The organism is Mesorhizobium sp. M8A.F.Ca.ET.218.01.1.1, assembly GCF_004791165.1.
In the GTDB taxonomy this organism is placed as follows: domain Bacteria; phylum Pseudomonadota; class Alphaproteobacteria; order Rhizobiales; family Rhizobiaceae; genus Mesorhizobium.
Map to the genome: position 1 here is coordinate 336699 of NZ_SRUZ01000007.1, position 115343 is coordinate 452041.

Annotated in this window: 103 protein-coding genes, 1 other RNA gene and 1 pseudogene (1 of these 105 only partly in view); 71 read left to right on the forward strand and 34 right to left on the reverse strand. The window is 63.7% G+C overall.

What is annotated here, in order from left to right:
• From EN861_RS25455 to EN861_RS25475, 5 genes are all read left to right on the forward strand, one after another.
• Nucleotides 1–5929 carry the 3' portion of a translocation/assembly module TamB domain-containing protein gene (locus EN861_RS25455; RefSeq protein ID WP_135866289.1) on the forward strand. It extends 128 nt beyond the left edge of the window, so only the last 5929 of its 6057 coding nucleotides appear in the window; the start codon falls outside the window, past its left edge; its stop codon occupies nt 5927–5929.
• Nucleotides 5930–6181: 252 nt separating this feature from the next.
• Nucleotides 6182–7834: an ABC transporter substrate-binding protein gene (locus tag EN861_RS25460; protein ID WP_127277964.1), complete on the forward strand. Its 1653-nt coding sequence runs from the start codon at nt 6182–6184 to the stop codon at nt 7832–7834.
• A gap of 217 nt (nt 7835–8051) precedes the next feature.
• Entirely contained in the window at nt 8052–9086 is a 1035-nt protein-coding gene (locus tag EN861_RS25465) for an ABC transporter permease (RefSeq protein ID WP_127277963.1), read from the forward strand.
• A gap of 11 nt (nt 9087–9097) precedes the next feature.
• Complete coding sequence (locus EN861_RS25470) at nt 9098–10255, forward strand: ABC transporter permease (RefSeq protein ID WP_127277962.1); 1158 nt, start codon at nt 9098–9100, stop codon at nt 10253–10255.
• Between the two features lie 48 nt (nt 10256–10303).
• Nucleotides 10304–12634, forward strand: coding sequence for an ABC transporter ATP-binding protein (locus EN861_RS25475; protein WP_135866291.1), 2331 nt, complete (start codon nt 10304–10306; stop codon nt 12632–12634).
• Nucleotides 12635–12647: 13 nt separating this feature from the next.
• Here the strand turns inward: EN861_RS25475 and EN861_RS25480 are convergent, their stop codons facing one another.
• Nucleotides 12648–13238 (reverse strand): transglycosylase SLT domain-containing protein, encoded by a 591-nt coding sequence (locus tag EN861_RS25480; protein ID WP_127277960.1) that lies wholly within the window; start codon nt 13236–13238, stop codon nt 12648–12650.
• A gap of 216 nt (nt 13239–13454) precedes the next feature.
• Here EN861_RS25480 and EN861_RS25485 point away from each other — a divergent pair, with 216 nt between their 5' ends.
• Together EN861_RS25485 and EN861_RS25490 are read left to right on the forward strand one after the other, a co-directional pair.
• A complete protein-coding gene (locus EN861_RS25485; RefSeq protein WP_127277959.1) occupies nt 13455–14993 on the forward strand; it encodes a trimethylamine methyltransferase family protein in 1539 nt (512 codons plus the stop codon).
• A gap of 69 nt (nt 14994–15062) precedes the next feature.
• A complete protein-coding gene (locus EN861_RS25490; protein ID WP_135866293.1) occupies nt 15063–17504 on the forward strand; it encodes an FAD-dependent oxidoreductase in 2442 nt (813 codons plus the stop codon).
• 22 nt (nt 17505–17526) lie between these two features.
• Here the strand turns inward: EN861_RS25490 and EN861_RS25495 are convergent, their stop codons facing one another.
• The gene (locus tag EN861_RS25495) at nt 17527–17922 is read right to left on the reverse strand and encodes a DoxX family protein (protein WP_135866296.1); all 396 of its coding nucleotides are present in this window, start codon (nt 17920–17922) and stop codon (nt 17527–17529) included.
• Nucleotides 17923–18122: 200 nt separating this feature from the next.
• Here EN861_RS25495 and EN861_RS25500 point away from each other — a divergent pair, with 200 nt between their 5' ends.
• Nucleotides 18123–18611, forward strand: a complete 489-nt coding sequence (locus EN861_RS25500; protein WP_135866298.1) for a hypothetical protein — start codon at nt 18123–18125, stop codon at nt 18609–18611.
• A 42-nt stretch (nt 18612–18653) separates the two neighbouring features.
• Here EN861_RS25500 and EN861_RS25505 read toward each other — a convergent pair whose 3' ends face one another.
• Nucleotides 18654–19430, reverse strand: a complete 777-nt coding sequence (locus tag EN861_RS25505; RefSeq protein WP_127279321.1) for a VOC family protein — start codon at nt 19428–19430, stop codon at nt 18654–18656.
• A 177-nt stretch (nt 19431–19607) separates the two neighbouring features.
• Between EN861_RS25505 and EN861_RS25510 the strand changes: the two genes are divergently transcribed.
• From EN861_RS25510 to EN861_RS25540, 7 genes are all read left to right on the forward strand, one after another.
• A complete protein-coding gene (locus tag EN861_RS25510; protein ID WP_127279322.1) occupies nt 19608–20339 on the forward strand; it encodes a gamma-glutamylcyclotransferase in 732 nt (243 codons plus the stop codon).
• A gap of 116 nt (nt 20340–20455) precedes the next feature.
• On the forward strand, nt 20456–21811 hold the full coding sequence (locus EN861_RS25515; protein ID WP_127873167.1) for an NAD(P)-dependent oxidoreductase: 1356 nt from the start codon (nt 20456–20458) through the stop codon (nt 21809–21811).
• Between the two features lie 5 nt (nt 21812–21816).
• Nucleotides 21817–22659 carry a methyltransferase domain-containing protein gene (locus tag EN861_RS25520; RefSeq protein ID WP_135866300.1) on the forward strand — a complete coding sequence of 281 codons (843 nt, stop codon included), beginning with the start codon at nt 21817–21819 and terminating at the stop codon, nt 22657–22659.
• A gap of 14 nt (nt 22660–22673) precedes the next feature.
• A complete protein-coding gene (gene preA, locus EN861_RS25525; protein WP_135866302.1) occupies nt 22674–23987 on the forward strand; it encodes an NAD-dependent dihydropyrimidine dehydrogenase subunit PreA in 1314 nt (437 codons plus the stop codon).
• A gap of 363 nt (nt 23988–24350) precedes the next feature.
• A complete protein-coding gene (locus EN861_RS25530; protein WP_135866435.1) occupies nt 24351–24869 on the forward strand; it encodes an Rrf2 family transcriptional regulator in 519 nt (172 codons plus the stop codon).
• A 28-nt stretch (nt 24870–24897) separates the two neighbouring features.
• Nucleotides 24898–25356, forward strand: coding sequence for a carboxymuconolactone decarboxylase family protein (locus EN861_RS25535; RefSeq protein WP_135866304.1), 459 nt, complete (start codon nt 24898–24900; stop codon nt 25354–25356).
• 201 nt (nt 25357–25557) lie between these two features.
• Nucleotides 25558–26058 (forward strand): hypothetical protein, encoded by a 501-nt coding sequence (locus EN861_RS25540; protein WP_127279392.1) that lies wholly within the window; start codon nt 25558–25560, stop codon nt 26056–26058.
• A 61-nt stretch (nt 26059–26119) separates the two neighbouring features.
• Here EN861_RS25540 and EN861_RS25545 read toward each other — a convergent pair whose 3' ends face one another.
• Nucleotides 26120–26842 (reverse strand): SDR family oxidoreductase, encoded by a 723-nt coding sequence (locus EN861_RS25545; RefSeq protein WP_135866306.1) that lies wholly within the window; start codon nt 26840–26842, stop codon nt 26120–26122.
• Nucleotides 26839–27678, reverse strand: coding sequence for an SDR family NAD(P)-dependent oxidoreductase (locus EN861_RS25550; RefSeq protein WP_135866309.1), 840 nt, complete (start codon nt 27676–27678; stop codon nt 26839–26841). Before EN861_RS25550 ends, EN861_RS25545 begins: the two co-directional genes overlap by 4 nt.
• A 103-nt stretch (nt 27679–27781) precedes the next feature.
• On the opposite strand from EN861_RS25550, the gene EN861_RS25555 reads away from it, so the two are divergent.
• The gene (locus EN861_RS25555; protein WP_127279389.1) at nt 27782–28669 is read left to right on the forward strand and encodes a helix-turn-helix transcriptional regulator; all 888 of its coding nucleotides are present in this window, start codon (nt 27782–27784) and stop codon (nt 28667–28669) included.
• Nucleotides 28670–28685: 16 nt separating this feature from the next.
• On the opposite strand, the gene EN861_RS25560 is transcribed toward EN861_RS25555, so the two are convergent.
• Complete coding sequence (locus EN861_RS25560; RefSeq protein ID WP_127279388.1) at nt 28686–29321, reverse strand: TetR family transcriptional regulator C-terminal domain-containing protein; 636 nt, start codon at nt 29319–29321, stop codon at nt 28686–28688.
• 225 nt (nt 29322–29546) lie between these two features.
• Here EN861_RS25560 and EN861_RS25565 point away from each other — a divergent pair, with 225 nt between their 5' ends.
• The 5 genes from EN861_RS25565 (at nt 29547) to EN861_RS25585 (ending at nt 34425) form a co-directional block, all read left to right on the forward strand.
• Nucleotides 29547–30875, forward strand: a complete 1329-nt coding sequence (locus EN861_RS25565; protein ID WP_135866311.1) for an aspartate aminotransferase family protein — start codon at nt 29547–29549, stop codon at nt 30873–30875.
• A 139-nt stretch (nt 30876–31014) separates the two neighbouring features.
• Nucleotides 31015–31278, forward strand: coding sequence for a DUF559 domain-containing protein (locus EN861_RS25570; RefSeq protein WP_245512112.1), 264 nt, complete (start codon nt 31015–31017; stop codon nt 31276–31278).
• Nucleotides 31279–32529, forward strand: a complete 1251-nt coding sequence (locus tag EN861_RS25575) for a Zn-dependent hydrolase (protein ID WP_135866313.1) — start codon at nt 31279–31281, stop codon at nt 32527–32529. It begins immediately after the preceding gene.
• A gap of 64 nt (nt 32530–32593) precedes the next feature.
• Nucleotides 32594–34045 carry a dihydropyrimidinase gene (hydA, locus tag EN861_RS25580; RefSeq protein WP_127280214.1) on the forward strand — a complete coding sequence of 484 codons (1452 nt, stop codon included), beginning with the start codon at nt 32594–32596 and terminating at the stop codon, nt 34043–34045.
• A gap of 2 nt (nt 34046–34047) precedes the next feature.
• Nucleotides 34048–34425 carry a hypothetical protein gene (locus tag EN861_RS25585; protein WP_127280215.1) on the forward strand — a complete coding sequence of 126 codons (378 nt, stop codon included), beginning with the start codon at nt 34048–34050 and terminating at the stop codon, nt 34423–34425.
• A 23-nt stretch (nt 34426–34448) separates the two neighbouring features.
• Here the strand turns inward: EN861_RS25585 and EN861_RS25590 are convergent, their stop codons facing one another.
• Nucleotides 34449–34853 carry a cupin domain-containing protein gene (locus EN861_RS25590; RefSeq protein WP_127280216.1) on the reverse strand — a complete coding sequence of 135 codons (405 nt, stop codon included), beginning with the start codon at nt 34851–34853 and terminating at the stop codon, nt 34449–34451.
• Nucleotides 34854–34991: 138 nt separating this feature from the next.
• On the opposite strand from EN861_RS25590, the gene EN861_RS25595 reads away from it, so the two are divergent.
• From EN861_RS25595 to EN861_RS25615, 5 genes are all read left to right on the forward strand, one after another.
• Nucleotides 34992–35783: an ABC transporter ATP-binding protein gene (locus EN861_RS25595; RefSeq protein WP_135866315.1), complete on the forward strand. Its 792-nt coding sequence runs from the start codon at nt 34992–34994 to the stop codon at nt 35781–35783.
• 396 nt (nt 35784–36179) lie between these two features.
• Nucleotides 36180–37058 carry an ABC transporter permease gene (locus EN861_RS25600; protein WP_135866317.1) on the forward strand — a complete coding sequence of 293 codons (879 nt, stop codon included), beginning with the start codon at nt 36180–36182 and terminating at the stop codon, nt 37056–37058.
• Complete coding sequence (locus tag EN861_RS25605; protein WP_135866320.1) at nt 37055–38209, forward strand: ABC transporter permease; 1155 nt, start codon at nt 37055–37057, stop codon at nt 38207–38209. Before EN861_RS25600 ends, EN861_RS25605 begins: the two co-directional genes overlap by 4 nt.
• A 40-nt stretch (nt 38210–38249) precedes the next feature.
• Nucleotides 38250–39221 carry an ABC transporter substrate-binding protein gene (locus EN861_RS25610; protein ID WP_027160663.1) on the forward strand — a complete coding sequence of 324 codons (972 nt, stop codon included), beginning with the start codon at nt 38250–38252 and terminating at the stop codon, nt 39219–39221.
• 203 nt (nt 39222–39424) lie between these two features.
• Nucleotides 39425–39868, forward strand: a complete 444-nt coding sequence (locus EN861_RS25615) for a CHRD domain-containing protein (RefSeq protein WP_127279293.1) — start codon at nt 39425–39427, stop codon at nt 39866–39868.
• Nucleotides 39869–40001: 133 nt separating this feature from the next.
• Here EN861_RS25615 and EN861_RS25620 read toward each other — a convergent pair whose 3' ends face one another.
• The 3 genes from EN861_RS25620 to EN861_RS25630 all read right to left on the reverse strand — a co-directional run bounded on the left by EN861_RS25620 (nt 40002) and on the right by EN861_RS25630 (nt 43855).
• Nucleotides 40002–41651: a thiamine pyrophosphate-binding protein gene (locus EN861_RS25620; protein WP_135866322.1), complete on the reverse strand. Its 1650-nt coding sequence runs from the start codon at nt 41649–41651 to the stop codon at nt 40002–40004.
• On the reverse strand, nt 41648–42823 hold the full coding sequence (locus EN861_RS25625) for a CaiB/BaiF CoA-transferase family protein (protein WP_135866325.1): 1176 nt from the start codon (nt 42821–42823) through the stop codon (nt 41648–41650). The genes EN861_RS25620 and EN861_RS25625 overlap by 4 nt, the downstream gene beginning before the upstream one ends.
• 99 nt (nt 42824–42922) lie before the next feature.
• Nucleotides 42923–43855 (reverse strand): alpha/beta hydrolase, encoded by a 933-nt coding sequence (locus EN861_RS25630; protein ID WP_135866327.1) that lies wholly within the window; start codon nt 43853–43855, stop codon nt 42923–42925.
• A 190-nt stretch (nt 43856–44045) separates the two neighbouring features.
• Here EN861_RS25630 and EN861_RS25635 point away from each other — a divergent pair, with 190 nt between their 5' ends.
• Nucleotides 44046–45053 (forward strand): ribonuclease, encoded by a 1008-nt coding sequence (locus tag EN861_RS25635; RefSeq protein ID WP_135866329.1) that lies wholly within the window; start codon nt 44046–44048, stop codon nt 45051–45053.
• Nucleotides 45054–45102: 49 nt separating this feature from the next.
• Here the strand turns inward: EN861_RS25635 and EN861_RS25640 are convergent, their stop codons facing one another.
• Entirely contained in the window at nt 45103–46389 is a 1287-nt protein-coding gene (locus EN861_RS25640; RefSeq protein ID WP_135866332.1) for a GGDEF domain-containing protein, read from the reverse strand.
• A 260-nt stretch (nt 46390–46649) separates the two neighbouring features.
• Here EN861_RS25640 and ettA point away from each other — a divergent pair, with 260 nt between their 5' ends.
• Together ettA and tam are read left to right on the forward strand one after the other, a co-directional pair.
• Entirely contained in the window at nt 46650–48299 is a 1650-nt protein-coding gene (gene ettA / locus EN861_RS25645) for an energy-dependent translational throttle protein EttA (protein WP_127278582.1), read from the forward strand.
• 47 nt (nt 48300–48346) lie between these two features.
• Nucleotides 48347–49117 (forward strand): trans-aconitate 2-methyltransferase, encoded by a 771-nt coding sequence (tam, locus tag EN861_RS25650; protein WP_135866334.1) that lies wholly within the window; start codon nt 48347–48349, stop codon nt 49115–49117.
• A gap of 178 nt (nt 49118–49295) precedes the next feature.
• Here tam and EN861_RS36400 read toward each other — a convergent pair whose 3' ends face one another.
• Complete coding sequence (locus tag EN861_RS36400) at nt 49296–49880, reverse strand: transposase (protein WP_245512113.1); 585 nt, start codon at nt 49878–49880, stop codon at nt 49296–49298.
• 74 nt (nt 49881–49954) lie between these two features.
• Between EN861_RS36400 and EN861_RS36405 the strand changes: the two genes are divergently transcribed.
• Nucleotides 49955–50470: a hypothetical protein gene (locus tag EN861_RS36405; RefSeq protein ID WP_245464384.1), complete on the forward strand. Its 516-nt coding sequence runs from the start codon at nt 49955–49957 to the stop codon at nt 50468–50470.
• Here the strand turns inward: EN861_RS36405 and EN861_RS36410 are convergent.
• Nucleotides 50429–50548, reverse strand: a pseudogene (locus tag EN861_RS36410) (transposase); the annotation flags it as partial. The gene EN861_RS36405 and the pseudogene EN861_RS36410 sit on opposite strands and share 42 nt — an antisense overlap.
• Before the next feature lie 343 nt (nt 50549–50891).
• Nucleotides 50892–51503: an NAD(P)-binding domain-containing protein gene (locus EN861_RS25660; protein ID WP_127278584.1), complete on the reverse strand. Its 612-nt coding sequence runs from the start codon at nt 51501–51503 to the stop codon at nt 50892–50894.
• Nucleotides 51504–51585: 82 nt separating this feature from the next.
• On the opposite strand from EN861_RS25660, the gene EN861_RS25665 reads away from it, so the two are divergent.
• Together EN861_RS25665 and EN861_RS25670 are read left to right on the forward strand one after the other, a co-directional pair.
• Nucleotides 51586–52359 carry a helix-turn-helix transcriptional regulator gene (locus EN861_RS25665; RefSeq protein WP_127278585.1) on the forward strand — a complete coding sequence of 258 codons (774 nt, stop codon included), beginning with the start codon at nt 51586–51588 and terminating at the stop codon, nt 52357–52359.
• Nucleotides 52360–52629: 270 nt separating this feature from the next.
• Nucleotides 52630–53751, forward strand: a complete 1122-nt coding sequence (locus tag EN861_RS25670; protein ID WP_127278586.1) for a beta-ketoacyl-ACP synthase III — start codon at nt 52630–52632, stop codon at nt 53749–53751.
• A gap of 20 nt (nt 53752–53771) precedes the next feature.
• On the opposite strand, the gene EN861_RS25675 is transcribed toward EN861_RS25670, so the two are convergent.
• The 3 genes from EN861_RS25675 to EN861_RS25685 form a co-directional block, all read right to left on the reverse strand.
• On the reverse strand, nt 53772–54338 hold the full coding sequence (locus EN861_RS25675; RefSeq protein ID WP_127278587.1) for an isoprenylcysteine carboxylmethyltransferase family protein: 567 nt from the start codon (nt 54336–54338) through the stop codon (nt 53772–53774).
• 117 nt (nt 54339–54455) lie between these two features.
• Nucleotides 54456–54872 (reverse strand): glyoxalase/bleomycin resistance/extradiol dioxygenase family protein, encoded by a 417-nt coding sequence (locus EN861_RS25680; protein WP_135866336.1) that lies wholly within the window; start codon nt 54870–54872, stop codon nt 54456–54458.
• A gap of 5 nt (nt 54873–54877) precedes the next feature.
• On the reverse strand, nt 54878–55297 hold the full coding sequence (locus EN861_RS25685) for a hypothetical protein (RefSeq protein WP_127281080.1): 420 nt from the start codon (nt 55295–55297) through the stop codon (nt 54878–54880).
• Between the two features lie 190 nt (nt 55298–55487).
• On the opposite strand from EN861_RS25685, the gene EN861_RS25690 reads away from it, so the two are divergent.
• Complete coding sequence (locus tag EN861_RS25690; RefSeq protein WP_281041225.1) at nt 55488–56024, forward strand: TetR/AcrR family transcriptional regulator; 537 nt, start codon at nt 55488–55490, stop codon at nt 56022–56024.
• Between the two features lie 37 nt (nt 56025–56061).
• Nucleotides 56062–56679 (forward strand): MOSC domain-containing protein, encoded by a 618-nt coding sequence (locus EN861_RS25695; protein WP_135866338.1) that lies wholly within the window; start codon nt 56062–56064, stop codon nt 56677–56679.
• Between the two features lie 38 nt (nt 56680–56717).
• Here the strand turns inward: EN861_RS25695 and EN861_RS25700 are convergent, their stop codons facing one another.
• The 4 genes from EN861_RS25700 to tsaA all read right to left on the reverse strand — a co-directional run bounded on the left by EN861_RS25700 (nt 56718) and on the right by tsaA (nt 59641).
• A complete protein-coding gene (locus EN861_RS25700; RefSeq protein WP_135866340.1) occupies nt 56718–57557 on the reverse strand; it encodes an SDR family oxidoreductase in 840 nt (279 codons plus the stop codon).
• A gap of 154 nt (nt 57558–57711) precedes the next feature.
• Nucleotides 57712–58668 (reverse strand): D-amino acid aminotransferase, encoded by a 957-nt coding sequence (locus EN861_RS25705; protein WP_127281027.1) that lies wholly within the window; start codon nt 58666–58668, stop codon nt 57712–57714.
• A 137-nt stretch (nt 58669–58805) separates the two neighbouring features.
• Nucleotides 58806–59120, reverse strand: coding sequence for a DUF2293 domain-containing protein (locus EN861_RS25710; protein WP_127281028.1), 315 nt, complete (start codon nt 59118–59120; stop codon nt 58806–58808).
• On the reverse strand, nt 59117–59641 hold the full coding sequence (tsaA, locus tag EN861_RS25715) for a tRNA (N6-threonylcarbamoyladenosine(37)-N6)-methyltransferase TrmO (RefSeq protein ID WP_135866342.1): 525 nt from the start codon (nt 59639–59641) through the stop codon (nt 59117–59119). The genes EN861_RS25710 and tsaA overlap by 4 nt, the downstream gene beginning before the upstream one ends.
• A gap of 177 nt (nt 59642–59818) precedes the next feature.
• Here tsaA and EN861_RS25720 point away from each other — a divergent pair, with 177 nt between their 5' ends.
• Both EN861_RS25720 and metF read left to right on the forward strand, forming a co-directional pair.
• On the forward strand, nt 59819–60841 hold the full coding sequence (locus EN861_RS25720; RefSeq protein ID WP_127279245.1) for a metalloregulator ArsR/SmtB family transcription factor: 1023 nt from the start codon (nt 59819–59821) through the stop codon (nt 60839–60841).
• Nucleotides 60841–61758: a methylenetetrahydrofolate reductase [NAD(P)H] gene (gene metF / locus EN861_RS25725; RefSeq protein WP_135866344.1), complete on the forward strand. Its 918-nt coding sequence runs from the start codon at nt 60841–60843 to the stop codon at nt 61756–61758. The genes EN861_RS25720 and metF overlap by 1 nt, the downstream gene beginning before the upstream one ends.
• Nucleotides 61759–62166: 408 nt before the next feature.
• Here metF and EN861_RS25730 read toward each other — a convergent pair whose 3' ends face one another.
• Nucleotides 62167–63048 carry a DMT family transporter gene (locus EN861_RS25730; protein WP_135866439.1) on the reverse strand — a complete coding sequence of 294 codons (882 nt, stop codon included), beginning with the start codon at nt 63046–63048 and terminating at the stop codon, nt 62167–62169.
• Nucleotides 63049–63341: 293 nt separating this feature from the next.
• Here EN861_RS25730 and EN861_RS25735 point away from each other — a divergent pair, with 293 nt between their 5' ends.
• Nucleotides 63342–64562, forward strand: a complete 1221-nt coding sequence (locus EN861_RS25735; RefSeq protein WP_127871701.1) for an alanine racemase — start codon at nt 63342–63344, stop codon at nt 64560–64562.
• 37 nt (nt 64563–64599) lie between these two features.
• Here EN861_RS25735 and EN861_RS25740 read toward each other — a convergent pair whose 3' ends face one another.
• Nucleotides 64600–65778, reverse strand: a complete 1179-nt coding sequence (locus EN861_RS25740) for a lytic murein transglycosylase (RefSeq protein WP_135866347.1) — start codon at nt 65776–65778, stop codon at nt 64600–64602.
• A 234-nt stretch (nt 65779–66012) separates the two neighbouring features.
• Complete coding sequence (locus EN861_RS25745; protein WP_135866349.1) at nt 66013–66813, reverse strand: GH25 family lysozyme; 801 nt, start codon at nt 66811–66813, stop codon at nt 66013–66015.
• Nucleotides 66814–67100: 287 nt separating this feature from the next.
• On the opposite strand from EN861_RS25745, the gene EN861_RS25750 reads away from it, so the two are divergent.
• Entirely contained in the window at nt 67101–68480 is a 1380-nt protein-coding gene (locus tag EN861_RS25750) for a serine hydrolase (RefSeq protein ID WP_135866351.1), read from the forward strand.
• On the opposite strand, the gene EN861_RS25755 is transcribed toward EN861_RS25750, so the two are convergent.
• From EN861_RS25755 to EN861_RS25765, 3 genes are read right to left on the reverse strand one after another with little or no spacing between them, the layout of a single operon-like run.
• Nucleotides 68481–69146 carry a class I SAM-dependent methyltransferase gene (locus tag EN861_RS25755; RefSeq protein WP_135866353.1) on the reverse strand — a complete coding sequence of 222 codons (666 nt, stop codon included), beginning with the start codon at nt 69144–69146 and terminating at the stop codon, nt 68481–68483.
• Complete coding sequence (locus tag EN861_RS25760) at nt 69143–70441, reverse strand: DUF3419 family protein (protein ID WP_135866355.1); 1299 nt, start codon at nt 70439–70441, stop codon at nt 69143–69145. The genes EN861_RS25755 and EN861_RS25760 overlap by 4 nt, the downstream gene beginning before the upstream one ends.
• Before the next feature lie 32 nt (nt 70442–70473).
• Nucleotides 70474–74223 carry a hydantoinase B/oxoprolinase family protein gene (locus tag EN861_RS25765; protein WP_127275805.1) on the reverse strand — a complete coding sequence of 1250 codons (3750 nt, stop codon included), beginning with the start codon at nt 74221–74223 and terminating at the stop codon, nt 70474–70476.
• 185 nt (nt 74224–74408) lie between these two features.
• Between EN861_RS25765 and EN861_RS25770 the strand changes: the two genes are divergently transcribed.
• The 3 genes from EN861_RS25770 (at nt 74409) to EN861_RS25780 (ending at nt 76249) form a co-directional block, all read left to right on the forward strand.
• On the forward strand, nt 74409–74615 hold the full coding sequence (locus EN861_RS25770; protein WP_127275804.1) for a hypothetical protein: 207 nt from the start codon (nt 74409–74411) through the stop codon (nt 74613–74615).
• Nucleotides 74616–74777: 162 nt separating this feature from the next.
• Entirely contained in the window at nt 74778–75497 is a 720-nt protein-coding gene (locus EN861_RS25775; protein WP_127275803.1) for a DnaJ family molecular chaperone, read from the forward strand.
• Nucleotides 75494–76249 (forward strand): N-acetylmuramoyl-L-alanine amidase, encoded by a 756-nt coding sequence (locus EN861_RS25780; RefSeq protein ID WP_135866358.1) that lies wholly within the window; start codon nt 75494–75496, stop codon nt 76247–76249. Before EN861_RS25775 ends, EN861_RS25780 begins: the two co-directional genes overlap by 4 nt.
• A 207-nt stretch (nt 76250–76456) precedes the next feature.
• Here the strand turns inward: EN861_RS25780 and EN861_RS36415 are convergent, their stop codons facing one another.
• Entirely contained in the window at nt 76457–76675 is a 219-nt protein-coding gene (locus EN861_RS36415; RefSeq protein ID WP_245511759.1) for a hypothetical protein, read from the reverse strand.
• Between EN861_RS36415 and EN861_RS25785 the strand changes: the two genes are divergently transcribed.
• From EN861_RS25785 to EN861_RS25800, 4 genes are all read left to right on the forward strand, one after another.
• The gene (locus EN861_RS25785) at nt 76596–77180 is read left to right on the forward strand and encodes a transglycosylase SLT domain-containing protein (protein WP_245464245.1); all 585 of its coding nucleotides are present in this window, start codon (nt 76596–76598) and stop codon (nt 77178–77180) included. The genes EN861_RS36415 and EN861_RS25785 overlap by 80 nt on opposite strands.
• A 65-nt stretch (nt 77181–77245) precedes the next feature.
• An RNA gene (gene rnpB, locus EN861_RS25790) (RNase P RNA component class A) lies at nt 77246–77645 on the forward strand.
• Nucleotides 77646–77823: 178 nt separating this feature from the next.
• Nucleotides 77824–78108, forward strand: coding sequence for a type II toxin-antitoxin system ParD family antitoxin (locus tag EN861_RS25795; protein ID WP_135866360.1), 285 nt, complete (start codon nt 77824–77826; stop codon nt 78106–78108).
• Complete coding sequence (locus tag EN861_RS25800) at nt 78105–78416, forward strand: type II toxin-antitoxin system RelE/ParE family toxin (RefSeq protein ID WP_245511747.1); 312 nt, start codon at nt 78105–78107, stop codon at nt 78414–78416. The genes EN861_RS25795 and EN861_RS25800 overlap by 4 nt, the downstream gene beginning before the upstream one ends.
• On the opposite strand, the gene EN861_RS25805 is transcribed toward EN861_RS25800, so the two are convergent.
• Entirely contained in the window at nt 78406–79521 is a 1116-nt protein-coding gene (locus EN861_RS25805; RefSeq protein ID WP_135866362.1) for a cystathionine gamma-lyase, read from the reverse strand. The genes EN861_RS25800 and EN861_RS25805 overlap by 11 nt on opposite strands.
• 407 nt (nt 79522–79928) lie before the next feature.
• Between EN861_RS25805 and mraZ the strand changes: the two genes are divergently transcribed.
• From mraZ to EN861_RS25910, 21 genes are all read left to right on the forward strand, one after another.
• Nucleotides 79929–80402: a division/cell wall cluster transcriptional repressor MraZ gene (mraZ, locus tag EN861_RS25810; protein ID WP_127275798.1), complete on the forward strand. Its 474-nt coding sequence runs from the start codon at nt 79929–79931 to the stop codon at nt 80400–80402.
• On the forward strand, nt 80399–81415 hold the full coding sequence (rsmH, locus tag EN861_RS25815; RefSeq protein WP_135866365.1) for a 16S rRNA (cytosine(1402)-N(4))-methyltransferase RsmH: 1017 nt from the start codon (nt 80399–80401) through the stop codon (nt 81413–81415). Before mraZ ends, rsmH begins: the two co-directional genes overlap by 4 nt.
• A 4-nt stretch (nt 81416–81419) precedes the next feature.
• Nucleotides 81420–81815: a hypothetical protein gene (locus EN861_RS25820; protein ID WP_127275796.1), complete on the forward strand. Its 396-nt coding sequence runs from the start codon at nt 81420–81422 to the stop codon at nt 81813–81815.
• Entirely contained in the window at nt 81812–83536 is a 1725-nt protein-coding gene (locus tag EN861_RS25825; protein ID WP_127275795.1) for a penicillin-binding protein 2, read from the forward strand. The genes EN861_RS25820 and EN861_RS25825 overlap by 4 nt, the downstream gene beginning before the upstream one ends.
• A 54-nt stretch (nt 83537–83590) precedes the next feature.
• A complete protein-coding gene (locus EN861_RS25830) occupies nt 83591–85045 on the forward strand; it encodes a UDP-N-acetylmuramoyl-L-alanyl-D-glutamate--2,6-diaminopimelate ligase (RefSeq protein ID WP_135866367.1) in 1455 nt (484 codons plus the stop codon).
• A complete protein-coding gene (locus EN861_RS25835) occupies nt 85042–86514 on the forward strand; it encodes a UDP-N-acetylmuramoylalanyl-D-glutamyl-2,6-diaminopimelate--D-alanyl-D-alanine ligase (RefSeq protein WP_135866369.1) in 1473 nt (490 codons plus the stop codon). Before EN861_RS25830 ends, EN861_RS25835 begins: the two co-directional genes overlap by 4 nt.
• A gap of 17 nt (nt 86515–86531) precedes the next feature.
• Nucleotides 86532–87614 (forward strand): phospho-N-acetylmuramoyl-pentapeptide-transferase, encoded by a 1083-nt coding sequence (gene mraY, locus EN861_RS25840; protein WP_015317207.1) that lies wholly within the window; start codon nt 86532–86534, stop codon nt 87612–87614.
• Nucleotides 87615–87622: 8 nt separating this feature from the next.
• Nucleotides 87623–89023, forward strand: a complete 1401-nt coding sequence (gene murD, locus EN861_RS25845) for a UDP-N-acetylmuramoyl-L-alanine--D-glutamate ligase (RefSeq protein ID WP_135866372.1) — start codon at nt 87623–87625, stop codon at nt 89021–89023.
• Nucleotides 89023–90174, forward strand: a complete 1152-nt coding sequence (ftsW, locus tag EN861_RS25850) for a putative lipid II flippase FtsW (protein ID WP_127275791.1) — start codon at nt 89023–89025, stop codon at nt 90172–90174. Before murD ends, ftsW begins: the two co-directional genes overlap by 1 nt.
• A gap of 1 nt (nt 90175) precedes the next feature.
• Entirely contained in the window at nt 90176–91303 is a 1128-nt protein-coding gene (murG, locus tag EN861_RS25855) for an undecaprenyldiphospho-muramoylpentapeptide beta-N-acetylglucosaminyltransferase (RefSeq protein WP_135866374.1), read from the forward strand.
• On the forward strand, nt 91300–92700 hold the full coding sequence (gene murC / locus EN861_RS25860) for a UDP-N-acetylmuramate--L-alanine ligase (protein ID WP_127871689.1): 1401 nt from the start codon (nt 91300–91302) through the stop codon (nt 92698–92700). The genes murG and murC overlap by 4 nt, the downstream gene beginning before the upstream one ends.
• Complete coding sequence (murB, locus tag EN861_RS25865) at nt 92697–93662, forward strand: UDP-N-acetylmuramate dehydrogenase (RefSeq protein ID WP_127280467.1); 966 nt, start codon at nt 92697–92699, stop codon at nt 93660–93662. Before murC ends, murB begins: the two co-directional genes overlap by 4 nt.
• A 304-nt stretch (nt 93663–93966) precedes the next feature.
• Nucleotides 93967–94893, forward strand: coding sequence for a D-alanine--D-alanine ligase (locus EN861_RS25870; RefSeq protein ID WP_127280468.1), 927 nt, complete (start codon nt 93967–93969; stop codon nt 94891–94893).
• Nucleotides 94881–95822 carry a cell division protein FtsQ/DivIB gene (locus EN861_RS25875; protein ID WP_127280469.1) on the forward strand — a complete coding sequence of 314 codons (942 nt, stop codon included), beginning with the start codon at nt 94881–94883 and terminating at the stop codon, nt 95820–95822. Before EN861_RS25870 ends, EN861_RS25875 begins: the two co-directional genes overlap by 13 nt.
• Nucleotides 95819–97126 carry a cell division protein FtsA gene (gene ftsA, locus EN861_RS25880; RefSeq protein WP_010910249.1) on the forward strand — a complete coding sequence of 436 codons (1308 nt, stop codon included), beginning with the start codon at nt 95819–95821 and terminating at the stop codon, nt 97124–97126. The genes EN861_RS25875 and ftsA overlap by 4 nt, the downstream gene beginning before the upstream one ends.
• Before the next feature lie 66 nt (nt 97127–97192).
• Complete coding sequence (gene ftsZ / locus EN861_RS25885) at nt 97193–98872, forward strand: cell division protein FtsZ (RefSeq protein WP_127871687.1); 1680 nt, start codon at nt 97193–97195, stop codon at nt 98870–98872.
• Between the two features lie 280 nt (nt 98873–99152).
• Nucleotides 99153–100103, forward strand: a complete 951-nt coding sequence (gene lpxC / locus EN861_RS25890) for a UDP-3-O-acyl-N-acetylglucosamine deacetylase (RefSeq protein ID WP_127279709.1) — start codon at nt 99153–99155, stop codon at nt 100101–100103.
• Nucleotides 100104–100365: 262 nt separating this feature from the next.
• Complete coding sequence (locus EN861_RS25895) at nt 100366–101235, forward strand: outer membrane protein assembly factor BamD (RefSeq protein WP_127279708.1); 870 nt, start codon at nt 100366–100368, stop codon at nt 101233–101235.
• A 183-nt stretch (nt 101236–101418) separates the two neighbouring features.
• Nucleotides 101419–103092: a DNA repair protein RecN gene (gene recN / locus EN861_RS25900; protein ID WP_135866376.1), complete on the forward strand. Its 1674-nt coding sequence runs from the start codon at nt 101419–101421 to the stop codon at nt 103090–103092.
• Nucleotides 103093–103225: 133 nt separating this feature from the next.
• The gene (gene ligA / locus EN861_RS25905; RefSeq protein ID WP_127871685.1) at nt 103226–105430 is read left to right on the forward strand and encodes an NAD-dependent DNA ligase LigA; all 2205 of its coding nucleotides are present in this window, start codon (nt 103226–103228) and stop codon (nt 105428–105430) included.
• Nucleotides 105427–106122, forward strand: coding sequence for a TIGR02453 family protein (locus EN861_RS25910; protein ID WP_127871684.1), 696 nt, complete (start codon nt 105427–105429; stop codon nt 106120–106122). Before ligA ends, EN861_RS25910 begins: the two co-directional genes overlap by 4 nt.
• Before the next feature lie 123 nt (nt 106123–106245).
• On the opposite strand, the gene EN861_RS25915 is transcribed toward EN861_RS25910, so the two are convergent.
• Nucleotides 106246–107004: an SDR family oxidoreductase gene (locus EN861_RS25915; RefSeq protein ID WP_127279894.1), complete on the reverse strand. Its 759-nt coding sequence runs from the start codon at nt 107002–107004 to the stop codon at nt 106246–106248.
• 221 nt (nt 107005–107225) lie between these two features.
• Between EN861_RS25915 and EN861_RS25920 the strand changes: the two genes are divergently transcribed.
• Both EN861_RS25920 and EN861_RS25925 read left to right on the forward strand, forming a co-directional pair.
• Nucleotides 107226–107954 (forward strand): AzlC family ABC transporter permease, encoded by a 729-nt coding sequence (locus EN861_RS25920; RefSeq protein ID WP_127279895.1) that lies wholly within the window; start codon nt 107226–107228, stop codon nt 107952–107954.
• On the forward strand, nt 107951–108247 hold the full coding sequence (locus EN861_RS25925; protein ID WP_127279896.1) for an AzlD family protein: 297 nt from the start codon (nt 107951–107953) through the stop codon (nt 108245–108247). Before EN861_RS25920 ends, EN861_RS25925 begins: the two co-directional genes overlap by 4 nt.
• A 351-nt stretch (nt 108248–108598) precedes the next feature.
• On the opposite strand, the gene EN861_RS25930 is transcribed toward EN861_RS25925, so the two are convergent.
• The 3 genes from EN861_RS25930 to EN861_RS25940 form a co-directional block, all read right to left on the reverse strand.
• Nucleotides 108599–110443, reverse strand: coding sequence for an aminopeptidase P family protein (locus tag EN861_RS25930; protein WP_135866378.1), 1845 nt, complete (start codon nt 110441–110443; stop codon nt 108599–108601).
• A gap of 231 nt (nt 110444–110674) precedes the next feature.
• Nucleotides 110675–111547, reverse strand: a complete 873-nt coding sequence (locus EN861_RS25935) for a 50S ribosomal protein L11 methyltransferase (RefSeq protein WP_127281158.1) — start codon at nt 111545–111547, stop codon at nt 110675–110677.
• Nucleotides 111548–111612: 65 nt separating this feature from the next.
• The gene (locus EN861_RS25940; protein WP_135866380.1) at nt 111613–112191 is read right to left on the reverse strand and encodes an SCO family protein; all 579 of its coding nucleotides are present in this window, start codon (nt 112189–112191) and stop codon (nt 111613–111615) included.
• A 194-nt stretch (nt 112192–112385) separates the two neighbouring features.
• Here EN861_RS25940 and EN861_RS25945 point away from each other — a divergent pair, with 194 nt between their 5' ends.
• The 3 genes from EN861_RS25945 to EN861_RS25955 all read left to right on the forward strand — a co-directional run bounded on the left by EN861_RS25945 (nt 112386) and on the right by EN861_RS25955 (nt 114439).
• Nucleotides 112386–112904: a CreA family protein gene (locus EN861_RS25945; protein ID WP_127280861.1), complete on the forward strand. Its 519-nt coding sequence runs from the start codon at nt 112386–112388 to the stop codon at nt 112902–112904.
• 85 nt (nt 112905–112989) lie between these two features.
• The gene (locus tag EN861_RS25950) at nt 112990–113631 is read left to right on the forward strand and encodes a DapH/DapD/GlmU-related protein (RefSeq protein ID WP_127280862.1); all 642 of its coding nucleotides are present in this window, start codon (nt 112990–112992) and stop codon (nt 113629–113631) included.
• 382 nt (nt 113632–114013) lie between these two features.
• Entirely contained in the window at nt 114014–114439 is a 426-nt protein-coding gene (locus EN861_RS25955; protein ID WP_127871678.1) for a low affinity iron permease family protein, read from the forward strand.
• A gap of 3 nt (nt 114440–114442) precedes the next feature.
• Here EN861_RS25955 and EN861_RS25960 read toward each other — a convergent pair whose 3' ends face one another.
• Nucleotides 114443–115309, reverse strand: coding sequence for an SDR family NAD(P)-dependent oxidoreductase (locus EN861_RS25960; RefSeq protein ID WP_127871677.1), 867 nt, complete (start codon nt 115307–115309; stop codon nt 114443–114445).
• Nucleotides 115310–115343: the final 34 nt, after the last annotated feature.

A 115343-nucleotide genomic window follows, 5' to 3' on the forward strand; every position in this document is an offset into this window, starting at 1 on the left:
CTCGCGGCTCGCCTCGAGCGAGGATCGCAAGGTCACCGTCAGCGGCATCGACGGCATCTGGTCGGGTAATCTCAGCGTCGACCATGTCGTGCTTGAGGATCGCGAGGGCGCCTGGCTGGTGGCGCGCAAGGTGGCCGTCGACTGGTCGCCGACGGCGCTGCTGTCGAAAAGCTTCAGCGCCGACCGGATCGCCGCCGGGCGCATCGAACTGGCGCGCCTGCCGGTGGCCGGTTCGCAGCCGCCGGCGCAGGGCGGCACGACGACTCTGCCTGTCTCCATCGACATCAAGCAGATCGACCTGCCGGAAATCGCGCTCGGCGAGCAACTGGCCGGCAGCGGTATCGCCGAGCTCGCAGCCAAGGGAATGCTCAAGGCCGATGCCGCGCCACTGGCGGTCCAGACGGTGCTCAACGTCACCCGTCACGACGGCAAACAGGGCAATGTCGATGCCAATATCCATTTCGCACCCGCCGACAACAAGCTGGACCTCGACCTCAAGGCGTCGGAGCCGGCCGGCGGCATCATTGCCAACCTGCTCAAGCTGCCGGATGCGCCGCCGGTCGATATCGTCGTTTCGGGCAGCGGACCACTTGCCAACTGGAGCGGTGTCGGCACTTTCCTCGTCGACCATCGGATCGTCACCCAACTTACTGGCCGCCACCAGCTCACCGACAAGGGCAATCATGTCGAGGCCAAGGGCGACGGCGATTTTGCGCGCTTCCTGCCGGAAAACCTGAAGCCGCTGTTTGCCGGCAAGACCAGCTTCGATGTCGCGGGCACCGCCACATTGGCGGGCGGCATCAGCATCGACCGGGCCAGCATCGAGAGCGATGCGGTGCACGGCACCGCCTCCGGCATTGCCGATCCTGCCGGTGCCAGCGACCTGTCGCTCGAACTCGCCGCCAAGGGCCCGCCCGTGGTGATCAGCGTCGGCAGCAAGGCGCAGCCGATCACCCTCGCGATCAAGAACGCCACCGCACGCGCCTTCGGCGACGGCAAGGCGCCGATCGTCGACATCGGCGCCTCCTTCGTTTCGATCGTCGTCGGCGGCACGCGGCTGGATGATCTGGCGGCGCAAATCCATTCCGATGGTTTCGATATCCAGAATCGCGCCGGCCCGGTTGCCGTCAAGCTGGAGGCGGGCGGCCTGAAAACCGACGTCGCGACACTGGCGCCGCTGATCACCGGCAAGGTCGACGTCGATCTGGCCGGCTCAATCAGCAAGGACGCCATTATTGCCATCGATCAGGGTACGCTGCGCTCCGATGCGCTCAATGCGTCGCTGACGGCGACGGTGGCGCTGGCCGACATGTCGATGCAGCTCAAAATGAATGCCGACGCGGTGGCGACCGCGTTCCCGCAGCAGATCGCCTCGGTGCTCGGCGGGAGGGTGAAATTCTCGGCCGCTGCATCGCGCGATCCGCAGGGATCTTTCGCTGCGAACTCGATCGAACTCACTTCCGGATCGCTCAGCGCCAGCGGTACGGCCAGCATGCAAGGCACGGACATCCAGGCCGACATCAAGGGCAAATTGGGCGACGTTTCGGTGTTGTCGCCAACGGTCGGTGTGCCGGTTGCCGGCGGGGTCGATTTCGCGTTGTCGGCAACCGGCGCGATCACCGCTCCGGATTTCACCGTTAGCGCCGACAGCGACAGCCTGACCGCTTCGGGCCGCACGGTGAAGGCCATCAAGCTGACCGCGAGCGGCAAGGCCGACATAACGAACCCTTCCGCCAACGTCTCGCTGACCGGCGCCGTCAACGACCAGCCGCTCGACATCAAGGCGGCCCTGGTGACCAGCGAGGGCAAGCGCTCGATCAACGGCTTCCTGGTCTCGCTGGGCGATAACAAGGTCTCGGGCGACCTGGCGCTCGACGACAAGTTCATGCCCCTGGGCACGCTGACGCTCGCCGCACCGGCAATCGACCAGTTGGCCGCGCTCGCCGGCCAGGCGGTGACCGGCGACATCAACGGCACCATCCTCTTTGCCAAGGACGGCGACGCATCCTCCATTGCCATCGATACCAAGAGCACATCGGTCGCGCGTGGCGAGGTGACTGCCAAGGCGATCGCCATCAATGCGCTGATCGCCAATTATCTCAAGGCGCCGGCGATGTCGGGCACCATCAAGGCTGATGCGGTCACTTCGGGAAGCACCGAAATCGGCGCCATCGGCGTCGACCTCAAGCGCGACGGCGACTGGACCAATTTCACTGGCGGCGCCACGATCGCGGGCATTCCGGCGACCGCTGCCGGCCGGGTTAAGATCGCCGATGGCACCACCAGCGTCGAGATTGCTTCGGGCGAAGCCACCGTTCGCGGCATCAAGGCGGCGATTGCCGAGCCGTCCGCCCTGTCCATCGCCAACGGCACGGCCAATATCGACAAGTTGGCGCTTGATGTTGGGGGCGGCCAGGTGGCGCTGTCGGGCAGCGCCGGCGAGACGCTCGATCTGGCGGCGCAGGTCTCGGCGTTGCCTGCCGCCCTTGCCAATGCGTTTTCGCCTGGCCTGGATGCCGCGGGCACGCTTGACGGTATCGCTGAAGTGAGCGGAGCGCCGGCCGCTCCCGACATCCGGTTCAACGCGAAGCTGGCCGGCGCCGAGACGAGCCAGACCCGACAGGCGGGGCTCGGACCACTCGCCGTCGATGCGGCCGGCAGCTACACGATTGCCGGAGGCGTTGTCCTCGACCATGCCACCCTCTCCGGTGACAAGGTCTCCGGCCAGGCCACCGGAACCATCAACCCGAACGGGGCCAGCGATTTCGCGATCGATCTGACCTCGTCCGGCCCCAGCCTGCCGCTGACGGTCGGAAGCACCGAGAGCCCGGTCAAGATCGAGGTCCGGTCAGTGTCGGCCAAAATCGCGGGCGAAAGCACGCATGCCCGGCTGGACCTTTCCGCGATCCTGCCCTCGGTCGTCACCAGCCCGGCAAAGGTGGACGGACTTACCCTGACCCTGCACTCGGATGCGTTCGATCTCAGGAATCGCGCCGGGCCGGTTTCCGGAACGGTGTCGGTCGACAAGGTTGGGCTCGACAATCCGACGATCGCGCCGCTCATCGCGGGCAAGGTCACGGCGGCGCTCAACGCCCGGCTGAGCGCCGACGCCGTCGCCATCGACAGCGGCACGCTGAAAAGCGATGCGCTCAGCAGCCAGGTCGCCGGCCAGGTATCGCTGCGTGACGGTGCCATCGACCTCAACCTGAAGGCGGATGCGCCATCGTCTGCGTTGCCGGCGGGGGCACGCGGCATGCTTGGCGACCGCGCCCAGATAAGCGCCACTCTGAAGCGCGAGCCCAGCGGCAATCTCAACATAGGTGGATTGAAGCTCACTTCGGGCCCGCTGAGCGCCGACGGGCAGGCAAGCCTTGCCGACAACAAGGTGACCGCCGACATCAAGGGTGCGCTGAGCGACATCTCGCGATTGTCGAAGGATGCCACGGGCGCCATCGCTTTCGCGCTGAGCGCGCAAGGGTTGGCCATGGCGCCCGACCTGTCGCTTACCATCAACAGCGACAAGCTCTCGGTGGCATCTCGCGAGATAACCGGATTGAAGCTCACCGCCACCGGCAAGGCGGACGCCGCCAATCCGGCGGCCAATGTCCAGCTTACCGGCAATGTCGCCGGCCAGGCGCTGCAGGGGAGTGCCGTGCTGGCAACGGCGAACGGCAAGAGCGCCATCAATGGCCTGCTCCTGTCGCTGGGCAAGAACAGGATTTCAGGCGATCTGGCACTGGACGACAAGTTCGTGCCCGAAGGCACCATCTCGCTCGACCTGCCCGATATTGGGCCGCTCGCCGCGCTGGCGCTGGAAAAGGCGGAAGGCGACGTGCGCGGCACGATCGCCTTCTCGAAGACCGGGGCGGCACCCCAGGTCGCCATCAAGGCGGCTACCGCCTCGATCACGCGCGGCGACCTCCAGGCGAAGGCCGTTTCCATAGATGCGCTGATCGCCAACTATCTCGCGGCTCCGGTCATCTCGGGCAAGATCCGCGCCGATACCGTCACATCGGGCGGCACCGTGATCCGCGGCATCGATGTCGATTTGAAACGCGACGGCGACTGGACCGGCTTCTCCGGCGGCGCCACGGTGAAGGGCATTCCAGCCAGGGCAGCCGGACGCGTGAAGGTAGCCGGTGGCACCACCACCATCGAGCTTGCGTCAGGGCAGGCGACCGTCCAGGGCATCAAGGCAGCCATCGCCCAGGCCTCGACCGTCAGCATCGCCAATGGCACGACGACGCTGGACAGGCTGGTGCTCAATCTTGGCGGCGGCACCGCGACGGTAACCGGCAAGGTCGGGCAGGCGCTCGACATCAATGCAGTGCTGGCGCGCGTGCCGATGTCGCTCGCCAACAGTTTCTCACCCGGGCTCGATGCAGCGGGTTCCATCTCCGGCACGGTAAAGGTGACGGGCGCACCGGCGAGCCCCGCCATTGCCTTCAACATCGACGCGGCCGGGGTGCAGACGTCGCAGACCCGTAGCGCCGGCGTTGGTGCGGTGAGTGTTGCCTCGTCGGGTACCTTTGCCGGCAACAAGCTGACCTTCGACGCCAATGTCAGCGACGGCGCCGGGCTTGGCCTCAAGGGCGGCGGCACGGTGACGACGGTGGGCACTCCGGCGCTGGTGCTCGACTTCAATGGCGCCGTGCCGTTCGGCCTTCTCAGTGAGAAACTTGCCGCGCAGGGCTTGTCGCTGACCGGCAACGCCAACGTGAATGTCCAGGTGCGCGGTCCAGCGACATCTCCGGTGATCGGCGGCAGCGTCAAAACCTCCGGCGCGCGGCTGGTCGACGCACGCTCGGGCCTTGCAGTCAACGATATCGCGGCCGATGTCTCGATAGGCAACGGCGTCGCCACGATCAATCGGTTGACCGGAACCCTGTCGACGCGCGGCAGCCTGTCGGCCAGCGGTACCGTCGGTATCAATCCGGCGCAAGGCTTCCCAGCCGACCTGTCGATCAAGCTCACCGATGGCCGCTACACGGATGGACGCGTGGTGACCGCCAACCTTGGCGGCGACCTGACGATCAAAGGGCCGCTGACTTCGGCGCCGGCGATTGCCGGCACCGTCAACCTGGCCAAGACCGTCATCACGGTTCCGGACAAATTGCCCGGCTCGCTCTCGGCGCTTGACGTCAAGCACAAGAATGCGCCGGGTCCGGTCAAGGCACAGGACAAGGCGCTGCGCCCGGCGACGACCAGCGGCAAGAGCGGCGGCAGCGGCCTTGCGCTCGACGTCACGGTCAATGCGCCGAACCAGATCTTCATCCAGGGCAGGGGTGTCGACGCCGAACTCGGCGGCTCGCTCAGGCTGACCGGCCCGGCCTCGTCGCCGCAAGCCGTCGGCACCTTCACCTTGCAGCGCGGCCGGCTGTCGATCCTTGGCAAGCGGCTGACCTTCACCGAAGGCACGGTCGGGTTCTCCGGCTCGCTGGTGCCTTACCTCAATCTGACGGCGACGACGACCACGACCGGCGCGACCGTCACCATCGTGGTGTCGGGCGAGGCGACAAATCCGAAATTCACCTTCAGTTCCGTGCCGGCGCTGCCGGAGGATGAAGTGCTGGCGCAACTGATCTTCGGGCGGTCGATGTCGAACCTCTCGCCGTTGCAGATCGCGCAGCTGGCAGAAGCGGCCGGGCAACTGGCCGGGGTCGGCGGCTCGACGTCGCTGCTGGAGAATCTGCGCAGCGCCATCGGCGTCGACGATCTCGATGTCACCACCGACGACAAGGGCGGCACGGCGGTTTCGGCCGGCAAATATCTCAACGACCGTACCTATGTGACCATCCAGAAGGGCGACAAGCCGGGTTCCGGCAAGGCGACCATCGACCTCAATGTCGGGCGCGGGGTCAAATTGCGCGGCGAGGCGACGGACGCCGGTGAAGCCAAGGGCGGCATCTTCTACGAGAAGGAATATTGACGGCCTGGCCCCTGCCTTGGCCTGGACTGGCGCTGTCGTAACCGGTGCAAATGTCTCAATTTAATCGCCCGAAGAGATTTTGGCGAAATCTGGGCGCACTAGCAATTTTGCGCCAAGACTGTCGCTATCACGCGAACTGCCCCCCGTCCAAAGTTGCACATTCGCTCACATGTTCCCAATCCATGCCGTCTTTGACATCATGGCCCGGATGCGGAATGTTAATCGGCGGAAAGCCAACAATGGGAGTTAGTCATGACAATTTATAAGAGCAACGGCGACAGCGTTCCGGATCATATCCTGGCCATGGCCGAAGAAGCCAAGGCAGGTAAGGTTGATCGCCGCGAATTCCTGGCCATGGCAAGCGTCTTCGGCGCCTCGACGGCGATGGCTTATGGCCTTCTCGGTCTCGCCGATCCGACGCCGGCAAGGGCAGAAGAGGTAAAAGGCAAGAAAGGCGGCACGCTGAAGGTCGCGCAGTGGATCAAGGATCCCAAGGATCCTCGCAAGGCCGACTGGTCGGAAATTGCCAATGCCGAGCGCCAGGCGCTCGAGCCGCTGGTCAAGTATACGAGCGAATATACGTTCCGCCCTTATCTGCTGGAAAGCTGGGACGTGAACGACGACGCCACCCAGTATACGCTGCATGTGCGCAAGGGTGTGACCTGGTCCAACGGCGACCCCTTCACAGCCTCTGACGTCGTCTTCAACCTGAAGCGCTGGGCCGACAAGAAGGCCGAAGGCAATTCGATGCCCGGCCGTCTCGGCTCGCTGGTCAAGGATGATAAGCTCGACGAAAGCGCCGTGACCATGCCGGACGACCACACGGTCGTGCTCAAGCTCGGCAAGCCTGACATCGCGCTCATCCCCAACATGTGCGACTATCCCGGCCTGATCGTCCACAAGACTTTCGACGAGAAGGGCGGCGACTTCAAGAACTGCCCGATCGGCACCGGCCCATTTGAGCTCGTCTCCTACGACGTCGGCCAGAAAGTCGTCTACAAGCGCCGCGAAGACAACAAGTGGTGGGACGGCGAAGTGTTCCTCGACGGCATCGAATTCATCGACTACGGCACCGATCCGGCGGCCATGGTCAGCGCTTTCGAGGCTGGAGAAGTGCACACCAATTTCGAAACGTCGGCCGACTATGTGTCGATCCTCGACAAGATGGACCTGGTCAAGTCGGAAATCGTCACGGCTTCGACCATCGTCTGCCGCACCAACGTCAACAACAAGCCCTATGGCGACCAGAAGGTGCGCAATGCGTTGCAGCTCGCGGTCGACAACAATGTCGTCCTGCAGCTCGGCTATGGCAATGCCGGCTCGGTCGCCGAAAACCACCATGTCTGCTCGATCCATCCGGAATATTACGAACTGCCTAAGGTTGCCCGTGATCCGGCCAAGGCGAAGGCGCTGATGGCGGAAGCCGGCCAAGCCGACTTCGAACACGAGCTGATCACCGTCGACGAAGACTGGCACAAGAACACCGGCGACGCGATCGCCGCCCAGCTGCGGGAGGCCGGGATCAAGGTGAAGCGCACGGTGCTGCCGGGCTCGACGTTCTGGAACGACTGGACGAAGTATCCGCTGTCAATGACCAACTGGAACATGCGTCCGCTCGGCGTCCAGGTTCTGGCCATCGCCTATCGCACCGGCGAGGCCTGGAACGAGGCTGGCTGGTCGAACCCCGACTGGGATGCCAAGCTCAATGCGGCACTCGCCGTTGCCGACGCTGCCAAGCGCAAGGAAATGATGAAGGACATCGAGGAGATCCTGCAGGCTTCCGGCATCATCATCCAGCCCTACTGGCGCAAGCTCTACAGCCACTCGGTCAAGGCGGTGCAAAACTACAAGATGCATCCGACCTTCGAGCGCGACTACGGCAAGGTCTGGCTCGATCAGGCCTGATCGATCGGGCCGGGGAAAGGGGCATTGCCCCTTTCCCTCCCTCTCTGCGTCGCCATTGCAGGTTCGTCCGCAAAAAATACGGACTCACCCGGGAAGGCCATGCAATAAAAACAGGGTTGATCGCATTCGAGGGCCTGTTTGACGGCCAGTCCGCCGGTGACGGCAGGCGAGGCTTTGAAGCCGGCTCAAAACCCAACCCCATCGGCAGGGGGCCGCCATGCTTTCTTTCGTTCTCAGGCGTCTCGGCACCATGGCATTGACGATGCTGTGCCTGACGATGATCGTCTTCTTCCTGATCAACCTCGAACCCAACCTGAAGAAGCTGGCGATCAGCCAGACGGAAATGCACACTTCGGCCGAACAGCTGGAGGACTGGCTGATCAACCATGGCTACCGGCAGAATTTCTTCGTCCGCTACGGACAGTGGCTGGGCCTGCTGCCCAAGCAGCCGGTGACCGACCCGGCGACCGGCAAGCCGACGCAGCGCTTCACTTTCTGCAACGATCCGGCCGTACCAACTTTCTCCGGCGTCCTCGAAGGGGATTTCGGTTGCTCGACCAAGTTCAAGACGACCGTCGCCTCCAAGCTGTTCCCGGCACTTGGCGCGACCGGGATACTGATGTTCTGTGTGTTGGCGGTGATGGTGCCGGTATCGCTCTTGATCGGCATCCTGGCCGGCATGCGCGAGGGGTCGCGAACCGACCGCGTGCTTTCGGTGGCCTCGATCGCCTCGACGGCGACGCCGGAATATGTGTCGGGGGTCATCTTCACCGTCATCTTCGCCTCATGGCTCGGCTGGTTGAACGGCTCGGCCGCGTCGGCCAGCCAGGGCATCACCTTCTACAATTTCACCCTGCCGGTGATGACGCTGGCGATCTACGGCATCGGCTACATCGCCCGCATGACTCGTGCCTCAATGGTCGAGGTGATGACGCAGCAATATATCCGCACCGCCCGGTTGAAGGGTATTTCCTTCGGCGGCGTGGTGGTGAAACATGCGCTGCGCAACGCGCTGATCGCACCATTCACCGTCATCATGCTGCAATTTCCCTGGCTGCTCACCGGCGTCGTCATCGTCGAGGTGATGTTCCGCTACCAGGGCTTCGGCTATACGCTGGTCGAGGCCGCCGGCAACAACGACATCGATCTTCTGCTGGGCTGTTCGCTGGTCTCGGTGTTCATCGTCTTGATCACGCAGCTCATTTCCGACGTCGGCTACGCATTCCTCAATCCGCGCATCCGGGTTCAGTAGGGAGAAGGCGCATGCAAGCTCAATATATCGGCGCCTCCACCATCATCCTCGAAGTGCTGTGGCGCTTCTGGCCGGTCTGGGTCGCGCTTTTCATCGTCATGGGAGCGAGCTTCCTCTACAGGAAGAAGCTGGCGCTCTACGGCCAGCTGTTCGACAGCGGCGTCGGCATCGTCGGCGTCGGCATCTGCCTGTTCTGGCTGTTCACGGCGATCTTCGCCTCGACCATCTCGCCCTTCGATCCGCTTGGCCAGATCCCGATCATGAAGGACACGCTGCCCGGCGCCATCGAACCGCAATCGGGGCTTGTCTATCTCTTCGGCGGCGACAAGCTGGCACGCGACGTGTTTTCGCGTATGGTCTATGGCAGCCAGATCGTGCTGATCATTGCGCCGGCGGCGACCGGCTTCGCGCTGATGGTCGGTATCACGCTTGGCCTGCCTGCCGGCTATTACGGCGGCAAGATCGACACGGTATTGTCGTTCCTGGCCAACCTCGTGCTGGCCTTCCCGGTGATCCTGCTGTTCTACCTGCTGGTGACGCCGGGCATCATGGACACGCCGATCCCCTATGCCATGGCCGGCGTGTTCTTCCTGTTTCCGATCATCTTCTTCAGCGTGTTGTTCTGGACACGCTACAAGAACCGGCCGGACCGGCTGTACATCCTGCTCGGCATCACCCTCATCGTCGGCGGCTGGATCTATCTTGGCCTCGTGTTCGACAAGGACCCGCTGCACATCGTCCACATCGATCCCAACCAGCTCAACATCTTCGTGGCGGTGGTGTTTGCCTCCAGCCCGGGCGTGTTCCGCATCGTGCGCGGCCTGGTGATGGATATCAAGACGCGCGACTATGTGGCCGCGGCGCAGACGCGCGGTGAATCGCCCTGGTACATCATGCTGTGGGAGATCCTGCCCAATGCACGCGGCCCGCTGATCGTCGATGCCTGCCTGCGCATCGGCTACACCACCATCCTGCTCGGCACGTTGGGCTATTTCGGCCTCGGCCTTGCGCCCGAGAGCCCGGACTGGGGCACCGCGATCAAGGACGCCAGCCGATTGCTGCGCTCTTTCATCCATCCGGCGCTGCCGCCGACGATCGCGCTGATGTCGTTCGTGCTCGGGCTCAACCTGTTGGCCGACTCGCTGCGTGAACAATCGATGAAAGACTGATTGACGGGCCTTGACCCGCGTCTGGTACAATTTGGATTGGAGCGACCCATGAACGAGGCAGTTCGAAATCCCGCCAAGCCGACCAGTGGGCCGATCATCGAGATCGAGAACCTGTCGATCTCCTTTTTCACCCGCAAGGGCGAGATACCGGCGGTGATGGATTTTTCCTGCACGGTCATGCCGGGCGAGGCGATGGGCATCGTCGGGGAATCCGGCTGCGGCAAGTCGACCGTGTCGCTCGGCATCATGCGCGACCTGTCCAACATCGGGAAGATCGTCGGCGGCAGGATCAAGTTCCAGGGCAAGGACATGGGCGAGCTCTCCGACGAGGAGCTGCGCGCCATCCGCGGCAACAAGATCGCCATGATCTACCAGGAGCCGATGGCCAGCCTCAATCCGGCGATGAAGGTCGGCCAGCAGTTGATGGAAGTGCCGCTGATCCACGACAAGGTGTCGAAGGAAGAGGCCTACAAACGCTCCCTCGAAATGGTGCGCGCGGTCAAGCTGCCCGATCCCGAGCGCATGATGCGCTCCTATCCGCACCAGCTCTCCGGCGGCCAGCAGCAGCGCATCGTCATTGCGATGGCGCTGCTGTCGAAGCCGGCGCTGCTTCTGCTCGACGAGCCGACGACGGCGCTCGATGTGACGGTGGAAGCGGGCATCGTCGAACTGGTCAAGGGGCTGGGCGAGAAGTTCGGCACGTCGATGATCTTCGTGTCGCACAATCTCGGCCTTATCCTCGAGACCTGCGACCGCATCACCGTGATGTATTCGGGCGAGGCGGTGGAGACCGGGAAGATCAAGGACGTGTTCGACCGGATGCGCCATCCCTATACGCAAGGGCTGTTCCGCTCGATCCCGCTGCCGGGCGCCGACAAGAACTCGCGGCCGCTGATCTCGATCCCCGGCCAATTGCCACTGCCGCACGAGCGGCCGAAGGGCTGCAATTTCGGTCCGCGCTGCCACCATTTCGTCGAGGGCGTCTGCAACGCCGCCGAAATCCCGATGGTCGAAGTCGCCGGACACGAGGGCCATTTCTCGCGCTGCGTACGCTTCAACGAGATCGACTGGGAAGCGCTGCCGCCCGGCGCCAAGAAGGTCAACGAAAAGGTCGTGCCCGGCGCGCCGGTGCTCAAGATCGAGGATCTCAGGAAATACTACAAGGTCGGCGGCAGCGAGGTGTTCGGCTCGAGCGAGGGCCGCGTCGTCAAGGCCAACGAGACGATATCGTTCATGGCGCGCGAATCCGAGACGGTCGCCATCGTCGGCGAATCCGGCTGCGGAAAATCGACGCTGGCCAAGGTGCTGCTCGGACTTGAGACGGCAAGTGCCGGCACCGTGACGCTGGGCAACAAGCAAATCCAGTCGACCGGCATCGAGAGCCGCAGCGTCGACACCGTGTCGTCGATCCAGATGGTGTTCCAGAATCCGTTCGATACGCTCAACCCCAGCCATTCGGTCGGGTCGCAGATCATCCGCACGCTGGAAAAATTCAATGTCGGAAAGACGGTCGCCGACCGGCGCAAGCGCATGCTGGAGCTGCTCGACCTGGTGAAGTTGCCGCGCGCCTTCGAGACCCGCAAGCCGCGCCAGCTTTCCGGCGGCCAGAAGCAGCGCATCGGCGTGGCGCGCGCCTTTGCCGGCGACGCCAAGGTTGTCGTGGCCGACGAGCCGGTTTCGGCCCTCGACGTTTCGGTGCAGGCGGCGGTGACCGAATTGCTGATGGACATCCAGCGCAAGAACAAGACGACGATGCTGTTCATCAGCCACGATCTGTCCGTCGTGCGCTACATCGCCGACCGCGTCGTCGTGATGTATCTCGGCTATATCGTCGAGCAGGGCACGACAGACCAGATCTTCGCGCCGCCCTATCATCCCTATACCGAGGCGCTGCTGTCGGCGATCCCGATTGCCGACACCAGCGTGGTGAAGAAGCACATCGTGCTGGAAGGCGACATCCCCTCGGCGATGAACCCGCCCACCGGCTGTCCGTTCCAGACCCGCTGCGGCTACAAGAAGCTGGTGCCCGACAATCTCTGCGAAACCAAGGTGCCGCCGGTGAAGAATCTCGGCGACGGCCATATGAGCCTGTGCTGGCTTTCCGACGACGTGCTCAAGACCATGGAGCCGGTCATCAAGTTCGACAAGGAACATGCCGCGCATGAGGGCGTGCCGGACGATGCGCACGGCACCGGACCGGGCTTGGCGGGGACAGCGCCCAACCGGCCGCGTGGCAAAAAGGGCAGCGCGGAAGCCGACCAGATCGGGGACGCCGCGGAGCAGGGCGAGGCGGGCATGCGAGCCCGTCGCCACGAAGTGCGCGACGAGGTTTCGGAGACCGGTGTTTCGAAGCCGAAAGACACGACGCGGCGGCACTAACCTGAAGCAGGTATCAGGAGCCGCATTGCCGTAGCTGCGCGTCATAGTCGCGGGCCATCTTGTCGGTGGCCCGGGCGTAACCCTGCACGCCGGCGTCGCCACGGTTGCCGCGGCCATAGGCGCTCCAGCCGAGATAGTAGGCGAGGTAGAGGTTGTAGGTGTCGTTGCGCGCGACGCCGTAGCTGTCGGCTGTCTTGGAATGATACCAGCCGACGAAATCGACGGCATCGGCGAATTTCGTCCGCCGTGCCGCCCAGTTGCCGGTTTCGCGCTGATATTGCGACCAGGTTCCGTCCAGTGCCTGCGAGAAGCCGGTAGCCGAGGAGACGTGCTTCCAGGGGATGAAGCCAAGCAGCTTGGTGCGCGGCGGCCGGGCGTTGCTCTTGAAGCCGGATTCCTTGCGTACGGTGGCCATCAGCACCGGCACCGGCACGCCGTATTTCCGCGACGAGCGCTCGGCGGCCGACTGCCAATTGTCGAACCAGCCGTCATTCTGGTCGAAGACGGCGCAGACATTGTTGATGTGGCTGGGCGCGGTGGCGCAAGCCGAAAGCGCCAACAGCGCGCAAACCGCAACAATTTTACTAAAACTCGACCTACGCATGGGAGGAGCAATAGGCCGAAATCATAAAGGGAATCTTGCTGCGGCCGTTAACGCTTCGTCGGCACGAGCAGATGAGAAAACATCATATCAATATTCCGACGCACACGGTCGCCTCTTAAAAACTGGTGTCGAGAAAATGCCGCCTTGGCTAAAATCACGCCGGCAAACGGCGTATTTCTGACAGACCGGCCGCACTGCCGAAGCTTTGATGCCGGCATGACCGAACCAAGACGCAAGCGCGGCGCCGAGCGCACCAGCAACAGGGGGCCAGCGCCCATCGCGCAGCTGCCGCCCAGACGGGTGACGAATCCCTATCCGCCGATGGCGCTGTTGTCGTCCGACCAGATCGAGGCGATCCATCAGGCGTCGATGCACATATTGGAGAATTTCGGCATCGAGGTGATGAGCCGGAGGGCGCTGTCGCTGTTCGAGAAGGCCGGAGCCACGGTCGACCATGCGACGGCGAATGTGCGCGTCGATCGCGGCATGGTGGAAGAGGCGCTGAAGACGACGCGGACCACTTACACGCTGACACCGCGCAATCCGGCCAAGTCGATCCACCTCGGCGGCAATACCATTAATTTCACCTTGGTCGCCGGGCCGCCGAACGTGCACGACATGGAGCGCGGCCGTCGTGCCGGCAACCTGCGTGACTATGCCGATCTCACCCGGCTGGCGCAGCATTTCAACTGTATCCACATGCTCGGCAATCAGGTCTGCGCGCCGGTCGAGCTGCCGGCCAACTCACGCCATCTCGACACCTACTTCACCAATCTGACGCTGACCGACAAGAGTTTTCATGTCTCGGCGATCGGCCGGGGCAGGGCGCTGGATGGCATCGAGATGATGGCGATTTCGCGCGGGCTGACGCTGGATCAGATGCGCGACGATCCCGGTATCGCCACCATCATCTCGGTCAACTCGCCGCGCCGTTTCGACGAGATGATGGCCGAGGGGCTGGTGACGATGGCCGAATACGGCCAGTCGGTGGCGGTGACGCCGTTCACGCTGATGGGGGCGATGAGCCCGGTGACGCTGGCCGGCGCCCTGGCGCAGCAGAATGCCGAGGCGCTGTTCGGCGTGGTACTGACACAGCTCGTACGTCCGGGCGCGCCCGTCATGTACGGCGCCTTCACCTCCAATGTCGACATGAAGTCGGGCGCGCCGGCCTTCGGCACGCCTGAAAACACCAAGGCCAACATCGCCTCGGGGCAATTGGCGCGGCGTTACGGCCTGCCATACCGGACGACGCCCGGCTCGGCTTCCAACGCCGCCGATGCGCAAGGCGCCTATGAGACGCTGATGGCGCTCTGGGGCGCGGTGCTCGGCCACGGCAATCTCGTCTACCACGCCGCCGGTTGGCAGGAGGGCGGGCTGACGGCATCGTTCGAGAAATTCATCATCGACGTCGAGATGATCCAGCACATGATGGAGTTTTTGCGTCCGATCGTGGTCGACGAGGCCGAGCTTGCCGTCGAGGCACTGGGTGCGGTGCCGACAGGCGGCCATTTCTTCGGCGAGCCGCACACGCTGGAGCGCTATGCGACCGCCTTCTACCAGCCGATGCTGTCCAACTGGCAGAATTTCGAGGCCTGGCAGGAGGCCGGCGGCCTCGACGCGACGGCGCGCGCGACGCGGCTGTGGAAGAAGGCGCTTGAAGACTATGTCGAGCCGGCGATGGACATCGCCGTGCGCGAAGAGCTCGAGGCCTATGTGGCCAGACGCAAGGAAGCGATCGGGCAGGGCGAGCCGTGATTTCAGCGTCCGCTCTTCCCGTCTCGATTCATCTCACCCATCCAACTCATTGATATCAGAGAAAAATCCATGAAATCGCATGCAAAGGTCGTGGTCATTGGCGGCGGCGTCGTCGGATGTTCCGTGCTGTTCCATCTCGCCCGTCATGGCTGGACGGACATCGTGCTGCTGGAGCGCGACGAGCTGACGTCCGGCTCGACCTGGCACGCGGCCGGCGGCATGCACACGATCAATGGCGATCCCAATGTCGCCAAGCTGCAGAAATACACCATCAACCTCTACAAGGAGATCGAGGAGCTGTCCGGCCAGGCGACCGGCGTCCACCTGACCGGCGGCGTGCTTCTGGCTGCCACCGAGGCGCGGCTCGACTGGCTGCGCGGGGTCGTCGCCAAGGGCCGTTATCTCGGCATCGAGCTGGAGGAAATCTCGCCGAAAGAGGCGGCCGAACTGATGCCGCTGCTCGACCCCAGCCAGTTCGTCGGCGCCGTCCGCAACAAGGAGGACGGCCATCTCGATCCCTCGGGCGTCACGCACGCCTATGCCAAGGCGGCACGGAAGCTGGGCGCCGAGATCGAACGGTTCACCAAGGTGGAAGACATTGTGCGCCGTGCAGACGGGATGTGGCGCGTCATTACCAACAAGGGCGAGGTGGTGGCCGAGCATGTCGTCAATGCCGGCGGCCTGTGGGCGCGCGAGGTCGGCCGCATGGTCGGGCTCGAACTGCCGGTGCTGGCGATGGAGCACATGTACCTGATCACCGAGGACATGCCGGAGGTCGCCGCCTGGAACGAGAAAACCGGCACCGAGATCATCCATGCGGTCGATTTCGACGGCGAGCTCTATCTGCGCCAGGAGCGCGGCGGCATGCTGATGGGCACCTACGAGAAGGCCAACAAGCCTTGGTCCGAATTTTCCACGCCGTGGAATTTCGGCCATGAATTGCTGGCGCCGGACATCGACCGCATCGCGCCGTCGCTCGAGGTTGGCTTCCGACATTTCCCGGCTTTCCAGAACACCGGCATCAAGCAGATCATCAACGGGCCTTTCACCTTCGCGCCCGACGGCAATCCGCTGGTCGGGCCGGTGCGCGGCCTGCCGGGCTTCTGGGTCGCCTGCGGCGTGATGGCCGGCTTCAGCCAGGGCGGCGGCGTCGGCCTGGCGCTGTCCAACTGGATGATCGAGGGCGATCCCGGCGCCGACATATGGGCTATGGACGTGGCCCGCTACGGCGACTGGGCGACCATGGTCTACACCAACGCCAAGGTGCGCGAAAACTATTCCAGGCGCTTTTCGATCCGCTTCCCCAATGAGGAACTGCCCGCCGGGCGGCCGCTGAAGACGACGCCGGTCTACGACCTGTTGTCGGCCAAGGGCGCGCAGTGGGGCGTCGCCTATGGGCTGGAGGTGCCGCTCTGGTACGCGCCGGAAGGCGTCAAGGACGAGTTCTCATGGCGGCGCTCGAGCGACTTCACCCATGTCGCCGCTGAAGTGGCGGCGGTGCGCTCGGGCGTCGGCCTGTCGGAGATATCGAGCTTCGCCAAATACAAGGTGACGGGCGAAGGGGCCGCGGCATGGCTCGACCGGATGCTCGCCTGCAAGCTGCCGAAGCCCGGTCGCATGACCCTCGCGCCGATGCTCAAGGAAGACGGCAGGCTGATCGGCGATTTCACGCTGGCCAATCTGGGCGCCCAAGATCGGGAAGAAGCGGGCTGGTTCCTGGCCGGTTCCGGCATTGCCGAGCAATATCACATGCGCTGGTTCGAACAGCATCTGCCCGATGACGGGTCCGTCCACATCGAGGCGCTGGGGCAGAAGCTCACCGGCCTGTCGATCGCCGGTCCCAGGGCGAGGGACGTGCTGGCGAAAGCCACCCGCTCCGACATATCGAATGCGGCGTTTCCGTTCATGGCCATAGCCAAGATGGATGTCGGCATGGCGCCGTGCCTGGTCGGCCGCGTCAGTTACACCGGCGATCTCGGCTACGAGATCTGGGTGGCGCCGGAATATCAGCGCGCCGCCTATCAGGCGCTGATGGCGGCGGGAGAAGAGTTCGGCATCGGCCTGTTCGGCTCGCGCGCGCTCAACGCGCTGCGTCTGGAGAAGAACTACGGCTCATGGGGGCGCGAATACCGGCCGATCTACGGGCCGCTGGAGGCCGGGCTCGACCGTTTCGTCGCTTACGGCAAGGACGCGGATTTCATCGGCAAGGCGGCGGCGCTGGCCGAGCGCAAGCAGGGCGGCAAGCTCAGGCTGCGCGCCTTCATCGTCGACTCCGACGATGCCGACGTCATCGGCGATGAGCCGATCTGGTTCGGCGGCGCGGTGCGCGGCTGGGTGACGTCGGGCGGCTATGCCCATCATTCGAAGAAGTCGGTTGCCGTCGGCTATGTGCCGAAGGAGATCGCCGACGAGAGCCACGGCTTCGAAATAGAGCTACTCGGCAAGCGGCATGCGGCGCGCATGCAGGCGGCGCCGCTGTTCGACGCGAATTTCGAACGGATGCGGGGGTGAGGGCTCACCCCCACATGGGGGATCACGCGTTGCGGCGGTTGTCCAGCGCGAAGGCGCCGGCGCCGGCGAAGACCAGATAGAGGAAGATGAAGCAGAACGAGATCGCCGAATCGCCGCTGTTGTTGATGGGGAAGAAGTCGCGCGGATAGTGGGCCATGAAATAGGCGATCGCCATTTCGCCGGCCAGAAGGAACGCGACCGGGCGGGTGAAAAGGCCCAGCGCCAGCAGAACGCCGCCGGCGAATTCGAGGATACCGGCCGCTAGCGGCAGTCCGCTCAAGGCGGCGGCGGCGTGGTCGCTGGCTGGGAAATTGAACAGTTTCTGCGTGCCGTGCTCGACGAACTGCAGCGCGGTCATGATGCGCAGCGCGGCAAGCGCCTGCGGCTGGTATTTGGAGAGGCCATCGAAAAGCTTCATCTAAAACTCCATTTCAGCTTCCCGGCCGGCCATAGATTATCACCGGGCAACGGACCATTCACTTCCCCCGGCCTGCCATCAACAATTGGTGATTGGAAATGTTCCCCGGTCCGGCTTTTGCTGTTGTGCTCGCCAGGGTTGCAATTATATCGCTATGGTTGTATTGATTGTGAGTACTCCAGACATGTGGGTCCCTTGCCATGAAAAAAGTCGTCATCAGCCTGTTCGCAATCCTTATGGGCACCAGCCTCGCCATGGCCGAGGACGCGGGCTGCGAGGCTTTTAAATGGCCGGTGACGCGCGAACAGGCGCTGTTTGCAGAGGCACCCTCGAGACCGTCCGGAGCGACGCTGGCGGTGGGGGCCGCCGCGGACCTGGCGCTGCTGCCGGCCGAAAAGGCCGGCTTCGCGGTGCCGCCCGAACGCGCCCCTGCGGAGGGCACGTTCGGCGCCGTTGCCAGCGTGGCGGTGCCGCCGGACGGCTCCATCCAGATCAGCCTGTCGGGCGAGGCCTGGATCGATGTCATCCAGGACGGCAAGGCCGTGAAATCGTCCGGCTATAGCGGCGTCAAGACATGCCCCAGTGTCCGCAAGAGCGTGCGCTTCAAGCTGGCCGCCGGCACAGCCACTGTCCAGTTTAGCGGTGCCAAGAAGGCTGACCTGAAGGTCGCGGTATTGGCGCCGGAATGAGCCGACGCCAGCAAGCGTGATTTCAGCGGGTGGCGCGGACGCTTACCGCACCGGCGCCATCAAAGCGAAATGCGCGCCTTGCGGATCCTGGCATTGCACGACCCAGCTGCCTCCGGGAACCTCCATGGGTCCCATCAGGATCTTGCCGCCATTGTCGGTCACGCGTTTTGCCGCCGCGTCGATGCCGGTGACATTGAAATAGAACTGCCAGACCGGGACCGGAATCTGCTCGGGCTTGTTCATGATGCCGCCACCGGATTCAGGGCCGGCGGTAAAGGTCTGGTAGATGCCCATCGGCCCCATGTCGAATTCGCCGGCATTGGCCCAGCCGAACTGGCCGGAATAGAAATCGAACGCGGCCTTCCAATCGCTCGTGTAGAGTTCGTGCCAGCCGATATGGCCGGGCGTGCTGGCCGGCACGACGGGCTGGTCCGGACCGTTCGGCTGCAGGAACATGAAGGTGGCGCCTTGCGGATCGGCGACGACGGCGAAGCGGCCAACGCCTGGAATATCGTCGGGCCGGCGGTGAACGGCACCGCCTGCCTTTTCCAGTGACGCTGTTGCCGCGTCGACATCCCTGGCGTGGATATAGCCCAGCCATGCGGGCGGCATGCCCATCTTGGCCGCATCCTCGGGCATCGTCATCAGGCCGCCGACGCCACGCTCGCCGACATTCATGACGATATAGCGCGGCATGCCGGGCGCCTTGTCGAAGGGCTGCGCCGTCCAGCCGACCACGGTTGTGTAGAAAGCCTCCGCGGCGTCGAGGTCCGACGTCATTAGTTCGTACCAGAAGAAGGGCATCGGGGATTTTGGCATGGTCGGTCTCCTCACCGTTGTGCGCCGATCGTCGTTCGATCCATCCTAGGACGATCTCGACGACAGAAATCCGACATCTGGGCTAGAAATCGGGAACGGCAAGGCGCAGCCTTCTGGCAATCTTGCGTGCCTTGCGATTTTCGCCTTTGCTTGGCTTCGAAAAGGGGGGCTCGATCCATGCGGCAGATGTCACTTACAGCCGAGCTTGTTGCACTGTGCCATCGCGAGGAGGCCGATCCCGGGCCTAGCGGCAGCTGGACGCAACTGAGCGACGAGGATTTTCGGGACCTTTCGGCGCGGCTGTCCAATGAAGCCGATGCGGGGCCGCTATGGGTGTTCGCCTATGGCTCGCTGATCTGGAAGCCGGCTTTCGAGTCCGTCGAACGCCAGCGCGCCACCGCCCATGGCTGGCACCGCTCCTTCTGCATCGACATGGTCCGCTGGCGCGGCAGCGCCGCGCAGCCTGGACTGATGATGGCGCTCGAACGCGGCGGCCGATGCGATGGTGTGATCTATCGGTTACCGGAAGGGGAGAAGACTGCTCAGATCGAAAGACTGTTGCGGCGCGAGATCGACGATCATGAGAGCGTCGCTTCGGTCCGGTGGGTTCCGGTGCGTACCGCGCAAGGGCCGTTGCGGGCGCTGGGTTTCTGGGTCGGGGTGACGGGCAGAGGCACTTCGCTCGGGCAGCCGCTGGAAGCCGTGGCACGGGTGCTGGCGCGCGCCTGCGGCCATGTCGGCTCAGGCGCGGAATATCTTTACAACACGGTCAGCCATCTCGAGGAATTCGGCATCCGCGACCGCAATCTCTGGACGTTGCAGAAATTGGTCGCCGATGAGATCAGGTCGATCCATGGCATTGGCATGGACGGCGGCCATATCCTCGCGTCACCGCCACCAATAACTTGACCGCAATTATCATGTTTTTATCCAGTCTTTTCAGCAACTTGCCTCAAAAATTGACCAATTGATAAAAAAATAAAACGTGCTAGCCTTCCCCAAAACGAAAACATGGGGAACTGAAAATGCCAGAGGGTCAGTTCAAAGAGGGTATTGTCGGCGGCCGCCTTGCGGCTGACCAATACGCGGACAATTTTTCCGACCTGCATCCGCCGCTCGATCATCACGAGGCGCTGGTCGAATCCGACCGCTGTTATTTCTGCTACGACGCACCGTGCATGAATGCATGCCCGACCTCGATCGACATTCCGCTGTTCATCCGCCAGATCTCGACCGGCAACCCGATCGGTTCGGCCAAGACCATCTTCGACCAGAACATCCTGGGCGGCATGTGCGCCCGCGTCTGCCCGACCGAGACGCTGTGCGAGGAGGTGTGCGTGCGCGAGGTGGCGGAAGGCAAGCCGGTGCAGATCGGCCGTTTGCAGCGCTACGCCACCGATGTCGCGATGGCCGAGAATAAGCAGTTTTATCCGCGCGCGACAGCGACGGGCAAGACGGTCGCCGTGGTCGGCGCCGGCCCGGCCGGCCTTGCCGCCGCGCACCGGCTCGCTCGCCATGGCCATGACGTGACCATCCTGGAGGCGCGTCCGAAGGCCGGCGGCCTCAATGAATACGGCATCGCCGCCTACAAGAGCGTCGACAACTTTGCCCAGGCCGAGGTCGACTATGTCACCGCGATCGGCGGCATCGACATCCAGAACGGCAAGGCGCTCGGCCGCGACTACCAGCTCTCCGACCTGATCCGCAATTACGACGCGGTGTTCCTCGGCATGGGGCTGGGCGGCGTCAACGCGTTGCGCGCCGATGGCGAGGATGCGGCCGGCGTCACCAACGCGGTCGAATTCATTGCCGAACTGCGCCAGGCCAGCGACCTCTCCGGGCTGCCGGTCGGCCGCCGCGTCGTCGTCATTGGCGGCGGCATGACGGCGATCGATGCCGCCGTGCAGTCGAAACTGCTTGGCGCCGAGGAGGTGACGATCTGCTACCGGCGCGGCCAGGACCATATGAACGCCTCCGAATTCGAGCAGGATCTGGCGGCCGCCAACGGCGTCACCATCCGTCATTGGCTGCAGCCGAAGCGGGTGATTGCCGAAGGTGGTAAGGTGTCGGGCATTGAACTCGAATACACCGCGCTCAACGGCGACAGGCTTGCCGGCACCGGCGAGACGCTGACGCTGGTTGCCGACCAGGTGTTCAAGGCCATTGGCCAGAGTTTTGTCCCGGCTGCCCTCAATGGCAGCGGGGCATCGATCGATCTCGAAGCCGGCCGCATCAAGGTCGACGGGGAAGGGCGCACGTCGCTCGCCAAGGTCTGGGCCGGCGGGGACTGCATTTTCGGTGGCGACGACCTGACCGTGTCCGCCGTGGCGCAAGGGCGCGACGCGGCTGAGAGCATCCACAGGAGTCTGACCCAGGGATAAGGATCATGGCCACGGTGGAACCGGGCATTGCCCGTCACTACGAGATTTCAGGCCTGGAGGAGCGGATCATTGCGGCGCTCGCCGATACGGGCGTCGATGTTGCCCATTTGCGCGCCGGCGATCTCGAAGCGGTCGACGAATTCCACATTGGCGGCGTGGCCGCCACCAGGGACCTTATCAGCCAGCTTGGGTTGAAGCCAGGAGCCAGGCTGCTGGACATCGGATCGGGGATAGGGGGACCGGCCCGCTTTGTCGCCAACAATGCCGGCGTCGACGTCACCGGCATCGACCTGACGCAAAGCTATGTCGATATCGCGACCAGCCTGTCGAGGCGGACGGGAATGGCCGGCAAGACCCACTTCGTGCAAGGCAGCGCGCTGGACATGCCGTTCGCCAAGGCCGGCTTCGATGCGGCAATGATCCTGCATGTCGGCATGAACCTTCCCGACAAGGCGAAGCTGATGAGCGAGGCCGCCCGTGTGCTGAAGCCCGGCGGCGTCTTTGCCGTCTACGACGTGATGCGGCTCAAGGATGGAGCTCTGACCTACCCGCTTCCGTGGGCATCCAACGAGACCATATCCTTCGTCGCCACGCCCGACGATTACCGCTCGGCCGCGGCGGCGGCGGGCTTCTCGGTGACCGCGGAGCGGCCGCGCGGCGCCTTCGCCGTCGAGTTTTTCGCCGCGATGCGTGCCCGGCTGGCCGCCGCGCAAGCCGAAGGCAGGAAGCCATCGCCCGGCCTCGGCCTCGTCATGGGCGAGGACGCCCGCACCAAGATGGCCAACCTCATCGCTGCCCTCGAGGGCGGCATTCTCGCGCCCGTCGAACTGCTTCTTCGTCTCGGTTGAAAGGGACCCCTGTCATGGCTGATATCAGAAACAATTTCGTCGGTATCAAATCGCCCAACCCGTTCTGGCTGGCGTCGGCGCCGCCGACCGACAAGGCCTACAATGTCATCCGCGCCTTCAAGGCGGGTTGGGGCGGTGTGGTCTGGAAGACCCTGGGCGAAGAGGGGCCGCCGGTGGTCAACGTCAACGGTCCGCGCTACGGCGCGATCTGGGGCGCCGACCGGCGTCTGCTCGGCCTCAACAACATCGAGCTGATCACCGACCGCGACTTGCAGACCAATCTGCGCGAGATGAAGCAGGTCAAGATGGATTGGCCCGACCGTGCGCTGATCGCCTCGATCATGGTGCCTTGCGAGGAAGAGAGCTGGAAGGCCATCCTGCCGCTGGTCGAGGAGACGGGGGCGGACGGCATCGAGCTCAATTTCGGCTGCCCGCACGGCATGTCCGAGCGCGGCATGGGCGCGGCCGTCGGCCAGGTGCCGGAATATATCGAAATGGTGGTGCGCTGGTGCAAGCAATACACGCGCATGCCGGTCATCACCAAGCTGACGCCCAACATCACTGACATCCGCAAGCCCGCGCGCGCTGCCCATGCCGGCGGCACCGACGCGGTGTCGCTGATCAACACCATCAATTCGATCACCGGCGTCGACCTCGACAGTTTCGCGCCGATGCCGACCATCGACGGCAAGGGCTCGCATGGCGGTTATTGCGGCCCGGCGGTGAAGCCGATCGCCATGAACATGGTGGCGGAGATCGCCCGCGACCCCGAAACGCGCGGCCTGCCGATCTCCGGCATCGGCGGTATCACCACATGGCGGGACGCCGCCGAATTCATGGCGCTTGGCGCCGGCAATGTGCAGGTCTGCACGGCGGCGATGACCTATGGCTTCAAGATCGTGCAAGAGATGATCGCCGGTCTCGAAAACTGGATGGACGATAAGGGCCATCGCTCGCTCGACGACGTCATCGGGCGCGCCACGCCCAATGTCACCGACTGGCAGTATCTCAACCTCAACTATGTCGCCAAGGCGCATATCGACCAGGACGCCTGCATCAAATGCGGCCGCTGCCACATCGCCTGCGAGGATACCTCGCACCAGGCGATCACCAACGTCGTCAACGGAATCAGGCATTTCGAGGTGATCGAGGCCGAATGCGTCGGCTGCAATCTGTGCGTCAATGTCTGCCCGGTTGACAATTGCATCACCATGGAGCCGCTGGCGGCGGGCGTGATGGACCAACGCACCGGCAAGCCCGTGTCGCCGGTCTACGCCAACTGGACGACGCACCCGAACAACCCGATGGCCAAGGTGGCGGCGGAGTAGGGTTTGCTCCAGCATAAGAAGGGCTGCTTGGCAGAACTTAGGTTCCTCGCCCCACGAAAGTGGGGAGAGGTGGCCCGGCGAAGCCGGGACGGAGAGGGGACTTCGGGACGACTGGGAACTGCCCAAGGCTCCTGATCCTCTTTACGCGCGCCTCCTCCTCACCGGTTGCATCTTCACAAAGGTCGTCCCCTCTCCGTCCCGGCTTCGCCGGGCCACCTCTCCCCCGCTCCGCGGGGTGCGAGGAACCCAAGTCTTGCTAAGCGGCGTGCCGGAACCACCAGAATTAGCAGGCAATCTCCATTTTCCTATTGCCGATAAAAATTATCCACGATAAAAGATATCCATGAATTGGAGATCATCACGATGAAGCTGGGCGAGGGCGTTGAGGCGGCCATCCACTGTGCGGCGACGCTGGCCAGTGTGGACGGCAACAGCACCATGCCGGGCGCGGCACTGGCGGAAGCGTTCGGCCTGTCGCCGAGCTATCTCCTGAAGCATCTCAATATGTTGAGCGCGGCGCGCATTCTGGAATCGGTGCCGGGTCCGGCGGGCGGCTATCGGCTGGCGCGGGCTGCGGAACGCATCACACTGCTCGACATCGTGCTGGCCGTCGAGGGCCGCGAACCCGCGTTTCGCTGCGGCGAGATCCGCCGCAACGGTCCGGTCAAGATCGATGCCTCGGCCTATGTCAAACCTTGCGGCATCAATGCCGCGATGCTGAAGGCGGAGCGCGCCTACCGGGCAGCGCTGGCCGAGGTGAAACTGTCCGACATCGTGGCGGATTACGCGGCGGAAGGCGACCCCAGATCGTTTGCCGCGAGCTGCGCCTTTGTCGAGCGCCATCAGCGGCCGCAGAAATCCAGTTCAACCAACCAAACCTAACCCTCCCGACGATGCGAAAGGAAAGACGATGAAACAGAGAATGCAGTTCTTCGCCAAGGCGCCCGAAATCATGAAGGCGGTCTCGGCGCTCAACAAGGCGGTCGACGAATGCGGGCTGGAGGTGAGCCTGCTGCACCTGATCAAGCTCAGGGCTTCGCAGATCAATGGCTGTTCCTTCTGCGTCGAGATGCACAGCCGCGAAGCCAGGCGCGACGGCGAAACCGAGCAAAGGCTCTATCTGGTTTCCGCCTGGAAGGAATCGCCGCTGTTTTCCGAGCGTGAACGCGCCGCGCTGGCCTGGACCGAGGCGGTGACGCTGGTCGCCGACAACGGCGTGTCGGACGAGCTCTATGCGCGCACGTTGGAGCATTTTTCGGAAGAGGAGCTGGTCAAGCTATCCGTCGCGGTCGGCATGATCAACACCTGGAACCGGCTCTGCGTCCCGTTCCACGCCATCCATCCGATGCCCGCCGCCAAGGCGGCCTGATTATCCGACTGTGTTTGGAGCGCCGTCGAGGGGCGCGGCGCTCCAACTGTTTCAAGGGGAGTTTAATGCCCGCCGATTTGCCCCACCTTGTGGTTCTCTCGGCTGCCTGCTGCTCGGCGCGCGCCGTCATGGCAGCGCCGATACTTATTGTTAGGACAGTGCCGATATCTAATCTCTAATCGTAACTTCGTTGAGCGTTAGATGTATATTCTCAGAGGGAGAAGCCGAGACACCCTGAGATGGCTGCTTATGGGAGGAGGGCTGGCAGTTGTCATTGTCGTCCTTCTGGAACATTTTCAGTCAATTACGGCTAGGGATTCCTTCGTTTTATTAGATGCCTATTTTATATCGAGCTTGCTGGCAATTGTTGTCCTATTGCGAAAATCGGACGAGAAAAGCTTTCTGGCGTCCCCTTTATTCCTGGGGAAATCAGCAACTCGCTTCACCCTATTTGTCTATTTGGTTTATGGCTCAATCGCGCTGTACCCTTTTGTGGAAAAGCGCTTTCGTTCTGAATTCATAGGCGAGATCGGCTTTTTCATACTTCTCCTGGTAATGGGGTTCCCTGACGTCCTCCTTTTTCTTCGAGCAAAGGCCGATTCCGGGAAACCTATCTATCAAAGGGCAAATCTGTTTGGCTTTTGGATAGTGCTGCTGTTCGTCATCGCGGCAATCGGTGCTGGGATAGTCGCCGGGCGGTAGCACCCCCGGCTCATCCAAGTCGCAATACCTTTGTCACGTTTCTCCCAGCCGCATGCACTTCCTATGCCGCGAACCGTAGGCCGCCGTCGCAGGTCAGCACCTGGCCGGTCATGAAGCTGTTGGAAACGAGGAAGGCGATCGCCGATGCGACGTCCTCGGCGCGACCGATGCGGCCGACCGGCGTTTTCCCCGCATATTCGGCAAAGACTGCTTGCCGCTGCTCCTCCGGCAGAAAGTCCCACCACGGCGTGTCGATGACGCCGGGCGCCACGACGTTGACGCGCAGCGGCTTCAACTCCACCGCCAGGATCGGCGCCACGGTCAGCAGCATGCCATTGATGGCGCCGATGCCGGCGACGCCGGGCATCGCGACCTGAGCCGACACCGCCGAAATGAAGGTGACCGATCCCGATTTGTTCAGCGTCGGCAAGGCGGCCTGCAGGCAGGACAGTTGCGGCCGCACCTTTTCGTCGACGCCGCGGGCGATGTCGGCGAGATCGAGCGTCTCGAACGGTCCGAGGCCCTTGCCGCCGCTCGCCGCCAGAACGAGGTGGTCGAACGGACCGAGCCGATCGAAGAACTGGCGCACCTCATCGGGCTTCGACGCGTCGAAGGCGGCCTTGTCGGCTGCGCCACCAAGGCTTTTCCAGGCGCTGACGAGCTTGTCCTGGTTGCGCCCGGTGATGGTGACCTTCATGCCCGGGCCGAGCAGTTTGCGCGCTGTCGCCAGGCCGATGCCGGACGAGCCGCCGATGATGACTGTGTGTTCGGTTGTGACGGTCATGACGGTTCTTCCTTCGATTTTGGCGAAGCCAGCCCGACGAGGTCGAGGCTCAGGCTTCGCAATTGCTGTCTTGCCCTGGCATCGTAAGCCTGGGCGTCGGCGCGGGATTCGCGCAGTCCGTCGAAATAGAGGCCGCTGCGGCCTTCGAGCTTTTGCGCGGTGGCGAGGTTCAAGATGGCGTCGGCGCCGGTTTCGACCGAACTCCATGGCTTCACCCCCGCCTGACGGACCATGGTGGTGTTCATGTAGCTCGCCGGATGCAGCGCGTTGACGGTGACGCCGCTGCCTTTCAACTGCTCGGCCAGATCCATGGTGAACAGGATCTGCGCCAGCTTGCTCTGGCAGTAGGCGCGCACGCCGCTATAGCCGTGGGTCAGCATGACGTCGTTGAAGTCGATCGCCTGCTGGCCGGCGGACGCCACATTGACGATGCGCGCCGGGGCACTTGCCCTGAGCAGCGGCAGCAGCTCCGAGGTCAGCAGGAAGCCGGCGAGATAGTTGACGGCAAAGCGAAGTTCGTGGCCGTCGGCGCTCGTCTGTCGCTTGTCGCCAGCCGTGCCGACGCCGGCATTGTTGATGAGGACGTCGAGGCGGCTCGTCCTGGCGCGCACGGCCTCGGCGAGGCGCCTTACCTCCGCCAGCGACGCGAGATCGGCCGCGAGAAACTCGGCCTTGCCGCCGGCGGCTTCGATCTCGGCGATAACGGCTTTGCCGCGTGTGGCATCGCGGCCATGCACCAGTACCCGTGCGCCGGAGGCGCCCAGCCATTGCGCCACGACCCGGCCGACGCCGTCGGTCGATCCGGTGATGAGAATGGTCTTGTCTTTCAATTCCATGTTCAGAGCCTCCTGTTGCTGCTCCGAACGCAAGATGGGACGCTTCGCCCACGGCAAACAGTTCAAACTTTATCCTGGTATCAATACTGCTATAATAGCCGGTATGAACGCTTCCATCTCTGCTGCCCCCACCCAATCAGCCGACGAGAGCCGCCGGCGCGAACTCGGCGCCTTCCTGCGTTCGCGCCGGGAAAGGCTGACGCCGTTGGCCACCGGCATCGCAACAGGTCCGCGACGGCGCACGCCGGGTCTGCGGCGCGAGGAAGTTGCGATGATCGCCGGTGTCGGCACTACCTGGTACACCTGGCTCGAACAGGGCAGGGACGTGCGGCCCTCGGTCGAAGTGCTCTCGGCGCTCTGCGAGGCGTTGCGCCTCGACGCCGTCGAGAAGCGGCATCTGTTCATTCTCGCCGGCCGCCAGCAGCCGGAACGTCGTGTGGCGGCGCCCGAGAAGGTGGACGCTACGCTGTTGCATATGCTGCAAAGCCTCGTCCTGCAGCCGGCCCAAGTGGTCGGCCGGCGCTGGGATGTGCTTGCCTGGAACCCGGCCGCGGCGGCTGTGTTCGGCGACTATGGCCTGCTGGAGGGCGACAGCAGAAACATCGTCCACATGGTGTTCACCAATCCGCACCATCGCCGCCTGCTGGTCGACTGGGAAGAACTCGCCCGTGTGGTGCTCGCCTCGTTTCGTGCCGAAAGCGCCAAATATGTCGGCGATCCCGATTTCGACAGGCTGATCGCCCTGATGATGAGTTCAAGTCCCGAGTTCCGTGACTGGTGGCCGCGGCGCGACGTGGCGCGCAGGCTGACCGGCGTGAAGCACGTTCGGCATCCCAAGGCCGGCTTGATGGCTTTCGAGCATATGAGCCTGTCGATCGACGACGGCTCGGACATGCGGCTGATCGTCTATACACCGCTTGCCGAGCAGAACTCGGTCGCCAAGCTGCAACAATTGCTCGACGCGATGCCGGCCGAACGGCGCAGCGCGTGAGGCCTTGTGGAATTGGTCAGCCCTTCGGCTTCAGCCCATCGAGGAACAATTGCTCAAGGAAGCGGGCGGCATCCTCGAATCGGCCGTCGCCGCCGCGGTTCGGGCCGAGCACGGCGCGGACCTGGACGTCGAAATCGGCATAGTGCTGGGTGGTCGCCCAGATCGAGAAGATCAGGTGCCAGGGATCGGTCCTCGCGATCTTTCCGGCGCGCATCCAGCCCTTGATGACCGCTGCTTTCTCGTCGACCAGCGTCTTCAGTTCGCCCGCCAGCAGCGGCATGATGCGCGGTGCCCCCTGCAGGATCTCGTTGGCGAACAGCCGGCTCTCGCGCGGAAAGTCGCGCGCCATTTCCAGCTTGCGCCTGATGTAGCTCCTGAGCTCGGTCATCGGATCGCCGATATCATCGAGTTCCCTCAGCGGCGCCAGCCAGGTTTCGAGCAGCCGTTCCATCAACGTCTCGTGAATGTCTTCCTTGCGGCGGAAATAGTAGAGCAGGTTCGGCTTCGACATGCCGGCGGCTTCGGCGATCTGGTCGATGGTTGAGCCGCGGAAGCCGTTGGTGGAGAACACTTCGAGTGCGGCCTCCAGGATCAGTTCGCGCTTTTCCTGCTGGATGCGGGTGCGGCGAGGGGCTTGCGTGCTGATGGTCACCGTTGCGGACCCTCGCATTGACGGTCATCTGGACCAATTCTCTGGACCAGTTTTTCCCTAGCCTGTGGAACGCACTTCAGGAGCCGCATTTCCGCTAGTAATCCTTGACCGCCGACAGGGCGGTGCTAACGTTTGTCCAATCGGTCAAAATTTGCGTAGCATGAAAGCACGGCAAAGACCAAGCGTTGGACGCACCGAAACAGGTTACAAGGGGAAGTCTTGGTCATGTCCAACCGGCTGAAAGTCACGCCGAACGATCTCAGCGCATTCTGGATGCCGTTCACGGCAAACCGGCAGTTCAAGCAGGCGCCGCGCATGTTCGTGTCCGCCAAGGACATGCACTATACCACCAGCGACGGCCGCAAGGTGCTGGACGGCACCGCCGGCCTGTGGTGCGTCAACGCTGGCCACTGCCGCCCGAAGATCACCGAGGCGATCCAGCACCAGGCCGCCGAACTCGACTACGCACCGGCCTTCCAGATGGGCCATCCGATCGTGTTCGAACTGGCGAACCGCCTGGTCGACATCGCGCCCAAGGGCATGGACCATGTGTTCTTCACCAATTCCGGTTCGGAATCGGTCGAGACTGCTCTGAAGATGGCGATCGCCTATCACCGCGTGAAGGGTGAGGGCTCGCGCACCCGGCTCATCGGCCGCGAGCGCGGCTATCACGGCGTCAATTTCGGCGGCATCTCGGTCGGCGGCATCGTCACCAACCGCAAGATGTTCGGCACGCTGCTGGGCGGCGTCGACCATATGCCCCACACCCACCTTCCGGAGAAGAACGCCTTCTCCAAGGGCGTGCCGGAGCATGGCGCGGAGCTCGCCAACGAGCTGGAGCGCATCGTCGCCCTGCATGACGCCTCGACCATTGCCGCCGTCATCGTCGAGCCGGTCGCCGGGTCAACGGGCGTCATCCTGCCGCCGAAGGGCTATCTCGAGAAGCTGCGCGAGATCTGCACCAAGCACGGCATCCTGTTGATCTTCGATGAGGTCATCACCGGTTTCGGCCGCCTCGGCGCGCCGTTCGCCGCCGATTATTTCGGCGTCACGCCCGACATCATGACCACCGCCAAGGGTGTCTCCAACGGCGTCATCCCGATGGGCGCGGTGTTCGTGAAGAAGGAAATCCACGACGCCTTCATGACCGGCCCCGAGCACATGATCGAGTTCTTCCACGGCTATACCTATTCGGGCAATCCGATCGCCTGCGCTGCCGCACTCGGCACGCTCGACACCTACAAGGAAGAAGGACTGCTCACCCGCGGCGAGGAACTGGCGCCCTATTGGGAAGATGCGCTGCATTCGTTGAAGGGCGAGCCGCATGTCATCGACATCAGGAACATCGGCCTGATCGGCGCGATCGAGCTGGCACCGATCGCCGGCAGTCCGACCAAGCGGGCCTTCTCCGCCTTCGTCAAGGCCTTCGAGCGCGGCGCGCTGATCCGCACCACCGGCGACATCATCGCACTGTCGCCGCCGCTGATCATCACCAAGGGCCAGATCAACGAACTGATCGACCATGTGCGGGATGTATTGAGGTCGATCGATTGAAGATCTGGGCGCGGATATCCCTCCCCCTCGAGGCGAGGGTGGCCGCGAAGCGGTCGGGTGGGGTCGGTGCGACCGGGCGCCGACCTGATCTTTTGCCGCGAGGCCGCCGTTGATGCCCCGGACTCGCGTGAGTTTCGAAATGCGCCAGAAGGCGCGCGCGGATGGCGATCTGCACGAACACGAAAAGGGCAAACGGCACGACGCCGTTCGCGATGCTTATCTGCGTTCGCTCGGGTTCGATATCTTTCGCGTTGACGAGCCCGATGTCATAAACAGCGCCTGGCATGTCGCGCAGGCGGTCAAGGGGAAGGTCGAGCTTATGTCAGGCGACCCCACCCGACCGCTTCGCGGCTACCCTCCCCTCGAGGGGGAGGGGGACGCCGCGCAATTGGAGAGGTTTTGAATGGCCGCACCCGGCGAAAATCTGCGAATCAATTCAGACCGTTTGTGGGATTCGCTGATGGAGATGGCGAAGATCGGCCCCGGCATTGCCGGCGGCAACAATCGCCAGACCGTGACCGACGAGGACGGCGAGGGCCGGCATCTGTTCAAGCGCTGGTGCGATGCGGCCGGGCTCGAAATGGGCGTCGACGAAATGGGCACCATGTTTGCCCGCCGCGAAGGCACCGACCCCAGCCTGCCGCCGGTCTATGTCGGCAGCCATCTCGATACGCAGCCGACCGGAGGCAAATATGATGGCGTGCTCGGTGTGCTCGGCGGCCTGGAGATCGTGCGCTCGCTCAACGATCTCGGCATCAAGACGAAACATCCGATCGTCGTCACCAACTGGACCAACGAGGAAGGCGCGCGCTTCGCGCCGGCGATGATGGCCTCCGGTGTGTTCGCCGGCGTGCTCGACCAGGCCGACGTCTACGAGCACACGGACAAGAACGGCAAGAAATTCGGCGAGGAACTGGAGCGCATCGGCTGGAAGGGCACCGAAAAGGTCGGCGACCGCAAGATCCACGCCTTCTTCGAACTGCATATCGAACAGGGCCCGATCCTCGAGGACGAAGACATCGACATCGGCGTCGTCACCCACGGCCAAGGCCTGAAATGGCTGCAGGTGACGCTGACCGGCAAGGAGGCGCATACCGGCTCGACCCCGATGCCCAAGCGCCGCAACGCCGGGCTCGGCATGGCGCGCGTGATCGAGCTGGTGCACGAGATCGCCATGGACTACCAGCCCGACGCGGTCGGCGCTGTCGGGCACATGGAAGTCTATCCGAACTCGCGCAACATCATCGCCGGTCGCACCATCTTCACCATCGACATTCGTTCGCCCGAAAAGGAAGTGCTCGATGCCATGGATGGCCGCATCCGCGAAGGCATCGACACGATCTGCGACGCGCTGGATATCAAATACGAGATCGAGCAGGTCGGCCACTTCGATCCGGTCACCTTCGACAAGGACTGCGTCAAGGCAATCCGCGATGCCGCCGATCGGCTCGGTTACACGCACCGCAACATCGTCTCCGGTGCCGGCCACGATGCGTGCTGGATCAACCGCGTGGCGCCGACCGCCATGGTGATGTGCCCTTGCGTCGACGGGTTGTCGCACAACGAGGCCGAGGAGATCACCAAGGAATGGGCATCGGCCGGCGCCGATGTGCTGTTCCACGCGGTGGTGGAGACGGCCGTCATCGTGGAGTGAACTAAGAGATCTACATTCGAAACGCCGCTCACCAAGAAGCGCGAAGAGAACAGGGAACAGATAAATGACCAAAGTCATCAAGAACGGTACTGTCGTCACCGCCGACCGCACGTGGAAGGCCGATGTGCTGTTCAGCCACGGCAAGATCGTCGCCATCGGCTCGGACCTGCACGGCGACCATGAGTACGACGCCACCGGCTGCTATGTCATGCCGGGCGGCATCGACCCGCACACCCATCTCGAAATGCCGTTCATGGGCACCTATTCGGCCGATGATTTCGAATCCGGCACGCGCGCGGCGCTCGCTGGCGGCACCACGATGGTGGTCGATTTCTGCCTGCCGGCGCCGCAGCAATCGCTGCTCGAAGCCTTGCAGATGTGGGACAACAAGACCTCCAAGGCCGCCTGCGACTATTCCTTCCACATGGCAATCACCTGGTGGGGCAAGCAGGTGTTCGACGAAATGGCCACGGTGGTCGACAAGGGCATCACCTCGTTCAAGCACTTCATGGCCTACAAGGGCGCGCTGATGGTCGACGACGACGAGATGTACGCGTCGTTCCAGCGCTGCGCCGATCTTGGCGCGCTGCCGCTGGTCCATGCCGAGAATGGCGATGTGGTCGCGGCGTTGTCGCAGAAGCTCCTGGCGGCCGGCAATAATGGGCCTGAGGGCCACGCCTATTCGCGTCCACCGGAAGTGGAGGGCGAGGCGACCAACCGCGCCATCATGATCGCCGACATGGCCGGCGTGCCGCTCTATGTCGTGCATGTCTCCTGCGAGCAGAGCCATGAGGCGATCCGGCGGGCGCGCCAGAAAGGCATGCGGGTGTTCGGCGAGCCGCTGATCCAGCACCTGACCCTCGATGAGAGCGAGTATTTCGACAAGGACTGGGACCATGCGGCGCGCCGGGTGATGAGCCCGCCCTTCCGCAATAAGCTACACCAGGATTCGCTGTGGGCCGGCCTGCAGGCCGGATCGCTGCAGGTGGTGGCGACCGACCATTGCGCCTTCACCACGGACCAGAAGCGTTTCGGCGTCGGCAACTTCACCAAGATCCCCAACGGCACCGGCGGGCTCGAGGACCGGCTGCCGGTGCTGTGGACCAGAGGCGTCAACACCGGACGGCTGACGATGAACGAGTTCGTCGCGGTGACCTCGACCAACATCGCCAAGATCCTCAACATGTATCCGAAGAAGGGCGCCATCGTCGAAGGCGCGGATGCCGACATCATCGTCTGGGATCCCCAGCGCAAGAAGACCATATCTTCGAAGAAGCAGCAGTCTGTCATCGACTATAATGTGTTCGAAGGCGTCGAGGTGACCGGCCTGCCGCGCTTCGTCTTCTCGCGCGGCGAACTGTCGATCGAGGAGTCGGACGTGAAGGCGAAGCCCGGCCATGGCGAGTTCGTCGGAAGGGAGCCGAACGCCGCGGTCAACCGGGCGCTGTCGACGTGGAAAGAGATCACCGCGCCGCGCAAGGTCGAGCGGACGGGCATCCCGGCGACGGGGGTTTGACCATGCGCGCCATTCATCTTGCCATCGCCGCCGCGGCGCTTTTGTCAGCGGGCCATGCGTCGGCAGCCGGGATCGATCTCAGCAAGCCTTATGGCGACAAGTATGGCTGCATCAACAAGAACGGTCAGGAAGTCGCCGCCGATCAGATGCTGCTTCTGACCGACAAGGAACTGATCACGGCGGCCAGCGCCTGCACCTTCACCGAGACGAAGGCGCAGGCCGATGGCTCGTTGACGATCAAGGCCGAGTGCGAAGCCGAAGGTGAGGACGGCAAGTCGCCGGCCACCTTCACCATCAAGCACAGCGCCAAGAATGCCAAGAAACTGTCTGTCGTCGACGAAGACGGCAATGTGATGGGTGAAGTCTCCCGGTGCAAATGATGGCGACAACCCTCGCGTCGGTGTCAGGCGACGAGCGCATCCAGTTCCGGCAGCAGAACGACGCTTTCCTGTTCGTTGGGATCGGTGCGGGCAATGACGGCCGAAGAGGGGGCGTTGCTGAGATTGGCCGGCAGATGCGGCACGCCAGCCGGGATGTAGAAGAGGTCGCCGGCCTTGACGACGATGTGATGTTCGAGCCGGTCGCCATACCAGGTATGGACTTCGCCGGAGAGCACGTAGATCGCCGTTTCGTGGTTCTCGTGCAGATGCGCCTTGGCGCGGGCGCCGGGCGGCATGGTCAGCACGTGCATGCAGATGCCGGATGAGCCGACCGTTTCGGTCGCGATGCCGGCCAGATAGGTCAACCCCTGCTTGCCTTCATAGGTGCTGTCAGGGCGAATAAGACGACAAGTGGGTTTGGGCGACATCGGGGAAACTCCGGGCGTCGATTGAGTGGAACAAGGTCGGTGGGCCAATGGGACAGGGCAAGTGGAAAACAACATCGCGATAAAAGCAACCGGATTTCAGCCGGCGCCCCGGTGCGGTGACAAGGCAGGCCGCAACCGATGACGGGATCTTCGCCAGCCGTCGTTTCGGCAAGCAAGCTTGGCCTCACCTTCCAGACCAATGACGGCCCGGTCCAGGCGCTGTCCAATGTCGACCTGACCATCGGCAAGGGTGAGTTCGTCTCCTTAATCGGGCCGTCCGGCTGCGGCAAGACCACGCTGCTGCGCGTCATCGCCGATCTGGAGAAGCCGACTTCGGGGATGATTTCGGTCAACGGCATGACGCCGGAACAGGCGCGCGAGAAACGCGCCTATGGCTATGTCTTCCAGGCAGCCGCCCTGTTTCCCTGGCGCACCATCGAGCGCAATGTGGCGCTGCCGCTGGAGATCATGGGCCTGTCCAAGACCGAGCAGGCGGAACGGATCAAGCGCACGCTCGACCTCGTCAACCTCACCGGCTTCGAGAAGAAATATCCCTGGCAGCTTTCCGGCGGCATGCAGCAGCGCGCCTCGATCGCGCGCGCCTTGGCCTTCGACGCCGACCTCCTGTTGATGGACGAGCCGTTCGGCGCGCTGGACGAGATCGTGCGCGACCACCTCAACGAGCAATTGCTGCAACTGTGGGGCCGGACCAACAAGACCATCTGCTTCGTCACCCACTCCATTCCGGAGGCCGTCTATCTGTCGACCCGCATCGTCGTCATGTCGCCGCGTCCGGGCCGGGTCAGCGACATCATCGAATCGACGCTGCCGAAGGAGCGGCCGCTCGACATCCGCGAGACACCCGAATTCCTGGCGATCGCCGCGCGGGTGCGCGACGGGTTGAGGGCGGGGCATAGTTATGATGATTGAGCGCCCCGGCAAGCGAGCGACCAACCACGCCTTCGTCACCCTGGGGTGGAGCAGGCGCGCAGCGGCCTGCGTTATGGAAGCCGCCCGCCGCGATTTCGTCATCCTAGGGCGAAGCAAGGAGCGAAGCGACGCGGCGCAGACCCTAGGATCCATGCCGTTACTTCTGAGCTCCGCAACGGCGCAAAACGATGCACCCTCCGCTGTGCCTTCGAAGGGGAATTTTCTCTACTGCTTACACTCCTTGATCGACGTCACGGAATGGATCCTAGGGTCTGCGCGACGCTTCGCGTCGCTCCGCCCTAGGATGACGAGCGCGAAGGTGGTCGACCTCCGCTTCGCTCCGGCCACCCTCTCCCCGATGGGGAGAGGAGGGCGCCTCGCTGGCGAGGCCTCCTGATGGACACCTTCCGCGACAAACTCGTCCCCGTGACATCGATCCTGGCCGGTGTCATCGTGCTCTGGTACGTTTTCGCCGTCATCCTCAACGCGCCGTTCCAGCGCGATCTCGACACCCGTGCCAACGAAACCCCCGGCGCCGTCGAGTTCATCGGCAAGACGCTGTCGCAGCCGAAGCCGACGCTGCCGGCTCCGCATCAAGTGGCGGTGAATTTCTTCGAGAACACCTTTCTGCGGCCCATCACTTCGAACCGCAGCCTCGTCTACAACGCCTGGGTCACGCTGTCCTCGACGCTGCTCGGCTTTGCCTTCGGCACCGCGCTCGGCATCGTCATTGCCGTCGGCATCGTGCATGTGGCGACGCTCGACCGCAGCCTGATGCCGTGGATCATCGCCTCGCAGACCATTCCGATCCTGGCGGTGGCGCCGATGATCATCGTCGTGCTGGCGGCGATCGGCATCACCGGGCTGATCCCGAAGGCGATGATCTCGACCTATCTGTCGTTCTTCCCGGTGACGGTCGGCATGGTGAAGGGCCTGCGCTCGCCCGAGATCATGCATCTCGACCTGATGCACACCTACAATGCCAGCCGCACGCAAACCTTCTGGAAATTGCGCGTGCCCGCCTCGGTGCCGTTCCTGTTCACCTCGATGAAGGTGGCGGTGGCGGCAAGCCTGGTCGGCGCCATCGTCGGCGAACTGCCGACAGGCGCGGTCGCCGGCATCGGCGCCAAGCTTCTGGCCGGCGCCTATTACAGCCAATCGATCGACATCTGGTCGGCGCTGGTCGCGGGCTCGATCGTGGCGGCACTTCTGGTCATGGTGGTCGGCATTGCCGGCCGCATCGTCGACCGCGCCATGGGCGGGAGGCCGGCATGAACTGGCTGAAACCTTCCTGGCAAGCGGTGCTGGCGATCGTGCTGTGCCTGATCGCGGTCGCGCTTGGCGCCATGTCGAGGCCGGAAGTGGCAGCGCTTGCGGACCCGACGGCGAGCATCAACTATCCCTATCTGGGAACGAAGGGCTTGATGCTCGGCCTTGCCGTGGTCGCGGCGCTGATCTCGATGGTCAGGATTCCATCCGTTGCAGAGGCCGTCGTGCTGTTCATCGGCGCGCATCTCGTCGCCTGGCTGCTGATATCGGGGATCGCGGGTTTCGAAGGCACGGCACTGGCGCCGTATTTCCTGCTGCTGACGGCCGTCTGGCTGCTAGGCTGGCGTTGCGTCGCGGTGCTGTCGGGGCTCCGCCCGATAGCGGGTTGGGCGCGGACCGCTTTGCGTCTGATCATCCCCGCCATCTTCGGCGCCTGGATACTGATCATCTGGGAGGCGGTGACGCGGGGCGCCGGCATCCCCTTCATCCTGCTGCCGCCGCCGAGCGCGATCGGCGCGCGCATCGCCAGTTCGCTGCCGATACTCGGCGCCGATGTCCGGCAGACCATCTTCAAGGCGGTGCTCTTCGGCTATGTCGTGGGCAGCGGCGCCGGCTTCATCACCGCGATCCTTGCCGACCGCGTGCCGTTCCTGCGGCGCGGGCTCTTGCCGATCGGCAACATGGTCTCGGCGCTGCCGATCATCGGCGTGGCGCCGATCATGGTGATGTGGTTCGGCTTCGACTGGCAGTCCAAGGCGGCCGTGGTCATCATCATGACCTTCTTCCCGATGCTGGTGAACACGGTCGCCGGGCTCGCCGCGTCCGGCCATATGGAGCGCGACCTGATGCGCACCTATGCGTCCGGTTATTGGCCGACGCTCATCAAGCTCCGGCTGCCGGCGGCAGCACCCTTCATCTTCAACGCGCTGAAGATCAACTCGACGCTGGCGCTGATCGGCGCCATCGTCGCCGAGTTCTTCGGCACGCCAGTCGTCGGCATGGGATTCCGCATTTCGACCGAGGTCGGGCGGATGAACATCGACATGGTCTGGGCCGAAATCGCAGTTGCAGCACTTGCGGGTTCGGTCTTTTATGGCGTGGTCGCCCTTGTCGAAAGGGCCGTCACGTTTTGGCATCCCTCTGTCCGTGGTGGATAGGGGCGGTGGGTTTAGGGCACTAACTTCAGAGGGTAAAAAAATGAAAAGACTTATTATTCCAGTTCTGGCCGGCGCGATGTCGCTGGCCGCGTTCCAGGCGATGGCCGCCGACAAGGTGACCTTGCAGCTGAAATGGGTCACGCAGGCGCAGTTTGCCGGCTACTATGTCGCCAAGGCCAAAGGCTTCTATGAGGCCGAAGGCCTCGATGTCGACATCAAGCCGGGCGGCCCCGACATCGCACCCGAGCAGGTGATCGCGGGCGGCGGCGCCGACGTCATCGTCGACTGGATGGGTGGCGCGCTCGCCGCGCGCGAAAAGGGCGTGCCGCTGGTCAACATCGCCCAGCCCTTCAAGAAGGCCGGCATGGAACTGGTCTGCCCGAAGGATGGGCCGATCAAGACCGAAGCCGACTTCAAGGGTCATACGCTGGGCGTCTGGTTCTTCGGCAATGAATATCCTTTCTACGCATGGATGAACAAGCTCGGGCTCAAGACCGAGGGCGGCCCGGACGGCGTCACCGTCTTGAAGCAGAGCTTCGACGTGCAGCCGCTGATCCAGAAGCAGGCCGACTGCATCTCGGTCATGACCTACAATGAGTACTGGCAGCTGATCGACGCCGGCTACAAGCCCGAACAGCTCACCGTGTTCAACTACTCGGCGATGGGCAACGACCTGCTCGAGGACGGGCTCTACGCCTCGGAAGACAAGCTCAAGGATCCGGCCTTCGAGGACAAGATGGTGCGCTTCGTGCGCGCCTCGATGAAGGGATGGAAATACGCCGTCGACAACAATGACGAAGCTGCCGGGATCGTCATGGACGGCGGTGGCCAGGACGAGAACCACCAGAAGCGCATGATGAGCGAAGTCGCCAAGCTGATCGACAATGCCGACGGCAAGCTCGACCCGGCGACGTATGAGCGCACCGCCAAGGCGCTGCTCGACCAGAAGATCATCACCAAGGAGCCGACCGGCGCCTACACCACGGCCATTACCGACAAGGCGGTCAAGTAAGCCGGGCTGGCGCGATCAACAGCGCCTGCGACCGGTTTGACGGCTGATACCAAAAGGGGCGGGCGACCGCCCCTTTTCCATGCGCTCCAATCACAAAACCGTGTGCAGGGATACATTGCGCCGCCCATCCGTTGCAATGAAGCATGCGCGCGTCGGGGGAACCGCGACGCATGCTTTATTCAATATTCAATCGGAGGTTCTTCATGCGCGCTCACTCCTTCCTTCCGGCGCTATCGGCGCTCGCTATTTCCACCGCTTTCCTGTTCGCATCACCGGCCATGGCCGAGATGGTGAAATACAAGGCGACCCTCGATGGCGGCCAGCAGAGCCCGGCCGTCACCACCAAAGGCAAGGGGACGGCCACTCTCACCTTCGACACGACCAAGAAGAAGCTCAGCTGGAACGTGAAGTATTCCGGCCTCAGTGGCCCGGCAGTGGCCGCGCATATCCACGGCCCGGCGGCAATGGGTGAAAACGCTGATCCCGTGATCCCGTTCAAAGGCAAGCTGAAGAGCCCGATCAAGGGGTCGGCCACGTTGACCGATGCGCAGGCCGCTGACCTGGAGGCCGGCAAGTATTACGTCAACGTGCACACGGCCGCCCACAAGGACGGCGAGATTCGTGGCCAAATCGAAAAGGCGATGTAGGGTCCGGAGCGCCGCTCGCGCTTGAAAGCCGGCGGGACAGCGCCCCCCTCTGTCCTGCCGGACATCTCCCCTACATGGGGGGAGATCGGCAGCTTGGAATGCAGCACCTTTTCTTTGGAGCCGATCGGTTCCTTCAGCTTTTGTCGCGAATCTGCGTCATCGTGCGGGTCGGCGTGATCGCCTCGGGATCGAGCCGGATTTCGACGATCGCCGGCTTGCCGCTGGCGCGGGCACGTTCGAAGGCAGGCGCAAAGTCTTCGGTCTTCTCGACAGTCTCGCCATGGCCGCCATAGGCGCGGGCAAGCGACGCGAAGTCGGGATTTTTCAGGTCGGTGCCGACCACACGGCCCGGATATTCGCGCTCCTGATGCATGCGGATGGTGCCGTAGATGCCGTTGTTGACGACGACGACGATGATAGGCAGGTCGTATTGCACGGCGGTGGCGAATTCCTGGCCGTTCATCAGGAAGCAGCCGTCGCCGGCGAAGGCGACCACGGTGCGCTCCGGATAAAGCGCCTTGGCGGCGACGGCCGCTGGCGTGCCGTAACCCATCGAGCCGGAGGTCGGTGCTCCTTGCGTGGCGAAGCGGCGGAAGCGATGGAAGCGATGCACCCAGGTGGCGTAATTGCCGGCGCCATTGGTGAGGATGGCGTCGTCGGGCAATACCTTTTCCAGGTAATTCATGATCGGCCCCATCTGCACCGGGCCGGGGCCGCTTTCCGGCGGCGTCGACCAGTCGAGATAGGCGGCGTGCAACTTTGGCGTTTCTTCCGCCCAGGCCGGCATTCCGGCCGGCTTGCGCTTGGCGAAAGCCTCCACGAAAGCCGCGGGCGATGCATTGATCGCCAGCGTCGGGCGGTAGACCCGGCCGAGTTCGCCGGCATCGGCATGGACGTGCACCAGTGCCTGGTCGGGATAAGGGCTCTTCAGCAGCGTATAGTCCGAAGATGGCATCTCGCCCATGCGGCCGCCGATCAAGAGAACGACGTCGGCCTGCTTGATCGCCGCCGCCAGCTTCGGATTGATGCCGATGCCGACATCACCGGCATAGTTCGGGTGCAGATGGTCGAACAGCATCTGGCGGCGGAAGGAACAGCCGACAGGAAGCGACCAGGTCTCGGCGATTTCGTGCATCCGCGCCACGGCGTCCGCGTTCCAGCGCGTGCCGCCGAGGATGACGAAGGGACGCTTCGCGCTGCCCAGCAGCATTTCCAGCGCGTCGAGCTCGGCCCCGCCTGGATAGGTCTCGACCGGCGTATGGGGAAGTGCTTGCGGCGCCTTGACCTCGCTGGTCAGCATGTCCTCGGGCAGCGAGATGACCACCGGGCCAGGCCGGCCCGACGTTGCCACGGCGAAGGCGCGGGTGACGAATTCGGGGATGCGCGAGGCGTCGTCGATCTCGACCACCCACTTGGCGATGTCGCCGAAAAACCTGACATAGTCCACCTCCTGGAACGCCTCGCGTTCCTTGGCATGGCTGGCGACCTGGCCGATGAACAGGATGAGCGGAACCGAATCCTGCATGGCGATGTGGACGCCGGCCGAAGCGTTGGTGGCGCCGGGGCCGCGGGTGACGAAGCAGATGCCGGGCTTGCCGGTCAACCGGCCCTGGCAGTCGGCCATCATGGCGGCGCCGCCTTCCTGGCGGCAGACGATGGTGCGGATCGAAGAGTCATGCAGCGCATCGAGCACCGCAAGGTAGGATTCGCCCGGCACGCAGAAGATACGGTCGGTGCCGTTGGCTTCGAGGGCGTCGACGATCAGTTGTCCACCGGTCTTCATTTCCCAGACTTCTCCAGTTCGGCAAGGATTTCGTCAGTGTGCTCGCCGAGACGCGGCGAGGGGCGCTCATAGCTGAGCGGTGTGCCCGACATCACCATCGGGGCGCGCACCGACGGCAGGCGGTTGCCATGGCCGTCGTCAAGGTCGAGCCGCATGCCGCGGGCAATGGTCTGCGGATCGGCGAACATCTGGCCGATCGTGTTGATCGGGCTTGCCGGCACGCTGGCGGCTTCGAGCTTCGCCAGCAGCGGATCGCGATCCCAGGTCTTCAGCGCCTCGATGATGCGTGCGCGAAGGTCCACGCGGTTGGCGACGCGGGCGGGATTGGTGGCGAAATCGGGATTCGCCGGCAAATCGTCCAGCCCGACGGCGGCGCAGAATTTGCCGAACTGGCCGTCATTGCCGACAGCCAGGATGATGTGGCCGTCCCTGACCGGAAGCACTTCGTACGGGGCAATGTTCATATGCGCATTGCCCATCTGCACTGGCGACTTGCCCGAGACGAGATAGTTGAGGTTCTGGTTGCCGAGCGCCGAGATCTGGGTGTCGAACAGCGCCATGTCTATGTGCTGGCCCTCGCCGGTCTGTTCGGCATGGCGAAGTGCGGCCTGGATGGCGATCACCGAATAGAGACCGGTGAAGATGTCCGAGATGGCGACGCCTGCCTTTTGCGGCTCGCGGCCGGCCTCACCGGTGATCGACATCATGCCGGCCATGGCCTGGATGATGAAGTCGTAACCGGCGCGTGGCGCATAAGGCCCGTCCTGGCCGAAGCCGGTGATGGAGCAGTAGACCAGGCGAGGGTTGATTTTCTTCAGACTGCCGTAGTCGAGCCCGTATTTCTTCAGGCCGCCGAGCTTGAAGTTCTCGATCAGCACATCCGCCGTCGCGACCAGGCGGCGCACCGTCTCGGCGCCTTCCGGCGTCGAAAAGTCGATGGCGATGGAACGCTTGCCGCGATTGCAGGAATGGTAATAGGCGGCCGACAGGTTCTCGCCGTCATGGCTCATGACGAAGGGCGGACCCCATTTGCGGGTGTCGTCGCCGCCATCGGGGCTCTCGACCTTGATGACATCGGCGCCGAGATCGGCAAGCAACTGCCCGGCCCAGGGGCCGGCAAGAATGCGGGCGAGTTCGACAACGCGGACGCCTTTAAGCGGGGGTTCGGCCATAAATCACCGTGGTTGCCGCAATCACCGTGATTGCCGCGAAAGCAGTGCCTCTATCAAGCCCGGCAGCGGCTGTCACGGTCCTTGCAATGGGCCAACCCGTCACGCTTTCAAGACATTGTCCGCCCAGCTGGCGAAATCGTCCATGATGATGTCGCGGTTCACCTCGTTCAGGCTTTCATGGCGGGTGTCGGCGTAAACCTTTGAAACCAGATTCGAAAAGCCCATCTTGCGCATACGATTGGCGAGATGGGTGATCCCCTTGCCGTAGTCCGAGGCCGGGTCTTTTTCGCCGCCAACGATGGCGACGGGGATGTCGCGGCGAACGGCGGCAAAGCCTGCATCCTTGCCGCCGTTGAGCGCCATGGCGACCACATCGCGCCACATCGAGATGGAGGCATCCCAGCCGCAGAGCGGATCGGCGATGTATTTCGCCACCTCCGCCTCGTCGCGCGACAGCCAGTCGAACAGAGTGCGATGGTTGGGCACCGCCTTGCCCCAGGCCTGGAAGGTGAGTTTCGGCAGCAGGCGCGACGGGACATCGGAGCCGAGCCGCATCCGTTCCCAGGCGAGGATACCGAGCGCCACTTGGCCGAGCAGGCCCTGTGAGAAATTGCCGTTCCAGATCGCGGCGGCATGAATGCGCCTGGAATGGCGCAACAGGTAGTTCAGCGCCACGGACGCGCCCATCGAGTGGCCGAAAAGGATTACCGGCAGGTCAGGCTGCTCGCCGGCGATGAGATCGTGGATGGCGTCGACATCGGCGATCACCTTGGCCGGGCCGTCCGTGTCGGCGAATCTGCCGAGCGGCGCGTCGGGCGCCTTGGTCGCGCCATGGCCACGGTGGTCATGAACGTAGACGTGGAAGCCCCGGGCAGCGAGGAAATCGGCGAAGCGGTCGTAGCGGGCGGCATGTTCGGCCAGGCCGTGATTGATCTGGACCACCGCACGCGCAGGGCTGTCGGCCTGCCGGACGAACAGATTGAGGTCTGCGCCGGTCGACGAGCGAACCACGCGCTGCTGGCTGAATGGCATGCCGGCCGGTCTCCCCCCTGGTTCCGCCTTTGTCATGTCCAAACGTGTGCGCCGGTGCCAGATTTGCGTCAATCTGGCCTGCCGGCTTTTCCGCGACGATCTTTCTTGCCACGGGCCTGCAAAATATCGCAATTCTGACATGGAGACAGCTTCAGTCTGTCGCCCACTTTCTTCCAGCCGGGGATTCTCCATGCGCATTGCTGTTATTTTCGGATTGGCCTTGTTGGCGGGCTCGCTGGCAGGCGCGGCGCATGCCGACGTCAAGATGAGCGGCACCTTCGTGGCCGACGCTGCGTGTCCCGCGACTCAGGCGATCAAGAACGGCAAGAACCCCGGCAATGTCTCGACCGATGCCGGACAGAGCTATCAGCTGCTTGCCGGCAACAAGGACACGCCGACCCACTACCTCATCCAGGTGCCGGGCGCCAATCCCGAGCGCCGCTGGGTGAAGGTGAGTTGCGGCCACCTTTCGGGCAGCAGCGCGGCGACCGTGCCGGCGGCGCCGGGTGGGCAAGGCAAGCCCGTCGCCTCGGGAAAACCCGAATATGTCTTCGCCTTGAGCTGGCAGCCGGCCTTCTGCGAGACCAAGTCGAACAAGACCGAATGCAAGGCGCAAAATCCTGGCGAATTCGATGCCACCAATTTCACGCTGCACGGTCTGTGGCCGCAGCCGAACGGCAATTTCTATTGCCAGGCTTCGGCCAGCGACAAGGCCAATGACAATCCGGCCCACTGGCAGGACCTGCCGCCGGTCAACCTCGATGCCGATACCCGCGCGGAGCTCGACAAGGTGATGCCGGGCACCGCCTCGAAGCTGGAACGGCATGAATGGATCAAGCACGGCACCTGCTACGGCAAAAGCCAGCAGGAGTATTTTTCCGACGCCCTCCATTTGATGCGCGAGGTCAACAGCTCGCCCGTGCGCGACCTCTTCGCCAGCAATATCGGTGGCAAGCTGACGGCGGACCAGATTCGCGGTGCCTTCGACCAGGCCTTCGGCGCGGGAGCAGGCGACAGGGTGCGGGTGTCCTGCGTCATCGATCCGTCGAACGGCCGGCGGCTGATCGGCGAACTGACGCTCGGCCTTGCCGGCCCGATCGGCCCGAACAGCTCGCTCAAGGACCTGCTGCTGGCCTCGGTGCCGACCAACAAGGCCGGTTGCCCGACCGGCACGGTCGACGCGATCGGGTTCCAGTAAGTGCGGGATCGCCGTTTCCGGCAAGCCGGCGCGGCCGTCGCGGATAGGGCTAAACCTGGGCTGACCTGGTCCAGGCGATGGCGGCGTCGGCCTCATGCCCGCCGGGTTCACCGACGACTCGGTCGCGTCCGGTCGATTTCGCCTTGTAAAGGCGCTGGTCGGCGAGTGCGAACAGGTCGGCCAGGCACTGCGTCGTTTCGCTGACGCTGGAAACGCCCGCGCTGACGGTCAGTTCGAACCGGCTGGTGGCGGCCGATGCCTTGAGCGCGGTGCGGACGCTTTCGCCAAACAGCCTGGCGACGGAATGCGGACGCGAACTGAGGATGGCGAATTCCTCGCCGCCGATCCGGAACACCTGGTCCTCGGCGCCCGCCGCCTCGCAAAGTACGGTTGCGACCGCCTTCAGCGCCTTGTCACCTTCGGCATGGCCGAAACGGTCGTTGATCGACTTGAAGTGGTCGACGTCGACGATGAGCAGGCTGAGTGGCCTCGCCGTGCGCAGGCTGGCCTGGACGGAGGCTTCACCGTCGGCGTCGAAGCGTCCGCGGTGCAACAGGCCGGTCAGGCCGTCGCGGCCGACATGCTCGACCAGCGCTTCGTAGCGTTCGCGATAGGTCAGCGTCTCGAAAATGTCGGTCAGCCCACGCGGCATCTGGACGTCCCGGACCTCGAACCATTTGAGGTAGGCAACCAGCATGGCGCTGAAAGTCAGTGCCGCCGCCATCTTGGCGAACCAGCCGCCGAAGAAGACCGCGATCGGCGCCCCGGCAACAAAATGCAGCGCGGTGAAGAAGCCGGCCTGGTCGAAGGTGAGCACGCAGGCGACCGAAATCAGGATGCGCGCGAACTGTGCCTTGCGCAGGGTGCGCCCAAGCTTTTCATAGAGCAGAATGATCAGGATGGCGTCGATGACCAGCAGCGTCGTGCCCCACACCATCAGCCAGCCCATCTCGTCGATGAAGCCGATGTCGGGGAGCCGGCCGTCCGGCAGCGGCGCGATGGCGTGCAGGCGAAGCAGCAGCACCAGCCCGATCATCAGCGCATTGCCGAGCAGCAGGCCGTAGATCGGCTGGCGCACGGTGGCGGCGTCTTCCTTCATGTAGAGCAGAAGGAGCATCACGAGCTTGCCGGAAAAGAGCACCGCCGAGCCTGGCGAGACCATGCCGAACGGCAGGGCGACGTAAAAGACGCTGGCGAGATAAGTCTCCAGGAAATGCATGACGCCGAGCGCGCAGACGAAGACACCGAGGCCGATGCGCTTGCGGAAGCGGAAAAGCGTCACCATGACGCTGAAGTAGACGACCGCTTCGGCAAGGAGCAGGAAACTATTCAGCAATGCCGTCGATCCGATCTCTCTCGCGCCAGGAATCGGGGCAAGCCGGCGATTCCAACCCGATCCTGTTTTGACGCGGAAGGGTTAACCGGAGATTTCCGTGCGCCATCGACCGGTTGAAAACTTGGCTGCCGGTGCACACTTGTCCGTGTGGTTGGCCCGATCTGGCAAAAGCGATTGCCGTTCGCCGCCGCATCGCCTACATAGCGGCCAACCTCCATTCAATTCGGCAAAATCCAGTCAGTTTTTCAGGGAAAGCGCGCGTGGCACGCCAGTTCATCTATCACATGTCCGGCCTGTCGAAGGCCTATGGCACCAAGAAGGTGCTCGACAACGTTCATCTGTCCTTCTATCCGGACGCCAAGATCGGCATCCTCGGCCCCAACGGTTCGGGTAAGTCGACGATCCTGCGCATCATGGCCGGGCTCGACAAGGAGTTTCAGGGCGAGGCCTGGCTGGCCGAGGGCGCGACCGTGGGCTACCTGGCACAGGAGCCGCAGCTCGACAACAGCAAGACCGTGATGGAAAACGTCATGGACGGCGTTGCCAGGAAGACCGCCATCATCGAGCGCTACAACGAGCTGATGATGAACTATTCCGACGAGACGGCGGATGAGTCCGCCAAGCTCCAGGACGAGATGGACCGGCTCAACCTGTGGGATCTCGAGCAGCAGGTCGAGATGGCGATGGACGCGCTGCAGTGCCCGCCGGCCGATTCTGAAGTGACCAACCTGTCGGGCGGTGAGCGTCGCCGCGTCGCGCTGTGCAGGCTGCTGCTGCAACAGCCGGATCTGCTGTTGCTCGACGAACCGACCAACCATCTCGACGCGGAGACCACCGCCTGGCTGGAAAAGCACCTGCGCGACTATCCGGGCTCGGTGCTGATCATCACCCACGACCGCTACTTCCTCGACAACGTCACAGGCTGGATCCTCGAGCTCGACCGTGGCCGCGGCATTCCCTACGAGGGCAACTACACCAGATATCTCGACGCCAAGGCCAAGCGCCTGATCCAGGAAGGCCGCGAGGACGATGCCCGCCAGAAGTCGATCTGGCGCGAGCGCGAGTGGATCCAGTCGTCGCCCAAAGCACGCCAGACCAAGTCCAAGGCGCGTATCAAGGCCTATGAGGAACTGGTCGAGCAGTCGCAGAACCGCAAGCCGACCGACACGCAGATCGTCATCCCGTCGAGCGAGCGCCTCGGCAACGTCGTCATCGAGGTCGAAGGCCTCAACAAAGGCTTTGGCGACGAGCTCCTGATCGAGAACCTGTCGTTCAGGCTGCCACCGGGCGGCATCGTCGGCGTCATCGGCCCGAACGGCGCCGGCAAGACGACGCTGTTCAAGACCTTCACCGGCCAGGAGAAGCCGGACGCGGGCACAGTGCGCATCGGCGAGACGGTCAAGCTCGGTTATGTCGACCAGAGCCGCGACGCACTCGATGCGAACAAGACGGTGTGGGAAGAGATCTCAGGCGGCGCCGAGGTCATCAAGCTCGGCAAGCACGAAATCAACAGCCGCGCTTACTGCTCGTCCTTCAACTTCCGTGGCGGCGACCAACAGCAGAAGGTCGGCAATCTCTCGGGCGGTCAGCGCAACCGCGTGCACCTCGCCAAGATGCTGAAGGGCGGCGGCAATGTGCTGCTGCTCGACGAACCGACCAACGACCTCGACACCGAAACGCTGGGCGCGCTAGAAGACGCGCTGGAAGCCTATGCAGGCTGCGCGGTCATCATCAGCCACGATCGCATGTTCCTCGACCGCATGGCCACCCACATGCTCGCCTTCGAGGGCGACGCGCATGTCGAATGGTTCGAGGGCAATTTCGAGGAATACGAGAAGGACAAGCTGCGCCGCCTGGGCGCGGAAGCAGCGGCCCCGCACCGCATGACGCACAAGCGGCTGACGCGGTAAGGGGTTGATTGGGCGGCGAATTTCTCTGGGATACGAGGAGAGCTCAAATGGCTGATTGGTCCGCCGCCCAATATCTGAAATTCGAGGACGAACGCACACGGCCGGCGCGTGACCTCGTAGCACAGGTGCCGGTCGACTTTCCGCGCCGGGTCGTCGACATCGGCTGCGGGCCGGGCAATTCGACCGAACTTCTGGTCGAGCGCTGGCCGGATGCGCAAGTGAGCGGCTTCGACACCTCGCCCGACATGATCGAAAAGGCGAGGGCGCGCCTGCCCAATGTCAGCTTCGACCTCGCCGATGCGGCGACATGGCAGCCGGCCGCGCCGGTCAACGTCATTTTCGCCAACGCCGTCTTCCAGTGGCTGCCGGAACATCCGGCGGTGTTCCAGCGCCTGATGGGTTTTCTGGCGCCCGGTGGCGCGCTGGCGATCCAGATGCCCGACAATATGGGCGAGGATTCGCACCGCCTGATGCGGGAAACCGCCGCGGAAGCGCCTTTCGCGGCAAAGATACAGGGAGCGGCGCGTGCGCCGCTGCCGCCGGTATCGTTCTACTATGACCTCTTGTCGCCGCTCTCCGCTCGGCTCGACATCTGGCACACCATCTACAACCATCCGCTGGCCGACGCCGAGGCGATCGTCGAGTGGGTCAAGGCCACCGGGCTGAAGCCGTTCCTCGATCCGCTGGAAGCGGACGAACGCAAGCTGTTCCTCGACAGCTACACGGCCAGGATCGCCAAGGCCTATCCGAAGACCGCCGATGGCAAGGTGCTGCTGCGGTTCCCCCGCATTTTCATTGTCGCCAAACGGGCTGGATAGGCTCGCGTAAATCTTGCAGACCGTCCGAGAACTCTTCTAGCGATAGAGGGTAGCTCGATTCCGGCGTGAACGGCAGCTTCGGGCGCGATTTCGTAGTTTTCCGCTTCCTGAGCGTGTGAGCGGCGTTCCCAAGGCGCAACGATGTCTGTTTGGGCCAGAACACCGCAAACGAGCCACCCTATGCCTGTAGGGCCGCGATCAGGCCGGGAACGCCAATGAGCGTGATGGCTCTTTTGATGTTGTAGGCGAGCGCGGTCAGGCTGAACTCGCCGCGGACGTTGTCGAGTCGCCGCATCAGGAACGTACCCTGACCCATCCACTGTTTGATCGTGCCGAACGGATGCTCGACGCTTTCGCGCCGCCGGTCGAGAATGTCGGGCCGGTCAGCTAGCCGCGCCGCCATGCGGTCGAGCACCGCCTCGTTCTCAAGGCGAGAAACGCGGCGGAAGCTTTTGGTGCAGCGCTCGCGCAGGTGGCACGCCTTGCAAGCATCGCGGTTGACGTAGTCGATCTTCACATTGTCGCGCGATTTACCAAAATGACGCGGCGAAAGCACATGCTCGCCCGGGCAGAGATAAACGTCCTTTTCCAGATCGTAGCGGAAGTCCTCCTTGGAAAAGAAGCCTTGAGCGACGGCAGGACCGCGGATCGGCTTGGGCACATAAGCGGTGATGCCCGCCTTCTCGCAGACCTCGATATCCTCGATCTTGAAGTAGCCCCGATACGCAACTGCCTCGATGCGCTCGACCTCCAGCGTCTCCATCGCCGCTTAGACCGCCGGCGCCAGAAGCCCATATCGAGCACCTGGTTGCACACCTCCTGTTCGGCGATCAGCTTGTGCTTCACGTCCACGGCCAGTTGCACGTTGTAGCCGACGCCGACCTTCGTCATGCGTGCCATGGCGCGGGCATCGCGATCGGTCAGCGAGATCTGGTCCTCGCCGGTGCGATCCAACTCGTCCAGCATCGCCTTGTGGCGATCCCGCTTGCCCTTTATCGCCGCGATCTTCTCCGCAAGGCCGCCGCCATGACCGCCGGGGCCAGTGCCGCTACCGACCTTGTCCTCATCGGCATCGCTTTCGTCGAGCCGCTTCATGCAATCGGCCAGCTTCTCATCCGCTTCACGGATGAACTTCGAGAGCGACCCGCGTGTGAAGTTGCGATCCTTGTTGTTCACCGCCTTGATGCGCGTGCCATCGACGGCCAGCAGCTCTCGGCCGAACAAGTCGAGTTGCCGACACAGGATGACGAACTCGCGAAACACCTGCCGAAACGCGGAGCGGTTCACCCGGCGGAAGGCGGCGATCGTGCGGAAATCCGGCTTCAGGTGCCGCAGAAGCCAGATCACCTCTAGGTTGCGATGAGCCTCAGCTTCCAGCCGTCGGCTCGACCGGACGCGGTTGATATACCCGTAAACGTACAGCTTAAGCAGATCGGCAGGATCGAAACCCGGAGCGACCCGTCTCCTTCGCCGTCACCCGCTCGAAGCCAGCAGCGGCAAGATCAAGGCCATCAACGAAGGCCTCAATGAAGCGAACCGCATTATCCGGCCCGACATATTCGTCTACTGATTCAGGCACAAGGAGTAGTTGTGAGCGGTCTGTTCCTGATAGACGTCCCATGGGAAAATATATCATGGCAGGCTAGCGTAAGGAATCTCCGCTGGTACGGCGGGCTCGATCCTTTCATCAGAAATATAGAATGCCCGCATCCAGATCGACTGAGATGCGGGCAATCCGTACAGCGCAGCGAACGCTGATTTCGGCGTCCGAAGTTCAGGCGGCGGCGGCAGTCGCCCTGCCTTCGTCGCGCATCACGAAGCCAATCCGATCACCATGGCCGAGACCATAGCCGAGCTGGATCATCAGCTCCGCCATCGGCTCCAGATACCGGGCGTTTGAGAGCGGACCAGAAAAGATCGTTGTGAACCCCATCGCCCCCGCGAGACCAGCGACGGTTTGCGCGGCGGCCTCGTGATCGCTCGCAATGAACACCGGAACTTCGACGCGGTTGCCGGCAGCGCGCTGAGCAAGAAGAGCGGCGAAGACCGTATTAAACGCTTTCACGACATGGGCGCCAGGCAAGCGCAGCGCGATTTCCTCGGCGGCCGAGCTCGTATGGCCGACCGTCAGGCTCATGTAGTCGGTCGCGAGCGGGTTGGTGATATCCACCACGACCTTGCCGCTAAGCGCCGCGACGACGGCTCTGTCTTCGCGGAGTGCCAGCGCCTGTTCATACTTCGTCGCGAGGATCACAACGTCCGCGCTCTGTAGAGCCGCCACAGGGTTCGTCTTGCTGTCGAAGCTCTGGACCTGATGCTCTGCCGCCTGCGCGAGAAGCGCAAGGGGGGTACCCATGTTACCCTTGCCAAGAATTACGATTTTCATCAACGCATCTCCGTCGTTTCTGTCGATGGAGAGAGCGTAGACGGCCACAGTATGGTAGTCTCGCCCATAGGTGTCAAAAAATATGGCCAAACAGACAACTCGTAACCCAATCGTCGATCCGGACGCATCGTTACGCCCTGTGTTCGTTCTCTCCGATCGGCACGACCGGGTAAATGTACCGTGGCACTCCCACCGGCGCGTTCAGCTCATTCATGTCAGCACTGGCGTTCTGACGGTCAGAACGCGAACGGCGCGCTTCGTCATACCGCCACAGCGCGCCGTATGGATGGGTGGCGGGATCGAACACCGGATCGAGGCCCGATCTCCTTTCTGGCTAACCACCTGCTACGTCGAACCGGAACGTGTGAACATCCCGATCATGCCTCGCGTTGTCGCGGTGGATCGGCTCGCGGACGAACTTCTGATTGCCGCGTCGAAGTTTGGCGATTCCTATCCAGAGGACGGACCGGAAGCGCGGCTCATGTCCGTCCTTCTCGATCGTCTGCAGGGTCTGCGGCCATCGGATATAGCGCTTCCCGAACCTGTCGATGAACGGTTGCACCGCATTACCGACCGCCTCCTTCTCGATCCAGCCTGTAATCGCCCACTCTCGATCTTGGCTGCCGAAGCTGCGCTGACTGAGCGCACGGCCGCGCGCTGGTTTCTTCGCGACACGGGAATGACTTTTGGTCGATGGCGGCAACAAATGCGGCTTCAGCACGCACTCGAACATTTGGCGGTCGGTGAGAGCGTCACTCAAGCCGCCTTAGCCGTCGGCTATGCGGACGTTTCCTCGTTCATCGTGGCCTTCAGGAATCTTTTCGGCCAGACACCAGCGCGTATTCTCGATCCCTGACGATCTCGCCCCCGGGAATGTCGATAGCGTCATATCTCTAACGCGGTCCAACGCGATACATCCCATCTCTACAATTGAGCATATCGCGTGAATCAGTCGCGAAACTTAGGCAGTCCGTCTGAAAACCCTTATCAGGAACCGCTCCGAGGGTTTTCAGACGGACTGCCTGGTTTAATCCGGCGTAAACCGGCCTGATGAGAAAAGTGTTGCGCCGAAGCGTTTCGGCGCCCACATGAAGCCGCATCGCTCGCGGATGGGACGGACTGAAACATGCATCGCGTCATCATCAGCGGCATCGGCGCCGAAATCCCCAAGCCTGTCATCACGAATGAGGAACTGGTCGCCAGTTTCAACGCCTGGGTCGACACGGAGAACGCGCGGCGCCAGGCTGCCGGCGAGACGCTGCTGCAGAAATCGGATGCCGACTTCATCGTCCATGCCTCGGGCGTGCGCGCCCGCCACGTGATCGAACGGGAGGGCATTCTGGACCCGACCCGCATGGCGCCGCGCATTCCGGCGCGCCCGGACGACGCGCTCTCGCTGCAGGCGGAATTCGGCGTCGCTTCGGCGGGGAAGGCGATCGAGCACGCCGGCATCGAGGCGTCGGACATCGATCTGGTGATCTGCTCGTCCTCGCATCAGCAGAGGCCATATCCGGCGATCGCCATCGAGATGCAGGAGGCGCTGGGCACGCGGGGTGCCGGCTTCGATATGGGGCTTGGCTGTTCGTCCGCGGCGGCGGCGCTGCACATGGCGGTCAATCTGGTGCGCTCGGGCGCCCACAAGCGCATCCTGGTGACCACGCCCGAGATCATCACCGGCCATCTCAATTTCCGCGACCGGCAGACGCACTTCATCTTTGGGGACGCTTCGGTGTCGATGGTGGTGGAGGGGCTCACCCAGGGCGAGAGGCGGCCGGGTCGATTCGAGGTGCTGGACACGCGCCTCTGGACGCAGATGTCGAACAACATCCGCACCAATCTCGGCTATCACACCCGCACTGCCCAGGATGATCCCTACATGATCGACCTGGAGGGCAATCTCATCAAGCAGGTCGGCAACAAGGTGTTCAAGGAAGTCACCGTCGCCGGGCACAAATTCATCGTCGAATTCCTCGCCGAACACGGGCTGACGCCGGAGGCGATCAGGCGCTTCTGGCTGCACCAGGCCAATGCGCGCATGAATGCGATGATCCTGAAACTGGCATTCGGCCACGATGTTGGCCATGACCGCGCACCCATGGTGCTGGAGCGGCTCGGCAACACGGCGGGCGCCGGCGCCATCATCGCGCTGTCGGAGAACCATGCCGACATGAAACCAGGGGATTTCGGCCTGATCTGCGCGTTCGGGGCGGGATATTCGATCGGCGGCGCGCTTTTGCGCATGCTCTGAATGGAGGACGCCGCGCCGCGTCAGGCCGGCGTGAAGGGAACCAGCATCGGCACCCGCCTGGCGTAGTCGTCATAGGTTGGGCCGAGTTCGTCGCGCAGGAAACGCTCCTCCAGCCTGGCTTTCACAACGACGCCGATGATGAGCAGGGCCGTGCCCGCAATGCCCCAGACCGTGCCCTTCGCCACCATGGTGGCGAGTACTGCCAACAGCAGCCCGGTATAGATCGGATGCCGGACCAGGCGATAGGGGCCGGTGTCGACCACGCGATGCTCCGCCTTGGCGGTGACCGTGGCGGACCACAACCGCCCGAGATGGATACGCGCCCACCAGGCGAAGCCGATCCCGACCGCAATCACGGTAACGCAGGTCCAGGCTTCGGCAAGGGTCGGCGTCCACAACCTCAGCCGGCCCTCATAGCCATGCGCTGGGACGAACAGCAGGACGGTGCCGGCCAGCCAGAAGACGCGATAGCGAGCCTCCGCCCCAATGGTGGCGCGCTTTTGGGCCGGATCGGCCCATAGGGCAGCCGCGAGCCATGTGACCACCCAGATCAACCAAAGCGCCGCGATTGCCGCTCCGGGACGCATGAGAACCTCCGTCGACGGTCTCGACCTCACCATGAAGCCGACGCAGCGCGGCGACAATGCTGCGTGGCGCCGTTCTTCGGTAAGAAGGTCGTGATCGAGGCGGTTGGCGACCGGCGTCTATTCATTGGAGCAGCTGAACATCCACTGCACGCCGAAGGCGTCGACCAGCATGCCGAAGCTAGTCCCCCAATATTGCCGGGCAAACGGCACGGTAATCCGGCCGCCCTCGGCCATGCGGGCGAAAAGCTCCTGGCGGGCGAGAACCTCTGGCGCCGCGGCGGGCCCGTCGAATTCGAGCATCATGGCGGAGCCCTTCATCGGCTCCGCGTCGTCATTGTCCGACGCATGGAACAGCACACCCGGACCTTCGAAGCGAGCATGCAGGACCTTTCCGCGCATGGCCTCGGTGCGCACCGGCATATTGTTGTCGCCCCAGCGCAGCAGGATCGTTCCCCGGCCAAGACCGCATTGTTCGTAGAAGGCCAGCGCGGGCTCGCAGTTGGTGGTGAAGAACAGCGAAGGGGAGAGCCGCATGTTCGTCAATGCGCGGCGGCAGCGGCCGCGATCAGCGCGTCGCCTGTATACTGCCGGTCACCGATGCCCCAGCCGCCGTCGGGCGCGTTGACGATGTTGATCCAGGTGTTTTCCGGCCTGTGCCCCGGTACGCAGAGTTCGCCGACAATTCGGGCGGCGGCAGTGATAAAGGTCTCGCGGGCTTCGACGGAGCCAAGGCCGATATTGGGCAATTTCAATTCGACCATGACGACTGGCCGGTTGGCACCGCCGGCGTAAATGTTGCGCGCCGGCAGGACATGGACGGTGCCGCCGACGATCGCGGTGAAGAATGAATTGCCGGCGGCGCCGGAGGCTTCGATGAGGGCAGCGCTCAGGCGTGGCAGGATTTCGCGCTCTCCCGCCGGGGTCAGGACGCCTTCCGGCGCTGTCACGGTGATCGGCATTTGATTTTCTCCTCGGGTGTACGGCCTCACCGGGAGGTCATCTTCCGGCTTGCCAAGTTTCGTATCAATTGATATGTTATAAGGGAAAGGCGAGTCAACAGGTTTCGTATCGATCACTATGGAAAATTCGGACAAGCAACGCGGCGGCCGGCCGCGCGCATTCGACCCCGACCGGGCGCTCGATGCCGCGATGCATCTTTTCTGGGAGCATGGCTATGAGGCGACGTCGCTGGCCATGCTGCGCGAAGCGATGGGGCTGACGCCGCCACAGATCTACAACGCCTTCACCGACAAGGAGACTTTGTTCCGCAAGGCGTTGATGCGCTACCACGAGACCGAGATAGGCTTCGCCCTGGAAGCGCTGAGCGCGCCGGTGTCGACGGGGGAGGCGATGCGGCGCTTGTTGCTGGGCGCCGCGGAGGCCTATTCCAGGCCCGGCAAGCCGGGAGGGTGTCTTTTCGTCAGTGGCGCGCTGGCGGCTTCACCGCAGGCACAAGCCATTGCGGATGAACTCAGGACCTACCGCAAGGAAAGCGAAGCGGCGATCGCGGCGCGGCTTGCCAAAGGCAAGGCAAAAGGCGATTTGCCCCAAAACCTCTCTGTCGAAGACTTCGCCAGATATATTGCTGGTGTCATGAATGGCATGTCGATCCAGGCGCGGGACGGTGCGTCGGCCGAAGAGTTGCGCGTTTTGGCCCAAACCGCTCTTGCGGCCTTGCCGGCCTAAGGGCAAAACCAGAGCGCGTCATCAAGGATTGAAGCCCATGCTGGATCTCTTCCCCGAGGCCGAGAAGCCGGTCGAAATCATCCCGGCGAAGAAGCTTTCAGCCCGCGCGGCCGCGCTCTATGTCGCGCCATCGGATCATTTCCAGACGCGTTCGGTGGACGAATTGCGGCTGGGTTTCGACGGCATATCGGGCGATTTCCATGCCGGGCCGACGCGGCGCTCGGGCGGACGCGAGCCGTGGTACCCGCGCGGCACCGAGATGCGCAATGAAAGGCAATTGTCCATCGTGGCGGCGGACGAATTGGCCATTGTCGCCGAACGGATGGGGCTCGCCGAAATCAAGCCCGAGTGGATCGGTGCCAATCTGGTGATCGAAGACGTGCCGCATCTGTCGATGCTGCCGGCCGGCACGCTGTTGTTCTTCAAGGGCGGCGTGACCCTCAAGGTGGACGCCCAGAACGGACCATGCCGTATCGCCGGACGATCGATCGCCGAGAACGTCGGAATGGCCGATGTCGAAGCCGGTGCGCTATTGTTTCCCAAGGCGGCGAAGCGGTTGCGCGGCGTGGTCGCCTGGGTTGAAAAGCCCGGCATCGTCAGCACCGGCGAAGAGATTTCGGTGCGCGTGCCGGAGCAGTGGATCTACCAGGCATAGCTACGCCGCCCGGGAGGCGGCGCAGCAAATACCAGATGTCAGCCCTTGCGGTTCTTGTTGGCGCCTTGCGCCATGACGGAGACGTGGTCCCACTTGTCCCAGGTGGCGAGGCGGTTGGCGTATTCCTGGCGGATCATCGGCAGGCCGCCATCGCCGAAGAATATCCGCAGCGGCGGCTCGGCCGAATCGACGATGGCCAGCATCGCCGGCCCTGTCGCCTCGGGGTCGCCGGCAACCGAGTTGGCGCGGCGCTCGGCCATCTTGGCGCGGGCAGGCGCATAGGCCTCGATCGGCTTGGAGACCTTGGCCGATGCTCCCGACCAGTCGGTGGAGAAACCGCCCGGTTCGACCAGCGTGACATGAATGCCGAATTCCGCGACCTCGATGGCTAGCGACTGGCTGAAGGCTTCCAGCGCCCATTTCGAGGCATGGTAGAGGCCGAGCGAGGCAAAGGCATTGACGCCGCCGATCGACGAGATCTGGATGATGTGGCCGGACCGCTGCGCCCGCATGATCGGCAGGGCTGCCTGGGTGACCCACAGCGCGCCGAACACATTGGTCTCGATCTGGTCGCGGGCTTCCTGCTCGCTGACTTCCTCGATGGCGCCGAAATGGCCGTAACCGGCATTGTTGATGACGACGTCGAGCCGGCCAAAGCGCTTGTGTGCCTCGGCGACAGCGGCATCGACGGCTTTCTTGTCGGTGACGTCGAGCTTTAGCGCGGCGATGTTGTCGCCGTATTTTTCGACGAGCTCGGCGAGCGTGCCTGTGTCACGGGCGGTCGCGGCAACGCGATCGCCACGCGCCAATGCGGCCTCGGCCCAGACGCGGCCAAAGCCCTTCGACGATCCGGTGATGAACCAAACCTTTGTTGTCATGATGTGGAATCCCTTGCCCCTGCGGGCGCAATTTCTGGATGGAAGCGGAGGCTTCTCCGCTTCCGGGCATATACGGCCTGTCCGGTGATTTTCCAGAGGCGAGGGGAATCTTTTTGAACTCGGGGCTTTCCCGCAGAACAAGAAATCGTGTGAATCAGGGGTAGTTCACCGGGGTCGACCAGTCAGGGTCGTCGTGCTTTTGCCAATAGAGCGCCATCAGCCGGCTGGTGATCGGCCCGACCTTGCCGTCCGCGATCTCAGCACCGTCGATCTCCGTCACCGGCATGATGCCGCCGGCGGTTGAGGTGATGAAGACTTCCTCGGCGCCGCGCAACATGGCCACGCTGACATCCTTGGCCGTTGCCGAGAGGCCGGCCTCCGCGCAGAGATCGAAGACAGTGCGGCGGGTGATGCCCGGCAGCACGCCGATGGCCGGCGTCGACAGTCTGCCGTCCTTGACGCGGAAGACGTTGAAGCCCGGACCTTCGGCGACATTGCCGTTGAAGTCGAGAATGAGGGCCGTCTCGGCGCCGCGATCATAGGCATCGTAGAGGCCGCGCACGAGGTCGAGCCAGTGGTAGTTCTTGATCGCCGGATCGATCGAGGCCGGCGGAATGCGCACCTTGTCGCTGATGGAGACACGCAGGCCGCGCTGCAACTGCTCGGCATTGGCGACCGAGCCGAACGGCACGGCGAACGCCATGAAGCGGTTGATCGCCTGGCGCGGGTCGCGGCTGAAGGTCGGCGAAGCGCCGCGCGTGCACAGCATCTCGACATAGGCGGCGCGATGACCCGACAGCGCTGTGCAATTGTGCAGGATCCCGGCGACGCCATCGCGATCGAACGGGATCGTCATGCGCAGCTTGTCGAGCCCGCCGAAGAAACGGTCGAGATGCAGATCGAGGCGAAAGAAGCGGCCGTTCCAGACATGCACCGTATCGTAAGTGGCGTCCGAGTGCAGAAAGCCCCAATCCAGCACCGACACCTTGGCTTGCGACATCGGCAGGTACTGGCCGTCGAGGAAAGCGATGCCGTCGGGATAGGAATGCGGGTCGACATGGCGATCGCCGACCTGGGGCAGGAACGGTATATCTTGTGCGATTCGGCTCATCGGCAGCTCCTAGCCATGGCGTCACAAGCTATTGCCGGCAGCCCGAGCGCATAGAGCCAGTGGTCCGACTTCAGTCATCCTCGAGATGAAGACCCGGCCAGCATGACGCGGTGAGCGCCATGCGGCCCGGCACAGCCTTATTCCTCCTCGTCGTCGGCGTCGAGCAGGCGGGTGGCGCGCCAGCGTGTGAGCACGATGTTGGTCTGCTCGATGACGAAGAAACGCGCCGAGTCGCGATCATAGCCCTCGGCCAGCAGCTTCTCGTAGTCGGTGTGCATGTGACGGATATGGGCGATCGTCGCCAGCCAGACCGCGATCGTCGGCGGCAAGGTCTTCATATGCACCGAGCCGGCGTCGGTGCGGATCTTCTCCATGTCGGCATAAGGGGCCAGCGGCAGAAGTGCTGTCAGCGCCTTGGCGATGGCGCGGCGGCGGCCGGTCGGAGCGCTCATCGCTCCTCGCGCCCCTCAACGGTCGCCTCTGATATGGCATCGGTCGAGGCGAAATAGGGCTTGATGTCGATGACCGGCGTGCCGTCGAGCACGTCGATGGCGTCGAGGTCGATGTGCCCAGTGGCAATGTCCAATCCGACGAGCTTGGCCACGTGCAGGCCGACCGGGTTCGGCCGGGCAGGGGAGCGCAACCCGAACACGCCTTTGGCATCAGCCGCATGGCGGGGCTTTTGCACGATCAGATTCCGCGGTGCGTGATGCAGCCAGGACAGGATAATGACATGGCTGGCGCGCTCCAGGCCTTGCAGGCCGCTGCGATAGGGCGCGTCGATGGTCAGCACCGCCGGCTGTCCGGTCTCACGTGCCGTGCGCATGTTCTTCGGGCAGCTTTCCCGGGTGGTCCATGGCGAGGCGATACGGCCGATGAAGACGATGCCGCCATCCGGCGGCATCGTCGCCGGATCCTGGTCCAGTCTCCTCTCGCCTTCGCGTGCCTCGAACATCTCACGCGGTTCGCTCATCGGCCGATCTTCTTGCTGATGCATGTCATTGTCCCAAAACCGCTACACGTTTTTGGACGGCATGCACCGAAAAATCACGCATGCGGCATTTTCTTGTCCGGAAGCGACATAGCGCTTGCGTGGTTTCGAAAATCGACATAAACATATGTTTATATCTTTTTCAAAGAGAATACGCTGATGCATGTCTCGCTCGACACCATGGTGGATACGCTGAAGGCGGCGGCCGAATCCAGCCGCCTGCGCATATTGGCACTGTTGTCGCGCGGCGACCTCACCGTTTCCGACCTTACGGAAATTCTCGGCCAGTCGCAGCCGCGTGTCTCGCGGCACCTGAAACTTCTGCTCGAGGCCGGGCTGATCGGCCGCTACCAGGAAGGGTCGTGGGCCTTCTTCCGCCTGTCGGACGCCGATTCCGCGCGGGACTTCGTGATGGGGCTGGTCTCCGGCATTCGGGGCGCCGACCCGCAGGTCGAGCGTGACCTGGAGCGGCTGACCTCGGTCAAGCGCAAGCGCCAGGACCGCGCCACCGAGTATTTTTCGCAGAACGCCGCAAGCTGGGATCATATCCGCTCGCTGCATGTGCCCGACCGCGCCGTGGAGGCCGCGATGCTGAAGCTGGTCGGCAAGCGGCCGTTCCAGTCCATGCTCGACCTTGGCACCGGCACCGGGCGGCTGCTCGAAATCTTTTCGCCGCTCTACCGGCGCGGCATCGGCATCGACATGTCCCGCGAGATGCTGACCGTGGCGCGCGCCAATCTCGACAAGGCCGGCGTTTCGAATGCGCAGGTGCGGCAGGGCGATATCTTCTCGCCGCCGGTCGAGCGCGATGCCTTCGATCTCGTCACCATCCACCAGGTGCTGCACTATCTCGACGATCCGGCCCGCGCCATCCACGAGGCAGCGCGGCTTTTGCGCCCGGCGGGCCGTCTGGTCATCGTCGATTTCGCGCCGCACGCGCTTGAGTTCCTGCGCGACGAGCATGCGCATATGCGGCTGGGCTTTTCCGACCGGCAGATCGGGGAGTGGTTCTCGGAAGCCGGCCTCGATCTCGAGGATGCCCAGGAATTCGAACCGCGCGGCGGCAACGAGGCCAGGCTCACCGTCAAGCTTTGGCTTGGCCGCGACCGGCGCCTGCTGATCGCCGATCCTGCCAACGCCAGCCAGCAGACCAGAGTGAGCTCGATAGGGGAAATCGCCTGATGAACCAGTTTCGTTTTTCCCGCCGTCCCGATATTGGCGACAAGGTCAGGGTTTCGTTCGAGTTCTTCCCGCCGAAGAACGACGAGATGGAGGCAAGGCTGTGGGATACGGTCACAAGGCTGGAGCCGCTGCAGCCGAAATTCGTCTCGGTGACCTATGGCGCCGGCGGCTCGACACGTGAGCGCACGGCGCGCACCATCGGCCGCATCCTGAAGGAGACCAGCCTGACGCCGGCGGCGCACATGACCTGCGTCGATGCCGCCCGCCATGAGGTCGACGCCGTGATCCAGGAATTCACCGACATGGGCGTGAAGCGATTCGTCGCTTTGCGCGGCGATCCGGCGGAAGGCGTCGGCGCTGCCTACCGGCCGCATCCGGACGGCTACGCCAATGGCGCCGAACTCGTCGGGGCGCTGAAGGGCGCCGGCGATTTCGACATCTCGGTTTCAGCCTATCCGGAAAAGCATCCGGAAAGCCCTGATTTCGCCACCGACATCGATATGCTGAAGCGCAAGGTCGACAATGGCGCGACGCGGGCCATCACCCAGTTCTTCTTCGAGAACGATCTCTACGAGCGTTACGTCGAGCGCGCGCGCCGCGCCGGCATCTACATCCCGATCGTGCCCGGCATCCTGCCGGTGCACAATTTCACCCAGGTCGCCAATTTCTCGGCGCGCTGCGGCGCGCTGGTGCCGGCTTGGCTGGCCGAGCGCTTCGACGGCCTACAGACCGACCCACAGACGCATGCGCTGGTGGCATCCGCGGTGGCCGCCGAGCAGGTGCTGGACCTGGTCGAGCGCGGCGTCGGCGATTTTCACTTCTACACGATGAACCGGGCCGATCTGGTGTTCGCCGTCTGCCACATGATTGGCATCCGCTCGCACGAGGGGGAAGTGGCCGGATCGGCTGCTGCTTAGGGACAGCCGGAAAAGCAAAAGGCCGGGCAAAAACCCGGCCTTTCGAATTGGTTGGAGTATTAGGTGCTGGTCTTCCCCGTCTTGGCGGGTTCAGGGAAGGACGCCCATAATGAGGGCGCCGATGAAAGCAAACGCAGCACAAATCATCAATGCGTTGATTGGCCTCGTAAGTCCCATGACATAGCCTCCTCTTAAAGAGCTATGCCCTGGAGTCTAGGTTCATTTGTGCCACAGGCAAGCGGAAAATGTGCTGCATTGCGACGTAAATGTGGAATTCGCGACTTCGGTTTTGCCGTTAGCCATTGAAACTCTTCGGCAAAAACCGGCTTCAGGCCTGTGAATAAATTATGGCGGGATGGTGTCGTTGGCGTGTCATGACAGCGCTACCGTGATGCGGCATACCGCGCACTAACGTCTTCCGAACAGGCGCCCGTCGATGGTGACAAGGCCAAGACCGATCAACACCACGCCGCCGATCTCGAACAGTTCGAGCCGTTCGCCGAGGAACAGGAAGCCGAGCAGCATGGCGCTGGCCGGCACGATCAGCGTGACCAGCGAGGCGTTGGTGGCCCCAGCCGAGGCGACGAGGTTGAAATAGAGGATATAGGCGAAGGCCGTCGACAGAAGCGCCAGCGCCAGCACCGCCGCCCACACCGGCGGCGAGGCGGAGAATAGGCCGGCGGGGCCATGGGCGAAGAGCACGATCGGGATCATGATGATGGTCGAGGCCGTCAATTGTCCGGTGGCGACGACCGGCGAGGGCACGCCCTTGAAGCGGCGCGCGACCATCAGCGCAACGCCATAGGAGAGCGATGCGCCGATCAGCGCGAATTTGGCCCAGACCGGGCCGCCGAGCCCCGCGAGCAGGCCGGGACCGATCATCACAGCGGTGCCGGCGACACCCAGCGCGATGCCGGCGAGCTTGTTCCAGGACAGCTTTTCGTCCGAGGTCAGGGCATTGGCGAGGATCAGCGTCCAGAACGGCGTCGTCGCGTTCAGCACCGAGGCGACGCCGGCACCGAGCTGGGTCTGGCCGGCGAAGATCAGCGAGAACGGGACGACGTTGTTGGTGAAGGCCAGCAGGAAGAACAGGCCGGCATGCGGCAGAGCGAGGCGGAAAGACGGGCCGCGTAAGCCGAGATAGAGCTGTAGCGCGACCGCGGCGATGGCGACGCGTAACAGCACCAGCACCAGCGGGTGAAGTTCCGTCACCGCGATGCGGGCGAAGAAGAACGAGCCGCCCCAGATCGCGCCGAGCAGCAGCAACTGCCCCCAGTCCTTGAGCGCCATCGGTCCACGCGATGCGGATGTAGCGGTCACTGCCTTATGAATCCTCCCCAGATGGCCGGAATACCAGCCACAAGGCAGAAGCCATATCCGGTTCGCCGGCAAGGGCCACCCGAAACCGGACCGATGGCCTCCTGGAAGCCAATGCCGTACCGTCAGGGGGTGCGAGACACAGAGGACATTGCGCGATTCATTCCTGGCGCATGATCCGTTCCGAAAGTCGAAATTGACTTTCGGGGTCATGCGCTAGCCGCTAGCTTGGATTAATTATGGCAGCTGAAGCCGAGGATTCGTCCATGCAGCGATTCGAGAATGCCCGCGAGGCGGCACTGGCGCTTCGCCCGGACGATCCGGTCTATTGCTTCCGCCCGCAGGTGCTGAAGGCCGATGCCAGGCAGTTCATGGGCATGTTTCCCGGCAAGACCGCCTATGCGGTCAAGACCAATGGCGAGCAGATCGTGCTGAAGACGCTGGTCGAGGCCGGCGTCACTGCCTTCGACGTCGCTTCGCCGGGCGAATTCGCCGCCGTGCGCGCCGTCTCGCCCGATGCCGAGATGCTCTACATGCACCCGGTCAAGGCACAGTCCGACATCAAGCTGGCGCTGGAAAAATACGGCATCCGCGTCATCTCTCTCGACCATGAGGACGAGATCACTAAGCTGACCCGGGTGGTGCGGGCGCTCGATATCGATCCGGGCGCGGTCACCGTCTTCGTGCGCGTGCAGACCAAGGGGCATGCCGCCTACGAGCTGTCGAAGAAATTCGGCGCCGGGCCGGCCTATGCGGTCGAACTCGCCGAGCGGCTGAACCGCACCGGCTACAAGGTCGGCCTGTGCTTCCACGTCGGCAGCCAGATCGAGGACCCCGACACCTATGAGCGGGCATTGGCCTCGGCCGACTGGGTGCGCAACCGGCTGACCTTCGACATCGCCGGGCTCGATGTCGGCGGCGGTTTTCCGGCCGAATACGGACATGATCCCAACCGCAAGCAGATCGAGATGCCGTCGCTCGGCCAGATCATGTCGCGGCTCTCCGGCGACCTGAAGGAATATCAATTCGACCAGATACCGCTGGTGGCGGAGCCGGGCCGGGTGATCGTGGCGCGCTGCCTGTCGCTGATCGTGCGCGTGCTCCTGCGCAAGGGCAAGCGGCTCTACATCAATGACGGCATCTGGGCGTCGCTGTCGGATTCATGGACCGGCAAGATCACGCTGCCGGCGCGCTTCATCCCCGATCCGGCGATCCGCACGCGCAATGGCGACGAGAACAACATCGTGCCGTTCAAAGTGTGCGGCGCGACCTGCGATTCCGTCGATATCCTGTCGCGGCCATTCTGGCTGCCGGAAACCGTCGATACCGGCGACTGGATCGAGATCGGCCATATCGGCGCTTACTCGCTGTCGCTCAGGACACGCTTCAACGGCTTTTATCCCGACACGTTCGTCGAGGTGACGACGCCCTTCGACGAGGGCGACGCGCCGCAGGGGTTTGCAAGCCTGGAGACGATGGCGGATTAAGCTTTCTTCCTCCTCCCAAGGGAGAAGGAAGAGGGAGCTACAGCTTTCCCAGCAGCTCCGGCGTCGGCCAGCCATCCACCGGCAGGCCTAGCCGCATCTGCTCCTTGCGGATGGCTTCGCGGGTGTTGGTGCCCAGAATGCCGTCGACCGTGCCGACATCGTAACCGCTGGCCTCGAGCTTGGTCTGCAGCGCCTTCATCTGGTCGTTGTTGAGACCCGGCTCGGGATTGCGCGGATCGAGCGGCGGCGCGCCCGCCAGCCGCGTGGCAAGGTTGGCCGCGGTCAGCGCGTAGGTGAAGGACTGGTTCCATTCGAGATAGACGTCGAAATTCTCATAGGTAAGGAAGGCCGGACCCTTGCGGCCCATGGGCAGCGCCAGGCCGGCGTTCAGGCCCTTGTCGACCAGCGGCGAGCCGTCGGGGTTGGTAACACCCCACTGCGCCCACTGTGTCAGCGGCAATTTGTTGGTGCGGCCGGTCTGGTCCCATGGCATCTCGTCGGGCACGCGCACTTCCTGGATCCAGGGCTCGTCGCGCTTCCAGCCGCGCGACAGCACCTTGTTGCCGGTGGTCATGATCACGTCCGGCACGCTGTTTCGCAGGTCGATCTTGCCGTCTCCATCGCCGTCGACGCCGCGCGCAAGATAGTCGGATGGCAGGATCTGCGTCTGGCCGATCTCGCCGGCCCAGGCGCCCGTGACGTCGGCCGGCAGCACGCCGCGATCGATCAGTTCCAAGAGCGGCACCAGTTGCTGCCGGAACAATTGCGGGCGGCGGCAGTCATGCGACAGCGTCACCAGTGCGCTCAGCGTGTGGAAATCACCCTGGACGGCGCCGAAATCCGTTTCAAGCGCCCAGAAGGCGGTGATGACAGGCGCCTGGACGCCGAACTGCTGGTCGGCGCGGGCGAAGATATCGGCGTATTTCTTCATGTTCGCCGCACCTTGCTTCAGCCGGTAGGCCGAGATCATGCGGTTGGAAAACTGGACGAAGGTTTGCGTGAAGACTCCCTGGGCGCGGTCGCGAGCCAGAGCCTTCTCGTCGATCCTGGCATCCTCCAGCGCATCGAGACCGACGGCGCCGACACCGGCAGCCTTGGCTTCCGCCGCCACACCCTGTTTCCAGGTTTCGAAATCGCCGCCGCATTCCTGCGCCATCGCCGGCAAGGCCGTGGCGCACAAGAACAGCGCCGCGAGGGCTTGAGAACGCAGTCGCATCAGCTTCCTTTCGAAACGAAGAGGGCTTTGTCGTGCCTGGAGGCCAACGCCCTGAATTACCAGCGGTTGCACTCTTTACCGCTGGCAGTGTCGAAAAGCAGGCGGCAGGCCCGGTGTCAACGGGTCTTCTGCCGCAGCCACCAATCCAGCCGGCCTCGCTACCGTTGCCACGGTGTCAACGGGTCTTCTGCCGCAGTCCCTTATTCCCTGCGGCTTCGCGACCGTTAGCCGGTGTCAACGTGTGTTCTGCCGCAGCCATTTGTTCCAGGCGGCTTCCGAGCCGTTGAAGACGTTGATGTCGGACTTGCCGGTCATGCCGGGAACGATGCCGGTTCCGGTGTATTGCCAGAAGGTGAAGGGGTGGCTGCCATATTTCTCGCGCGGGTGGCCGGCGACGGAACGCAGCCAGTAGGGATAGCCACGGAAGGTCGACAGTTCGTTGTCATCAAAGAAATCGACCGAGGTGTAGATGATCGGCTTCTTGCCGTAATGCCGCTCGACGATTTCGAGGAAGGTGGTCATCTCAGCTCGCACCGTGGCCGGGTCGGGGCGCAGGCGGCAGGTCGGCGATTTCGGGTTCCATTCCATGTCGAGAACCGGCGGCATGGCGGAGCGGTCGACAGGCACGTTCTGGATGAACCAGCGCGCCTGCTGCGCCGCCGGAGTGCAGAAATAGAAGAAATGATAGGCAGCGCGCGGAACGCCAGCGGCTCTGGTGCGCGCCCAGTGCTCGCTGAAATATTCATCGAAGCGGTCGCCGCCCTCGGTTGCCTTGATGAAGGCGAAGGAGATGCCGCTGGCCTTGGCCGTCGGCCAGTCGACCGAGGTCTGGTATTTGGAGACGTCGGTGCCGTGGACGGCATAGTTCCACGGCGCGCCGCTGTCCCACTCATGCGGCTTGGAATCGGCAAAGCGCGGCGCGCGCACGGCCACCGTCGGACTGCTCGATGCGGACGGCGACAGCGGCGAGAGATCGTCGACGGTCGAGCAGGCGCCGAGCAGCGTCAGCATGAAAAGGACCGCAAGACGGCGCATCGCAACTTCCAAGCCGGAATCAGCCGGTCGCTGATGGGTCTGTGCACCGATGGCCGAAGTTGGTCTGGCCCCCTCCAGGCGATCGCCCCACGCATCGCCCAGCATAGTCGTTTTTCGTGCATGTCGTTGTCCCAAAACCGCTGCGCACTTCTGGGCGACATGCATCCCTGTGATCGCCGATCATGGTTGATAATCCGTTGATGGCGCTCGACAAGAGCACCGATTTTGCGGAAGCAATGGCGGCAAATCGATGACATAAGGTCAGGCGAGTGCCCGGGAGGCAATGGATGCGGTTCGTCGTCAAGATCGTCAAATGGCTGCTTGGCCTGATCGTGCTGGCGGTCGCCGCGCTGTTTGCCTGGCTCTATATCGCGCCGCCGGAACTCATCCGCGTCGGCTCGGGCTATTCGGCCAAGATCGTCTGCTCCAACGTCTTCATCGCCGGCCGCGACGCCAATGAGGTGCTGGCCGTCGATGTGCAGGCGCCTGGCCATCCGCTGCTACGGCTGATGCGGGTCTCCGTCGACAAGAACCGGGGGACGGTTTCGGCCGGCCTGCTCGGCTTCCTCGGCAAGAGCGAGGCGGTCGCCCGCGACGGGCTGGGCTGCGCCTCGGTTCCAGACGGCGATGTCGGCAAGGCGCGGCGCACGACGGTCCATGCCGAACCCGCGGCGACAAACCAGGATGCGCCGTGGCCGGAGGGCGAACGGGTCGATGCATCGCAGAATCCAGAGGTCTCGAAGGTCGTCGGCGACGATGCCATGGCCGGCGCCGGCATGCGCGCGATCGTCGTGGTCAAGAACGGACGGGTGGTCGCGGAGCGCTATGGCGATGGCTTTTCGGCCAAGACGCCTCTGCTCGGCTGGTCGATGACCAAGACGGTCAATGCCGCCATCGTCGGCACGCTGGTCAAAGAGGGCAAAATGGCGGTCGACAAGAAGGGCCTGTTTACGCCTTGGAAGGCGGACGGCCGCGCCGCGATCAGCCTTGCCGACATGATGGCGATGTCGAGCGGGCTGGAATTCAACGAAGACTATGGCGACGTCGCCGATGTGACGCGCATGCTCTATCTCGAACCCGACATGGCGGGCTTTGCCCAATCAAAGCCGCTGGCGGGCGAGGTCGGCAAGGTGTTCTCCTATTCGAGCGGCACGGCGGTGATGCTGTCGCGGCTCTGGCAGGACGCGATCGGCGACAAGGCCAAGGCGCTGACATGGCCGCGCACGGCTCTGTTCGAGCCGCTCGGCATGCACAGCGCGGTGCTCGAAACCGACGAGCAAGGCACCTTCGTCGGCTCGTCCTATCTCTACGCCACGGCACATGACTGGGCGCGCTTCGGCCAGTTCCTGCTGCAAGGCGGGGTTTGGAACGGCAACCAGGTCTTGCCGGCCGGCTTCGTCGACTGGATGCGCGAGCCGGCATCCGCCTCGAAAGTCTACGGCAAGGGCCAGTTGTGGATCGAAGCGCCGGGCGATGAGGAAAACCCCGGTGCCGGCGTCGCCGCCGGCCTGCCCAGGGACACTTACTGGATGGAAGGCCATGACGGACAGACCGTCGCCATCATCCCGTCCGAGCAATTGGTCGTGGTGAGGCTCGGGCTGACCCCGGCCAAGCTCAACTATCGCCCGCGGGCGATGGTGGGGGCGCTGGTGAAGGCGCTGCACTAGCTAGCTGTGTGGCCCAATCACAGCCAACCAGGCATAGCCACGATAAAGCGTGCGAAAACGGAAGGTTGCGCCGGTTCGCTCAGCCTGCGATTCCAGAACATCACGCAGGGATTCGCGTGGCGTGACGTGGAATTTCTTCAGCCAGCCGCGCAGCAGAGTGCGGAACCAGTTGGGCAGGCCCTCCTGCTGGCCGAAATCGACGATGTGCAGCGAGCCCGTCGGGGCCAGCGCGGCAAGTGCTGCCGACACCGTCTTCTCCCAGCCCGGGATCATTGATAGCGAATAGGAGACGAAGACCCGGTCGAATCTGCCTCTGCCGAATAGCGCCTTGGCGTCGAAATCGGTGGCGTCGCCCCTTGCCAGCATGACGCGGTCCGACAGACCTTCGCGGTCGATCGCCTTGCTCGCCGTTTCCAGCATTTCGGCCGAAATATCGAGGCCGAAGAAGCGGGCATCGGGATAGGCGCGGGCAGCCAGGATGATATTGCGGCCGGTGCCGCAGCCGAGTTCCAGAACGGTGCCGCCCGGCGGCACGTCCAGCTCCGCGATCAGCCGGTCGCGGCCGAGCAGGTAGTATTTGCGGGTCAGGTCGTAGATGTGGCGCTGCCAGCGGTAGACACCGTCCATCAGTTCGGCGTGGCTGGCCGGCAGCTCCGTCGTGCTCATGCCGCGCGCTTCACATAGAGGTGGAAGCCGCCATAGATGGCCGAGCGGTCGCGGGCCGAGAATTCGCGCGATGCTTCGTCCTGATAGTCCCACTGATCGAGCAGCGAGGTCGAGACGCGCCCCGGCAACAGGCTGGGCTCGGCGGCGGTGCGGAAGATGACGCGGGCGCCGGCCGAGGCGGTCCGGGTGATTTCCGACCACAACGCATTGAGCTGGTCGTCGGTCATCCAGTCCTGCGCATCGAGCAGGATGAAGCGGTCGACGGCGCCTGCATCCTTGCCGGCGAGGAATTCGATCAGGTTGGCGTGGTGGATGGCGACGCGGTCTACATTGCCGCGGATGGTCTCGTAGTTCTGCTTTTCCAGATAGGCGGGCAAGGCGGCCTCGCCTGGTTCCGGGTAGCGGCGGGCGAAGGCCTGCCAGGCGAAGTAATTGTTTTCCAGGGGGAAATCGCAGGCGAGCTTTTCCAGCCGGGCCTTCAGCACGCTGGCCATGGTGCCGTCGCCGGAGGTGATCAGCGAATCATACTGCGCCGGCGGGATGCCGAGACCGAACAGCGAGGCTTTTCGCGAGGTCGCCCATTTCAGAAGCTTCTTGTCGAAGACCGGCGCCAGTTCCTCGTTGAAGAAGCGGCGCTGTTCGCCGATGTTCCTGGCTTCCATCATGCGGGCCGGGTTGACGCCGAAGAATTTCGCCGTGCGGTGGCCCATGGCGATGAACAGGCCAAGCAAGCCGGTCTGGTAGAAATTACGATCGAAAACGCCGATGCGCCTGTTGCCGCGCCAGTTGCGGCGCTCCCAGTAATGGCGGCTGACCGGATCGAGATGCGGGGCGATGAAGCGGTCGTAGGCTTCGGAATTGTGGCTCGTGTCCGCCGCACCGAAGAAACGGAACAGATCGCCTTGCGAAGGCAGATGGCGGACCGCCTCCAGCTTCATGCGGTTCAGCGCGATGTGGGCCGCGTTGAGGTCGACGGCGTCGATCTGTGCCGGGGAGCGGGTGAGATAGGCCAGGATGTTGCAGCCGCCCGAGGCGATGGTGACGACGCGGTGGCCCTGGCCGAGCTGCATCGCGTCCATGTCGACATCGGGGTCTTCCCAGATCTGCGGATAGACGAGGCCGGAAAACAGGAAGGCGAACAGCCGCTCGGAGATGCCGGCTTTCGAAAGCGGGCGGTTCTGATAGACGGCTTTTCCAACTTCCTTGCCGCGGCGAAAAACCAGATCCGAGGAGACGTCCGTCATGGCAAAGTGATTCCCCATTTGCTTTGCCGCAAGCGGGTAACCCAGGGTCATGACAGGCCGGTGACAGCCTGTTGACGCCTTTCTTACAACTTACCGAACCCGCCGGGCGTCGGCGCGGTCACAATGACGGCTTCGCCAGCGTCGAGCACGGTCTGGTCGCAAGCCTTCAGCGTCTCAACAGTGCCGTCGTTGCGGCGCACCTTGGTCGAGCCGGTCTCGCCGTCACCGCCGCCGTCCAGTCCTTGCGGCGGGCGGTTGCGGTGCGAGGACAGGATCGCGCATTCCATCTTTTCGAGGAAGCGGATGGTGCGTTTGGTGCCGTCGCCGGCGTTCCATTTGCCCTTGCCGCCAGAACCCTCGCGGATGTGAAAATCCTCCAGCACCACGGGGAAGCGAAGCTCCAGCACCTCCGGGTCGGTGAGGCGCGAATTGGTCATGTGGGTGTGCACACCCGACGTGCCGGCAAAGCCGCGCCCGGAGTTCATGTGGCCGGCGGGCGAACCGGAACAGATCGTCTCGTAATACTGGTACTGCTTGTTGCCGAAGGTCAGGTTGTTCATCGTGCCCTGCGCATTGGCCATCGCGCCCATGGCGCCGAACAGAGCGTTGGTCACGTGCTGCGAAGTCTCGACATTGCCGGCGACGACGGCGGCAGGGTAGGTGGGCTTGAGCATGCAGCCGTCGGGAATGACGATGTTGATCGGCCTCAGGCACCCGGCATTCATCGGGATCATGTCCTCGACCATGACACGGAAGGCGTAGAGCACGGCGGCGCGGGCGACCGGCTCGGGCGCGTTGAAATTGTTCTTCTCGACCTTCGACGTGCCGGTGAAGTCGACGGTCGCTTCGCGCTTTTTCCGGTCGACCGTGATGTTCACCTTGATCACCTGGCCGGTATCGGTCGGATATTCGTAATCCGACGTGTCCGGCAGCCGTTCCAGCACGCGGCGCACGCTTTCGGCGGCGTTGTCCTGGACATGGCCCATATAGGCCTCGACGACGTCGAGACCGAAATGCGCGACCATCTTGCGCAGCTCCGCCACGCCCTTCTCGTTGGCTGCGATCTGCGCCTTCAGGTCGGCAATGTTCTGGTGCGGATTGCGGGCCGGATAGCGATGCTCGGTGAGCAGCGTATGCAGCTCCGTCTCGCGGAATTTTCCGCGGTCGACGATGCGGAAATTGTCGAACAGCACGCCTTCCTCGTCGACCGTGGTGGCGAGCGGCGTCATCGAGCCGGGGGCGGTGCCGCCAATGTCGGCATGATGGCCGCGCGAGGCCGTCCAGAAGAGGATATTCTTCTGGGCGTCATCGAAGACCGGCGTTACCACGGTGATGTCGGGCAGATGCGTGCCGCCATTATAGGGGGCGTTCAAGGCAAAGACGTCGCCGGCATGGATGTCGCCGGAGTTTAGCCGGATGATGGTCTCGACCGAACGGTCCATCGAGCCGAGATGCACCGGCATGTGCGGCGCATTGGCGACCAGCGCCCCGGTGTGGTCGAAGACGGCGCAGGAGAAATCCAGCCTTTCCTTGATGTTGACGGAATAGGCGGTGTTCTGCAGCCTCACGCCCATCTGCTCGGCGATCGACATGAACAGATTGTTGAAGACTTCGAGCATCACCGGATCGGCTTGCGTGCCAAGGGCGGCGGCGCGCGCTTTCCTTTCCGTGCGGCGTATGACGACGTGATTGAGGTTGGTGATTTCGGCTTGCCAACCCGGCTCGACGACGATCGTCTGGTTCGACTCGATGATCAAGGCGGGGCCCGCAACCAGACTGGACGGCCTGAGGTTCTCACGACGGTAGACGCCAGCTTCATGCCACCGGCCTTCCGTGTAGATACGCCGGGTCTCCGAAGCGGACTTGACCCGTCCCGGCCCGGCCGGCGCATATGCTTCGGCGGTCGTCTGGCCGGTTTCGGTGCCTTCGACGCCGACGGTCTCGACGATCATCGGCTTGTCGTCATAGACGAAGCCGAATTGCGCCTTGTGGGCGATTTCGAAATCGCGCCTGGCCTGGAAGATCGAGTCTGCCTCGAAATTCACCGGCAGTGCCGTATCTGTGCCGTCATAGCGGATGTGCAGCACCGGCCTGGTGGCGACCGAGCCCTCGGCGATGCCTTGCGCCGCCAACTCCGCGACCACGGCCTTTTTCAAGGTGGCGATGAGGTTGCCGATCTCCGCTCTGGATTCCTCGGCGAGCGGCTTGAGCAGCGCCTGCTGGCGTGAGGCAAAGACCGACGCCAGGCCGATGCCATAGGCCGAAAGCAGGCCGGAGAAAGGATGGATCAGCACCGCCTCCATGCCGAGTGCATCCGCGACCAGGCAGGCGTGCTGGCCACCGGCGCCGCCAAAGCAGTTCAGCAGATATTCGGTGACGTCGTAGCCACGTTGCACGGAAATCTTCTTGATCGCATTGGCCATGTTCTCGACAGCGATCGTGACGAAGCCTTCGGCGACCGCTTCCGGTGAGCGGCCATCGCCGATCCCGGCGGCAAGTGACGCGAATTTCGCGCGCACGGTTTGCGCGTCGAGCGGCGCGTCCTGGCCGGGGCCGAAGATCGAGGGGAAGAAATCGGGCTGCAGCTTGCCGAGCATGACGTTGGCATCGGTGACCGCCAGCGGGCCGCCGCGCCGGTAGGCGGCCGGGCCGGGATTGGCGCCCGCAGAGTCCGGTCCGACGCGGAAACGGCCGGCCTCGTAATGCAGGATCGAGCCGCCGCCGGCGGCGACGGTGTGGATGCGCATCATCGGCGCGCGGACGCGCACACCGGCGACCTCGGTGTCGAAGGCTCGCTCATATTCGCCATCATAGTGGGCGACATCGGTGGAGGTGCCGCCCATGTCGAAGCCGATGACCTTGTCGAAGCCGGCGAGCTTGGCCGTCTCGACCATGCCGACGACGCCGCCGGCCGGACCCGACAGCAGCGCGTCCTTGCCCTGGAACATGTCGGCGGCGGTGAGGCCGCCGGAAGACATCATGAACATCAGGCGAGGCGGGGATTGGCTGATCTCCCCCCTTGTGGGGGAGATGCCCGGCAGGACAGAGGGGGGCGCGACAGAACGAGACGTTGGCGGGGCAGCGCCCCCCTCTGTCGGCTTCGCCGACATCTCCCCCACGAGGGGGGAGATTGGCGCCGCGCCCAGTTCTCCCGCCACCCTTTGCACATAGCGCGACAGGATGGGCGACAGATAAGCATCCACCACCGCGGTGTCGCCGCGGCCGACCAGCTTGATCAGCGGCGAGACCTCGTGGCTGACCGAGACCTGGCCGAAACCAAGCTTGCGGCAGACCCTGGCCACCGCCTTCTCGTGATCGGGATATTTCCAGGCATGCATGAAGACGATGGCAACGGCATCGATGCCATCGGCTTTCGCTTGTTCTATGGCCGGCCGGCAAGCCGCGATATCGAGCAGCCGTTCGACGCGGCCGTCGGCGAGCACGCGCTCGTTGACCTCGATGACGCGCTCGTAGAGTTGCTCGGGAAGAATGATTTCCTTGGCGAAAATGTCGGGTCGCGCCTGGTAGGCGATCCTGAGCGTATCGCGAAACCCCTTGGTGATGAGCAATAACACACGGTCGCCCTTGCGCTCCAGAAGGGCGTTGGTGGCCACCGTGGTTCCCATCTTGATGTCGCCGATCAGGCTGGACGGGATCGCGGCGGCCGGTCCAAGGCCGAGCAGATCGCGGATGCCCTGAATGGCGGCATCGGCATAGGCTTCGGGATTCTCCGACAGCAGCTTGCGCGGATGCAGCCCGCCCTGCGGGTCACGGCCGATAATATCGGTAAAGGTGCCGCCGCGATCGATCCAGAAATCCCATTTGGCGGTCATGCGGTTGTCTCCGGTATTCCGTTGTCCGGTGTCGTTGTTAAAGCGCCGAAGCGCCGGCAGCAATGTCGCCTGCATGCCATTGATGTTACAGGTGGAAACGCAACGTTACGAAACCCTTGGCCCGGTCATGCATTTTCCCTTCGACCGTTCACTGCAACGTGAGCGTGTGTTGAAGGAGAGATGTCATGAAAAAGCTCATTCTTGCGTCGGTTTCGGCGCTTGTCCTGCTTGGCGTCGCGGCATGCAGCGACAGCGGTACCGACAAGACCACGACCCAGAGCACCAATCCGCCGGCCGCCGAGCAGCCGATGAAGCCTGCGGCCCCGGCTGACAATTCGACCAAGCCTGCCGAGCCGGCTCCGGCAACGCCTGCTCCTGCGCCCGCGCAGTAGTTTGTAAGCAGTAAGTGTCTTGGGAGGAAGGCCGGCTTGATGTCGGCCTTTTTCTCGTAGGGGTGACCGTTGGAACCAGCAAAGCGCCCTTCGTTCACAGGCCCTACAAGTTGGCCGTTATTGGCTTGATAGCGGGGACCGGTTGGCTCTATGAAGCTGGCCATGTCGATTTGGGACCGCCTCGGCGACTTCATCACCCGGGTTTCGTCTTCAACCACGTCTGGCGTCGCCGACGTGGTCGAGGCTGTGCGCACGGTTTTCTCCGGCGACGCCGACCTGCGCCGCCGCGTCGCCTTCTCAGTGGCGATGATCGCGCTTTCGGCCAAGATGGCCAAGGCCGACGGCATCGTCACCCAGGATGAGGTGCGCGCCTTCCAGGAAATCTTCGAAGTGCCGGCGAAAGAGACGCGCAATGTTGCGCGGCTGTTCGATCTCGCCCAGCGGGATGTGGCCGGTTTCGAAACCTATGCCGAGCGCATGGCGCAGATGTGCGGCTCCGGGCACTCCAATTGCGTGATGCTGGAAGACATACTCGACGGCCTGTTCCACATCGCCAAGGCCGACGGGCTGGTGCATGAGCGCGAAGGCATTTTCCTGCATCGTATCGCCGAGATCTTCCGCATCGACGAGGCGCACTACGAATCGATCATGGCGCGGCATGTCAATCTTGGCGCCGGCGACCCCTATGTCGTGCTCGGTATCGAGCGCGGCAAGCCGTTCGAGGAGGTCAGGAAGCGTTACCGCAAGCTGGTGTCCGACAACCACCCGGACCGGCTGATCGCGCGCGGACTGCCGCAGGAATTCATCAAGATCGCGACGACCAGGGTCGCGGCGATCAACGCCGCCTACGAGATGATCGAGCGGGGCCTGCGGCACGCATGAGCGGCTTCCTGCCCGACGAGCCGAGTGCCGAGGTCAGGGTATCGCCGAATTTCGGGCCAAGGCGCGACAGGCAGAAGCCCGACATGATCGTGCTGCACTATACGGGCATGGCGACCGGTATCGGGGCCGAAGCCTGGCTGTGCGATCCGGCGAGTGAAGTCTCGTCGCACTATCTCGTCCATGAGAATGGCCACATCGTGCAGATGGTCCGGGAAAGCGACCGAGCCTGGCATGCCGGCCAGAGTTCCTGGTTCGGACACACCGACATCAATTCCTGCTCGGTCGGCATCGAAATCGTCAATCCGGGCCATTCGCTGGGCTATCCCGGCTTTCCGCGACGCCAGATCAATGCGGTGATCAGGCTGTGCAAGGGGATTGCAGCACGGCATGCGATCGCCGCCGAGCGGGTGCTGGCGCATTCCGACGTGGCGCCTGGTCGCAAGATCGATCCTGGCGAGAAGTTTCCATGGGCCGTGCTGTTTAAGGCCGGTGTCGGTCATCTCGTGCCAGCGGCGCCCGTCAGGCGCGGAGCCGCGCTGAAGCCAGGCGACTACGGTGCCGATGTCGAGGCGCTGCAGTCGATGCTGTCGTTCTATGGCTATGGTGTCGAGATAACGGGCGTTTTCGACGATCGGACACGGATCGTCGTCGAGGCCTTCCAACGGCATTTCCGACCGCGCCGGGTCGACGGAGTTGCCGACGGCTCGACGATGCGCACGCTCCAGAGGCTGCTTGCCTCCGTCACGAGTTGACCTCACGTCAAGAGCCGGTCCAAGTAATCCTCCTCAGCCGTAAAGTTACAACCTGTCACTTAAAGTGACTTGCCCCGCCTTCATTGGCGCCAAATCGGGCTTCAAAGGGCCTTTCGTACAGTTTGTCGGACGTCCAGCCCCCGGGTGATCCGATATTGATCAAGCGATGCCGCGCGAAAATCTTCGCGTGGTCCCAACAGAACAGGATCACATGCAGAAATTGACCGTTTTAACGGCAGCTCTTGCTGCCGGGGTAATGAGTTTTGCCTTTAGCGCGGCCGACGCCGCACCGTTAAGCCAGCGGGCCGACCAGGGTCTGGTCGCGACATCCGCCAAAGGCAAGGCCATTTCGGCCAAAAGCACCAAGAGTGCGAAGGCGACGACGAAGCAGGCTTCCGCGAAGGTGGAAAAGGCAAGCTGGACCAAGGCAAGGAAAACCCCCGCCAAAAGGCAGACGAAACGCGGCCGCAAGACCGTTGACATGACGACGACGGCATCGATCGGTCTCAGCAACGTCGCCGCGGCGACCGCGGCAGTGGCGAGCAGCGGCCAATATTCCGCGATTGTCGCCCGCTACGCGGCGAGCTACGGGGTTCCGGTGTCGCTGGCCCACGCCGTGATCAAGATCGAGAGCAACTATCGGCCGAACATGGTCGGCGGCGCCGGTGAGATCGGCCTGATGCAGATCAAGCCGGCAACCGCGCGGATGATGGGTTACAATGGGTCGGCCAAGGGCCTGTTCGATCCAGACACCAACATCAAATACGGCATGAAGTACCTCGCCATGGCGCGCGACCTGGGTGGCGGCACGACCTGCGGCACGATCCTCAAATACAATGCCGGCCATGGCGCCACTCGCATGAACCCGGTTTCCGCGGCTTACTGCAGCAAGGTCAAGGTTCAGCTGGCGGCTGTCGGCGCGCCGGCTTGACGAGAACCGGTCACAATCGGCTTTTTCGGTTGCGTTTTGGGGTGTGAACCCCTTTATACGCTCTGCCAGCTGGCCGGGCGGCCGCACCCGCAAACGCCGAAAGGCCGCGGGTGAGGAAAGTCCGGGCTCCATGGAGACACGGTGCCGGTTAATGGCCGGCGGGGGCGACCCCAGGGAAAGTGCCACAGAAAGCAAACCGCCACGACTTTGTCGGGGTAAGGGTGAAAGGGTGGGGTAAGAGCCCACCGCGCGACTGGCAACAGGAGCGGCACGGTAAACCCCACCGGGAGCAAGACCGAATAGGGGCGGTGCGAGGGGAAACCCTCGAGGGCTGTTTCCGGCTCACCGTCCGGGTAGGTTGCGTGAGGCGCATGGCAACATGCGCCCAAGATGAATGGCCGCCACGTTCTCGCTTCGCAAGGGGCGAGGGCCATACAAAACCCGGCTTACAGGCCGGCTGGCAATTTTTCTCCATCATATATGGATTAAGTCTTTCGATATCAGAAGGTTGCGCCCTTGGCCGCACCTTCTGATTCAAGGGCGCGGAGCTACTTTGCGTCGCCACAGCCAGAGATCTCCGCCGACTTCCTTGAAACTGGTGCGATTAAATCGTACCATCGCGGCTCATCATCGGGAGCCTATCATGGGTCAGGTGGACAAACGCAGCATCACGCTTTCGCCGGAACTGGCGCGGGCGGTCGACGATGTGGTCGCGGCTGGAGAATACGCCTCGGCGAGCGAGGTGATCCGCGATGCGTTGCGGCAATGGAAGGACCGCCGCGACCTGATGGGCTACACGGTCGAAGAACTGCGCAAGCTGGTGCAGGAGGGGATCGACAGCGGGCCTGCGCAAGACGGCCAGCCAATCATGGAACGACTGCGCGCGAAATACCTGAAGAGGGCCGAGGTCCAAGGCTTCCAGGAGTGAAATACCGACTGCTTCCTCAAGCCACCGTCGATCTCGAAAGCATCGGCGACTACATCGCCAGCCACGACCCGCGCGCTGCTGTTCGCTTCGTGGATGCGCTGGAAAGACGTTGGGATTTGCTGACGTTGCATCCCGTCTCAGGTGCGCCACGCGACGACATAGCACCGGTATTCGTCACCTGGTCGTCGGCGACTACCTCACCTTGTACCGAGTCGGTGCCGATGCCGTCGAAATCGTCCGTGTGCTGCATGGTCGGCGAAAGATCGAGGTCGATGATCTCAATCCCTGACGGTTCGCTCAGCCGCTGACCCTGTCCAGCGAGGCCTCGATCGCCTTCCAGAGTTCTTCCACCGGCTCGCAGCCGACCGACAGGCGTACGAAGCCAGCCGGCACCGCGTCGCCTCGCTTCAAACGCCGCTCGGCCGAGGTGTGGACGCCGCCGAAGGAGGTCGCGGCCTGCATCAATTCGCAGCCGTTGATGAAATCCTCGGCTTTCTGCTCGGAAGCGAGTTCGAAGGAGATGAGGAAGCCGAAGCGCTCCATCTGGGCGCGGGCAAGATTGTGCGAGGGGTCGCCTTCCAGGCCGGGATAACGCAGGCCGCTGATTGCCCGATGGCCCTGCAGCCGCCGCGCGATCACCTCCGCCGACGAACACATACGGTCGAAGCGCACGTCCAATGTTTCCAGGCCGCGATGCACCAGCCAGGCTTCGAACGGGCCGGGGATGCTGCCCGAGACCTCGCGCCAGCCGGTCACGGCGGCGATGATGTCGGCATTGCGGCTGGCGACATGACCGAACAGGACGTCGGAATGGCCATTGGGCGCCTTGGTGTCGGCGGCGACAACGATATCGGCACCGTGATCGAGAGGGCGCTGGCCGAAGGGCGTCATCGTTGTGTTGTCGACCACCAGCAGCGCGCCGGCCTTGTGAACGGCTTCGGCGACAGCGGCGATATCGCAGATGTCCAGTCCCGGATTTGCGGGCGTTTCGACGAAGGCCAGGCGGTAACCCGCGAAGCCGCCGTCGAGGAAGGTCGATGTCGGCCTGACATCGTAGGTGACCGCGAGCGGCTTCAGGAAGCGATCGGCCAGCGCCCTGGTGGTGTGATAGCCGTCCGAAGGCAGCAGGATATGGTCGCCGGCCTTGAGCACGGCAAAGAATGCCGCCGAGATCGCCGCCATCCCCGAGGGAAAACCGACGCAAGGCGCGTCTTCCAGATGGGACAACATGTGTTCGACGGCATCCCAGGTCGGGTTGCTGAAGCGGCCGTACTGGTTGAAGCCGGTGGCGTCGCCCGGTGCATGGAAGATGGCGGCCATGGTCAGCGGCAGGGGAATGGAATCGCCCATGGCGAACCCGCTGCGACGCAAATGGGGAAGGGCCGCAGCGCGCGACTTCGCAGTTTCAGGCATCGATTTCAAATCCCTTGGTGGTCGGTGAGATGGACGAGACGCTATGCCCGGCCGCGGTTTGCGGCAAGGCGCCTCCAGTTGGGCCAGGCAGGCTCTAAACGCTTCGTTAGGCTTAATGGATCATAAAGACGAGGCGCGCTGTCAAAGCCTTTCTCGTCGGCGTGGCGCGCGTGTCTGAGAAGCCTATTCCCGTTGACGCCCATAGTGCCCCATGATATCCCATTTCGACATCAAAGCCTTCGTTCCGCGTCAGGGTAAAGCGTTCGCCAATCGGGCAGCCGCGGCGGCTGTGCGTTTGCCGGTTTTCGCCCCTGTGGACGAGGTGGGTGCGGGGCAGGCAACGCGCGGCGGTGGCGCGTGCGACACGATGAAGAGGGGTGCGGCGGCGCAAGCGGCTGTAACGTGTGATGGACCGGTTTCTGTCGAACACGGTGAGCAGGATCGATGCGAAGGGGCGGGTGTCCGTTCCCGCGCATTTTCGTGCCGTGGTGCAGAAGCGCGGCTATTCGGAACTCTACGCGCTGCGTTGCCTGGACCTGACGGCGATGGATGTCGGCGGGCTCGACCTGCTCGACCGTTACGAGCAGCGCATCGCTCGGGAAGACCCCTTCCTGCAGACGGCGGACGACATGTCGTTCTTCTGCCATGGCGACGGAGCGTTCCTGAAACTCGACCAGGACGGCCGCATAACCATGACCGATTTCATTCGCGAACATACCGGCATCTCCGCGGAAGTGGCCTTTGTCGGGCGCGGCAATTTCTTTCAGATCTGGGAGCCGGGACGGCTTGCGACCTATGGGGCGCAGGCGCGGGCCAGGCTTTTGCAGCTTCGGCAGGGGACGAAGGCTCACGAGGCCAAGGCTGGGGAGCGACCGGAATGATGGTGGGCCACGGCGATGATAACAACGCCGTTGGCGGATCGGTCCGCCACATTCCGGTCCTCCTTGGCGAAGTGCTGGAAGCGCTCGCGCCGGCGGAGGGCGACATCATCATCGACGGTACGTTCGGCGCCGGTGGCTATACGAAGGCCATCCTGGCGGCTGGCGCGTCCGTGGTTGCGATCGACCGCGATCCGGATGCCATCGCGGCAGGCCGCGACCTCGAGGCGCAGTCCGGCGGTCGGCTGAGGCTGGTGCAGGCGCCGTTCTCGACGCTCGACGAACACATCGACAGCGCCGATGGCGTCGTCCTCGACATCGGCGTCTCCTCGATGCAGATCGACCAGGCCGAGCGCGGCTTTTCCTTCCGCTTCGACGGCCCGCTCGACATGCGCATGGCGCAGGCGGGCCTGAGCGCCGCCGATGTCGTCAACAGTTTCAAGCCGGGCGACCTTGCCCGCATCTTCGGCTTCCTCGGAGAGGAGCGTCACGCCGGCCGTATCGCCCGCATGATCGAGGCGCGCCGGGAAAAACGGCCGTTCGAGCGCACGCTGGAACTCGCCGACGCCATCGAGACGCATATCGGCCGCGCGCCGAAGGACAAGATCCATCCGGCGACCCGCGTTTTTCAAGCGCTGCGCATCTTCGTCAATGACGAGCTCGGTGAATTGGCCAAGGCGCTGTTCGCGGCCGAACGCGCGCTGAAGCCAGGCGGCCGACTTGTCGTGGTGACGTTCCATTCGCTTGAAGACCGCATCGTCAAGCGCTTCATCGCCGATCGCGCCGACGCCATGACCGGCTCGCGCCACATGCCGGAGGCGCAGGCGCGCACCGCGACTTTCCGCAAGGCTGGTGGCGGCGTGACGGCAGGCGACGCCGAGGTTGCGGCCAACCCACGCGCCCGCTCGGCCAGGCTGCGCGCGGCGGTCCGCACCGAGGCGCCGGCGCGCGGCGACGATTTTTCGATTTTCGGCCTTCCAAAGCTTCCCGGCATCGATCGGCCGGGGGAGAGGTAAGCACGTGTTTCGTACCAGCGACATTGTCCTGATCGCCGTCATGGTTTCGGCAGCGGCCCTGACCTACAAGGCCAAGCGCGAGGCCGAGGACCAGTTGGCGGCCGTGCAGAAGATCCATGCCGAGATACGCTTTGAGGAGGACACGATCGACCTGCTCAAGGCCGACTGGAGCCTGCTCACCCAGCCGTCGCGGCTGCAGAAGCTGGCCGAACTCTATAAGGCGCAGCTCGCATTGGAGCCGGTCAGTGGCCGGCAGATCGTGGGCCTGGGCGACCTGCCGGCCAAGGCGCTCGACATCCAGGACATCCTGAACGGGCGCCAGGGCGCCGTGGCCGACAATTCCGACAAGGCGCCCTCGGGCGACAAGGATCCCGTCGTCACCGGAGACATCGCCCAATGATCGGCAAACTGCTGAAGCGCTTCGCCACGGTAGGCCGCGCCAGGACAAGCGAGGACGGGTCGATCGTGGTCGAAGGCGCCCGCAAGGCGACCGGCGGCAAGGGCAAGGCCCGCATCGTGATGACGATGGCGGTGTTCTTCGGCATCTTCTCGACCATATCGGGGCGGCTGGTCTATCTCGGTTTCCAGACACCCGACCTGTCGGGCGGTCCGCAAAGCCGGGTGACGGCGTCACGTCCCGACATTGTCGATCGCAACGGTGAAGTTCTGGCCACCGACATCAAGACGGCGTCGCTGTTCGCCGAGCCGCGCCGCATCGTCGATGCCGATGAGGCGATCGAGAAGCTGTCGACGGTGCTGCCCGAAATCGACTACGAGCAGACTTATCACAAGCTGAAGAGCGGCGCCGGCTTCGTCTGGCTGCAGCGGCAACTGACGCCCAAGCAGCAGGCCGACATCATGCAGCTCGGCATTCCCGGCTTTGGCTTCCGCACCGAAAAGCGCCGTTTTTATCCGAGCGGCGAGACCTCCTCCTACATCGTCGGCCTGACCAACATCGACAACCAGGGCATCTCCGGCATGGAGAAATATATCGATGAGCAGGGCCTGAGCGACCTGCAGGCGTCGGGCCTGGCGGTGGCGAAGGATCTCAGGCCGGTGAAGCTTTCGATCGATCTGCGCGTCCAGCATGTGGTGCGCGACGAGATCGCGGCCGGCCTGGAGCGCTATCGCGCCATGGGCGCTGGCGCCGTCGTGCTCAACGTCAAGACCGGCGAAGTGGTGGCCATGGCCTCGGTGCCGGATTTCGATCCGAACAATCCCTACAACGCGCAGGACAAGGACCGGCTTAACCGGATGTCGGCGGGGCTCTATGAGATGGGCTCGACCTTCAAGAGCTTCACCTCGGCCATGGCGCTCGATTCCGGCAAGGCGACGATGTCGAGCCGCTTCGACGCTTCGCATCCAATCCGGGTCGGCCACCAGGCCATTCACGATTTCCACGGCAAGAACCGTGTGCTGTCGCTGCCGGAGGTCTTCCTCTATTCGTCCAACATCGGGTCGGCCAGGGAGGCCGAGCTGGTCGGCATCGAGGCGCACCGCGAATTCCTGCATCGCCTCGGCATTCTGGAGAAGATGCAGACCGAACTGCCCGAAGTCGCCCGCCCGACCGAGCCGAAGGTGTGGAAGCAGGTCAATTCGTTCACCATCGCCTTCGGCCATGGCGTGTCGACGACGCCGCTGCAAGCGGCTGTCGGCTGCGCGGCGCTGGTCAATGGCGGATTCCTGATGCAGCCGACATTTCTGGTCCGCAGCCAGGAGGATGCGATGGCGGCGGCCAAGAAAGTGGTTACCGAAAAGACCGTCGAGGGCATGCGCTACCTCTATTCGCTCAACGCCGAGAAGGGTTCGGCCAGAAATGCCCGGGTTCCCGGCTACCGCGTCGGCGGCAAGACCGGAACGGCCGAGAAGGTCATCAACGGCCGTTACTCGAAGGAATTGAATTTCAACACCTTTGTCGCCGCCTTCCCGATGGACGATCCGCAATATCTGGTGTTCACGATCGCCGACGCCCCGCATCCGGAAAAGCCTGGGATGACCGACGTCGCGGCCAACAATGCGGGGGTCATGGCCGGCAATATCATCAGGCGTGCAGCGGCCATGCTTGGCGTGAAGCCAGATTTCAGCCATGAAAATGGTGCAACGCTGGTTTCCTATCAGTGATTCTTGGGGCGCGCCGGCAACTGCGCGCTATTTTGTTGCGGTGAACGGGACTCGATGAAGCTCAAAGATCTAGCCGGTATCCTGCCAGTCGAAGGAACAGCTTCCGTCGATCTGGAGGTTACAGGCATCTCGTCCGATTCCCGCCAGGTGAAACCCGGCGTCGTCTTTTTCGCGCTTGCCGGAACCAAGGCCGATGGCGCGAGCTACGCCGCCGACGCGGCCCGACGTGGCGCTGCAGCGATCGTCACGGGCAAAGGCAGTGGCCTGGCCGATTTGCCGGTTCCGGTGCTGGCGGTCGATGATCCGCGCCTGGCACTGGCGTTGAGTGCCGCCCGCTATTTCGGCAGGCAGCCGCAAACCATGGTCGCCGTGACCGGTACCAGCGGCAAAACGTCGGTCGCCGCCTTCACCAGGCAGATCTGGGAGCAGGCGGGATACGCCGCCGCCTCGATCGGGACCACCGGCGTGGTGGCACCCGGCCGCAACGAATATGGTTCGCTGACGACACCCGATCCGGTCGCCCTGCATCAGTTGCTGCGGGAATTGGCGGATGCCGGCGTTACCCACGCCTCGATGGAGGCCTCCAGCCACGGGCTCGACCAGCGCCGCCTCGATGGGGTGAAGCTCTCGGCTGGCGGCTTCACCAATCTCGGCCGCGACCACATGGATTACCATCCGACGGTCGAGGATTATCACCGTGCCAAATTGCGCCTGTTCGACACGCTGCTGCCGAAGGGCGCACCGGCGATCGTCTTCGCCGACGATCCTTGGTCGGAACCCACGATAAAGGCGGCTCGGGCCGCCGGGCTCGACGTGCTGACGGTCGGCCGTCATGGCGATTTCCTCAGGCTGAAGCGGGTCGAGCATGAGCGTCATCGCCAGCGTGCCGAGGTCGAAGCCGACGGTGTGATCCACGAAATCGACCTGCCGCTCGCCGGCGATTTCCAGATCGCCAACGCGCTGGTTGCGGCGGGACTTGCCATTTCCACCGGAACACCTGTCGCCAAGGCCTTGGGGGCATTGGAGAAATTGAAAGGCGCGCCGGGCAGGCTCGACCTCGTCGGTACCACGGCGAGCGGGGCTCCGGTCTATGTCGATTACGCCCACAAGCCGGATGCGCTGGAGAATGTGCTGGCCTCGGTGCGTCCGTTCACCACCGGTCGCGTGATGGTCGTGTTTGGCTGCGGCGGCGACCGTGACCGGGGCAAACGACCGATCATGGGCGAGATCGCGACCCGGCTCGCCGATGTCGTCATCGTCACCGACGACAATCCGCGCTCCGAAGTGCCCGAAAGCATCCGCGCCGCCATTCTTGCCGCGGCGCCCGGCGCCATCGAAATCGGTGACCGGCGCAAGGCGATCCACGAGGCTGTCGGCATGCTGCATGCCGGCGACACGCTGATTGTGGCCGGCAAGGGCCATGAGGAAGGCCAGACGATCGGCTCGGAAACCCTGCATTTCTCCGACCACGAGGAAGTGCGCGCCGCGCTCAGGGAGCGTGCCGCATGAGTTTGCTGTGGACTTCGGAAGCGCTGGTTGCCGCCACGGATGGGCGGCCGCTCGGCCCCATGCCCGAAGGTATATCGGGTATTTCGATCGACAGCCGCAGCCTGCAGCCGGGCGACGCCTTCTTTGCCATCAAGGGCGAGACGATGGACGGCCATGACTTCGTCACCGCGGCCATCAAGGCCGGCGCCGGCGTGCTGGTGGTGGCAGAAGGCAAGCTGCCGTCGCTTGGCCGGCTGACCGCGCCGATCATCGTCGTCGAGGACGTTCTGGTTGCGCTGGAAAAGCTCGGTGTCGCGTCGCGCGCCCGCTCGCAGGCCAAGATCATCGCGGTCACCGGTTCCGCGGGCAAGACCACCACCAAGGAGGCGCTGCGCCACGTGCTTTCGGCCGTCGGCAAGGTGCATGCCTCGGCGCAGTCGTTCAACAACCATTGGGGCGTGCCGCTGACCTTGGCGCGCATGCCCGATGACTGCGATTATGCCGTGTTCGAGATCGGCATGAACCATCCCGACGAGATCCGGCCGCTGGTGAAGATGGTGCGGCCGCATGTCGCCATCGTCACCATGATCGCGGCCGCGCATCTCGGCTTCTTCCGCAATCTGGACGAGATCGCCAGGGCCAAGGCCGAGATTTTTGAAGGGCTGGAACCCGAGGGCGCCGCAGTTCTCAACCGCGACGATGCGCGTTTCAAGCTGCTGGACAAGATGGCGCAAGCTGCCGGCGTCGAGCATGTCTATGGCTTCGGCGAGAATGCGCGCTCGACGTTCAAGCTGGTCAAGTGCGAGTTGCATGCCGACCATTCCGACATCGCCGCCAGGATCAGCGGCCACGATATGATCGCTCGTATCGGAGCGCCCGGCCGGCACATGGTGCAAAACGTGCTGGCGGTGCTGGGCGCCGCGCATCTGGTCGGCGCCGATCTCGACAAGGTGGCATTGGCGCTGGCCGATCTCTCCGCCGAGCGCGGGCGCGGCAAGCGCCATGTGCTGCGGCATCCCGGTGGCCCGACTTCGGGCCAGCCCGGTGGCCCGAGGCACGGTGGCCCGATCACGCTGATCGACGAGAGCTACAACGCCAATCCGGCCTCGATGGCGGCCGCCATGGCGCTGCTCAACGCGACGCCGGTGACGGGCGAGGGCAGACGCATCGCCGTGCTTGGCGACATGCTGGAGCTCGGCGACCATTCGGCAAAGCTGCATGCCGCCCTTGCCGATCTCATCGTCGGCACGGGCACGCGGACAGTCTTTCTCGGCGGGCCGGAGATGCGGTCGCTGGCGGAAGCGCTGCCGGACGATATCAGGACGGAATACCGCGCCGGCGTCGAGGAGTTGAAGCCGGTTCTGCTCGCCGCGCTAAGGCCGGGCGACGTGGTGATGATCAAATCGTCGAAGGGCATCGGTTTTGCAAAACTGGTCGATGCGCTGCTGGGCAAATTCCCGGCCGAGACGACAACCAGCAACCAGACCTAGTCGGGGGACGAAAGCGCATGTTCACACTGCTGGTCGATTTCGCGGACAAGGTCTCTGTCTTCAATGTCTTCCGCTACATCACGTTCCGCACTGGCGGGGCGCTGATCACCTCGGCGCTGATCGTCTTCATCTTCGGGCCGACCATCATCAATTCGCTGCGGCTCAGGCAAGGCAAGGGCCAACCGATCCGCGCCGACGGGCCGCAGACGCATTTCAAGAAGGCGGGTACGCCGACCATGGGCGGACTGATGATCCTGTCCGGCATCATCGGCTCGTCGCTTCTATGGGCGAACCTGTCCAGCATCTATGTCTGGGTGGTGCTGTTGGTGACACTCGGCTTCGGCTCGATCGGCTTTTATGACGACTATCTGAAGGTGACCAAGCAGTCGCATCTCGGCTTCTCCGGCAAGGCGCGGCTTGCGTTGGAATTCGTTATCGCCGGTATCGCCGCCTGGGCGATCATGCACAATGGCCAGGCGCCGTTCTCGTCGTCACTGACATTCCCCTTCGCCAAGGAATTCATCATCAACCTCGGCTGGTTCTTCATCCCGTTCTCCTGCTTCGTCATCGTCGGCGCCGGCAATGCGGTGAACCTGACCGACGGCCTCGACGGTCTGGCGATCGTGCCGATCATGATCGCGGCGGCGTCCTTCGGCGTCATCGCCTATCTCTCGGGCAATGCGGTCTTCGCTGAATACCTGCAGATCCATTTCGTGCCCGGCACCGGCGAACTGGCGGTCGTGCTTGGCGCGGTCATTGGCGCCGGCCTTGGCTTTCTCTGGTTCAACGCGCCGCCGGCGGCGATCTTCATGGGTGATACCGGGTCGCTCGCCATGGGTGGCCTGATCGGCACGGTCGCGGTCGCCACCAAGCACGAGATCGTGCTCGTCATCGTCGGCGGCTTGTTCGTGGTCGAGATCCTCTCGGTCATCATCCAGGTCGGCTACTTCAAGATGACCGGCAAGCGCGTGTTCCTAATGGCGCCGATCCATCATCATTTCGAAAAGCTCGGCTGGACCGAAAGCCAGGTGGTGATCCGCTTCTGGATCATCGCCGTCATCCTGGCGCTGGTCGGCCTCTCCACCCTCAAGCTCAGATAGGCTGCCATTTGATCCCCGCCGCATCCTTCGCAGGCAAGCGTGTTTCGCTCTTCGGGCTCGGCGGCTCGGGGATCGCCACGGCGCGCGCTCTGATCGAGGGCGGTGCGCAAGTGCTGGCCTGGGACGACAATCCCGACAGCGTCGCCAAGGCCGCCGCCACCGGCATCGCAACCGGCGACCTGCGTGGCGCTGACTGGGCTGGCTTTTCAGCTTTCGTGCTGTCGCCGGGCGTGCCGCTGACCCATCCCAAGCCCCACTGGACGGTGGAGCTCGCGCGTGGCGCCGGGGTTGAGGTCATCGGCGACATCGAGCTTTTCTGCCGGGAGAGGACACTCAGCGCTCCGGATGCTCCCTTCATCGCCATCACCGGCACCAACGGCAAGTCGACGACGACGGCGCTGACGGCGCATATCCTTCAAGCTTCCGGGCGCGACACGCAGATGGGCGGCAATATCGGCCGCGCCGTGATGACGCTCGATCCGCCGGCGCCCGACCGGCATTATGTGGTCGAATGCTCGTCCTACCAGATCGACCTTGCGCCCTCGATCAATCCGACGGCCGGCATCCTGCTCAACCTGACGCCCGACCATCTCGACCGCCACGGCACCATGCAGCACTACGCCTCAATCAAGGAGCGGCTGGTGGCGGGCAGCGAGACTGCGATCATCGGCATCGACGATTCCTGGTGCGCTCAGATTGCCGAGCGGCTGGAGCGGGCGGGGCGGCAGGTCATCCGTATTTCCAAGCGGCTGCCGCTGACCGACGGCTATTTCGCCGACGGCACCAACCTGATGGAAGCGGTGCATGGCCGCTACAGCCGTGTCGCCTTCCTCGAAGGCATCGGCTCGCTGCGCGGCCAGCACAATGCGCAGAACGCGCTGGCCGCCGTCGCCGCCTGCCTCAAGGTCGGTCTCGACCTCGGCGAGATCCAGTCGGGGCTCGAAAGCTTCCCGGGCCTCGCCCACCGCATGGAGCAGGTCGGCCGCAAGGACCATGTCCTGTTCGTCAACGATTCCAAGGCGACCAACGCCGATGCGGCTGCTCCCGCACTGTCCAGCTTCAGCCGCATCTACTGGATCGCCGGCGGTCTGCCCAAGGAGGGCGGCATCGAACCGTTGCGCGGCTTCTTCCCGCGCATCGCCAAGGCCTATCTGATCGGCGAGGCCGCCCCCGCCTTTTCGGCGACGCTGGGCGAGGCCGTGCCCTACGAAATCTCGGGCACGCTGGCGGCCGCGGTCGAGCATGCCGCGCATGACGCGGCCAAGGACGACAGCGGCGAGGCGGTGGTGCTGTTGTCGCCGGCCTGCGCCAGTTTCGACCAATTCAAGAATTTCGAGGTCCGCGGCGAAGCCTTCAGGCAAGCTGCGAGCGCTATAGATGGCGTCAAACCCATCGGAGGGGCACGATAATGCAGAGCCGTCTCGACAAAAGTCCGGTCGCAACCTGGTGGTGGACCATCGATCGCTGGTTCCTGGCGGCGTTCCTGTCGCTGATGGGGCTCGGCATCGTGTTGTCCTTCGCGGCAAGTCCCGCGGTCGCCGAACGCATCGGCCTCGACAGTTTCCATTTCGCCACCCGACAGATCATCTTCACCGTGCCCGCGCTCGGCGTGATGTTGGCGGTCTCCTTCCTCGATTCCAGAGAGATCCGGCGCATGTCGCTGATCATGCTGTGCCTCATGCTGGTGCTGATGGTGGCGGTGCTCTATGTCGGCGTCGAGGTGAAGGGCGCACGGCGCTGGGTCTCGCTCGCCGGCCTGTCGATCCAGCCGTCGGAATTCCTCAAGCCGGCCTTCGTCATCATGTGCGCCTGGCTGTTCGCCGAACACAAACGCCAGCCCGACATTCCCGGCAATCTGTTCGCCATGCTGCTGCTGGTGCTGGTCGTGTCGCTGCTGGTGGCGCAGCCGGACCTCGGCCAGACCATGCTGACCACCGGCACCTGGGGCATCATGTTCTTCATGGCCGGGCTGCCGTGGCTGTGGATCATCGTGCTCGGTGCGGCCGGCGTCGGCGGCGTCTTCGCCGCCTATACGGTGTTTCCGCACGTCGCGCTGCGCATCGACAAGTTCCTCACCGGCGAAGGCGACACGTTCCAGGTCGACATGGGGCGTGACGCGCTGATCAATGGCGGCTGGTTCGGCGTCGGGCCGGGCGAGGGCACCGTCAAGCGGGTCATCCCCGACAGCCATGCCGACTTCGTCTTCTCGGTCGCGGGCGAGGAGTTCGGGCTGATCATGTGCTTCTTCATCATGTCGATCTTCGCCTTCATCGTGCTGCGCGGTCTCAACACGGCGCTGAAGGAGCATGACGACTTCACCCGTTATGCGGTCGGCGGCCTGGTCACCGTGTTCGGCCTGCAGGCCGTCATCAACATGTGCGTCAACCTGCAGCTGGTGCCGGCCAAGGGCATGACGCTGCCCTTCATCTCCTATGGCGGCTCCTCGCAGATCGCCATCGCCATCTCGATGGGGATGGTGCTGGCGCTGACGCGCAAGCGGCCGGAAAAGCGCAAGCAGATGGGCTTTGCGCTGCCGCAGCGCGCCATGCCGGCGGAGTGACATGGCCAGAGGCGTTATCCTTCTCGCCGCGGGCGGAACCGGCGGACATCTGTTTCCAGCCGAAGCGCTGGCGCATGAACTCATCGAGCGCGGCTGGGCGGTGCATCTGGCGACCGACACCCGCGCCGAACGGTTTGCCGGCCATTTCCCGGCAGCGGCCATCCATCCCATCCAGTCGGCGACGTTGGGCTCGAAAAACCCCTTCGCCCTGCTTGGCGCCTTCTGGAAAATCTGGAGCGGCGTGCGTCAGGCCTCCGCCGTCATCGGCAGGATCAAGCCGGAGGCCGTCGTGGGCTTTGGCGGCTATCCGACCCTGCCGCCGCTCTATGCGGCGACGCGGCGCAAGGTGCCGACGCTGATCCACGAGCAGAACGCGGTGATGGGGCGCGCCAACCGGGCGCTGGCCGGCCGCGTCGACGCGATCGCCGGCGGCTTCCTGCCGCAAGATGAGAGTGCGGCCGGCGCCAAGACGGTGACGACCGGCAATCCGGTCAGGCCAGCGGTGCTCGAAGCAGCCAGGACACCTTACGTGGCTTCAACCGGGGATGAGCCTTTCCGCCTGCTGTTGTTCGGCGGCAGTCAGGGCGCGCAATTCTTTTCCGATGCCATGCCGGGGGCAGTCGCGCTGCTTTCCGATGCACAGCGCAGACGCCTCGTCATTACCCAACAAGCTCGCGCGGACGACGTGGCGCGGGTGAAGGCGGCCTATGCCGCGCTCGGCGTCGCCGTCGAGGTCTCGCCGTTCTTTACCGACATGGCGGCGCGCATTGCGGCGGCGCATCTGGTGATCTCGCGCTCCGGCGCTTCCACCGTCTCGGAGATCGCCGTCATCGGCCGGCCGGCACTGCTGGTGCCCTATCCCTTTGCGCTCGACCACGACCAGGCGGCCAATGCGGCGGCGCTTGCCGCCGCCGGCGGCGGCGAAGTGCATGTGCAATCATCGCTTTCGTCCGAGCGCATCGCGGCACTGCTCGGCGCCCTGATAGACCAGCCGGAGCGGCTCGCGACGATGGCTGCCGCGGCCAAATCGGTCGGCCGGCCGGACGCGGCACGGTTGCTCGCCGATCTCACAGAGGCTATTGCGTCCCGCAAAACAGTATCGGATTTCAGGAAGGGGACGCACCCATGAAGATGCCGCAGACCATTGGCCTCGTGCATTTCATCGGCATTGGCGGCATCGGCATGAGCGGCATCGCCGAGGTGCTGCACAATCTCGGCTACAAGGTGCAAGGATCCGACCAGGCGGACAGCGCCAATGTGCAACGGCTGCGCGACAAGGGCATCGAATGCTTCGTCGGTCACAAGGCCGAGAATCTCGGTGACGCCGAGGTCATCGTCGTCTCGACGGCGATCAAGAAGTCGAATCCGGAACTGAAGGCGGCGCGGGAGAAATTGCTGCCCATTGTCCGCCGCGCCGAGATGCTGGCCGAACTGATGCGTTTCCGCCAGGCTGTCGCCATCGGCGGCACGCATGGCAAGACGACGACGACCTCGATGGTGGCGACCCTGCTCGAAGCCGGCGGGCTCGACCCGACCGTCATCAATGGCGGCATCATCAATGCCTACGGCACCAATGCGCGCATGGGCGACGGTGAGTGGATGGTGGTCGAAGCCGACGAAAGCGACGGCACCTTCCTCAAGCTGCCTGCCGACATCGCCGTCGTCACCAACATCGATCCCGAGCATCTCGATCATTATGGCAACTTCGACAATGTGCGCGAAGCGTTCCGCCAGTTCGTCGAGAACGTGCCTTTCTATGGCTTCGGCGTGATGTGCACCGATCACCCGGAAGTGCAGGCGCTGGTCGGGCGCATCGAGGACCGGCGCGTCATCACCTATGGCGAGAACGCTCAGGCCGACGTGCGCTTCACCAACCACCGCATGGCGGGAGCGACCTCGGAGTTCGACGTGATCATCCGCGACCGCAAGGGGCGCGGCCAGACGACGATAGCGGGCCTGCGCCTGCCGATGCCTGGCCGCCACAATGTGTCCAACGCGACGGCCGCGATCGCGGTCGCGCACGAACTCGGCCTGTCGGCCGAGGCAATCAAGAAGGGCCTGTCGTCCTTCGCCGGCGTCAAGCGCCGCTTCACCCATACCGGATCCTGGAACGGTGTCGACGTGTTCGACGACTACGGCCATCACCCGGTCGAAATCTCGGCGGTGCTGAAGGCGGCGCGCAGCGCCACCAATGGGCGTGTTATCGCCATTGCCCAGCCGCACCGCTTCACCCGGCTGCACGATCTGTTCAACGAGTTCTCCGCCTGTTTCAACGATGCCGACACGGTGATGGTGGCGCCGGTCTACGCCGCCGGCGAAGAGCCGATCGACGGCGTGACCTCGGACGCGCTGGTGTCGCGCATACGTGCCGGCGGCCATCGCGACGCGCGCTACATCGAGGGGCCGGCCGATATCGCGCCTGTCATCCGCGACATCGCCAAGCCCGGCGACTTCGTCGTCTTCCTGGGCGCCGGCAATATTACCCAATGGGCCTATGCGCTGCCGAAGGAGCTCGCCGCCTCATGATGAACGGCCAGGCCCTGATCGACAGACTTGGCGACCGGCTGGCCGGCCTGCGTGGCCGCATGACGCCAAATGCCGAGATGGACAAGATCACCTGGTTCCGGGCAGGCGGCCTTGCCGAGGCACTGTTCCAGCCGGCCGACGAGGAGGATCTTGCCGCGTTCCTCAAGGCGGTTCCCGAAGAGATCCCCCTGACGATTGTCGGTGTCGGCTCGAACCTTCTGGTCCGCGACGGCGGCATTCCGGGTTTCGTCGTCAGGCTTTCCGCCAAGGGCTTTGGCGAGGCCGAAGTCATTTCCCCGATCAGGATCAGGGCAGGTGCCGCCACGCCCGACAAGCGTGTGGCGGCGGTGGCGCTCGAGGCCGGCATCGGCGGCTTTCATTTCTACCACGGCATTCCAGGCGCCATCGGTGGTGCGCTCAGGATGAATGCCGGGGCCAATGGCGTCGAGACGGGCGAGCGCGTCGTCGAGGTGCGTGCGCTCGACCGCAAGGGTAATGTCCAGACGCTGAGCAACGCCGAGATGGGCTATGCCTACCGCCATTCGGCGGCACCGACCGGGCTGATCTTCACGTCGGCCGTCTTCGAAGGCTTTGCCGAGGACAAGGCAGCGATCAAGGCGGCGATGGAGGCGGTGCAGAACCATCGCGAGACCGTGCAGCCGATCCGCGAGAAGACGGGCGGCTCGACCTTCAAGAACCCGGAAGGCACCTCGGCCTGGAAGGAAATCGACAAGGCGGGTTGCCGCGGCCTGATGATCGGGGGCGCGCAGATGTCGCCGATGCACTGCAACTTCATGATCAACACCGGAACCGCGACCGGCTACGACCTCGAATATCTCGGCGAGACGGTGCGCGCGCGGGTACTCGAGCATTCGGGCATCCGGCTGCAGTGGGAGATCAAGCGCATCGGCAATTTCCGCTCCGGGCATGCAGTGCAGGAGTTCCTGGGTCAGCTTCTTTAGCGCATCTTGAAGTTCACGTGATGCGTGAACTTCAACGAGATCGAAATGCCTTGAAATCGTTGCTGCAAAGACTCAGCGAGACGGTTTTCGCATTCATTTTCTCACAAAGTGAATCCCTCGGAATCATAAGCACTTGCCAGTGAATCAACTCTCTGATTCTCTGCCCTAAAGCGTTTCCTGATTTGAGTCGTTCGACGCGTTACCCGCGTTTTCCGTCTGGGGGGGGCAACCTGCCGGGAGACTCGGACTCAATGTTGCGGAAATCCTTGGGTTTTTAGTCCGCCGTGAGAGGGGATGACGGGGAATGAAGAACAAGCATGTGGCCGTATTGCTGGGAGGTTTCTCGTCCGAGCGGCCCGTGTCCCTGTCTTCTGGAAAGGCCTGTGCAGATGCGCTCGAGCAGGAAGGCTATCAGGTTACCCGTGTCGATGTCGGGCGCGACGTCGGTTCGGTGCTCGCCGAGCTCAAGCCCGATGTCGCCTTCAATGCGCTGCATGGGCCTTTTGGCGAGGATGGTACCATCCAGGGCATCCTCGAATATCTCGGCATTGCCTACACCCATTCCGGCGTGCTCGCCTCGGCGCTCGCCATGAACAAGGAGCAGGCGAAGAAGATCGTCAAATCGGTCGGCGTGCCTGTCGCCGAATCAAAGGTCGCCAATCGTTTCTCCATCCAGAACAAGCATCCGATGAAGCCGCCCTATGTGGTCAAGCCGGTGAGCGAAGGGTCGAGCTTCGGTGTCGTTATCGTCTCGGAGGGGCAGTCGCATCCGCCGCAGGTCATCGGGTCGTCCGAGTGGAAATATGGCGATACCGTCATGGTCGAGCGCTACATCCATGGGCGCGAACTGACCTGCGCCGTCATGGGAGACGTGGCGCTCGGCGTCTGCGAGATCATCCCAACGGGCCATTCCTTCTACGACTATGATTCAAAATATGTCGCGGGCGGATCAAAACACGAATGCCCCGCAAAAGTTTCACCGAATATTTACCAAAAAATACAGACACTGGCGCTCAAGGCTCACCAAGCTGTCGGCTGTCGGGGCGTTTCCCGGTCGGACTTCCGTTATGACGATCGTCACTCCGAAAATGGCGAGGTTGTATGGCTCGAGGTCAATACTCAGCCGGGCATGACGCCGACGTCTCTGGTGCCTGAAATTGCCGCCCATGCCGGGCATTCGTTTGGTGAACTGTTGAGTTGGATGGTGGAGGACGCTTCGTGTCTGCGTTGAAATGGGGACAGGGCAAGGTGAGGGGCGCGGCCGGGCCGTCGCTGTTCGGCCTGCCATTGTCGTTGGACCATTTCGTTCTGCCGCGCGTGCTTCGCCGCCCGGTGCGCATCCTGACGCGCCTGGGTGATGGTGAATTTCAGGCGCCGCGCTTCTCCGCCGCGATCATGTCGTCGGTGCTGCTGGCTTCGAGCGGGGCCTATGGCGCCTACCTTGGCGGTCATGCCGACGGCATCATTCAAAGCATCACCGCCCGTACCGGCTTTGCCGTCGATCAGGTCAAGGTGGTCGGCAACCGCCAGACTTCCGAGATCGACATTCTCGACCGGCTCGAGCTCGATGGCTGGACGTCGCTGATCGGCTTCGATGCCGAGGCCGCGCGGGAGCGCATCGCTACCTTGCCGTGGATCGAGATTGCCGCGGTGCGCAAGGTCTATCCGCACACGCTGGAAGTGCGCGTCGAGGAGCGCGAAGCCTTCGCGCTCTGGCAGCAGGGCGATGATCTCTCCGTCATCGAAAAGGATGGCGCCGTCATCGCGCCGTTCTCGGGCGGCAAGCAGGTGCTCCTGCCGCTGTTGATCGGCACCGGCGCGCCGGCCAAGGCGCCTGATTTCCTGGCCAAGATCGAGCAATATCCCGACCTCGCCAGCCGCATCAAAGGCTATGTCCGCGTCGGCGAGCGGCGCTGGGACCTCAAGTTGGACAACGGCATCACCGTCAAGCTGCCCGAAGACGACGAGGACCAGGCGCTCGCCGAACTCGTCAAGATGGACCATGACAAGGGGCTGTTGTCGCGCGATATCGCCGCTGTCGACATGCGCCTGACAGACCGGCTGGTCGTGGAGCTGACGCCGCAGGCGGCGACGCAGCGCGAGGCCGCGCTCAACGAGAAGCCGAAAACCCTCAAGCGCAAGCCGGAGACGAAGATATGAGCTGGCTTGGCGGTTCTGGCGATGCCTCGTCGCGCCGGTCCGGCACCCTGACGGTGCTGGATGTCGGCTCGAACAAGGTCTGTTGCATGGTGGCCAAGCTGAAGCCGAACGATGACGGCAAGCTTCTGCGCGGCCGCTCTCACCGGATCCAGGTGATCGGCATCGGCCACCAGAAATCGCAAGGGGTGAAGTCAGGCGTCGTCGTCGATCTCGACCGCGCCGAGCATGCCATCCGCCTCTCCGTCGACGCCGCCGAGCGCATGGCCGGGCTGACGGTCGATTCGCTGATCGTCAACATGACCGCCGGACGACTGAAGAGCGAAGCCTTTTCAGCCACCATCAACCTCGGCGGCCACGAGGCCGACGAGGCCGATATCAAGCGCGTGCTCGGTGCCGGCGCCAAGCAGGCGCTGAAGGCCGAACGCGAGGTGATCCATTCGCTGCCCGTCGGCTTCTCGCTCGATGCGGAGCGCGGCGTGCGCGATCCGCGCGGCATGGTGGGCGATGCGCTTGGCGTCGACATGCATGTGCTGACCGGTGATGCGGCGCCGATGCGAAATCTGGAGCTCTCCATCAACCGTTCGCACCTGTCGGTCGAGCGCATGGTGGCGACGCCCTATGCCAGCGGGCTGGCGGCACTCGTCGACGACGAGCTCGAACTCGGAGCCGCCTGCATCGACATGGGCGGCGGCACGACGACGATCTCGGTGTTTTCGGAAGGCAAGTTCGTCCATGGCGACGCCATCGCCATCGGTGGCAATCATGTGACGCTCGACATGGCCAAGGGGCTTTCGACGTCGCTCGATGCCGCCGAGCGGCTGAAGGTGATGCACGGCTCGGCGCTGCCGGGCAGCGCCGACGACCGCGATCTGGTCTCGATCCAGCCGATCGGCGACGATGGCGACGTGCCGCTGCAGATCCCGCGTTCGGTGATGACGCGCATCGTGCGCGCCCGCATCGACGAGACGCTCGAACTCTTGCGCGACCGGCTCAACAAATCCGGCTACGGCAATGCGGTCGGCAAGCGCGTCGTGCTCACCGGCGGCGCCAGCCAACTGGCCGGCCTGCCCGAGGCGGCACGCCGCATCCTGGGGCGCAATGTGCGCATCGGCCGCCCGCTCGGCGTGGCGGGCCTGCCAGAAGCAGCGAAAGGCCCGGCTTTCTCGGCCGCGGTCGGGCTTCTGATCTATCCGCAGATGGCGAGCTTCGAGAGCCATCCGGCGAAAGGTATTTCCGGTCTCAGGATGACCGGAACGGGCGGAAAACTGCATCGCATGAGTCAGTGGTTGAGAGACAGTTTCTAATTGACGGGGACAGCCCCATAGGCGGCCGCGGCGGCGAAGCGGCGTGAAAGGCAAAGGACGGAGACAATGACCATCAATCTGCAGAAGCCGGACATCACCGAGCTTAAGCCGCGCATCACCGTGTTCGGTGTTGGCGGCGGCGGCGGCAATGCCGTGAACAACATGATCACCGCCGGACTGCGCGGTGTCGAGTTCGTCGTGGCCAACACTGACGCGCAGGCGCTGACCATGTCGAAGGCCTCGCGGCTGATCCAGCTTGGCGCGCATGTCACCGAGGGGCTCGGTGCCGGATCGCAGCCGGAAGTCGGCCGCGCGGCGGCGGAAGAGTGCATCGACGAGATCCTCGACCATCTCACCAACACCCATATGTGCTTCGTCACCGCCGGCATGGGCGGCGGCACCGGTACGGGTGCTGCTCCGGTGGTTGCCCGCGCAGCCCGCGAGAAGGGCATCCTCACCGTCGGCGTCGTCACCAAGCCGTTCCACTTCGAAGGCCAGCGCCGCATGAAGACGGCCGACTTCGGCATCGAGGAGCTGCAGAAGTGCGTCGATACGCTGATCGTCATCCCCAACCAGAACCTGTTCCGGCTGGCCAATGACAAGACCACCTTCGCCGACGCCTTCGCGATGGCCGACCAGGTGCTCTACTCCGGCGTTGCCTGCATCACCGACCTGATGGTCAAGGAAGGCCTGATCAACCTCGACTTCGCCGACGTGCGTTCGGTGATGCGCGAGATGGGCAAGGCGATGATGGGCACCGGCGAAGCTTCGGGCGAAGGCCGCGCGATGGCCGCCGCGGAAGCCGCGATCGCCAACCCGCTGCTCGACGAAACCTCGATGAAGGGCGCCAAGGGCTTGCTGATCTCGATCACCGGCGGCCGCGACCTGACCCTTTTCGAAGTCGACGAGGCGGCGACCCGCATCCGCGAAGAAGTCGACCAGGACGCCAACATCATCCTGGGCGCCACTTTCGACGAGGAACTCGAGGGCGTCATCCGCGTCTCGGTGGTCGCGACCGGCATCGACAAGTCGGCCGCTGAAATCGCCGCCGCGCCGATCTCGATCCGCACGGCGCCGCCGAAGCCGGCCGCCCGGCCGGCCGTCGCCGCGGTGGAAAGCCGCCCGGCGCCGGTCCAGCAGGCCGTGTATGAGCCGCGCGCCGCCGATCCAGTTGCCGAAGCCATCCAGTTGGCCGAAGCGAACGCCGCTGCCATGGCGCAGGCTCGTCCGGCACCGGTCGCCCATGCGGACGATTTCCGCCCGCAGAGCAAGATCTTCCAGGCGCCGCCCGCGCAACCGATGCCTCAGCCTGTTGTCCAGCAGATGATGCAGCCGGCTGCGCAGCCGCGCGAAATGCTGCGTGAGGTCCAGCAGCCGGTGGCGATGGCGCCGCAGCGCATGCCGCGCGTCGAGGATTTTCCGCCGGTCGTGAAGGCGGAGGTCGACGCCAAGAGCCGTCCCGCCGACCATGAGAACAGCGGCCCGATGGGTCTCCTGAAGCGCCTGACCAATGGCCTGACCCGCCGCGAAGAGGAGCCTGCACGGCTGCAGCCGGCGCAGCCGCGCGAGCCCAAGCTGCGCCAGGCCGCACCGGAAGTGCGCCGCCTCGCCAGCCAGGACGCCCAGCTCTACGCGCCGCGCCGCGGCCAGCTGGACGACCAGGGCCGTCTGACGCCGCAGGTGAGGGCGACTCAGGACGATGATCAGCTGGAGATTCCGGCGTTCCTGCGCCGCCAGGCCAACTGAGCGGTTAACGGATTGTAACAATTGTTAACAGGCAAGCAAGAAATTGCTTGCCTGTTAACGTTTAAAAGGCTGTATAATCAATAGGTTATCGTGTCATACAGGTTCCAGTTCGCGGTTACAAAGAGTAAGAAACCGTGATTTGGAGTCTCCCTGCCGGGACATTATCTTCGCTGCCTACCATGGTCGGTATGCGGGGATTTCGGGGGAAGTAGCCCTGCCTGCCGATTTAACAAGAGCCGCGCCCTCGGGCTGGAGAAGCGGACCTAGGCATTACGGGCTTATGGGGATTGTCTTGCACGACCACCAGACGACAGTGAAGACGCGCGCGTCGCTTACAGGCACCGGCGTTCACAGCGGCAAAGAAGTTTCCATCAGTTTCCTGCCCGCGGATGCCGATACCGGCATCGTGTTCCAGCTTCTCAATGGCGACGGGCAGGGCCGTGAGTTCCGCGCCCTGTTTTCCGAGATCGGCGCCACCGATCTTTGCACCATGCTTGGCGATCCCTCGGGCGAGCACATCGCCACGGTCGAGCATATCATGGCCGCCCTGTTCGGGCTCGGCATCGACAATGTCATCATCGAGATCGACGGCCACGAGGTCCCAATCCTCGACGGCAGTGCCATGGCGTTCGTCGAAGCCATCGACCAGGCCGGCATCGAGGTGTTGGCCGTCAAGCGCCGCTATATCAGGGTGGTCAAGCCGGTCCGCATCGAGAACGGCGCCTCCTGGGCCGAGTTCAGGCCCTATGACGGCACCCGCTTCGAGGTCGAGATCGATTTCGAAAGCCCGGCGATCGGCCGCCAGCTGTTCGCATCGGACATCAATGCCGATATTTTCCGCCGCGACATCGCCCGCGCCCGCACCTTCGGCTTCATGAAGGACGTCGAACGGCTGTGGGCCGCCGGCTATGCGCTGGGATCCTCGCTCGAGAACTCGCTGGTGATCGGTGACGACAACCGCGTCATCAATATGGGTGGCCTGCGCTACCCCAACGAATTCGTGCGCCACAAGACGCTCGACGCCATGGGCGACCTGGCGCTGGCCGGCGCGCGCTTCATCGGCTGTTTCCGCTCCTATCGCGGCGGCCACCGGCTGAACGCCGCCGCGCTGCGGCGCCTGCTGTCGGACCGCACGGCCTTCGAGATCGTCGAGACGACACGCCGCGAGCGTGGCCGGGCCGCCGAGATGAACGCCGTCAACGCGCCGCTCTATGCGCCATGGATGATCTGATTTTCTTAATCTTTTTCGCATTGCATGGCGGTATGGGTGTTGCATGAATGCATCATCCATCAGCGAAATTGCATAGATTTTCGCGCTGCGGTCCGTCGCCACAAAAATGTGCGATTGGCTGGACATAGCGTTGCCGGGCAAGGCGGTTATGGTTTATGGCTGCTGCCGTCGATTAATGCATGTCGCCTAGAAGTGGGGACCATTTTTGGGACAACAGCATGCAAGAGGCACTAAAATAACGCCGAAAGGGCGCAATCCAATCATGTTCTTCAAGCGAGTCGGTCAATCGAAAGCGCCGCAGCGGTCTGTCTTCCTGGCGCTTTCGGTGGTTGTTCCATCGCTCTTTCTGTCGGCCTGCATGTCGTCGGAGAAAGATATCGACCTTTCGACCTATGTCGACCAGACCGAGCCGGCCGACGTTCTCTACAATCAGGGCCTCGCAAACATGAATGCGGGACGCCTGGACGAGGCGAGCAAGAAGTTCGACGCCGTCGACCGCCAGCATCCCTATTCGGAATGGGCCCGCAAATCGATGGTGATGGGCGCGTTTGCCGACTATCGGAAGGGCAGCTACGAGGACGCGATCCAGTCGGCAAAGCGGTACCTGGCCCTCTATCCGTCCACGGATGACGCACCCTATGCCCAGTACATCATCGGTCTCAGCTACTATCGCCAGATCAAGGACGTGACGCAGGACCAGAAGGAAGCACGCCAGACCGTGCAGACGATGCAAGACCTGGTGACGCGCTGGCCGACGTCGGAATATGTCGACGACGCCAAGGAAAAGATCCGCTTCGCCAACGACCAGCTCGCCGGCAAGGAAATGCAGATCGGCCGTTATTATCTGGAGCGCCGCGAGTACATCGCCGCCGTCAAGCGCTTCCGCACCGTGGTCGAAAACTATTCCAACACCCGCCATGTCGAGGAAGCGCTCGCCCGCCTCACCGAAAGCTATTACGCGTTGGGCTTGACCTCGGAGGCCCAGACGGCGGCCGCGGTCCTCGGCACCAACTATCCCGACAGCTCGTGGTACAAGGATTCCTATAAGCTGCTGCAGAGCAACGGTCTGGCGCCACGCGAAAATGCCGGATCGTGGATATCCAAGGCCGGGAAGCTGATCACCGGCGCCTGACCGCGGAGCTCCGAGCGAAGCGCGCAGTGTGCTTTTTCGGATTGATCCGAAGCTCAAACAAAAAGATAGTGCGGCGCTGCGACTCCAACTGTCGGGTGCCGCCTTAATTTTTTTGTTTTCGTGCCTGTCGTTATCCCGAAACCGGGTCCACTTCTGGGCGGCATGCAATAGGTCCGGTTTCTCATGCTTTCCAGACTGTCGATCCGAGATATCGTCCTGATCGAAAAGCTGGACATCGACTTCCAGCCGGGTCTCTCCGTGCTGACCGGCGAAACCGGCGCCGGCAAATCCATCCTGCTCGATGCCCTGTCGCTGGCGCTCGGCGCGCGCGGCGATGCCTCGCTGGTGCGCCATGGCGCGTCGCAGGGCCAGGTCATTGCCGTGTTCGATGTTCCGCGCAACCATCCGGTGCGCGCGCTGCTTGCCGAAAACGCCATCGAGGATGACGGCGACGTCATCCTGCGCCGCGTGCAGACGGCGGACGGCCGTACCCGTGTGTTCGTCAACGACCAGCCGTCCAGCGTGACGCTGATGCGCGATGTCGGCCGCGCACTGGTCGAGATCCATGGCCAGCATGACGAACGCGCTTTGGTCGATCCGGGCGCGCACCGCGATGTGCTCGATGCTTTCGGCGGCCATCTCGGCGCCGTCCGCGCGGCAGGCGAGGCATGGCGGCACTGGCGCGCCTGCGAGCAGGAGTTGACGCGCCATCGCGCCAAGGTGGCGGCCGCCGCCCGCGAGGCCGACTATCTGCGCGCCGCGGTCGCCGAACTGACCAAGCTCGATCCGCAGCCCGGTGAGGAAACCGAACTTGCCGAGCTGCGCGCCCATATGATGCGCGCCGAAAAGATCGCCTCCGAAATCCACGACGCGCAGGATGTGCTTTCGGGCCCGTCCTCGCCCTTGCCGCAACTGGCCAGCCTGCTGAGGCGGCTGCAGCGCAAGGCGACGGAGGCGCCCGGGCTGCTCGAGGACGTGGTCAAGTCGCTGGATGAAGCGATGTTGTCGCTCGACGCGGCGCAATCGGGCGTCGAGGCGGCGCTTCGCGCCACCGAATATGACCCGCAACGGTTGGAGAAGGCCGAGGAGCGGCTGTTTTCGCTGCGCGCGGCCTCGCGCAAGCACAGCGTCGCCGTCGACGATCTGGCGCAATTGCGCGACACGATGGTTGCCGATCTAGCCGACCTCGATGCCGGCGAGGAGCGCCTGCACGGACTGGAAAAGCAGGCCGCCGCCGCGCGCGAAACCTACGACATCGCCGCCGCACAGCTGTCCTCGCTTCGCCATGCCGCGGCGGTCGGCCTGACCAAGGCGGTGATGGCCGAATTGCCGGCGCTGAAGCTCGAACGCGCGGCCTTCATCGTCGAGATGAAGAGCGAGGCCGAGAGCCGCATGGAGGAGGGCATCGACCAGATCGAGTTCTGGGTGCGCACCAATCCCGGCACGCGGCCCGGCCCGATGATGAAAGTCGCGTCGGGTGGCGAGCTGTCACGCTTCCTGCTGGCGCTGAAAGTGGCGCTTGCCGATCGCGGTTCGGCGCCGACACTGGTTTTCGACGAAATCGACACCGGCGTGGGCGGCGCGGTGGCCGACGCCATCGGCCAGCGGCTGGCGCGGCTGTCGAAGCGTGTCCAGGTGCTTTCCGTCACCCATGCTCCGCAAGTGGCGGCGCGCGCGGCAACACATTTCCTGATCTCCAAATCGGGCAGCACCGACCGTGTCGCGACCGGAATTGCCGAGATGGACAGGACGGCGCGGCAGGAGGAGATCGCCCGCATGCTGGCCGGCGCCACTATCACCGACGAGGCGCGCGCCGCCGCCGAGCGGCTGCTGCGCGAGAATACAAACGCGGCATGAGACTATCGGGCGTCATGGGGCGAGTCAGGATATGGCTCCATCCTGCTGTTCAGGAATGATCTTTTCCGAAAACCGGTTCCCACCTTTCACGATCATGCTCTATTGTGGCGCGCCACCGTTCAGGGACAAAAGCATGGCCGAAAAACCCGTCGATTCGCTCAGCGAAAGCGAGGCTGAAGCCGAACTCCAGCGCCTTGCCGAAGAGATCGCCGGTCACGACCGGCGCTACCATGCCGAGGACGCGCCTACGATCACGGACGCGGAGTATGACGCGTTGCGACGGCGCAATCTTGCCATCGAGGAGCGCTTTCCCGGGTTGGTGCGTGAGGATTCGCCCTCGCTCAGGGTTGGTGCCGCACCGGCGGAAGGCTTCACCAAGGTTCGCCACGCCGTGCCGATGCTCAGCCTCGCCAAGGCCTATACCGACGAAGATGTCACCGATTTCATCGACCGTGGCCGGCGCTTCTTCGACCGCGACAAGGACCTCGACATCGCTTTCACCGCCGAGCCGAAGATCGACGGGCTGTCGGCTTCGCTGCGTTACGAAAAGGGCGTCTTCGTGCAAGGTGCGACGCGCGGCGATGGTGCGGTCGGCGAGGACATCACCGCCAATTTGAGGACCATCGCCGACATTCCCGCGAAGCTCAAAGGATCAGGCTGGCCTGAAATCATCGAGATCCGTGGCGAAGTCTATATGACCTATGCCGAATTCGAGGCGCTCAAGGCGCGCTCGGCGGCTGTCGGCGGCCAGGATTACGTCAATCCGCGCAATACGGCGGCCGGATCGCTGCGCCAGAAGGATCCCTCCGTCACCGCCAGCCGCAACCTCAAATTTTTCGCCTATGCGTGGGGCTATACTACGGCCGATCCGGCGCCGACCCAGTACGAATCGGTGCAGAAATTCGCCGATTGGGGTTTCAAGATCAGCCCTCTGATGGTGCGGGCCAAATCGGTCGAGGAACTGGTCGCGCACTACCACCGGATCGAGGAGCAGCGCTCGTCGCTCGGCTATGACATAGACGGCGTCGTCTACAAGGTCGACCAGCTGGAGCTGCAGCGCCGCTGGGGTTTCGTCACCGGTGAGCCGCGCTGGGCCGTCGCGCACAAATTCCCGGCCGAACAGGCGATGACGACCGTGCAGAAGATCGACATCCAGGTCGGCCGAACCGGCACGCTGGCGCCGGTCGCGCGGCTTGCGCCGGTGACCGTCGGCGGCGTCGTGGTGGAAAACGTCACGCTGCACAATGAGGATTATATCAAGGGCCTAGACAGCACCGGCCAGCCGATCCGCGACGGCATCGACGTGCGCATCGGCGACACCGTCGTGATCCAGCGGGCAGGGGATGTCATTCCACAGATCGTCAGTGTCGTCATCGACAAGCGTCCGCCCGATGCCGTGCCATACGAATTCCCGCACACCTGCCCGATCTGCGGCTCGCCGGCGACGCGCGAGATCAACGAGAAGACCGGCAAGGAGGATTCGCGCCGCCGCTGCACCGGCGAACTGATCTGCCCGGCGCAGGCCGTGGAAGGGCTGCGCCATTTCGTGTCGCGCGGCGCCCTGGATATTGAAGGCCTGGGCGCGGAGAATATCGACACGTTCTTCAATGCCGGGTTGATCAAGACAGCCGCCGACATCTTCACGCTGAGGGAGCGCCGCCCCGCCGTGACCAAGGCGCTGGCCGAGCGGCGCGAGGAGCAGGCAAGGCAGCGCGAGGCGGCGTCCGGCAAGACGCGCAAGAATGTGCGCAGCGTCGAGGACCGCAACTATGAAGGCCTGGACAAGCTGTTTGCGGCAATCGATTCGCGCCGCGAGCCGGAGCTCGACCGCTTCATTTTCGCGCTCGGCATCCGCCATATCGGCGAAACCACGGCCGCGGTACTTGCGCGAACCTTCTCGACCATCGAGGAGCTTATCCGAGTCGGCAAGGAGACTGCGGCGGCGGAGAATCCGCATGCGGTCTTCCCATCGATCAACGGCATTGGCGATACGGTGATCGATGCGCTTCGCGATTTCTTCGGCAACGAGCGCAATGACGACGTGCTCGAGAAGCTGCTGCAGCAGGTCAAGCCGAAGCCATATATCGTCACCGTCTCGGCCGACAGCGAAGTCGCCGGCAAGACGATCGTCTTTACCGGTTCGCTGGAAAAGATGACCCGCTCGGAAGCCAAGGCGATGGCCGAGCGTCTCGGCGCCAAGGTGGCCGGCTCGGTTTCGGCCAAGACCGATTTGCTGGTGGCCGGTCCTGGCGCCGGTTCCAAGCTCAAGCTTGCCAGCGAACTCGGCGTCGAAGTCATCGATGAGGACACCTGGCTGCAGCGGGTCGGCAAATCGTGACGGACGGGGCATTCAAAGGGTTCGGCCCAAAGGCCATTCCGTTCCTGAAGGCATTGGATTTCCACCAGAGTCGCGAGTGGTTCCTGGAAAACCGCGACCTGTTCGAAAAGGAATTGCGCGACCCACTGGGGGATCTCGTCGAGACGCTTACTCTGCGTTTTGCGCAGGCTGGCCTCGGCCTGCGTGGCGATCGCAAGAAGTCGCTGTTCCGCATCAACCGCGACGTGCGCTTCGCCAAGGACAAACGACCCTATAACCGGCATCTGTCAGCTATCCTGTCGCCGGACGGCACCAAGATGGAGCAGGGTGTGTTCTTCGTCCATATCGGGCTCGAGCGCTGCTTTGCCGGCGTCGCCTGGTGGCAGCCGGCGCCGGAACTGCTGACGGCCATGCGCAAGGCCATCTCAAGCCATCCCGATACGTTTCGCGCCGTGGTGGCGGCGCTGGGGAAAAATGGCCTCGAACTCGATGCCGAAGGCGGCATGAAACGCACGCCGCGCGGCTTCGAACACGTCGCCGACAAAGATCTTGTCGCCGCCATCCGCAACCGGCACTTCGCCGTTCGCCACGCAATCGATCCGGCTGGTATCCACGGGCCGGGACTGGTCGAGGAACTCGTCGATTTCACCATGCGCGCCAAGCCACTGCTCGACTGGGGCAGGGCGATCGAGGGCACGGCGCCGGGAAGCTAATGCATGTCGCCCGGAAATGTCCTCGGTTCCGGGACAACGACATGCATAAAATCAGAAGCTTACAGGAGGTCGGCGAATCCTATTCGCCGCGACATACTGTAGCCCAGCGCTTTGATTGCGGCGCTACATCCGCATCAAAAGACCGCCGTCGACGGCCAGTTCAATTCCAGTGACGTAACTTGCCGCGTCGGAGAGCAGGAAAAGTGCTGCGTTGGCCATGTCTTGCGGCGTGCCGATGCGGCCGAGCGGCGTGTAGCTGGCGACGGCGGCGCGCTTCTCCTCGGTGTCCCAGCGCGCCTGCAATGGCGTCAGCGCCATGCCCGGGCAGATGGCGTTCGACCGGATGCGATCGCCGGCCAGTTGCATGGCGAGCGACTTGGAGAGCGCGCAGACGCCGGCCTTCGAGGCCTGGTAGGCATCCTGCGGGGTCGGATCGCCGCGATACCACTGGATGGTCGAGAAATGCACCATGGCGCCGCCGCGGCCGCCCGCGCGCATATGTGGCACGACCGCCCGCGCCGTGTGCACGAAGGATTTCAGGTTGATGTTGAAGACCTGATCCCAGACGTCGAGGTCCATCTCCAGGGCCGACTTGTCGCGGCCGAACCAGAGCACCCCTGCGACATTGGCAAGATAGTCGATGCCGCCGCGCTCACGGCCCGCAGCATTGATGGTCTGTTCGACAAAGGCGGCATCGGTGAGATCGCCCTGCGCGAAAATGAGCCTGTCGTCATAGGCGGCGAGCGATGCCGGGCGTGGCTTGATGTCGATGGCGGTGACGGAAGCGCCGGCATCGAGCAGCGCCAGGGTAATCGCCTCGCCCATGCCGCCGCCAGCCCCGGTGACGACCGCATGCCTGCCGGTGAAATTATAAACGATCATCCGCAACCCCTTTTTTCGCCAATCTGCAATCACCGGACAATAGCGTGCCTTTACGCGGAACTGCAGAGCCATTGTGATCTCGCGTCGATATGACGGAGCGCGGGCCAAATTCCGGCGTGAAAGGCTTGCCGATGATTTCCGCTGATCGTTTGGCTCAAGCGAATTCGTGTGACAAGGCTGGGCATGCCCCCTACATACCGCCACTCCTCATGGAGTGGCCGATGGCGACGGACGTGATTTCAGAGAGCGGCGCGAAAAGCGATTTCTGGCAAGGGGTTAGGCTCTCCATGCCGGTTGTGGTGGCGTCGGCGCCGTTCGCGGTGCTGTTCGGTGCGCTCGCCGTCGACAATGGGTTTTCGGTCCTTGAAGCCTTCCTGATGAGCGCGCTGGTCTATGGCGGCGCCAGCCAGATGGTCGGCATCCAGTTGTTCGGCCAGCATGTCGCGCCATGGTTGGTCGTGCTCTCGATCTTCGCCGTGAATTTCCGTCACGTGCTCTATTCCGCCGGCATCGGCCGGCGCATCGCGCACTGGCCTGTCATCAGCCAAGCACTCGGCTATTTCATCCTCACCGATCCGCAATTCGCGGTCGCCGAGGCACGCGCGCAATCCGGCCAGACTGTGGGCTTCGCCTGGTATCTGGGGCTTGGCCTGCCGGTCTATCTGTTCTGGATCGTCGAAAGCGCGCTCGGTGCGCTGTTCGGCAAGCTCATTCCAGATACGCATGCGCTGGGCATCGATTTCCTGCTGCCGATCTATTTCCTCGGCCTTGTGATGGGCTTCCGCAAGCGGCCGCTGTGGCTGCCGGTGGTCGTCGCCAGTGCCTGCGCGTCCATCATTGCCTACAAGACGGTGGGTTCGCCCTGGCACGTCTCCATCGGCGCCATCGCCGGCGTGCTGCTGGCTGTCATCCTGCCGCCGCACCATAGCGGCGTGGAGACAAGGCCATGAGCACGACATTCTGGATCATCATCGCCGGCGCGATCGCCACCTATCTCACGCGCATCGGCGGGCATCTGGTCATCTCCCGCTTCGACCACATCCATCCGCGCGTAGAAGCCGGCCTCAACGCGGTGCCGGCGGCAGTGCTGACGACGCTGGTGGCGCCGGAACTGCTGAATGCCGGACCGGCGGAGTGGGCAGCGTTGGTTGTCACGGCGGCGGTTTCGTTGCGTGGCGGGTTGATGGCGATGTTTTTGACGGGTGCTGCGGTGTTGATTCTGGCGCGGCAGTTCGTGGGATGATCTCGCCAGCGTGATCGTTTGCCCCATTTGACCTGCCGTCCTTCGCAGCGTGCATGGCGGCTTGGCCCATGCATTGGTCTCAGACTAGGTTGCGTCGGTCGACCCCCACTCCGTCTCGGCTTCGCCGAGCCACCTCTCCCCCGATCGACGGGGTAGAGGAAAGGCGCCAGGTTTTATGCCGTCAACGCTCGTCCAGCAAAGCTCCCTTCCTTTCCCTCCGGAGGGGGGAAAGGTGGCGCTGCGAAGCAGCGACGGATTGGGGGAACCACCTGGCAATCAAGCCTCGCACAGATCCGTCACCGCAGTCACAAAAGATGTGTGCATCGCCTAGCGCAACGGGGAGAAAGATGCTCAAATCTTCGCGTCGTGCGGCAGTGGTGCCGTCGCCTTTTCCAGCCAGGCCAGTGTTTCGCCGTCGAGCATCGGCCCGATCTCGGCCGCGACGCGGGCGTGGTAGGCGTCGAGCCAGTGCAGTTCGTCACGGGTCAGCAAGTCCGATCGCACCAGCCTGACGTCGATCGGCGCCAGCGTCAGCGTCTCGAAAGCGTGCATGGCGATGTCGCCGCCCTCGATCTGTTCGGCCGGCGTCACCAGGATGAGGTTCTCGATGCGGATGCCGTAGGCGCCTTCCTTGTAATAGCCGGGCTCGTTGGACAGCATCATGCCTTCGAGCAGCTTTTCGGTGCCGGTGCGGGCGATGCGCTGCGGACCCTCATGCACGGCAAGATAGGAGCCGACGCCATGGCCGGTGCCATGGGCGAAGTCGCAGCCATGCTTCCACAACGCCATGCGGGCGACGGCGTCGATCTCGGAGCCGCGCGTGCCGGCGGGGAAGCGCAGCGTGGAAATGCCGATCATGCCTTTCAGCACCAGCGTGAAGCGTTCGCGCATCTCTTCGGTCGGCTGGCCGATCGGCACGGTGCGGGTGATGTCCGTGGTGCCGTCCTGGTATTGCGCGCCGGAATCGAGCAGGAACAGCTCTCCGGCCTCAAGCTTGCGGCTGGTGGCGCGCGAGACGCGGTAATGCATGATGGCGCCGTTCGGGCCGGCGCCGGAAATAGTGTCGAAGGAGACATCGCGCAGCGGCATCTGGGTTTCCTCGCCGGTTTGCCGGCGCGTCTCTTCGAGCCTGGTGACGACCGCGATCTCGTCGAGCGAGCCGGGCTTCTGCCGGTCGAGCCAGCACAACAGCTTGGCCACCGCCGCGCCGTCGCGGCGATGCGCGGCGCGCGAGCCGTTGATCTCGGCCTGGTTTTTGGTGGCGCGAGGGATGCGGGCGGGGTCGGGCGCGGCAATCACCGTGCCGCCATTGTCCTCGACCAGCATGCGCAGCCGGTCGGCCGCCAGCACCGGATCGAGCGCGATTTTCGCGCCGCTCTTGGCAAGTGCTGCGATCGCGGCCTCGAATTCGCCGGGCTCATGCGGATCGGCAAGCTGGGTGAGGTAGGCGGCGACCTGGCGCGAGAACTTGCGGCTGTCTATGAACAGCTGGTGCGCCCCGTCGGCGGCGAGGATGGCGAAGCCGAGCGCCAGCGGCGTGTGCGGCACGTCGCCGCCACGGATGTTGAAGGCCCAGGCGATGGAGGAGGGGTCGGTCAGCACCGCATGGGTAGCGCCTTCCTTGCCGATCGCCGTCGCCAGCCGCGCCAGCTTGTCCTTGGCGAGCTCGCCGGCAAAGCCGATCGGGTGCAGCTCGACCGGGGTCACGGGTGCGCCGGGCTGATCCTTCCAGATGATGTCGATCGGGTTCCTGTCGAGCGGCACGAGCACCGCGCCGATCTTGTCGGCGGAGGCCTGCAGCGCCTTGACCTCGCCGATCGTGTGCAGCCAGGGATCGAAGCCCAGCCGCGCCCCTTTGCCCAGGTGATCCCTGAGCCAGACGGCAGGCGGGTTGTCGACGAGGCTTTCGATCGAGAAGATGCCGAGGTCGACTTCGCCCCGCACCTGCAGCGTGTAGCGCCCGTCGACAAAGACAAAGGCACGGTCGCGCAGCACGATGGCGACACCGGCCGAGCCGCTGAAGCCGGTCAGCCATTTCAGCCGTGCGGATCGATCGGCCACGTATTCGCCCTGGTGCTCGTCGGCGCGCGGAACGATGAAGCCATCGAGGCCATTGTCGCTGAGCCATTGGCGCAGCAGCGCCACGCGCGGCTTGCCGACCGCCGGGTCGCCCGCGGAATCGAAGGTCTGGAACATGGTGGGCCTCCTTGGTATCCGCGCGACCGTAACCTATGGGCCTGGAAAAGCGGAATCGATTTCCAGCTGGCGCAAACTGCTACAGCGACTGCCGGGTGACAACCAAATGAGACTGGTCCAGCCATGGCGTGAAAGGGGACGGCGCCGGCATTCTCTCGGTGATGCCGCCTTGCCAACACGCATCAAGTTCTAGGAATTAACCTACGAGGATCGGCAACCGGCTTGCCGGCCTCAATGCTTGAGGTGGATCGTCACCCAGCCCTCGCGGTGCAAGGTACTGATATGGCGGAAGTTCTGGCCGACATAGGCCGAGATCACCGCGTCACGCTGACGGTCGAGGATGCCCGACAGCACGATCGAGCCGCCAAGCGCGATATGGCCGGCCATTTGCGGCGCCAGCCGCATCAGCGGCCGCGCCAATATGTTGGCGACGATGAGATCGAAGGGCGCGCGCCTGGCAAAGATCGGGTGGTGAAAGCCCGGCGCGGTCACTGTCTCGATCAGGCCCTTGACGTGGTTCAGCCGCGCATTGGCGGCGGCGACCCTGACCGCCACCGGATCGATGTCGGTGGCCAGCACCGGAATATGCGCCAGCTTGGCGACGGCGATCGCCAGCACCGCGCTGCCGGTGCCAAGGTCGAGCGCGTTGCGCGGGTGCTCGCGCCGCACGACCTTCTCCAGCATTTCGAGGCATCCGGCGGTGGTGCCGTGATGGCCGGTGCCGAAGGCAAGGCCCGCCTCGATCTCGATGGCGAGTTCGCCACTGTGGCGCTTCCTGCTGTCATGCGCGCCGTGGACGAAGAAACGGCCGGCGCGCACCGGCTTCAGGCCTTCCAGCGACCGTGCCACCCAGTCGATGTCGGGCAGCGCCTCGCGCTCGATCGATCTCGACAGAGCGAGGCCGGCGAGAATGTCCTTCAGCCGCGCCTCGACCGCGTCGACGTCGCCATCGGCGTAGAGCGAGACCTCGTGGATGTCGGCGTCTTCGTCGACCTCCAGCACGGCGATCGGCAGGCCTTCATCCTCGAAGGCCGTTTCGAGCGCCGCGAAGATGCGGTCTGCCTCGATCTTTCCGGTGGTGAAATGGAGCCGCGTCTGGGTCATGTGAATTTATGTTCCTCCAGGCCTGATCTTGTCCGAAAACCGGTTCCACTTTTCGGGATCAAGCTCTAGCCCTTCGCGGCGAGGCGCTTCAGCTTGGCAACGGCAGTGTCGGCACTCTCGCCATAGGCGATCGTGCCGGCGAAGTCGCCCTTGGCGTTGAGCAGCAGCACAGAGGCGGTGTGGTCCATCGTGTAATCGCCATCGCCGGTGTCGACCTTTTTCCAGTAGATGCCGAACGACTTGGCCATGGCGTGGACCTTGTCCGGGTCGCCGGTGATGCCGGTGATGCGGTCGGAGAAATTGCTGACATAGGCGTTCATCACCTGCGGCGTGTCGCGCTCCGGGTCGACCGAGACGAAATAGGCGTGCAGGCTCGTGCCGTCGTCGCCGAGCGTCTTCAGCCAGCCGGAGAGCTCGAACAGCGTCGTCGGGCAGACTTCGGGGCAATGGGTAAAGCCGAAGAAGACGACGCTGGGCTGTCCGCGGAAAGCAGCCTCGGTGATCGGGGCGCCTTTCTGGTCGACCAGGGTGAAGGGCGCGCCGAACGGTTCGCCGCCATAGTGGCCGCGATACCAGTCGAAGGTCAGCCAGCCGATGCCGGCGGCCATCAGAACGAGAATGCCGACCAGGATAGAACGCATCATCAGAAATGTCCGTCTGTAACGTCATGGGGCGCCGGCCAAACCATGCGCGCCTTGTTCGGCCACAGTCTTAGCGGTTCGGCCCCGCGCAGGCAAAGTGCCGCGTTGCCGCAACCGTTGTGGTGTTGACCCATCTGCTTGCAAAGCCGCACAGTCTGCACCACCTGAGACCGGCAACTCGAACCGAGGAGGCTTCTTTGCTCGAACTGATTGGGCTCGAACTGGCCGGGCGAAAACTGATCGGCCGCGCCTTGGCCGCATGCGTCGTGCTTGGCGCCGGCAGCGCCGTTGCCGAGGAAGTCGGCAAGGTCGGCGTTGACTGGATCGGCAACGACATCATCGTCGAGGCGATCAAGGATCCGAAAGTGGAGGGTGTCACCTGCCACGTTTCCTATTTCGATCGCAGCGTCATCGACCGCCTGCACAAGGGCAATTGGTTCGAGGATCCCAGCGATTCCTCGATCTCCTGCCGTCAGACAGGTCCGATCACGATCGGCGATATTGATACGAGCGAAGGCGGCGAGGAGGTGTTCAAGCAAGGTATCAGCCTGATCTGGAAGAAGCAGGTGGTAAACCGCATCTACGACAAGGCCAACGAAACGCTGATCTATCTGTCGCATTCACGCCAGGTGCAGAACGGCTCGGCCAAAATGTCGGTCACGACCGTGCCGCTCTACGGCCAGAACGTGGTGTGGAGCAAGGGCAAACCGAAATAGGCGGGCGAACGTCTTCCTGGTCCTGTTCTGACCGATGATCGGCCCCGGCTTGCGGGACCAATCATCACGGCGTAAAGCCGCCGGCATGGACCGTTCCGAAGATCTCGTCGCGAAAGACCCTGAGCCGCGCATCCACCCGACCGCGGAGATGAAGGGCTGCAAGCTCGGCCGCTACGCCGCGATCGGCGAACGCGTCGTGCTGCGCGAGGTCATCGTCGGCGACTTCTCCTATTTCGAACGCCATGCCGAGGCGATCTATACGACGATCGGCAAATTCTGCTCGATCGCCGCCAACAGCCGCATTAATGCGCTGGAACATCCGATCGAGCGGTTGACCCAGCACAAGGTCAGCTATCGGCCGAACGAATATTTTCGCTGGCTGGGCGTCGATGCGGCATTCCGCGAGCGGCGGCGCTCGAAGGCCGTGACCATCGGCCATGATGTCTGGATCGGCCACGGCGCGGTCATCTTGCCTGGCATCGCCATCGGCAATGGCGCGGTCATCGGCGCCAATGCGGTGGTGACGCGGGACGTGCCGTCCTACACCATCGTCGCCGGCGTGCCGGCGAAGCCGATCAAGCCGCGCTTTGCCCCCGAAATAGCGGCGCGCATCGATGCTCTCGCCTGGTGGGACTGGCCGGTCGAAAAACTCGCCAGGGCGGTTCCCGACATGCAGGCGATGCCGATCGAGGCCTTCCTCGACCGCTGGGAAAACGACGCCGTTTGAGTTCCGGCAGAGAACGGCAGGGCCTGGCCGTCGCGACCGTGCAGAGTATCAACAGGCCAATGCCTTGCGGGTAAGTGAAGCGGCCGGCTGTCTGGGTGCGAGTTGGCTCTTCGGGGAACTATTCTTCGCGCTTTCCGGAATGAAGCCCCTTCCGCCATGCGGGGGTGGCGCGGCGGAAGGGGCTGGAGGTAAACCGCTGTGAAGCGGAGGAACAGGCTCTTTGCCTGCACGGTTACCATGACATTGAACCGATAAGGTGTGTTTTGCGCCGAATGCGCGCTGAGCGTGCATTCAATTGCGCCGGTTACATTCGGTTCTCGATGGGAACCCAAAGGTCCGCCGCTTGTTTCTCAATGCCGCAAACATTGAGGGCGCTCGATACATGGAAAAGCTTTTCACCAAGGCCGCCAACTGGGTCGCCCATATAACCGGCCTGCCGCTGACCTTTGCCGGCTGCTGCCTGGTCGTCATCGTCTGGGCGGTTAGCGGGCCGGTCTTTGGTTTCTCGGACACCTGGCAACTGGTGATCAACACCGGCACGACCATCATTACATTCCTGATGGTGTTCCTCATCCAGAACACCCAGAACCGTGACGGCGCGGCGATCCAGGCCAAGCTCGACGAATTGATCCGGGTCAGCGAGGGCCACAACAACTTTATCGGCATCGAACACCTGACCGAATCCGAGGTCGAGGAGATCCGCGCCAAATGCGAGCGAGCCGCTAAGCGGCACGACGAGAAGATCGCAACCACGGCGGCAAAGAAGGCGGTTGCCCAGAAGCGAGGCGCGAAAAAGAGCGCGGCTTGAAGCTCAGCCTTTCATGAACGCCGCGAATGCGTCCTTGTGGTCGGGATGCCAGCGCGACAGGGCAGGACGGTTTTCGATAATGTCGCCGATTGCCCAGGCCATGCGCTTTTCGTCCAGCGGCCGCGCCGCCTCATTGTCCGGGCACAGGATGTAGAAGTCGCGCCTGACCAGCGATTCCAGCATGAAATCGACGACCTGTTCACCCGTCCAGGCGCCAGCGGGCTTTTCCGTCGCGCCTTCGGTGAGGCCGGTATAGGTGAAGCCGGGGATGAGCAGATGCGCCGACAGGCGGCCGCCGGGCTCGTTCCTTAGCGCGTGCGCCAGGCCTTCGGTAAAGGTCTTCACGCCAGCCTTGGAAACATTGTAGGCGAGGTTGCCGGGCGGCGTGGTGATGCCTTGCTTGGAGCCGGTGTTGACGATCAGGCCCGGCTTGGCCGCCGCCAGCATGCGCGGCGCGAAGGCTTCGACGCCATGCACGACGCCCCAGAAATTGATGTCGAGCAGCCGCTTCCAGCCATCGCGGTTTTCCCAGGGCTTTCCAGGATTGTCGCCGACGCCGGCATTGTTCATCAGCAGCGAGACCTCGCCAAAGGCGCCGAATGCCCGGTCGGCGAGGCGATCGACCTCATCGGCCTTCGAAACGTCCGATGCAACCGCAAGCACGGCGTCGTCGCCGGCGATGGCGGCAACGGCCCGCGAGGCATCGTCGAGGCGCGGACCAGCGATGTCGGCGAGCACGATCTTCATGCCCATCAACGCCAGCCGTTTGGCCGCCGCGAGGCCAATGCCGCTGGCGGCGCCGGTGATGACGGCGGTATTGCCTCGGCCAAGCGCTGGCAGGGCAGTCTGGATCTCGGCGTCGGGGATCATCGGCGGTGGTTTCCTTTTTTCGAATGGCGCCGAA

Coding starts and splice junctions, on each gene's coding strand:
- EN861_RS25670 (WP_127278586.1), top strand. CDS start 52,630: ATGCATCGCGTCATCATCAGCGGCATCGGCGCCGAAATCCCCAAGCCT.
- metF (WP_135866344.1), top strand. CDS start 60,841: ATGAACCAGTTTCGTTTTTCCCGCCGTCCCGATATTGGCGACAAGGTC.
- EN861_RS25740 (WP_135866347.1), bottom strand. CDS start 65,778: ATGCGACTGCGTTCTCAAGCCCTCGCGGCGCTGTTCTTGTGCGCCACG.
- EN861_RS25590 (WP_127280216.1), bottom strand. CDS start 34,853: ATGTCGCCCAAACCCACTTGTCGTCTTATTCGCCCTGACAGCACCTAT.
- EN861_RS25955 (WP_127871678.1), top strand. CDS start 114,014: ATGGAAAAGCTTTTCACCAAGGCCGCCAACTGGGTCGCCCATATAACC.
- mraZ (WP_127275798.1), top strand. CDS start 79,929: ATGGACCGGTTTCTGTCGAACACGGTGAGCAGGATCGATGCGAAGGGG.
- hydA (WP_127280214.1), top strand. CDS start 32,594: ATGACCAAAGTCATCAAGAACGGTACTGTCGTCACCGCCGACCGCACG.
- EN861_RS25465 (WP_127277963.1), top strand. CDS start 8,052: ATGCTTTCTTTCGTTCTCAGGCGTCTCGGCACCATGGCATTGACGATG.
- EN861_RS25625 (WP_135866325.1), bottom strand. CDS start 42,823: ATGGCCGAACCCCCGCTTAAAGGCGTCCGCGTTGTCGAACTCGCCCGC.
- EN861_RS25925 (WP_127279896.1), top strand. CDS start 107,951: ATGAGCACGACATTCTGGATCATCATCGCCGGCGCGATCGCCACCTAT.
- EN861_RS25595 (WP_135866315.1), top strand. CDS start 34,992: ATGACGGGATCTTCGCCAGCCGTCGTTTCGGCAAGCAAGCTTGGCCTC.
- EN861_RS25620 (WP_135866322.1), bottom strand. CDS start 41,651: ATGAAGACCGGTGGACAACTGATCGTCGACGCCCTCGAAGCCAACGGC.
- EN861_RS36400 (WP_245512113.1), bottom strand. CDS start 49,880: ATGGAGACGCTGGAGGTCGAGCGCATCGAGGCAGTTGCGTATCGGGGC.
- EN861_RS25825 (WP_127275795.1), top strand. CDS start 81,812: ATGATCGGCAAACTGCTGAAGCGCTTCGCCACGGTAGGCCGCGCCAGG.
- EN861_RS25615 (WP_127279293.1), top strand. CDS start 39,425: ATGCGCGCTCACTCCTTCCTTCCGGCGCTATCGGCGCTCGCTATTTCC.
- EN861_RS25530 (WP_135866435.1), top strand. CDS start 24,351: ATGAAGCTGGGCGAGGGCGTTGAGGCGGCCATCCACTGTGCGGCGACG.
- EN861_RS25660 (WP_127278584.1), bottom strand. CDS start 51,503: ATGAAAATCGTAATTCTTGGCAAGGGTAACATGGGTACCCCCCTTGCG.
- EN861_RS25795 (WP_135866360.1), top strand. CDS start 77,824: ATGGGTCAGGTGGACAAACGCAGCATCACGCTTTCGCCGGAACTGGCG.
- lpxC (WP_127279709.1), top strand. CDS start 99,153: ATGGGGATTGTCTTGCACGACCACCAGACGACAGTGAAGACGCGCGCG.
- EN861_RS25585 (WP_127280215.1), top strand. CDS start 34,048: ATGCGCGCCATTCATCTTGCCATCGCCGCCGCGGCGCTTTTGTCAGCG.
- EN861_RS25935 (WP_127281158.1), bottom strand. CDS start 111,547: ATGACCCAGACGCGGCTCCATTTCACCACCGGAAAGATCGAGGCAGAC.
- EN861_RS25750 (WP_135866351.1), top strand. CDS start 67,101: ATGCGGTTCGTCGTCAAGATCGTCAAATGGCTGCTTGGCCTGATCGTG.
- EN861_RS25550 (WP_135866309.1), bottom strand. CDS start 27,678: ATGGAATTGAAAGACAAGACCATTCTCATCACCGGATCGACCGACGGC.
- EN861_RS25720 (WP_127279245.1), top strand. CDS start 59,819: ATGCATGTCTCGCTCGACACCATGGTGGATACGCTGAAGGCGGCGGCC.
- EN861_RS25675 (WP_127278587.1), bottom strand. CDS start 54,338: ATGCGTCCCGGAGCGGCAATCGCGGCGCTTTGGTTGATCTGGGTGGTC.
- EN861_RS25940 (WP_135866380.1), bottom strand. CDS start 112,191: ATGATGCGTTCTATCCTGGTCGGCATTCTCGTTCTGATGGCCGCCGGC.
- EN861_RS25490 (WP_135866293.1), top strand. CDS start 15,063: ATGAAATCGCATGCAAAGGTCGTGGTCATTGGCGGCGGCGTCGTCGGA.
- EN861_RS25745 (WP_135866349.1), bottom strand. CDS start 66,813: ATGCGCCGTCTTGCGGTCCTTTTCATGCTGACGCTGCTCGGCGCCTGC.
- EN861_RS25555 (WP_127279389.1), top strand. CDS start 27,782: ATGAACGCTTCCATCTCTGCTGCCCCCACCCAATCAGCCGACGAGAGC.
- EN861_RS25680 (WP_135866336.1), bottom strand. CDS start 54,872: ATGCGGCTCTCCCCTTCGCTGTTCTTCACCACCAACTGCGAGCCCGCG.
- EN861_RS25575 (WP_135866313.1), top strand. CDS start 31,279: ATGGCCGCACCCGGCGAAAATCTGCGAATCAATTCAGACCGTTTGTGG.
- EN861_RS25500 (WP_135866298.1), top strand. CDS start 18,123: ATGAAAAAAGTCGTCATCAGCCTGTTCGCAATCCTTATGGGCACCAGC.
- EN861_RS25570 (WP_245512112.1), top strand. CDS start 31,015: ATGCGCCAGAAGGCGCGCGCGGATGGCGATCTGCACGAACACGAAAAG.
- EN861_RS25485 (WP_127277959.1), top strand. CDS start 13,455: ATGACCGAACCAAGACGCAAGCGCGGCGCCGAGCGCACCAGCAACAGG.
- EN861_RS25630 (WP_135866327.1), bottom strand. CDS start 43,855: ATGCCATTCAGCCAGCAGCGCGTGGTTCGCTCGTCGACCGGCGCAGAC.
- EN861_RS25920 (WP_127279895.1), top strand. CDS start 107,226: ATGGCGACGGACGTGATTTCAGAGAGCGGCGCGAAAAGCGATTTCTGG.
- ftsA (WP_010910249.1), top strand. CDS start 95,819: ATGAGCTGGCTTGGCGGTTCTGGCGATGCCTCGTCGCGCCGGTCCGGC.
- EN861_RS25770 (WP_127275804.1), top strand. CDS start 74,409: ATGAAAAAGCTCATTCTTGCGTCGGTTTCGGCGCTTGTCCTGCTTGGC.
- EN861_RS25565 (WP_135866311.1), top strand. CDS start 29,547: ATGTCCAACCGGCTGAAAGTCACGCCGAACGATCTCAGCGCATTCTGG.
- EN861_RS25705 (WP_127281027.1), bottom strand. CDS start 58,668: ATGAGCCGAATCGCACAAGATATACCGTTCCTGCCCCAGGTCGGCGAT.
- EN861_RS25710 (WP_127281028.1), bottom strand. CDS start 59,120: ATGAGCGCTCCGACCGGCCGCCGCCGCGCCATCGCCAAGGCGCTGACA.
- EN861_RS25605 (WP_135866320.1), top strand. CDS start 37,055: ATGAACTGGCTGAAACCTTCCTGGCAAGCGGTGCTGGCGATCGTGCTG.
- EN861_RS25480 (WP_127277960.1), bottom strand. CDS start 13,238: ATGCGTAGGTCGAGTTTTAGTAAAATTGTTGCGGTTTGCGCGCTGTTG.
- tam (WP_135866334.1), top strand. CDS start 48,347: ATGGCTGATTGGTCCGCCGCCCAATATCTGAAATTCGAGGACGAACGC.
- EN861_RS25515 (WP_127873167.1), top strand. CDS start 20,456: ATGCCAGAGGGTCAGTTCAAAGAGGGTATTGTCGGCGGCCGCCTTGCG.
- EN861_RS25520 (WP_135866300.1), top strand. CDS start 21,817: ATGGCCACGGTGGAACCGGGCATTGCCCGTCACTACGAGATTTCAGGC.
- EN861_RS25695 (WP_135866338.1), top strand. CDS start 56,062: ATGCTGGATCTCTTCCCCGAGGCCGAGAAGCCGGTCGAAATCATCCCG.
- EN861_RS25870 (WP_127280468.1), top strand. CDS start 93,967: ATGAAGAACAAGCATGTGGCCGTATTGCTGGGAGGTTTCTCGTCCGAG.
- EN861_RS25735 (WP_127871701.1), top strand. CDS start 63,342: ATGCAGCGATTCGAGAATGCCCGCGAGGCGGCACTGGCGCTTCGCCCG.
- EN861_RS25950 (WP_127280862.1), top strand. CDS start 112,990: ATGGACCGTTCCGAAGATCTCGTCGCGAAAGACCCTGAGCCGCGCATC.
- EN861_RS25505 (WP_127279321.1), bottom strand. CDS start 19,430: ATGCCAAAATCCCCGATGCCCTTCTTCTGGTACGAACTAATGACGTCG.
- ftsW (WP_127275791.1), top strand. CDS start 89,023: ATGCAGAGCCGTCTCGACAAAAGTCCGGTCGCAACCTGGTGGTGGACC.
- murB (WP_127280467.1), top strand. CDS start 92,697: ATGATGAACGGCCAGGCCCTGATCGACAGACTTGGCGACCGGCTGGCC.
- EN861_RS25805 (WP_135866362.1), bottom strand. CDS start 79,521: ATGCCTGAAACTGCGAAGTCGCGCGCTGCGGCCCTTCCCCATTTGCGT.
- EN861_RS25475 (WP_135866291.1), top strand. CDS start 10,304: ATGAACGAGGCAGTTCGAAATCCCGCCAAGCCGACCAGTGGGCCGATC.
- rsmH (WP_135866365.1), top strand. CDS start 80,399: ATGATGGTGGGCCACGGCGATGATAACAACGCCGTTGGCGGATCGGTC.
- EN861_RS25470 (WP_127277962.1), top strand. CDS start 9,098: ATGCAAGCTCAATATATCGGCGCCTCCACCATCATCCTCGAAGTGCTG.
- EN861_RS25610 (WP_027160663.1), top strand. CDS start 38,250: ATGAAAAGACTTATTATTCCAGTTCTGGCCGGCGCGATGTCGCTGGCC.
- EN861_RS25540 (WP_127279392.1), top strand. CDS start 25,558: ATGTATATTCTCAGAGGGAGAAGCCGAGACACCCTGAGATGGCTGCTT.
- EN861_RS25635 (WP_135866329.1), top strand. CDS start 44,046: ATGCGCATTGCTGTTATTTTCGGATTGGCCTTGTTGGCGGGCTCGCTG.
- EN861_RS25545 (WP_135866306.1), bottom strand. CDS start 26,842: ATGACCGTCACAACCGAACACACAGTCATCATCGGCGGCTCGTCCGGC.
- EN861_RS25780 (WP_135866358.1), top strand. CDS start 75,494: ATGAGCGGCTTCCTGCCCGACGAGCCGAGTGCCGAGGTCAGGGTATCG.
- ftsZ (WP_127871687.1), top strand. CDS start 97,193: ATGACCATCAATCTGCAGAAGCCGGACATCACCGAGCTTAAGCCGCGC.
- mraY (WP_015317207.1), top strand. CDS start 86,532: ATGTTCACACTGCTGGTCGATTTCGCGGACAAGGTCTCTGTCTTCAAT.
- EN861_RS25895 (WP_127279708.1), top strand. CDS start 100,366: ATGTTCTTCAAGCGAGTCGGTCAATCGAAAGCGCCGCAGCGGTCTGTC.
- murG (WP_135866374.1), top strand. CDS start 90,176: ATGGCCAGAGGCGTTATCCTTCTCGCCGCGGGCGGAACCGGCGGACAT.
- EN861_RS25665 (WP_127278585.1), top strand. CDS start 51,586: ATGGCCAAACAGACAACTCGTAACCCAATCGTCGATCCGGACGCATCG.
- preA (WP_135866302.1), top strand. CDS start 22,674: ATGGCTGATATCAGAAACAATTTCGTCGGTATCAAATCGCCCAACCCG.
- EN861_RS25600 (WP_135866317.1), top strand. CDS start 36,180: ATGGACACCTTCCGCGACAAACTCGTCCCCGTGACATCGATCCTGGCC.
- EN861_RS25760 (WP_135866355.1), bottom strand. CDS start 70,441: ATGACCCTGGGTTACCCGCTTGCGGCAAAGCAAATGGGGAATCACTTT.
- EN861_RS25915 (WP_127279894.1), bottom strand. CDS start 107,004: ATGATCGTTTATAATTTCACCGGCAGGCATGCGGTCGTCACCGGGGCT.
- EN861_RS25960 (WP_127871677.1), bottom strand. CDS start 115,309: ATGATCCCCGACGCCGAGATCCAGACTGCCCTGCCAGCGCTTGGCCGA.
- EN861_RS25535 (WP_135866304.1), top strand. CDS start 24,898: ATGAAACAGAGAATGCAGTTCTTCGCCAAGGCGCCCGAAATCATGAAG.
- EN861_RS25510 (WP_127279322.1), top strand. CDS start 19,608: ATGCGGCAGATGTCACTTACAGCCGAGCTTGTTGCACTGTGCCATCGC.
- EN861_RS25765 (WP_127275805.1), bottom strand. CDS start 74,223: ATGACCGCCAAATGGGATTTCTGGATCGATCGCGGCGGCACCTTTACC.
- ligA (WP_127871685.1), top strand. CDS start 103,226: ATGGCCGAAAAACCCGTCGATTCGCTCAGCGAAAGCGAGGCTGAAGCC.
- EN861_RS25690 (WP_281041225.1), top strand. CDS start 55,488: ATGCATCTTTTCTGGGAGCATGGCTATGAGGCGACGTCGCTGGCCATG.
- EN861_RS25730 (WP_135866439.1), bottom strand. CDS start 63,048: ATGGCGCTCAAGGACTGGGGGCAGTTGCTGCTGCTCGGCGCGATCTGG.
- tsaA (WP_135866342.1), bottom strand. CDS start 59,641: ATGAGCGAACCGCGTGAGATGTTCGAGGCACGCGAAGGCGAGAGGAGA.
- EN861_RS25755 (WP_135866353.1), bottom strand. CDS start 69,146: ATGAGCACGACGGAGCTGCCGGCCAGCCACGCCGAACTGATGGACGGT.
- murC (WP_127871689.1), top strand. CDS start 91,300: ATGAAGATGCCGCAGACCATTGGCCTCGTGCATTTCATCGGCATTGGC.
- EN861_RS25700 (WP_135866340.1), bottom strand. CDS start 57,557: ATGACAACAAAGGTTTGGTTCATCACCGGATCGTCGAAGGGCTTTGGC.
- EN861_RS25830 (WP_135866367.1), top strand. CDS start 83,591: ATGAAGCTCAAAGATCTAGCCGGTATCCTGCCAGTCGAAGGAACAGCT.
- recN (WP_135866376.1), top strand. CDS start 101,419: ATGCTTTCCAGACTGTCGATCCGAGATATCGTCCTGATCGAAAAGCTG.
- EN861_RS25930 (WP_135866378.1), bottom strand. CDS start 110,443: ATGTTCCAGACCTTCGATTCCGCGGGCGACCCGGCGGTCGGCAAGCCG.
- EN861_RS25495 (WP_135866296.1), bottom strand. CDS start 17,922: ATGAAGCTTTTCGATGGCCTCTCCAAATACCAGCCGCAGGCGCTTGCC.
- EN861_RS25460 (WP_127277964.1), top strand. CDS start 6,182: ATGACAATTTATAAGAGCAACGGCGACAGCGTTCCGGATCATATCCTG.
- EN861_RS25835 (WP_135866369.1), top strand. CDS start 85,042: ATGAGTTTGCTGTGGACTTCGGAAGCGCTGGTTGCCGCCACGGATGGG.
- EN861_RS25685 (WP_127281080.1), bottom strand. CDS start 55,297: ATGCCGATCACCGTGACAGCGCCGGAAGGCGTCCTGACCCCGGCGGGA.
- EN861_RS25775 (WP_127275803.1), top strand. CDS start 74,778: ATGTCGATTTGGGACCGCCTCGGCGACTTCATCACCCGGGTTTCGTCT.